The 112545-nt window shown below is 69.3% G+C and carries 95 protein-coding genes and 4 tRNA genes (2 of these 99 running past the window's edge); 59 read left to right on the top strand and 40 right to left on the bottom strand.

Annotated features, from left to right (window positions below; genetic code table 11):
* Both ACQFZP_RS13300 and ACQFZP_RS13295 read left to right on the top strand, forming a co-directional pair.
* On the top strand, positions 1 to 164 hold the end of the coding sequence (locus tag ACQFZP_RS13300) for a class I SAM-dependent methyltransferase (RefSeq protein WP_249312493.1). The gene continues 289 nt to the left of window position 1, outside the view; only the last 164 of its 453 coding nucleotides appear in the window; its start codon lies off the left edge, out of view; the stop codon is at positions 162 to 164.
* A gap of 50 nt (positions 165 to 214) precedes the next feature.
* On the top strand, positions 215 to 820 hold the full coding sequence (locus tag ACQFZP_RS13295) for a phosphoribosylanthranilate isomerase (RefSeq protein WP_211891646.1): 606 nt from the start codon (positions 215 to 217) through the stop codon (positions 818 to 820).
* 137 nt (positions 821 to 957) lie between these two features.
* Here the strand turns inward: ACQFZP_RS13295 and ACQFZP_RS13290 are convergent, their stop codons facing one another.
* Positions 958 to 1884: a LysR family transcriptional regulator gene (locus ACQFZP_RS13290; RefSeq protein WP_211891645.1), complete on the bottom strand. Its 927-nt coding sequence runs from the start codon at positions 1882 to 1884 to the stop codon at positions 958 to 960.
* A gap of 72 nt (positions 1885 to 1956) precedes the next feature.
* Between ACQFZP_RS13290 and ACQFZP_RS13285 the strand changes: the two genes are divergently transcribed.
* The gene (locus ACQFZP_RS13285) at positions 1957 to 2922 is read left to right on the top strand and encodes an EamA family transporter (RefSeq protein WP_307852842.1); all 966 of its coding nucleotides are present in this window, start codon (positions 1957 to 1959) and stop codon (positions 2920 to 2922) included.
* 134 nt (positions 2923 to 3056) lie between these two features.
* Here the strand turns inward: ACQFZP_RS13285 and ACQFZP_RS13280 are convergent.
* Positions 3057 to 3132, bottom strand: a tRNA-His gene (locus ACQFZP_RS13280).
* Positions 3133 to 3181: 49 nt separating this feature from the next.
* A complete protein-coding gene (gene orn, locus ACQFZP_RS13275; RefSeq protein WP_181026934.1) occupies positions 3182 to 3802 on the bottom strand; it encodes an oligoribonuclease in 621 nt (206 codons plus the stop codon).
* Between the two features lie 79 nt (positions 3803 to 3881).
* Here orn and ACQFZP_RS13270 point away from each other — a divergent pair.
* The 3 genes from ACQFZP_RS13270 (at position 3882) to ACQFZP_RS13260 (ending at position 6376) form a co-directional block, all read left to right on the top strand.
* Positions 3882 to 3954, top strand: a tRNA-Arg gene (locus ACQFZP_RS13270).
* A 54-nt stretch (positions 3955 to 4008) separates the two neighbouring features.
* Complete coding sequence (locus ACQFZP_RS13265) at positions 4009 to 5166, top strand: GDSL-type esterase/lipase family protein (protein WP_211891643.1); 1158 nt, start codon at positions 4009 to 4011, stop codon at positions 5164 to 5166.
* A gap of 43 nt (positions 5167 to 5209) precedes the next feature.
* Positions 5210 to 6376, top strand: a complete 1167-nt coding sequence (locus ACQFZP_RS13260) for a hypothetical protein (RefSeq protein ID WP_211891642.1) — start codon at positions 5210 to 5212, stop codon at positions 6374 to 6376.
* Positions 6377 to 6403: 27 nt separating this feature from the next.
* Here the strand turns inward: ACQFZP_RS13260 and ACQFZP_RS13255 are convergent, their stop codons facing one another.
* Positions 6404 to 7126 (bottom strand): CPBP family intramembrane glutamic endopeptidase, encoded by a 723-nt coding sequence (locus ACQFZP_RS13255; RefSeq protein WP_211891641.1) that lies wholly within the window; start codon positions 7124 to 7126, stop codon positions 6404 to 6406.
* 68 nt (positions 7127 to 7194) lie between these two features.
* Here ACQFZP_RS13255 and ACQFZP_RS13250 point away from each other — a divergent pair, with 68 nt between their 5' ends.
* The 7 genes from ACQFZP_RS13250 to nadE all read left to right on the top strand — a co-directional run bounded on the left by ACQFZP_RS13250 (position 7195) and on the right by nadE (position 14603).
* The gene (locus ACQFZP_RS13250; protein WP_211891640.1) at positions 7195 to 7779 is read left to right on the top strand and encodes a TetR/AcrR family transcriptional regulator; all 585 of its coding nucleotides are present in this window, start codon (positions 7195 to 7197) and stop codon (positions 7777 to 7779) included.
* 164 nt (positions 7780 to 7943) lie between these two features.
* Complete coding sequence (locus ACQFZP_RS13245) at positions 7944 to 10604, top strand: aminotransferase class I/II-fold pyridoxal phosphate-dependent enzyme (RefSeq protein ID WP_249312542.1); 2661 nt, start codon at positions 7944 to 7946, stop codon at positions 10602 to 10604.
* A 96-nt stretch (positions 10605 to 10700) separates the two neighbouring features.
* Positions 10701 to 10910, top strand: a complete 210-nt coding sequence (locus tag ACQFZP_RS13240; RefSeq protein WP_211891638.1) for a heavy-metal-associated domain-containing protein — start codon at positions 10701 to 10703, stop codon at positions 10908 to 10910.
* A gap of 1 nt (position 10911) precedes the next feature.
* On the top strand, positions 10912 to 11124 hold the full coding sequence (locus ACQFZP_RS13235) for a hypothetical protein (protein WP_104311401.1): 213 nt from the start codon (positions 10912 to 10914) through the stop codon (positions 11122 to 11124).
* A complete protein-coding gene (locus ACQFZP_RS13230; RefSeq protein ID WP_211891637.1) occupies positions 11121 to 13403 on the top strand; it encodes a heavy metal translocating P-type ATPase in 2283 nt (760 codons plus the stop codon). Before ACQFZP_RS13235 ends, ACQFZP_RS13230 begins: the two co-directional genes overlap by 4 nt.
* Positions 13400 to 13714, top strand: coding sequence for a metal-sensitive transcriptional regulator (locus ACQFZP_RS13225; protein ID WP_211891636.1), 315 nt, complete (start codon positions 13400 to 13402; stop codon positions 13712 to 13714). The genes ACQFZP_RS13230 and ACQFZP_RS13225 overlap by 4 nt, the downstream gene beginning before the upstream one ends.
* Before the next feature lie 67 nt (positions 13715 to 13781).
* Positions 13782 to 14603 (top strand): ammonia-dependent NAD(+) synthetase, encoded by an 822-nt coding sequence (gene nadE / locus ACQFZP_RS13220; protein ID WP_211891635.1) that lies wholly within the window; start codon positions 13782 to 13784, stop codon positions 14601 to 14603.
* Between the two features lie 48 nt (positions 14604 to 14651).
* On the opposite strand, the gene ACQFZP_RS13215 is transcribed toward nadE, so the two are convergent.
* Positions 14652 to 14936, bottom strand: a complete 285-nt coding sequence (locus ACQFZP_RS13215) for a hypothetical protein (protein WP_104311404.1) — start codon at positions 14934 to 14936, stop codon at positions 14652 to 14654.
* Positions 14937 to 15031: 95 nt separating this feature from the next.
* Between ACQFZP_RS13215 and msrA the strand changes: the two genes are divergently transcribed.
* The 5 genes from msrA (at position 15032) to ACQFZP_RS13190 (ending at position 19117) form a co-directional block, all read left to right on the top strand.
* Complete coding sequence (msrA, locus tag ACQFZP_RS13210) at positions 15032 to 15553, top strand: peptide-methionine (S)-S-oxide reductase MsrA (RefSeq protein ID WP_211891634.1); 522 nt, start codon at positions 15032 to 15034, stop codon at positions 15551 to 15553.
* Positions 15554 to 15744: 191 nt separating this feature from the next.
* Complete coding sequence (locus ACQFZP_RS13205; protein ID WP_211891633.1) at positions 15745 to 16278, top strand: single-stranded DNA-binding protein; 534 nt, start codon at positions 15745 to 15747, stop codon at positions 16276 to 16278.
* 50 nt (positions 16279 to 16328) lie between these two features.
* A complete protein-coding gene (locus ACQFZP_RS13200; RefSeq protein WP_211891632.1) occupies positions 16329 to 16784 on the top strand; it encodes a DUF6993 domain-containing protein in 456 nt (151 codons plus the stop codon).
* Between the two features lie 46 nt (positions 16785 to 16830).
* Positions 16831 to 18513, top strand: a complete 1683-nt coding sequence (gene ettA, locus ACQFZP_RS13195; RefSeq protein ID WP_104253131.1) for an energy-dependent translational throttle protein EttA — start codon at positions 16831 to 16833, stop codon at positions 18511 to 18513.
* A 106-nt stretch (positions 18514 to 18619) separates the two neighbouring features.
* On the top strand, positions 18620 to 19117 hold the full coding sequence (locus ACQFZP_RS13190) for an acyl-CoA thioesterase (RefSeq protein ID WP_104311408.1): 498 nt from the start codon (positions 18620 to 18622) through the stop codon (positions 19115 to 19117).
* 72 nt (positions 19118 to 19189) lie between these two features.
* Here ACQFZP_RS13190 and ACQFZP_RS13185 read toward each other — a convergent pair whose 3' ends face one another.
* Entirely contained in the window at positions 19190 to 20164 is a 975-nt protein-coding gene (locus tag ACQFZP_RS13185; protein WP_104311409.1) for an acyl-CoA thioesterase, read from the bottom strand.
* Positions 20165 to 20228: 64 nt separating this feature from the next.
* Here ACQFZP_RS13185 and ACQFZP_RS13180 point away from each other — a divergent pair, with 64 nt between their 5' ends.
* Entirely contained in the window at positions 20229 to 20936 is a 708-nt protein-coding gene (locus tag ACQFZP_RS13180) for a hypothetical protein (RefSeq protein WP_249312491.1), read from the top strand.
* 76 nt (positions 20937 to 21012) lie between these two features.
* Positions 21013 to 22359, top strand: a complete 1347-nt coding sequence (gdhA, locus tag ACQFZP_RS13175) for an NADP-specific glutamate dehydrogenase (protein ID WP_211891630.1) — start codon at positions 21013 to 21015, stop codon at positions 22357 to 22359.
* A gap of 31 nt (positions 22360 to 22390) precedes the next feature.
* Here the strand turns inward: gdhA and ACQFZP_RS13170 are convergent, their stop codons facing one another.
* The gene (locus tag ACQFZP_RS13170; protein ID WP_249312489.1) at positions 22391 to 22843 is read right to left on the bottom strand and encodes a globin; all 453 of its coding nucleotides are present in this window, start codon (positions 22841 to 22843) and stop codon (positions 22391 to 22393) included.
* Positions 22843 to 23769, bottom strand: coding sequence for a mechanosensitive ion channel family protein (locus ACQFZP_RS13165; protein ID WP_104311413.1), 927 nt, complete (start codon positions 23767 to 23769; stop codon positions 22843 to 22845). Before ACQFZP_RS13165 ends, ACQFZP_RS13170 begins: the two co-directional genes overlap by 1 nt.
* Before the next feature lie 89 nt (positions 23770 to 23858).
* Here ACQFZP_RS13165 and ACQFZP_RS13160 point away from each other — a divergent pair, with 89 nt between their 5' ends.
* On the top strand, positions 23859 to 24344 hold the full coding sequence (locus ACQFZP_RS13160) for a glutathione peroxidase (RefSeq protein ID WP_104311414.1): 486 nt from the start codon (positions 23859 to 23861) through the stop codon (positions 24342 to 24344).
* Positions 24345 to 24412: 68 nt separating this feature from the next.
* Here the strand turns inward: ACQFZP_RS13160 and pepN are convergent, their stop codons facing one another.
* Positions 24413 to 26968: an aminopeptidase N gene (gene pepN / locus ACQFZP_RS13155; RefSeq protein ID WP_211891629.1), complete on the bottom strand. Its 2556-nt coding sequence runs from the start codon at positions 26966 to 26968 to the stop codon at positions 24413 to 24415.
* An 81-nt stretch (positions 26969 to 27049) separates the two neighbouring features.
* Between pepN and ACQFZP_RS13150 the strand changes: the two genes are divergently transcribed.
* From ACQFZP_RS13150 to ACQFZP_RS13140, 3 genes are read left to right on the top strand one after another with little or no spacing between them, the layout of a single operon-like run.
* Positions 27050 to 27658 carry a DsbA family protein gene (locus tag ACQFZP_RS13150; RefSeq protein WP_167516612.1) on the top strand — a complete coding sequence of 203 codons (609 nt, stop codon included), beginning with the start codon at positions 27050 to 27052 and terminating at the stop codon, positions 27656 to 27658.
* Entirely contained in the window at positions 27658 to 28203 is a 546-nt protein-coding gene (locus ACQFZP_RS13145; protein ID WP_104311417.1) for a ribose-5-phosphate isomerase, read from the top strand. The genes ACQFZP_RS13150 and ACQFZP_RS13145 overlap by 1 nt, the downstream gene beginning before the upstream one ends.
* Complete coding sequence (locus ACQFZP_RS13140; protein ID WP_179557478.1) at positions 28196 to 29158, top strand: Fpg/Nei family DNA glycosylase; 963 nt, start codon at positions 28196 to 28198, stop codon at positions 29156 to 29158. The genes ACQFZP_RS13145 and ACQFZP_RS13140 overlap by 8 nt, the downstream gene beginning before the upstream one ends.
* A gap of 35 nt (positions 29159 to 29193) precedes the next feature.
* Here ACQFZP_RS13140 and ACQFZP_RS13135 read toward each other — a convergent pair whose 3' ends face one another.
* Positions 29194 to 34626 carry an SCO7613 C-terminal domain-containing membrane protein gene (locus ACQFZP_RS13135; protein ID WP_211891628.1) on the bottom strand — a complete coding sequence of 1811 codons (5433 nt, stop codon included), beginning with the start codon at positions 34624 to 34626 and terminating at the stop codon, positions 29194 to 29196.
* 138 nt (positions 34627 to 34764) lie between these two features.
* Complete coding sequence (locus ACQFZP_RS13130; RefSeq protein ID WP_211891627.1) at positions 34765 to 35427, bottom strand: DUF6891 domain-containing protein; 663 nt, start codon at positions 35425 to 35427, stop codon at positions 34765 to 34767.
* 110 nt (positions 35428 to 35537) lie between these two features.
* Here ACQFZP_RS13130 and ACQFZP_RS13125 point away from each other — a divergent pair, with 110 nt between their 5' ends.
* Together ACQFZP_RS13125 and ACQFZP_RS13120 are read left to right on the top strand one after the other, a co-directional pair.
* On the top strand, positions 35538 to 35987 hold the full coding sequence (locus tag ACQFZP_RS13125) for a GNAT family N-acetyltransferase (RefSeq protein WP_104311421.1): 450 nt from the start codon (positions 35538 to 35540) through the stop codon (positions 35985 to 35987).
* A gap of 103 nt (positions 35988 to 36090) precedes the next feature.
* Complete coding sequence (locus ACQFZP_RS13120; RefSeq protein ID WP_211891626.1) at positions 36091 to 37515, top strand: DUF2252 domain-containing protein; 1425 nt, start codon at positions 36091 to 36093, stop codon at positions 37513 to 37515.
* Positions 37516 to 37626: 111 nt separating this feature from the next.
* Here the strand turns inward: ACQFZP_RS13120 and ACQFZP_RS13115 are convergent, their stop codons facing one another.
* On the bottom strand, positions 37627 to 39258 hold the full coding sequence (locus ACQFZP_RS13115; RefSeq protein ID WP_211891625.1) for a Mur ligase family protein: 1632 nt from the start codon (positions 39256 to 39258) through the stop codon (positions 37627 to 37629).
* Positions 39259 to 39475: 217 nt separating this feature from the next.
* Positions 39476 to 39552, bottom strand: a tRNA-Pro gene (locus ACQFZP_RS13110).
* Between the two features lie 142 nt (positions 39553 to 39694).
* On the opposite strand from ACQFZP_RS13110, the gene ACQFZP_RS13105 reads away from it, so the two are divergent.
* A tRNA-Gly gene (locus ACQFZP_RS13105) sits at positions 39695 to 39768 on the top strand.
* Positions 39769 to 39838: 70 nt separating this feature from the next.
* Here ACQFZP_RS13105 and ACQFZP_RS13100 read toward each other — a convergent pair.
* A complete protein-coding gene (locus ACQFZP_RS13100; protein WP_211891624.1) occupies positions 39839 to 42913 on the bottom strand; it encodes a DEAD/DEAH box helicase in 3075 nt (1024 codons plus the stop codon).
* Positions 42914 to 42971: 58 nt separating this feature from the next.
* Positions 42972 to 44081, bottom strand: a complete 1110-nt coding sequence (locus ACQFZP_RS13095) for a winged helix DNA-binding domain-containing protein (RefSeq protein WP_211891623.1) — start codon at positions 44079 to 44081, stop codon at positions 42972 to 42974.
* 93 nt (positions 44082 to 44174) lie between these two features.
* Here ACQFZP_RS13095 and ACQFZP_RS13090 point away from each other — a divergent pair, with 93 nt between their 5' ends.
* A complete protein-coding gene (locus tag ACQFZP_RS13090) occupies positions 44175 to 44552 on the top strand; it encodes an ArsR/SmtB family transcription factor (RefSeq protein ID WP_104311426.1) in 378 nt (125 codons plus the stop codon).
* A gap of 16 nt (positions 44553 to 44568) precedes the next feature.
* Positions 44569 to 45054 (top strand): SRPBCC family protein, encoded by a 486-nt coding sequence (locus ACQFZP_RS13085; RefSeq protein WP_104311427.1) that lies wholly within the window; start codon positions 44569 to 44571, stop codon positions 45052 to 45054.
* Between the two features lie 78 nt (positions 45055 to 45132).
* Here the strand turns inward: ACQFZP_RS13085 and ACQFZP_RS13080 are convergent, their stop codons facing one another.
* From ACQFZP_RS13080 to ACQFZP_RS13070, 3 genes are all read right to left on the bottom strand, one after another.
* The gene (locus ACQFZP_RS13080; protein WP_104311428.1) at positions 45133 to 46572 is read right to left on the bottom strand and encodes an MFS transporter; all 1440 of its coding nucleotides are present in this window, start codon (positions 46570 to 46572) and stop codon (positions 45133 to 45135) included.
* A gap of 62 nt (positions 46573 to 46634) precedes the next feature.
* Positions 46635 to 47879, bottom strand: a complete 1245-nt coding sequence (locus tag ACQFZP_RS13075; protein ID WP_211891622.1) for a M20 family metallopeptidase — start codon at positions 47877 to 47879, stop codon at positions 46635 to 46637.
* Positions 47876 to 49066, bottom strand: coding sequence for a M24 family metallopeptidase (locus ACQFZP_RS13070; protein WP_211891621.1), 1191 nt, complete (start codon positions 49064 to 49066; stop codon positions 47876 to 47878). The genes ACQFZP_RS13075 and ACQFZP_RS13070 overlap by 4 nt, the downstream gene beginning before the upstream one ends.
* Positions 49067 to 49184: 118 nt before the next feature.
* On the opposite strand from ACQFZP_RS13070, the gene ACQFZP_RS13065 reads away from it, so the two are divergent.
* Positions 49185 to 50642 (top strand): hypothetical protein, encoded by a 1458-nt coding sequence (locus tag ACQFZP_RS13065; protein ID WP_179557489.1) that lies wholly within the window; start codon positions 49185 to 49187, stop codon positions 50640 to 50642.
* Here the strand turns inward: ACQFZP_RS13065 and ACQFZP_RS13060 are convergent, their stop codons facing one another.
* Together ACQFZP_RS13060 and ACQFZP_RS13055 are read right to left on the bottom strand one after the other, a co-directional pair.
* Positions 50643 to 51392, bottom strand: a complete 750-nt coding sequence (locus ACQFZP_RS13060) for a response regulator (RefSeq protein WP_179557490.1) — start codon at positions 51390 to 51392, stop codon at positions 50643 to 50645.
* A complete protein-coding gene (locus ACQFZP_RS13055; RefSeq protein WP_179557491.1) occupies positions 51389 to 52741 on the bottom strand; it encodes a sensor histidine kinase in 1353 nt (450 codons plus the stop codon). The genes ACQFZP_RS13060 and ACQFZP_RS13055 overlap by 4 nt, the downstream gene beginning before the upstream one ends.
* A 178-nt stretch (positions 52742 to 52919) precedes the next feature.
* On the opposite strand from ACQFZP_RS13055, the gene ACQFZP_RS13050 reads away from it, so the two are divergent.
* The 8 genes from ACQFZP_RS13050 to ACQFZP_RS13015 all read left to right on the top strand — a co-directional run bounded on the left by ACQFZP_RS13050 (position 52920) and on the right by ACQFZP_RS13015 (position 61808).
* Positions 52920 to 53915 (top strand): Bug family tripartite tricarboxylate transporter substrate binding protein, encoded by a 996-nt coding sequence (locus tag ACQFZP_RS13050; protein ID WP_179557492.1) that lies wholly within the window; start codon positions 52920 to 52922, stop codon positions 53913 to 53915.
* Entirely contained in the window at positions 53912 to 54592 is a 681-nt protein-coding gene (locus ACQFZP_RS13045; protein ID WP_179557493.1) for a tripartite tricarboxylate transporter TctB family protein, read from the top strand. The genes ACQFZP_RS13050 and ACQFZP_RS13045 overlap by 4 nt, the downstream gene beginning before the upstream one ends.
* On the top strand, positions 54580 to 56148 hold the full coding sequence (locus tag ACQFZP_RS13040; protein WP_104253103.1) for a tripartite tricarboxylate transporter permease: 1569 nt from the start codon (positions 54580 to 54582) through the stop codon (positions 56146 to 56148). Before ACQFZP_RS13045 ends, ACQFZP_RS13040 begins: the two co-directional genes overlap by 13 nt.
* Before the next feature lie 257 nt (positions 56149 to 56405).
* Positions 56406 to 57797 carry a trigger factor gene (gene tig, locus ACQFZP_RS13035; protein WP_218855259.1) on the top strand — a complete coding sequence of 464 codons (1392 nt, stop codon included), beginning with the start codon at positions 56406 to 56408 and terminating at the stop codon, positions 57795 to 57797.
* A gap of 160 nt (positions 57798 to 57957) precedes the next feature.
* Positions 57958 to 58572, top strand: coding sequence for an ATP-dependent Clp protease proteolytic subunit (locus ACQFZP_RS13030; RefSeq protein ID WP_104240770.1), 615 nt, complete (start codon positions 57958 to 57960; stop codon positions 58570 to 58572).
* 14 nt (positions 58573 to 58586) lie between these two features.
* Entirely contained in the window at positions 58587 to 59258 is a 672-nt protein-coding gene (locus tag ACQFZP_RS13025; protein WP_104253101.1) for an ATP-dependent Clp protease proteolytic subunit, read from the top strand.
* Positions 59259 to 59383: 125 nt separating this feature from the next.
* Positions 59384 to 60661, top strand: a complete 1278-nt coding sequence (gene clpX, locus ACQFZP_RS13020; protein WP_104253100.1) for an ATP-dependent Clp protease ATP-binding subunit ClpX — start codon at positions 59384 to 59386, stop codon at positions 60659 to 60661.
* Positions 60662 to 60740: 79 nt separating this feature from the next.
* Positions 60741 to 61808 (top strand): 4'-phosphopantetheinyl transferase family protein, encoded by a 1068-nt coding sequence (locus ACQFZP_RS13015; RefSeq protein ID WP_211891620.1) that lies wholly within the window; start codon positions 60741 to 60743, stop codon positions 61806 to 61808.
* On the opposite strand, the gene ACQFZP_RS13010 is transcribed toward ACQFZP_RS13015, so the two are convergent.
* From ACQFZP_RS13010 to ACQFZP_RS13000, 3 genes are read right to left on the bottom strand one after another with little or no spacing between them, the layout of a single operon-like run.
* Positions 61777 to 62415 (bottom strand): M1 family aminopeptidase, encoded by a 639-nt coding sequence (locus ACQFZP_RS13010; protein ID WP_249312535.1) that lies wholly within the window; start codon positions 62413 to 62415, stop codon positions 61777 to 61779. The genes ACQFZP_RS13015 and ACQFZP_RS13010 overlap by 32 nt on opposite strands.
* Entirely contained in the window at positions 62415 to 63134 is a 720-nt protein-coding gene (locus tag ACQFZP_RS13005) for a hypothetical protein (protein ID WP_249312488.1), read from the bottom strand. The genes ACQFZP_RS13010 and ACQFZP_RS13005 overlap by 1 nt, the downstream gene beginning before the upstream one ends.
* Entirely contained in the window at positions 63131 to 67069 is a 3939-nt protein-coding gene (locus ACQFZP_RS13000; RefSeq protein WP_211891619.1) for a Pls/PosA family non-ribosomal peptide synthetase, read from the bottom strand. The genes ACQFZP_RS13005 and ACQFZP_RS13000 overlap by 4 nt, the downstream gene beginning before the upstream one ends.
* A gap of 241 nt (positions 67070 to 67310) precedes the next feature.
* Here ACQFZP_RS13000 and ACQFZP_RS12995 point away from each other — a divergent pair, with 241 nt between their 5' ends.
* From ACQFZP_RS12995 to ACQFZP_RS12965, 7 genes are all read left to right on the top strand, one after another.
* Positions 67311 to 68705 (top strand): HtaA domain-containing protein, encoded by a 1395-nt coding sequence (locus ACQFZP_RS12995; RefSeq protein WP_211891618.1) that lies wholly within the window; start codon positions 67311 to 67313, stop codon positions 68703 to 68705.
* A 140-nt stretch (positions 68706 to 68845) separates the two neighbouring features.
* The gene (locus ACQFZP_RS12990; RefSeq protein ID WP_211891617.1) at positions 68846 to 70276 is read left to right on the top strand and encodes a hypothetical protein; all 1431 of its coding nucleotides are present in this window, start codon (positions 68846 to 68848) and stop codon (positions 70274 to 70276) included.
* Positions 70277 to 70323: 47 nt separating this feature from the next.
* Positions 70324 to 71568, top strand: coding sequence for a heme/hemin ABC transporter substrate-binding protein (locus ACQFZP_RS12985; RefSeq protein ID WP_211891616.1), 1245 nt, complete (start codon positions 70324 to 70326; stop codon positions 71566 to 71568).
* Positions 71569 to 71582: 14 nt separating this feature from the next.
* Positions 71583 to 72758: a FecCD family ABC transporter permease gene (locus tag ACQFZP_RS12980; RefSeq protein ID WP_307852841.1), complete on the top strand. Its 1176-nt coding sequence runs from the start codon at positions 71583 to 71585 to the stop codon at positions 72756 to 72758.
* Positions 72755 to 73624 (top strand): heme ABC transporter ATP-binding protein, encoded by an 870-nt coding sequence (locus tag ACQFZP_RS12975; protein ID WP_211891615.1) that lies wholly within the window; start codon positions 72755 to 72757, stop codon positions 73622 to 73624. The genes ACQFZP_RS12980 and ACQFZP_RS12975 overlap by 4 nt, the downstream gene beginning before the upstream one ends.
* Positions 73621 to 74880, top strand: a complete 1260-nt coding sequence (locus ACQFZP_RS12970; RefSeq protein ID WP_211891614.1) for a hypothetical protein — start codon at positions 73621 to 73623, stop codon at positions 74878 to 74880. The genes ACQFZP_RS12975 and ACQFZP_RS12970 overlap by 4 nt, the downstream gene beginning before the upstream one ends.
* Positions 74877 to 77636 carry a fibronectin type III domain-containing protein gene (locus tag ACQFZP_RS12965; RefSeq protein WP_211891613.1) on the top strand — a complete coding sequence of 920 codons (2760 nt, stop codon included), beginning with the start codon at positions 74877 to 74879 and terminating at the stop codon, positions 77634 to 77636. Before ACQFZP_RS12970 ends, ACQFZP_RS12965 begins: the two co-directional genes overlap by 4 nt.
* 175 nt (positions 77637 to 77811) lie before the next feature.
* Here the strand turns inward: ACQFZP_RS12965 and ACQFZP_RS12960 are convergent, their stop codons facing one another.
* Both ACQFZP_RS12960 and ACQFZP_RS12955 read right to left on the bottom strand, forming a co-directional pair.
* Complete coding sequence (locus tag ACQFZP_RS12960) at positions 77812 to 78459, bottom strand: heme oxygenase (biliverdin-producing) (protein ID WP_211891612.1); 648 nt, start codon at positions 78457 to 78459, stop codon at positions 77812 to 77814.
* A 115-nt stretch (positions 78460 to 78574) separates the two neighbouring features.
* Positions 78575 to 79513 carry a patatin-like phospholipase family protein gene (locus ACQFZP_RS12955; protein WP_211891611.1) on the bottom strand — a complete coding sequence of 313 codons (939 nt, stop codon included), beginning with the start codon at positions 79511 to 79513 and terminating at the stop codon, positions 78575 to 78577.
* Positions 79514 to 79776: 263 nt separating this feature from the next.
* On the opposite strand from ACQFZP_RS12955, the gene ACQFZP_RS12950 reads away from it, so the two are divergent.
* On the top strand, positions 79777 to 80283 hold the full coding sequence (locus ACQFZP_RS12950) for a hypothetical protein (RefSeq protein WP_146080754.1): 507 nt from the start codon (positions 79777 to 79779) through the stop codon (positions 80281 to 80283).
* A 33-nt stretch (positions 80284 to 80316) separates the two neighbouring features.
* Here ACQFZP_RS12950 and ACQFZP_RS12945 read toward each other — a convergent pair whose 3' ends face one another.
* Genes ACQFZP_RS12945 through ACQFZP_RS12935 form a run of 3 tightly spaced genes read right to left on the bottom strand, consistent with a single transcriptional unit; the run spans position 80317 to position 81559 of the window.
* Positions 80317 to 80748: a hypothetical protein gene (locus tag ACQFZP_RS12945; RefSeq protein ID WP_211891610.1), complete on the bottom strand. Its 432-nt coding sequence runs from the start codon at positions 80746 to 80748 to the stop codon at positions 80317 to 80319.
* Positions 80745 to 81152, bottom strand: a complete 408-nt coding sequence (locus tag ACQFZP_RS12940; protein WP_211891609.1) for a hypothetical protein — start codon at positions 81150 to 81152, stop codon at positions 80745 to 80747. The genes ACQFZP_RS12945 and ACQFZP_RS12940 overlap by 4 nt, the downstream gene beginning before the upstream one ends.
* A 50-nt stretch (positions 81153 to 81202) precedes the next feature.
* The gene (locus ACQFZP_RS12935) at positions 81203 to 81559 is read right to left on the bottom strand and encodes a hypothetical protein (RefSeq protein WP_211891608.1); all 357 of its coding nucleotides are present in this window, start codon (positions 81557 to 81559) and stop codon (positions 81203 to 81205) included.
* Between the two features lie 200 nt (positions 81560 to 81759).
* Between ACQFZP_RS12935 and ACQFZP_RS12930 the strand changes: the two genes are divergently transcribed.
* Positions 81760 to 82455: a class I SAM-dependent methyltransferase gene (locus tag ACQFZP_RS12930; RefSeq protein ID WP_211891607.1), complete on the top strand. Its 696-nt coding sequence runs from the start codon at positions 81760 to 81762 to the stop codon at positions 82453 to 82455.
* 23 nt (positions 82456 to 82478) lie between these two features.
* Here the strand turns inward: ACQFZP_RS12930 and ACQFZP_RS12925 are convergent, their stop codons facing one another.
* The 6 genes from ACQFZP_RS12925 to ACQFZP_RS12900 form a co-directional block, all read right to left on the bottom strand.
* Positions 82479 to 83345 (bottom strand): phosphotransferase family protein, encoded by an 867-nt coding sequence (locus tag ACQFZP_RS12925; protein WP_211891606.1) that lies wholly within the window; start codon positions 83343 to 83345, stop codon positions 82479 to 82481.
* A 39-nt stretch (positions 83346 to 83384) separates the two neighbouring features.
* On the bottom strand, positions 83385 to 85475 hold the full coding sequence (locus ACQFZP_RS12920; RefSeq protein WP_211891605.1) for a M3 family metallopeptidase: 2091 nt from the start codon (positions 85473 to 85475) through the stop codon (positions 83385 to 83387).
* 67 nt (positions 85476 to 85542) lie between these two features.
* Positions 85543 to 85893 carry a Fe-S oxidoreductase gene (locus ACQFZP_RS12915; protein ID WP_211891604.1) on the bottom strand — a complete coding sequence of 117 codons (351 nt, stop codon included), beginning with the start codon at positions 85891 to 85893 and terminating at the stop codon, positions 85543 to 85545.
* Positions 85894 to 85895: 2 nt separating this feature from the next.
* The gene (locus ACQFZP_RS12910; protein ID WP_146080224.1) at positions 85896 to 86423 is read right to left on the bottom strand and encodes a hypothetical protein; all 528 of its coding nucleotides are present in this window, start codon (positions 86421 to 86423) and stop codon (positions 85896 to 85898) included.
* A 66-nt stretch (positions 86424 to 86489) separates the two neighbouring features.
* Positions 86490 to 89117 carry a valine--tRNA ligase gene (gene valS / locus ACQFZP_RS12905; RefSeq protein ID WP_211891603.1) on the bottom strand — a complete coding sequence of 876 codons (2628 nt, stop codon included), beginning with the start codon at positions 89115 to 89117 and terminating at the stop codon, positions 86490 to 86492.
* A gap of 264 nt (positions 89118 to 89381) precedes the next feature.
* Entirely contained in the window at positions 89382 to 91262 is a 1881-nt protein-coding gene (locus tag ACQFZP_RS12900; protein ID WP_249312487.1) for a phosphoenolpyruvate carboxykinase (GTP), read from the bottom strand.
* Positions 91263 to 91493: 231 nt separating this feature from the next.
* On the opposite strand from ACQFZP_RS12900, the gene ACQFZP_RS12895 reads away from it, so the two are divergent.
* Positions 91494 to 92945, top strand: a complete 1452-nt coding sequence (locus ACQFZP_RS12895; RefSeq protein ID WP_258068062.1) for a helix-turn-helix transcriptional regulator — start codon at positions 91494 to 91496, stop codon at positions 92943 to 92945.
* Here ACQFZP_RS12895 and ACQFZP_RS12890 read toward each other — a convergent pair.
* Positions 92942 to 93463, bottom strand: coding sequence for a metallophosphoesterase family protein (locus ACQFZP_RS12890; RefSeq protein ID WP_211891601.1), 522 nt, complete (start codon positions 93461 to 93463; stop codon positions 92942 to 92944). The genes ACQFZP_RS12895 and ACQFZP_RS12890 overlap by 4 nt on opposite strands.
* A 112-nt stretch (positions 93464 to 93575) precedes the next feature.
* Between ACQFZP_RS12890 and ACQFZP_RS12885 the strand changes: the two genes are divergently transcribed.
* Genes ACQFZP_RS12885 through ACQFZP_RS12875 form a run of 3 tightly spaced genes read left to right on the top strand, consistent with a single transcriptional unit; the run spans position 93576 to position 96351 of the window.
* The gene (locus ACQFZP_RS12885) at positions 93576 to 94805 is read left to right on the top strand and encodes a sensor histidine kinase (RefSeq protein WP_211891600.1); all 1230 of its coding nucleotides are present in this window, start codon (positions 93576 to 93578) and stop codon (positions 94803 to 94805) included.
* The gene (locus ACQFZP_RS12880; protein ID WP_211891599.1) at positions 94793 to 95521 is read left to right on the top strand and encodes a LuxR C-terminal-related transcriptional regulator; all 729 of its coding nucleotides are present in this window, start codon (positions 94793 to 94795) and stop codon (positions 95519 to 95521) included. The genes ACQFZP_RS12885 and ACQFZP_RS12880 overlap by 13 nt, the downstream gene beginning before the upstream one ends.
* Positions 95518 to 96351: a DUF4097 family beta strand repeat-containing protein gene (locus ACQFZP_RS12875; RefSeq protein WP_211891598.1), complete on the top strand. Its 834-nt coding sequence runs from the start codon at positions 95518 to 95520 to the stop codon at positions 96349 to 96351. Before ACQFZP_RS12880 ends, ACQFZP_RS12875 begins: the two co-directional genes overlap by 4 nt.
* A gap of 41 nt (positions 96352 to 96392) precedes the next feature.
* On the opposite strand, the gene nikE is transcribed toward ACQFZP_RS12875, so the two are convergent.
* Genes nikE through ACQFZP_RS12855 form a run of 4 tightly spaced genes read right to left on the bottom strand, consistent with a single transcriptional unit; the run spans position 96393 to position 101611 of the window.
* Positions 96393 to 98042, bottom strand: a complete 1650-nt coding sequence (gene nikE, locus ACQFZP_RS12870; RefSeq protein WP_307852840.1) for an ABC transporter ATP-binding protein — start codon at positions 98040 to 98042, stop codon at positions 96393 to 96395.
* Positions 98039 to 98923 carry an ABC transporter permease gene (locus tag ACQFZP_RS12865; protein ID WP_211891597.1) on the bottom strand — a complete coding sequence of 295 codons (885 nt, stop codon included), beginning with the start codon at positions 98921 to 98923 and terminating at the stop codon, positions 98039 to 98041. Before ACQFZP_RS12865 ends, nikE begins: the two co-directional genes overlap by 4 nt.
* On the bottom strand, positions 98920 to 99921 hold the full coding sequence (locus tag ACQFZP_RS12860; protein WP_307852839.1) for an ABC transporter permease: 1002 nt from the start codon (positions 99919 to 99921) through the stop codon (positions 98920 to 98922). The genes ACQFZP_RS12865 and ACQFZP_RS12860 overlap by 4 nt, the downstream gene beginning before the upstream one ends.
* A 40-nt stretch (positions 99922 to 99961) precedes the next feature.
* Positions 99962 to 101611 (bottom strand): ABC transporter substrate-binding protein, encoded by a 1650-nt coding sequence (locus tag ACQFZP_RS12855; RefSeq protein ID WP_307852838.1) that lies wholly within the window; start codon positions 101609 to 101611, stop codon positions 99962 to 99964.
* 49 nt (positions 101612 to 101660) lie between these two features.
* Here ACQFZP_RS12855 and ACQFZP_RS12850 point away from each other — a divergent pair, with 49 nt between their 5' ends.
* Together ACQFZP_RS12850 and ACQFZP_RS12845 are read left to right on the top strand one after the other, a co-directional pair.
* Positions 101661 to 102293, top strand: coding sequence for a helix-turn-helix domain-containing protein (locus tag ACQFZP_RS12850; RefSeq protein WP_211891595.1), 633 nt, complete (start codon positions 101661 to 101663; stop codon positions 102291 to 102293).
* 139 nt (positions 102294 to 102432) lie between these two features.
* Entirely contained in the window at positions 102433 to 104061 is a 1629-nt protein-coding gene (locus ACQFZP_RS12845; protein WP_211891594.1) for an HNH endonuclease signature motif containing protein, read from the top strand.
* A 27-nt stretch (positions 104062 to 104088) separates the two neighbouring features.
* Here the strand turns inward: ACQFZP_RS12845 and ACQFZP_RS12840 are convergent, their stop codons facing one another.
* Complete coding sequence (locus ACQFZP_RS12840) at positions 104089 to 104574, bottom strand: hypothetical protein (RefSeq protein ID WP_146080757.1); 486 nt, start codon at positions 104572 to 104574, stop codon at positions 104089 to 104091.
* A gap of 405 nt (positions 104575 to 104979) precedes the next feature.
* Here ACQFZP_RS12840 and ileS point away from each other — a divergent pair, with 405 nt between their 5' ends.
* From ileS to ACQFZP_RS12810, 6 genes are all read left to right on the top strand, one after another.
* The gene (gene ileS / locus ACQFZP_RS12835) at positions 104980 to 108285 is read left to right on the top strand and encodes an isoleucine--tRNA ligase (RefSeq protein WP_211891593.1); all 3306 of its coding nucleotides are present in this window, start codon (positions 104980 to 104982) and stop codon (positions 108283 to 108285) included.
* Positions 108286 to 108515: 230 nt separating this feature from the next.
* A complete protein-coding gene (locus ACQFZP_RS12830; protein ID WP_249312529.1) occupies positions 108516 to 109844 on the top strand; it encodes a bifunctional folylpolyglutamate synthase/dihydrofolate synthase in 1329 nt (442 codons plus the stop codon).
* Positions 109841 to 110290, top strand: coding sequence for a DUF4233 domain-containing protein (locus ACQFZP_RS12825; protein WP_179557528.1), 450 nt, complete (start codon positions 109841 to 109843; stop codon positions 110288 to 110290). Before ACQFZP_RS12830 ends, ACQFZP_RS12825 begins: the two co-directional genes overlap by 4 nt.
* 62 nt (positions 110291 to 110352) lie before the next feature.
* Positions 110353 to 110775 (top strand): nucleoside-diphosphate kinase, encoded by a 423-nt coding sequence (gene ndk / locus ACQFZP_RS12820; protein WP_104311468.1) that lies wholly within the window; start codon positions 110353 to 110355, stop codon positions 110773 to 110775.
* A gap of 90 nt (positions 110776 to 110865) precedes the next feature.
* On the top strand, positions 110866 to 112131 hold the full coding sequence (locus ACQFZP_RS12815; RefSeq protein ID WP_104311469.1) for a M20 metallopeptidase family protein: 1266 nt from the start codon (positions 110866 to 110868) through the stop codon (positions 112129 to 112131).
* Between the two features lie 287 nt (positions 112132 to 112418).
* On the top strand, positions 112419 to 112545 hold the 5' portion of the coding sequence (locus tag ACQFZP_RS12810; RefSeq protein ID WP_249312486.1) for an Rne/Rng family ribonuclease. 2534 nt of this gene lie beyond the right edge of the window; 127 of the gene's 2661 nt are visible here — the first part of the coding sequence; it begins with the start codon at positions 112419 to 112421; the stop codon falls past the right edge of the window.

Below are 112545 nucleotides of genomic sequence, written 5' to 3'. Positions count from 1 at the left end.
CGTTCGCGGATGCGCTGTCGCTCGTCGAGTACCTCGCTCTGGTCCCCTGGGATGTCCCGGGGTTCAGCGTCGACAGCAACGTCGAGCAGCTCCGACGGCTCGACGCGGCGCAGCCGATCACTGTGACGCAGCGTCGCTTTCGGCTCACCGCAGTTCGCGACTGACAGTCGGGTGCGTGGCCCGGCCCGCTGACCCGAACGCCTAGGATTCTCGCGTGTACGTCAAAGTGTGTGGCCTGGATTCTGTCGAGTCGGCGGCGGTCGCCGTCGAGAGCGGTGCCGACGCGATCGGCATCGTGATGAGCCGTACGAGCCCCAGGCGGCGCACCCCCGAGGAGGCGTCCGAGATTTTCGAGTCCGTGCCCGCGAGTGTCGACCGCGTGCTCGTGGTCCACGACATGCCGTCCACGGACGCCGCCGAGATCGCGGCTGCCGTCGGCGCGAACGTGCTCCAGCTCCACGGCTCTTACACGGGCGAGGAAGTACGCGCGGCCGGCGCGATCTTCCCGCGCATCTGGAGGGCCACCTCCCTCGCCGACGACCCTGAGCTGCGCGTCGGTGCATTCGGCGAGGAGCTCCTGCTGCTGGATGCGCCGAAACCGGGATCCGGCGAGCGATGGGACCTCTCGGAACTCATCCGCCGTCGCCCAGACGGGCGCTGGCTGCTCGCGGGAGGCCTGCACCCGGGCAACGTCGCTGAGGCCATCCGCGAAGCGAGCCCATGGGGCGTCGACGTCTCGAGCGGCGTCGAATCATCGCCGGGCGTCAAGGATCACGAGCGCATCCGAGCCTTCGTCGCCGCCGCGAAGCGCGCTGACTGAGGAATCGCAACCGCTCCACGTCCAAGGTGCTGGGCCGAGGACGCGTCCCGGTCCAGCTCGCCTGACCAACTTGCGTGATGAAGGCGCCGCTGGGTGGCGCATCCGGCCCGCAGCCCCCGTCTGAGCACTGAAGTTGGTCAGGACCGCGGTGACTCAGCCTCCGCGAACGTGGCCTCGAGGTCTTCCCCGGCCGAGGTCAGGTGGTCGAGCACGGTGCGTACAGCGAATCGGGCGTGGCGGTCCGGGCGTGCCAACGCGACGATGCTGCGCACCGAGCGAACGCCATCGAGCGGTCGCAGCACGACGCCGGGCCGCGGTCGAGTCGTGAACCGGGGGAGGAGCGCGAGCCCCGAGCCCGCGGCGACGAGCGCCTCGACGAGGCGGTTGTCGCGCAGCCGCTGCACGCGTTCGAGGTTCGTGCTCGTCGCATTCTCGACGGCGATCAGGATGCTGTCGAACGGGTAGCCGACGGGCACGCCCACCCAGGTCGTGCCGACGAGATCGTCGGGCGCGAGTCGCTGCCGGGAGGCGAGCGGATGCGTCGAGGGCAGCGCCACGTCGATGGGCTCGCGGGCCAGCACGCGCGTGTGCAGATGCTCTGCTCCTCGCGGTACGTCACCGGTGAGGCTGTGTCCGATGACGATGTCGGCGTCGAGGGTCCTGGCGGCGTACTCGGACTCGGCGAGGTCGAAGTCGTCGAGTTCGAGGTCGATGGCCGACCCTGCCGTTCGGCGCAGGAGGCCGGGGAAGAGGGCCTCGCTGGCACTGGGCAGTGCGCCGATCGACACAGTGCCGCTCGGCTCGCCGAGACTCGCCTCGAGCCGTGCCTGCACTTCGGCGAGCGCTCTGCCGACCTCGTCCGCGCCGTCGGCCAGGATCTGCCCGGCAGTCGTGAGCCGCAGGCCGCGGGAGAACGGTTCGACGAGGCGCGCGCCGAACTCCCGCTCGGCGGTCTTCAGCTGCTGCGAGAGGGCGGAAGGCGTGCGGTGCGTGGCCTCCGCGACTGCGGCGAGGGTGCCGCGCATCGACAGCTCCCTGAGCAGCTCGAGGTGCCTGAACTCCATGAAGGGAGCCTACAGGGACACGTCACGCATCAGCACTGGTGCTTCATGGTGGATGCGCCCGACACTGATCTCGTGCCTCCCCGTCATGTCGCCCTCGCCTGCCTCGTCGCGGTTCTCTGGGGCGTGAACTTCCTCGCCATCCACGCATCGCTCGAGCAGTTCCCGCCGTTCTTCCTCATCGCTCTGCGCTTCGGGCTGCTCGCGATCCCGACGATCCTGTTCATCCCGCGCCCGAACGTGAAGCTGCGCTGGCTCATCGGCTACGGGCTCGGCTTCGGCACCCTGCAGTTCGTCGGCCTGTACCTGGGCATGGCCGCCGGCTTCCCGACCGGGCTCGCGTCGCTCGTGCTGCAGATGTCGGCGCCATTCACGGTGCTGCTCGGCGCGATCTTCCTTCGGGAGAAGCTCACAACCCGGCGCGTGGTCGGCATCGCGATCGCGGTGGCAGGCCTCCTCCTGGTGGGCGTGGCACGCGGCGGCTCAGGCAGCTGGTGGCCGTTCCTGCTCGTCGTCATCGGGGCGTTCGGCTGGGCGATCGGCAACATCTCTAGCCGCCTGGCCGAGCCGCCGAAGCCGCTGCACCTGACGATGTGGATGGCCGTGGTGCCGCCCATCCCGATGCTTGCCGTCTCACTGCTCGTCGAGGGGCCCGAGCAGATCTGGGCGTCGCTCGCGACGGCCTGGACCGTCGCCGCCGTCCCCGCCTGGGTCGGCCTCGTCTACACGATCGTGCTCGGCACGGTGCTCGGATCCGGCATCTGGGTGTGGCTCATGAAACGCCACCCGGCCGGCGTCGTCGCGCCGTTCTCGATGCTCGTGCCGGTCGTCGGCATCTCCACGGCGTGGCTGGTGCTGGGGGAGCGCCCCGGCCCGCTGGAGCTCGTCGGCGGCGCGGTTGTGCTGTTCGGAGTGCTGTGGGCGAGCAGGATGCCCGCCGCGGCGCTCGTGCCTGCCCCGGTACCGAGCGCGCCTGACGCGCCGCTCGCTGAGCCGCCCATCCCGGACTCACCCAGACTCGAGGCCCCCGCGCCTCGCTAGAAGCACACGGGGAATGCAAGTTCCAGGCACTGGGAACCGGCATCTCCCGTGTGAATGCGGCCGGACGCTCTCTGGAGGGGACGTGCGGCCCAACGACGAAGGCCCCGAGTCCTCAGGACTCGGGGCCTTCAACATGGGGTGAGTAACGGGGCTTGAACCCGCGGCCTCCTAGACCACAACCAGGCGCTCTACCAGCTGAGCTATACCCACCATGTCTGCCGCCTGCGTGCTCTCGCTCGCCTGCGACTACGAGAGTCTATTACAGATTTTGGGCGAAGTCGTTCACCACTTCGGCTGCGACCTCTCGGAGCTCCTCGCTGGTGGGTCCGGGCTCGGGCACGAGCACTGCCTTGCGGTAGTACTTGAGCTCGCGGATCGACTCGAGGATGTCGGCCTTCGCGCGGTGGCCGCCGTCCTTGTCGGGGGAGTGGAAGTAGACGCGGGGGAACCAGCGGCGTGACAGCTCCTTGAGCGTGGACACGTCGACGTTGCGGTAGTGCAGGTGCTGGTCGACCTCTGGCATGTACTTCGCGAGGAACATGCGGTCGGTGCCGATCGTGTTGCCAGCGAGCGGTGCCGTGCGGGGCACGGGCACGTGCTTCTTCAGGTACGTGAGGAGCTCAGCGGTGGCCGCCTCGAGTGTGGCGCCGTTCGGGATCTCCTCGATGAGGCCGGACGTCGTGTGCATCTGCGTCACGAACTCGCCCATGTTGGCCATCGCGGCCTCGCTCGCCGAGATGACGATCTCGAAGCCCTCGTCGAGGATGTTCAGGTCGCTGTCGGTCACGAAAGCGGCGACCTCGACCAGCTCGTCGATCGACGGGTCGAGGCCAGTCATCTCACAGTCGATCCAGACGAGACGCTCCTGAGCAATAGCCATGAGGGACATCGTAGTGATTCCCGGGGTCTCGTGGCGGCCAGTGGAGCGTTTCGTGGCCCGCTATGCTGGCTGGGATCGCGCCCCAGTAGCTCAGTGGATAGAGCAACGGCCTTCTAATCCGTCGGTCGCAGGTTCGAATCCTGCCTGGGGCACTCTTCCTCGCAGCGCCTCGGCCACCGCCGCCCCCCGATTCCGGAGGCTTCCACGTGATCGTCACCCACCCCACGCCCCAGTTCGTCCGCGGAGCCGCAGAGTTCGAGCAGACCAACAAGGGAGTGCGGCCGCACCGGCTCCCCGCACACGTTCGTGCGCAGTTCCCGGACCCGCAGCTGCTGCTGGTCGAGAGCCAGCCTTCCGGCGTCCGCGTGGTGTCCGATACAACCGCCGAGCGGGCTGAGCTGGAGCTGCTGCCGACCAGGTCCGTCTACACGGGCATCAACCGGCCGCGGGGGCGCGTCGATGTCTTCGTCGACGGCGAGAAGTTCGCGAGCGACGAGCTGACCGGCGGTGATGCCGTCGAGGTCGATCTGCAGACGGGCGCGATGTCGCTCCGCGAGGGGCCATCGCACACGACGACCATCGAGGGTCTTGCACCTGGCGAGACCAAGCGCGTGGAGTTCTGGCTGCCTCACAACGAGTCGGTCGAGCTGATCGAGCTCCGGTCGGACGCGCCTCTCGAGCCCGTGACCGTGTCCGATCGTGTGTGGCTGCACCATGGCAGCTCGATCAGTCACGGCTCGAACGCAACTTCGCCCAGCGATATCTGGCCTGCAGTCGCCGCGCGTCGTGGCGGGGTTGAACTCGTGAACCTCGGGCTCGGCGGCAGCGCGATGGTCGACCCCTTTCTCGCCCGTGTCATGCGCGATACTCGAGCGGACCTGATCAGCGTGAAGCTCGGCATCAACGTCGTGAACGCCGACGCGATGCGCGTGCGGGCGTTCGTGCCGGCCGTCAACGGCTTCCTCGACACGATTCGCGACGGGCACCCCGAGACGCCGATCGTTCTCATCTCGCCCATCTTCTGCGGCATCCACGAGCACACGGCCGGGCCCGGCGCGTTCGATCCCGCATCATTCGCGACCGGCAAGGTCAAGTTCATCGCGACGGGGGCGCCGGGAGACGAGTCGCAGGGGCGGCTCACGCTCAGCGTCATTCGGCGCGAGCTCGCGGCCCTGGCGGAGCGTCGCGCATCCGACCCGAATCTCTTCTTCCTCGATGGCACCGAGCTCTACGGCGAGGCGGATGCGCGGCGACTGCCGCTGCCGGACGACCTGCACCCGGGCCCCGAAGCGCACCAGCTCATGGGCGACCGCTTCGCCGACTACGCGTTCGGCCCCAACGGTCCGTTCAGCGCTCGTTCCTGAACCGCCCCGGCCAGGCGTCGAGCCTGGCCTGCGACGATAGAGCATGGCATCTCGACTCCCGATGATCCTCGACGCGCTCGCCCTCGCAGAGCGTGATGCGCCCGTCCGGCGGCTGATCGACGCCCTCGGTGGCGAGAAGTTCACGGCCACCGAGCGATCCTTCGGCGAGCCGGCCGTGCTGTCCCGCCGCGTGCGCTTCGCGTCGGGTGCCGAGCTCATCCTGCACGACGACGCGTTGGTCGCTGTCGTCCTGCACACGGTGCCGACGTCGTCGGAGACCAGCGCTGTCAATCTCTCCGAGTGGATCCCCGGTGCCGACCACGCGGCGACCCTCGACGACCTCAAGAAGGTGATGAACGGGCGCCGCCGCTTCGCGGGCTTCGGCACGCCGTACTTCGAACTCGAAGGCGGATACGCGCGGGCCGAATTCAAGGACCATCGCGGCTGGAACGACCCGGGCAACCTCGAGAGCCTCGTGTTCACGGTCGAGCAGCCGGGGCTCACCTGCCGCCCCGAGGACGACAACTGCCCGGCCTGCAGTCAGCTCCTGGTGCGCGACGAAACCGAGAAGCTCGACGTCGAGGCGACGGTGCATGCGATCACGGATGCGGCGGCGTCGGGAGTCCTCAAGGAAGACGTCAGCTGGGTCAGCATCCGTGACCTCTTGCCCCTCCACGCGTCGGGTCTCATGGAGCGCGTCGAGAGCCAGCTCACGTGCCAGACGTGCCGGCGCATCCTCTGCATCGCACTCGAGTACGGTGTCGGACCGACCGTCTCCCACCTCGCGCTCAACGAGGCCAGGCAGCACCGGCTCGGCCCGATTCCGCCGGTCGAGGAATGGGGCGACGACGCCCGCGTCGCCGAAGAGCGCGACGCCATGCACTACGTCGACCACGAGCCGGGGCGCTGGTTCCTCGTCGAACAGGCCGGCCAGCTTTTCCTCGACGCCAGGTACGTGGTCACGAACATGGTCGACGACTCCGCGCTGCTGCAGCTCGACGCGGCGGAGGCCGAACAGTATCGGACGGTCGGCCGCGCGTTTCTCGCGGACCTGGCGGAGCGCATCCACGACGGGTCTCCCCATCGCGAAGAGTCGCCGTTCTTCTCCCGCGACCTCAAACGGGGACCGGATGGCGCTGCATACCGCGAGGCCGTGAGCAAGGCGATTGTGAACCACACGTGGCTGGCCCGGCAACGATCAGTTTCCTGACGAGCCGGAGGGCCCCCGCCGCAGCGATCACAGCTTCGCCAGCACCGTCGGGATGAGGATGGGCGCGTTGATGAGCAGGTGCAGCAGCATCGTCGCGACGAGGTTGCGACGGATGAGCGTGAACGCCACGAGTGCCAGCGACCCGACGAGCTGGTGGAAGAGCCAGCTCGGCCCGAAGAAGACGACGTGGGGCGCGATGAAGATCGCCAGGCTGACGGCTGCCCCGATCCACCTCGACCGCATGAGCGAGCCAAATCGCTCCTGCAGGTAGCCGCGGTAGACGACCTCCTCGGTGATGGCCGCCGTGATGATGAGCAGGACAACGCCGGCGACGCTCATGCTCGAGATGGTGCCCACACCGTCGTTGTCCTCCTGAGGGGCGATGAGGCTGGCGATCCACGACCAGGTCATGACGCCGCCGAAGACGTAGAACGCCCACTCGATGTCCTTGCCCGTCGGCTTCGTGATGAGCAGTGAGGTGAGGCCGCGCCGCTCTCCCCAGATGACGAGGGCGATCACGAGCAGGGCGCCCGCCCACTTCCAGGGGTTGCCCGAGGCGGGGCCTTCGAGACCGAAGCGCAGGTCGAAGCCGCCGATCTCACCGGCGGGAGGGCCGTTGAAGAGGAACCAGAAGATCAGGAGGCCGACGACGAAGAGCCAGCCGTCTCGTGCTCGTGGCGGGAACGCGGGCGTGCCGATGCTGACGCGTCTCACGGGCTCCACGACTTGCTGGGATGCTGTTTCGGCCATGCTCTAGAGTAAACACTCTAGAGTGATTGCTCTAGAGCCGATTCGAGATGCAGGCAGCGAGGTCCGACGTGGCGGCACGAACAGGCGAGGGGCGAGCGACGATCGTCGGAGCCGGCTACCAGCTCATCTCCGAGCTCGGCTACGCGGGTGCCACGACGGCACGCATCTGTGCCCGCGCCGGCGTCTCCTCCGGCACTTTCTTCCACTACTTCCCGACGAAGATCGACCTGCTCGTCGGCATCCTGCAGGCGGATTCGGCCGACGCGGCCCTCCGCGCGGACGCCCTCGCGGACGCGGCGGCCGATAGCGCACCGACCGCATTGCGCGACTGGCTTGACGCGCTCCTGGAAGAGTCTGCCGACCCCCACCTCGCCGGCTTCGTGGCGGCGCTCGGTGCCGCGCCGACTGACGCCCGCGTGGAAGGGCTGCTGGCCGACGCCGCCTCGCTCCAGCACCGGGCTCTCACGGCGATCGTCTCCGCGGGGCAGGAACAGGGAGACTGGCGCGTCGACCTCACCGCCGAACGCCTCGCGCTGTGGGTCGCCGTGGTCGCCGATGGGGTTCTGTCGCGCAGCGTCGAGGACCCGAGCTTCGACGCCGCAGCAGCCGCGAGCGAACTCGGCGACCTGCTCGCGAGGTACCTCGCACCCTGAACGCGACCCCGACGCAATTCGACGCGTGGCGGAGAGAGTCCCGCAGCTCTGGAAGAATGGCCGTCGTGACGAGCTTCGACGCCGCAGGTCTCCACGAATCCGCCCCCACCGCGAACGACGCCGATCGGCGCGCCTCAGGCCACAGCTTGGAGCGCGATCCGGGCATGCCGACGAGCACCTGGCGCCTGCGCAGCGACGCGTGGGAGTACCTGCGCTTCGCGATCAAGCGCCTCGAATCCGGGCACGAGACCGAGAGCATCCTGGATGCGGATGGCGAGATCTCCCGCAACCTGAGGGCTCTTGAGACGCTCGAGCTGTACTGGGCGGGGTTCGGGCAGCGCTACGTCGCCGAGATCCGCGAGGCCCTCGATAACGGGGAGTACTCGAGTGCGCTGGAGCGCATCGGTCGAGTCGTGAGCCGCCTGCGCGGCACGAGCATCCCCGCCGACCATCGCGACGACCGGCTCGACGAGGCCGAGCGAGCCGAGCTGCAGGATGACTCGGACCCGCGCCCCCGCTTCGAGGTGCTGCTCGTGGATGAGACCACCCCGGCCGACCGTGACGCGCTTCGGGCCGACATCCTCAAGCTCCGCAGCGCGGCGGATGCGTTCGTCTACGACTACGTGATCGTGCCGTCCGCCGACGACGCCGTCGCGGCCGTGCTCACGAACCCGAACATCCTCGCCGTCGTCATCCGGCCCGGCTTCAGCGACCGCAGCCAGCAGCGCCTGAGCCGGGACATGCGCGAGACGATCGACCTCGCGCACGTCGACTCGGCAGGCACGACCGCGACGTCGCGGTCGAGCCTCGCATCCGTGCAGCGAGTCCTGGGCCTCGCCGACACCCTCAACACGCTGCGCCCCGAGCTCGACCTGTACCTCGTCGCCGGTGCGCACATCGAGGACCTCGCCGGCGTGCTCACGCGCCGCTTCCGTCGCGTGTTCCTGCGCGAGGATCAGCTCGAGCTGCACCTGTCGCTGCTGCGCCGCGTCTCGCACCTGTACGACACGCCCTTCTTCACCGCCATCCAGGAGCACGCCCGGCGTCCGGCCGGCGTCTTCCACGCCCTGCCCATCTCGCGCGGCGGTTCGGTCGTGACGTCGAAGTGGATCACCGACCTCGTCGACTTCTACGGGCTGAACCTGCTGCTCGCCGAGACGAGCGCAACGTCCGGCGGCCTCGACTCGCTGCTCGCTCCCGTCGGTGCGATCAAGAAGTCGCAGGAGCTCGCGGCCCGCGCGTTCGGCGCGAAGCACACGTTCTTCGTCACGAACGGCACCTCCACGGCGAACAAGATCGTGCACCAGGCGCTCGTCTCCCCAGGCGACATCGTGCTCGTCGACCGCAACTGCCACAAGTCGCACCACCACGCCCTCATGCTCACGGGTGCCCGCACGGCGTACCTCGAGGCGTACCCGCTCAACGAGTTCGCGTTCTACGGGGCGGTGCCGCTCGAGCGCATCAAGCAGCTGCTCCTCGACTACCGCGCCGCCGGCCGCCTCGACGAGGTGCGCCTCGTGACCCTCACGAACTGCACCTTCGACGGCATCGTCTACGACCCGGAGCGGGTCATGGCCGAATGCCTCGCGATCAAACCTGACCTGGTGTTCCTGTGGGACGAGGCGTGGTTCGCGTTCGCCGCGTTCCACCCCATCACTCGCCGACGCACCGCCATGGCGGCGGCCAAGCACCTCGAGGAGCGGCTCGCGTCGAGCGCCCACGCGACGGCGTACCAGGAGCAGCGGGCCCGACTCTTCGACCCTGAGACGGGGGAGCCCGCATCGGACGACGTGTGGCTCGCCGAGCGGCTCCTGCCTTCCCCGGACGCGCGCATCCGCGTCTACGCGACCCAGTCGACCCACAAGACCCTCACCGCGCTGCGGCAGGGGTCGATGATCCACGTCTACGACAAGGACTGGTACCGGGAGGCGGAGGAGCCGTTCCACGAGGCGTACATGACGCACACCTCGACGTCGCCGAACTACCAGATCCTCGCCTCGCTCGACCTCGGCAGGCGTCAGGTCGAACTCGAGGGCTTCGAGCTCGTCCAGCGCCAGCTCGACCTGGCGACGAGCATCGCGCAGGCCATCGCCCGGCACCCGCTGCTGCGCCGCACCTTCCGGGTGCTCTCCGGCCACGACCTCATCCCGGCCGAGAACCGCGCGAGCTCGCGTCCCATGCCGCACCGCGACGGATTCTCGACGATGTGGCAGGCGTGGGAGGAAGACGAGTTCGTCGTCGACCCGAGCCGCATCACGGTCGAGATCTCACGCACGGGAGTCGACGGGGACACGTTCAAGCACGAGCACCTCATGGACCGCTACGGCATCCAGGTCAACAAGACGAGCCGCAACACGGTGCTCTTCATGACCAACATCGGCACCTCCCGCAGCTCCGTCGGCTACCTCATCGAGGTGCTTGTGAAGCTCGCCGAGCGCTTCGAGGAGGAGGCGCAGGCGCGAGAGATCGACGGCGAGCGCCCGGTGCCCGCCCCCATGCCGCCGCTGCCCGACTTCAGCGCGTTCGCGCCCGACTATGCGTCCGCGGATGGGCTGCCGGACGGCGACCTTCGCACCGCGTTCTTCCGCGGTCAGCGGCGCGCGAACATCGAGCACCTCAGCCACGCCCAGCTCACCGAACGCGTGGCGGGCGGCGCCAGGCCCGTCTCCGCCGGATTCGTGACCCCGTACCCGCCCGGGTTCCCCGTGCTCGTGCCCGGGCAGCTCGTCACCGACGAGGTGCTCGACTTCATGGCCGTGCTCGACACTCGCGAGATCCACGGCTACGACCCGCTACGCGGCTATCGCATCCTGCGCGAAGACTGATCTCCGGCCGCTGACGCGGGAATACCTGCTGGGGGTATACGGTTGCATCTGCCGTACATACCCCCAGGGGGCACTGCCCTCGGCAAGGAGATCACCATGACCAGCACCACCTATCTCGTCACCGGCATGACCTGCGGCCACTGCGAGAGCGCCGTCGCCCAGGAGGTCAGCGAGTTGGCAGGCGTCGAAAGCGTCGCCGTCTCTGCTGACACCGGCACGCTCGTCGTCGAGAGCACCGCACCCCTCGACGACGCGTTGGTCATCGCCGCGGTCGACGAGGCCGGTTACACCGCAGCCAAGGCCTGACATGAACGTGCCAGTCAAGCTCAGCCTCTACGGAGCGCTGCTTGCAGCGGTCTTCGGCGCGGCGTTCTTCACCGCCCAGGTCGTCACGGAAGCCGACCGGGCCGACGGCTGGCGCCCACAGATTCACCAGACCTCCCAACCCGGCTCGACCGAGGCCCCGGTCCTCCCTGCCGAGCATTCAGAGGCCCCGCAGCATACGGAGAGTGAGCAATGAGCACAGCTACCGACATCGAGCTCCAGATCGGGGGCATGACCTGCGCGTCGTGCGCGATGCGCATCGAGAAGAAGCTCAACAAGCTCGAAGGCGTGAGCGCGAGCGTCAACTACGCCACTGAGAAAGCCCGCGTGCACGCGCCGGCGGGACTCGACCCGCAATCGCTCATCGACGAGGTCGAGAAGACCGGCTACACGGCCGCACTCCCAGAGCCAGAGCATCCTGACGTCGAGGATTCGGCCACCGAGGCCGCAGACCCCGAACTCGTGAGCCTGCGTCAGCGTCTCATCGGCAGCATCGTGCTCGCCGTTCCCGTCATCGCCTTGGCCATGGTGCCTGCGCTGCAGTTCATGAACTGGCAGTGGGCGTCGCTGGCTCTGGCGGCACCGGTGATCGTCTGGGGCGCGTGGCCATTCCACCGGGCCGCGTGGCTGAACCTGCGCCACGGGAGCGCCACGATGGACACGCTCATCTCCGTCGGCACGATCGCCGCGTTCGCATGGTCGCTCTACGCCCTGTTCCTCGGCACGGCCGGCGAAGCGGGAATGAAGCATCCCTTCGAGTTCACGATCGCCCCCTCCGACGGAGCATCCAACATCTACCTTGAGGTGGCTGCCGGCGTCACGATGTTCGTGCTGGCCGGTCGCTACTTCGAGAAGCGCTCCAAACGGCAAGCCAGCGCCGCCTTGCGGGCGCTCCTCGAACTCGGCGCGAAAGACGTCGCCGTCCTTCGCCGGGGCATCGAGACACGCATCCCCATCGGGGAGCTCATCGTCGGCGACGAATTCGTCGTCCGGCCGGGGGAGAAGGTCGCGACCGACGGCGTCGTCACGAGTGGACGCTCGGCGGTGGATGCCTCGATGCTCACGGGTGAGTCCGTCCCCGTCGAGGTCGTCGAAGGAGACAGGGTCGTCGGGGCCACGCTGAACGCGAGCGGACGACTCGTGGTGCGCGCCACGAGAGTCGGCGGCGACACGCAGCTCGCGCACATGGCCAAGCTCGTCGAGGACGCCCAGACCGGAAAGGCCGAGGTGCAGCGTCTCGCCGACCGAATCTCCGGCGTCTTCGTGCCCATCGTCATCGCGATCTCGGTGGCGACGCTCGGCGCGTGGCTCGGTGCCGGGTTCCCGGCCTCGGCCGCCTTCACCGCGGCGGTCGCCGTGCTCATCATCGCCTGCCCCTGCGCGCTCGGTCTCGCGACTCCAACCGCGCTCCTCGTGGGGACTGGCCGTGGGGCGCAGCTGGGCATCCTCATCAAGGGCCCAGAGGTCCTCGAATCGACCCGCCGAGTCGACACGATCGTCGTCGACAAGACCGGCACGGTGACGAGCGGAAAGATGGCGCTCGCCGGCGTCTGGGTGGCGGATGGGGTCGAGCGGCAGCAGCTCCTGCGTCTCGCGGGTGCGCTCGAAGCGGCCTCGGAGCATCCCATCGCTCGGGCGCTCGCGGCCGGCGCCGCGGCCGAGGTCGGTGCGCTGCCAGCGGTGGAGGACTTCCGGAACCACGAGGGCACGGGCGTGCAGGGCATCGTCGACGGTCACCTGGTGGTCGTCGGGCGCGAGCAGCTGCTCGCCGACTGGGGGATCTCGCTCGGCCAGGAGCTCGCGGAGCGCAAGAGCGATGCGGACTCCCTCGGACAGACCGCCGTCATCGTGGCCTGGGACGGGGAAGCTCGCGGAGTGCTCGCCGTCGCAGACACGATCAAGCCGACGAGCGCGCAGGCGATCGCCGAGCTGCGCCGACTCGGTCTCGAGCCGACGCTGCTCACCGGCGACAACTCGATCGTCGCCGGTCAGGTTGCGGCCGCCGTCGGCATCACCGACGTCATCGCGGGAGTCCTGCCCCAGGAGAAGGTCGGCGTGATCCGCCGCCTCCAGGAGGAAGGGCGCGTCGTCGCGATGGTCGGCGACGGCGTCAATGATGCGGCCGCGCTCGCGCAGGCCGACCTCGGCCTGGCCATGGGAACGGGCTCGGACATCGCCATCGAGGCAGCGGATATCACGCTGGTCCGCGACGACCTCCTGGCGGCCGCGGATGCCATCCGCCTCTCCCGACGTACGCTCGGCACCATCAAGGGCAATCTCTTCTGGGCCTTCGCGTACAACGTCGCGGCGATCCCGCTCGCGGCCCTCGGCATGCTCAACCCCATGCTGGCGGGAGCCGCCATGGCGTTTTCCAGCGTGTTCGTCGTCGGCAACAGTCTGCGACTGCGTGCCTTCCGAGGCTTGCAAAGCACCGGGACGTCTCCCGATTCACACCCAGGAAAGGCAGCATCATGAGCGAGACCACAAAGACGGGCGGCCACGCCCACCACGGCTACATCGAGGACAAGAGCAAGTACCTCACGCGCCTCAAGCGCATCGAAGGGCAGGCGCGCGGCATCCATCGCATGGTCGACGAGGAGCAGTACTGCATCGACATCCTCACGCAGATCTCGGCGATCACCTCCGCCCTCGAGAATGTGGCGCTCGGGCTGATGGACGACCACCTGAAGCACTGCGTCGCGGACGCCGTCAAGCTGGGCGGGGCCGAGGGGGAGCTGAAGCTCAAGGAAGCCTCTGACGCCATCGCGCGTCTCGTGCGCAGCTGAGTGCTCACTCCGATATCGGGACGGCGACTTCTTCCCGAAACAGGTGCTCGGTAGAGTTGGCACCACCATGAACGCTCAACAGGAAATCATCGCGACCCTCGGCGTGAAGCCGGTCATCGACCCTGCCACGGAGGTGCGAGAGCGCGTCTCCTTCATGCGCGAGTACCTGCTTGCGACGGGCTCGCGTGGGCTTGTGCTCGGCATCAGCGGTGGCCAGGATTCCTCGCTGCTCGGCAAGCTCGCGCAGCTCGCGGTCGAGGACGTGCGCGCAGCGGGTGGCGACGCGACGTTCGTCGCCGTGCGCCTCCCGCATGGCGTGCAGGCGGACGAGGACGATGCGCAGCTGGCCCTGGAGTTCATCCAGCCGGACGAACGGATCACGTTCGACATCAAGCCGGCGACCGACGGCATGCAGCACGCGTTCCTGGACGCGACCGGGCGTGCCATCACGGACTTCAACAAGGGCAACGCGAAGGCGCGCCAACGGATGATCGCGCAGTACGCGATCGCTGGGGAGCGTGGTTTCCTCGTGCTCGGCACTGACCACGCTGCCGAAGCTGTCACCGGCTTCTTCACGAAGTACGGAGACGGCGGAACTGACCTGAACCCGCTCGCGGGCCTGACGAAGAGCCAGGGGCGTCAGCTGCTGGAGGAACTCGGGGCACCTGAACGCCTGTACGCGAAAGCGCCGACCGCTGACCTCCTGGACGAGACACCTGGGCAGACCGACGAGGCGAACCTCGGACTGAGCTACACGCAGATCGACACCTACCTGACCGGCGGCGACGTGGATGCGGAGACCGCCGATCGCATCGAGTCGCTGTACCGCAAGACCGAGCACAAGCGGCAGCTGCCCGTGCTCCCCACCGACACCTGGTGGCGCGGCTGAGTCACGGTACGATGCCGTGAGTGAGCGCCGGCGAGCGTACGCGCGCCTTCACAGGTAGCGGAACGCGGTGACCGCCTCGGCGAAGTCCGAGAACTCGTCGAGCGTCAGGAAGGCCGTGGAGGTGCGGCTCATGCGGGTGGCCGCGTAGGCGACCCCCGAGCCGCGCTGGTGCTCTTCGACGTACCCGCGCACGGCACCGTTGGAACCCGTGACCCGCCACCGCGCTGCGTGCACCTGAGTCGCGGTGAGCCCAGCGAATCGCTGGGTGAACGGGCCAGTTCGGGGTGTGAGGGTCGGGGCGGAACCGGACTTGGTGAGGTGCGTCGTGGTCATGAGGGAAGGCTAGACGCGACCACCGACATTCTCGGTGCTGGCTGAGTTCGCGCAGGGCTGAGCCGCGGAGCCAGCCACCGGCGTAGCCTTGTCGCATGACCGAATTCGTGCTTGCAGGTGGCTGCTTCTGGTGTCTTGACGCCGTGTACAGGAACGTCAAGGGTGTCAGCGACGTGATCTCTGGCTACACGGGTGGCGAGCACCCGAAGCCGGACTACGAACTCGTGTGCACCGGCACGACCGGGCATGCAGAGGCCGTGCGCGTCGTCTTCGACGAGAACGTGGTGCCCGCCGACGTGATCCTCGACATCTTCTTCACGCTGCACGACCCGCGACAGCTCAACCGGCAGGGCAACGACGTCGGAACGCAGTACCGTTCCGCGATGTACTACACCGACGAGGCGCAGCGCGAGCTCTTCGAAGCCGCCCGCCACCGCGCAGACGAGCTCTGGGGCGGCGGAATCGTCACCGAGATCTCCCCACTTGGCCAGTACTTCGACGCGGAGGACTACCACCAGGACTTCTTCGCGAAGAACCCGGGCCAGGGGTACTGCAACTTCGTGGCCGTGCCCAAGGTGAACAAGGTGCGCGCCAAGTTCACTCCCTACATGCTCTGACCTGCAGCGCCAGCCCGGACGGGCTCGGCACTGTGATGACACGGCGCCTGTGGACGGAACCCCGTCCACAGGCGCCGTTTTCGTCGGGAAGAACCGCCGCCCGCAGTCGCACACTGGTGCCGCGGTCCGGTGCGGAGCTCTCGGCACGGGCGCCGCGTCGGACCGCACCGCATCCAGACCAGGGGGAGAACATGCAAGACCACATCACGCTCATCGGGAATCTCGGCAGCAAGCCGGAGGTGAGGACAACCCCGAGTGGGCAGCACGTCGTGAACTTCAGCATCGCGACGAATTCGCGGCGCCTGAACCGCACGACCAACGTCTGGGAAGACGTGGATCCGAACTGGTACGACGTCGCGGCGTGGGGCGACCTCGCGACGCACGCCGCGAAGTCCCTCGACAAGGGGCAGCGCGTCATCGTCGTCGGCAAGCTCCGCATGCGGAAGTTCGAGACCCAGAACGGGTCTCGCACGAAGCATGAGGTGGTTGCGGATGCGCTGGGCCACGACCTCACGGCAGGTTCGTCGATCTTCGCCAAGCGCGAGCGAACTCCGCAGGAAAAGGGAGTGAGCGACCAGCAGCAGGGGTTCGGAGGGGCACGGAGCTTCGTCAGTCCGCAGAGCGAGGCTCCGCCGGACGACGAAGACGCCCAGGGCCCACCGAGTGAGGCGGAATGGCACAAGCCCTCCGTCGCCGATGAGGGGGCATACCCGACGCCCTTCTAGGAGCCGCGGCCACCTACACTGGTGACCGCCCCATCCGAGAAAGGTCCCGAATGCGCAGCTCCCGTCTCTTCGCCCCAGTGGCTCTGGTGGCGGCGCTGGCGCTCGCGGGCTGCTCCTCGGAAGAGGCGCGACCCCCTGCGGAGACGACCGCCGCGGCCGAGCCCACGCAGGCGGCGCCAGCGGCGTTCGTGCCAGGCGGGACGGCGAGTGACAACAAGCCGATCTTCGATGAGACCAACCTGCAGACGATCGCGACGAACGGCTCAGCGAGTTCCGTGGAGTTCGTCGACGCGCTGTCTGGAATCGGCTTCGACAAGGGGGCCATGGAGGTCACCTTCGACCGTACGAACGTCGACCTCGAGGCCGACTACATCATCGTCTCGGTGAAGATCGGCGAGGAGTGCCTTGTGGGCCAGCGCGGCCCGCGGGGCTACACCTCGGACATCGTCGCGCCCGTCAGCACGGGAAAATGCCTCATCGGGCTCACCCAGCCCATCACCTGGTAGCGAAGCTCCGCGCGCTGCCAGCCAACCAACTCCTAGACTGGAACCCATGGCCGAGTACATTTACCAGATGATCCGCGCCCGCAAGGCGGTCGGAGACAAGCTCATTCTCGACGACGTGACGATGTCGTTCCTCCCAGGCGCCAAGATCGGCATGGTCGGCCCCAATGGGGCTGGTAAGTCGACGATCCTCAAGATCATGGCTGGCCTCGACACCCCATCGAACGGTGACGCGACCCTCACGCCTGGCTTCACGGTCGGCATCCTCATGCAGGAGCCGGAGCTCGACGAGACGAAGACGGTTCGCGAGAACGTCGAGCTCGGTGTCGCCGAGACGAAGGCGAAGCTCGACCGGTTCAACGAGATCTCCGCCCTGATGGCCGAACCAGACGCCGACTTCGACGCGCTCATGGAAGAGATGGGGACGCTCCAGGAGTACATCGACCACGTCGACGCCTGGGACCTCGACTCGCAGCTCGAGCAGGCGATGGACGCCCTCCGCCTCCCGCCGGGAGACGCCGACGTCAGCGTCCTCTCCGGAGGCGAGAAGCGCCGCGTCGCGCTCTGCAAGCTCCTCCTCGAGAAGCCCGACCTCCTGCTCCTCGACGAGCCCACGAACCACCTCGACGCCGAGAGCGTGCTCTGGCTCGAGCAGCACCTCCAGAAGTACCCGGGCGCAGTCATCGCCATCACGCACGACCGGTACTTCCTCGACCACGTCGCCCAGTGGATCGCAGAGATCGACCGCGGCCGCCTCCACGGCTACGAGGGCAACTACTCGAGCTACCTCGAGAAGAAGCAGGAGCGCCTCCAGGTCCAGGGCAAGAAGGACCAGAAGCTCGCGAAGCGCCTCGAAGAGGAACTCGCGTGGGTGCGCACCAACGCGAAGGGTCGTCAGGCCAAGTCGAAGGCCCGCCTCGCCCGATACGAGGAGATGGCTTCCGAGGCCGAGCGCACCAGGAAGCTCGACTTCGAAGAGATCCAGATCCCTGCAGGCCCGCGCCTCGGCAGCATCGTCCTCGAGGCGAACAAGCTCAAGAAGGGCTTCGGCGAGCGCGTGCTCATCGACGACCTCAGCTTCTCGCTGCCCCGGAACGGCATCGTCGGCATCATCGGCCCGAACGGTGTCGGAAAGACGACGCTCTTCAAGTCGATCGTCGGCTTCGAGGAGCTCGACGGTGGCGACCTGAAGATCGGCGAGACGGTCAAGCTCTCCTACGTCGACCAGTCGCGCGGCGGCATCGACCCCGAGAAGAACGTGTGGGAGGTCGTCTCCGACGGCTTCGACTACATGCAGGTCGGCAACGTCGAGATCCCGTCCCGCGCCTACGTCTCCACCTTCGGGTTCAAGGGCCCGGACCAGCAGAAGAAGGCGGGGGTGCTCTCCGGTGGTGAGCGCAACCGCCTCAACCTGGCGCTCACCCTCAAGCAGGGCGGCAACCTGCTGCTCCTCGACGAGCCCACGAATGACCTCGACGTCGAAACCTTGTCGAGCCTCGAGAACGCGCTGCTCGAGTACCCCGGCTGCGCCGTGGTCATCACGCACGACCGGTGGTTCCTCGACCGCATCGCCACGCACATCCTCGCCTACGAGGGCACCGAGGAAGACCCGAGCCGCTGGCACTGGTTCGAGGGCAACTTCGAAGGCTACGAGGAGAACAAGATCGAGCGCCTCGGCCCGGACGCCGCCAAGCCATCGCGCATGACCTACCGCAAGCTCACGAGGGACTAGTCCCAACAGGAACCCCGGGGCCGCACCATGCGGCCCCGGGGTTTCCTCGTCCCGTGCGCCGTCGAGCGCAGCCACCCACCCGCACACGACAAGGACCACCCCGCCGATGCGCTTCCACGTCCCCACGCTCCTCCGCTGGAGCGACCTCGACGCCTACAACCACGTCAACAACTCGCGCGTGCTGACACTGCTCGAGGAAGCCCGAGTGCGTGCGTTCTGGAACATCGGCGCCTCCAACGACGACGAGCGGCCACTCGCCATCATCGACGCAGCCGCCGAGGGAGGCGACACGCTCACGCTCATCGCGCGCAACGAGATCGAGTACCTCGCGCCCATCCCGTACTCCACGAAGCCATTGGACGTGCAGCTGTGGATCTCCAAGATGGGAGCGGCCAGCGCCGAGGTCGACTACGAGATCTGGAGCCCGGAGGAAAGCCAGCCAGAGGGCGCAGAACGGGTGCGGTACGTCATCGCATCCTCGACCCTCGTGTTCATCGACGCCGCCACGCAGCGCCCGCGCCGCATCAACGAGCGCGAGCGCGAGGCCTGGACCCCCTACCTCGACGAGCCGCTCACGTTCCGCGGCGGCCGCAGCAGCGACTGAACCCCCGGGCGCTCGCATGGAGGCTCATCCGCGCCGCGCCTCGCCGCGCCGCGCCGCGCCGCGCCTCGCACGCTAGCTGCGCTTTCGGCGCACCATGCCCTCCTGGGCGACCGTCGCCACAAGCGCGCCGTCCCGAGAGAACAGCTGCCCTCGCGAGAGCCCGCGGCCCCCGCGCGCGACGGGGGAGTCCTGGACGTACAGCAGCCACTCGTCAGCTCGCGCGTCCCGATGCCACCAGACGCCATGATCGAGGCTCGCCGCGCGAAGCCCCGGCGTCGACCAGGTCAGGCCGTGGCCGCGCATGATGGGCTCGAGGATCGAGTAGTCGCTCGCGTAGGCGATGGCGGCCCGATGCAGCATCGGATCGTCCGGCATGCGCTCCACCGCCTTGATCCACACCGCCTGCGCCGGCGTCGGGTCGCTGGCGGGCTCGAGATAGACGGGCCCGTCGACGTGCCGCATCGTGAACGGCCGCTTCAGCAGCCAGTACGCGGCCAGTGACTCCGGGGCGTCGTCGCCGAGTGTCGCCTTCACCGTCTCCAGCAGATCAGCCTCGCTCGGCAGGTCCTCCGGAGCCGGGATGCCGTCCGGCATGGTCACCTCGTGCTCGAAGCCCTCGTCGACATCCTGGAATGACGCGATCATCGACCAGATCGGCTGACCGCTCTGGAAGGCGCTCACAGCCCGGGTCGTGAACGAGTTGCCGTCGTGGATGCGGTCGACAGCAAAGGTGATGGGCAGCTTCACGTCACCCGGGCGCAGGAAGTAGCCGTGCATGGAATGCACCGGACGATCCGCCGCCACCGTCCGCGCGGCGGCGACCAGCGACTGCGCGGCCACCTGCCCGCCGAACACACGCCCGTGGGGCATCCATTGGCTCGGACCCGTGAAGATGTCGTCCCGAGTACGGGCACCGGTGTCGGTGAGGTCCAACGTGTGCAGGAACGCCTCGATGGGAGACAGCGCCTCGAGCGCATCGAACGACAACGGCGCAGGCTGGTGCTGAGCGGGCGAAAGCGAGGACGACTCGTGGAGCTGATCTGCCATCCCAGCAGTCTAGAGACCCGCCGCCGCAGGAGCGCTCGGGAAGAACTGGGTAGGTTAGATGGCAATGTCTCCCGTCCTCCGCATCCCCGATCTCCGTGCCGCCCGCGACCTCGAATCGTTCCTGGGTCGAGCCGGACGCATCGAAGACGGCGCGGTGAGGATCGTCGCCACTGGTTCGGTTGCGGCGTTCTGGGTTCCGGTGCTGCGGCCGCAGGGCATCCTGGACACCTCACCGCTGGTGCTCGGCGTGCGCGCGCTCCGCGCCGAGCTCCTCGGTGAAGCGGGCGACGACGCGCACGCGGGAGCGTTCGACGTGACCGTGCCGTTGCGAGCGCTCCTCGACCGTCTCGCCAGGCTGCGCGCACCGGGGGACGACGCGTCCGCAGACGAGACGGTCGGCTTCGACCTCTCGGTCCCGCCAGAGCGACTCCGCGAGTCGTGGGCAGGTATCGCAGCCCCCACCGGTGGCTGGAGCCTGACGGGTGTCCTGCCAGCGGCGACACTCATCGCAGCCGCAGACCAGGGCATCGCTGAGGTCGCCGAAGCAGTGCCCGGCAACCTCGGGACGGCGCTCGTCGAACGTGTCCGCACGGACGTGTGGACCCGCGTCATCGACGAGCCGAGCGGCCTCACGAGCGGCGCGGCCTTCGCCGCCCTCAGCCTCGGGTTCCTGCGCTCCGGTGATGACGCGCGCATCCTCACCGCCGGAGCGTGGCTGCGCCTCGAGACAACGCAGGGCAACGTGCTGCTGCGATCGAACCAGGCACGCTGAGCGCTGCCACCGCCCCGGAGCGAGTCTCTCGCTCCGCATCCGCGCACCCACGTGCGCCTCACCCCCGGAGGACCCCATGGACCGCAGCATCGACAGCCTCAAGACCGCGATCTTCGCGAGGAACGCGGGCGAACCGGAGTTCCATCAGGCGGTCACCGAAGTGCTCGACACGCTCGGCCCGGTGCTCGACCGCCACCCGGAGTACTTCGAGCTCGCGGTCATCCATCGACTGAGCGAACCGGAGCGGCAGATCATCTTCCGAGTGCCGTGGGTCGACGACAACGGTCACGTGCAGATCAACCGCGGCTACCGCGTCGAGTTCAACTCTGCGCTCGGCCCGTACAAGGGCGGGCTCCGGTTCCACCCTTCGGTGAACCTCGGCATCATCAAGTTCCTCGGCTTCGAGCAGATCTTCAAGAACGCGCTCACGGGCATGCCGATCGGCGGTGGCAAGGGAGGCGCGGACTTCGACCCGCGGGGCCGGAGCGACCGCGAGATCATGGCGTTCTGCCAGTCCTTCATGTCGGAGCTGTACCGACACATCGGTGAGCACACCGATGTGCCAGCCGGAGACATCGGCGTCGGCGGCCGTGAGATCGGCTACCTCTTCGGCCAGTACAAGCGGCTCACCAACCGCTTCGAGGCAGGTGTGCTGACGGGGAAGGGCATGACCTGGGGTGGATCGCTGGTGCGCCCGGAGGCCACGGGCTATGGGACGGTGCTGTTCGCGCAGGAGATGCTCAAGGCGACCGGCGATGACCTCGACGGCAAGCGGGTTGCTGTCTCCGGCTCCGGGAACGTCGCCATCTTCGCGATGGAGAAGGCGATCGCGCTTGGCGCGACGGTCGTCTCCGCGAGCGACTCCTCCGGAGCGGTGTACGACCCGAATGGCATCGACGTCGAGACCCTCAAGCAGCTGAAGCTCGTCGAGCGGAAGCGCGTGGGCGAGTACGTCGACCGTGTTGGCGGAACGGCGGAGGCTCTCGCGAGCCCGGCCGCGATGTGGCGCGTGCCAGTCGACATCGCCCTGCCGTGCGCGACGCAGAACGAACTCGACGGCGACGCGGCGTCAGCCCTGATCGCGAACGGTGTCCGCGTTGTCGCCGAGGGGGCGAACATGCCGTGCACGAAGGACGCCGCCGACCGGTTCCGCGCCGAGCCAGGGGTGCTGTTCGGCCCGGGCAAGGCGGCCAACGCTGGCGGCGTCGCGACGAGCGCGCTCGAGATGCAGCAGAACGCGCAGCGGGACTCCTGGTCGTTCGAGCACACGGAGGCGCGTCTCGCGGAGATCATGCGCGACATCCACACGCGCTGCAGCGAGACCGCGGAGGAGTACGGCAAGCCGGGCGACTACGTCCTCGGTGCGAACATCGCCGGCTTCTCGCGTGTCGTGGATGCGATGCTCGCGCAAGGCGTCGTCTGACCGACGCCCAGGGCAGACGTCGCAGCCGAGCTCAGGAGTCGGTCTCGGCTCCTGGGCTCGCCTCGAACGTGTTGACCATGGCGGTCGCGGCCCGGTCGAAGTAGTCGGTCATCTGCGCGCGGTGGATGGGGGAGAGCTCGAGCTGGTCCATGGCGGCGTGCATGTGCCGCAGCCAGTGCTCCCGAGCCTCCGGGTTGATGTGGAAGCCGTTGTGGCGCATCCGGAGCCGCGGGTGCCCGCGCTGAGCGCTGTACTCGCTCGGCCCGCCGAAGTACTGGGCGAGGAAGTGGCCGAGGCGCCACGTGGCACCCTCGAGGTCGTCCTGCGGGTACATGCGCCACATCAGCGGGTCCTCGCGGACGCCCTCGTAGAAGGCTGCGGCGAGCCTGTCGAACGCGGGCATGCCGCCGATCTCGTCGTAGAGGGTCGGCACGGCCGACGCGCCGCCGTCGGATCCGCGGAGGTGGATGGGGATGTTCGACATCAGGCGGTGCCTCCCGGGGTCGGCTGTCCGTCGGCCCCGTCGAGGACGATGGCCTTCAGCGACGGCAGGTTGATGTCGGCCGACTTGAGCGCGTCCTGCGTGCGGGCGCGGAGCTCGCGCTCCACTTCCCACCTGGTGCCGGGGCGGACGCGGATGGTGAGGCGAAGGACGACGGCGTCGGAGGAGATGGATTCCATGCCCCACATCTCGGGGGTGCCGATGAAGTAGTCCATCCAGTCCGGGTCTTCCGTGAGCTCCTTCGCGGCGTGCAGCATGACACGTTCGACGTGCGCGCGCGACGTCTCGTAGGGCACAGCGAGGTCGAAGACGATGCGGTTCCAGCCCTGCGAGAAGCTGCCGACGCGTTGGATCTCGCCATTGCGCACGAACCAGAGCGTGCCCTCGACGTCGCGGATCTGGGTGATGCGCACGCCCACCTTCTCGACGACGCCAGTGGCTTCCCCCATGTCGATGACGTCGCCGACCCCGAGCTGGTCTTCCATGACCATGAACAGGCCGTTGAGGACGTCGCCAACGATGCGCTGCGCACCGAAACCGAGACCTGCGCCGACCGCCGCGCTCAGGATCGACAGCGAGGCGAGGATGCCAGGGTCGATCTTCGCGATGATCATGACGATGAGGATGACGACCACGACGACGTTGACGATGTTCGTCAGCACGGAGCCGATGGTGCGAGTGCGCTGCACGGTGCGGACGGCAGCCAGAGGGGATCGGACCGAGAGCGCCTGCGTGTCAGTCACGCCGCGCTTCTTCTTGACGCCGCTCACGATCTGCTTCACGGAGCGGTCGATGAGCTTCAGCAGGATCCATCGGAAGACGAAGGCCCCGAGGATGTAGAAGACGATCGTGATGGGAACGTCGAAGGGGGCGAGCGCGGTCGTGAGGGAAGTCCAGAATTCTGCCATAGCGCATCGAGTGTAGGCGGATGCGCCTCTCCGTCTCGTGTGAGCGGCGTGCGAGGAATAGGCGAGTCGCGCATCCTGTTGCCCTCCGTATGAGCCTCAACGTGAACGACATCGAAGTCACCACCATCGACGGCGAGGCCAGGAAGCTCGCGGCGTATGAACCCGTGAAGCTCGTGGTGAACGTCGCCTCGAAGTGCGGCCTCTCCGGGCAGTACGAGAAGCTGGAGGAGCTGCAGCGTCAGTACGGCCCGCAGGGGTTCACGGTGCTCGGCTTCCCGAGCAACCAGTTCCTGCAGGAGTACTCGGACACCTCGAAGATCAAGGAGTACTGCTCGCTCACGTGGGGCGTCAGCTTCCCCATGTTCGAGAAGGTCAAGGTCAACGGCCGGTCCCAGCACCCGCTCTATGCGGAGTTGACGAAGACACCGGATGCGAACGGCAAGGCCGGCCGCGTCAGCTGGAACTTCGAGAAGTTCCTGATCGCCCGCGACGGCACGGTGACGCGGTTCCGCCCGACGACGGAGCCCGATGCGCCTGAGGTCGTGGCGGCGATCGAGGCTGCGCTCGCCGAGTAGGCAGCCGACACCGAACCCAGAAGAGGTCGCTTCCCAGCTGGGAAGCGACCTCTTCTTCGTGCACGGGACTACTCGGGCTGCGCGTCGCGCTCCTGGGCGGCGAGGGCCCGGACGACGCCGGCTCGCCCTTCGATGATCATGCGGCGGAACGCGGGGGCCGCGGCCTCGTTGTTGGCCAGCCACTCGTCGGCGGCGTCACGGATGCGCGCCGTCGCGAGACCCGCGGGGAAGAAGCCCTCGATGAGCGTCTCGGCGATCTGGAAGCTGCGGTCGGCCCAGATCGTCGAGATGTGACCGAAGTACCGGTCGACGAAGGGCTCGAGGAGCGCCTCGTCGTTGACCCGGTCGAAGCCCGCGACGGTGGCCCGCACGATGGCGTTGGTCGCGTCCGAGCGGTCCATGACGGATGCCCAGGCTGCTTCCTTGCCCTCGGGGGTCGGGAGTGCCGCGCGTGCGTGTGCAGCGCTGCGCTCCCCGTCGGCTGTGCGGTCGGTCTCGAGACGAGCCGCGATCTCGGCCTCGCCGGCGCGACCGCCGGCGACGAGCGCGTAGAGGAGCTCCCAGCCGAGATCGGTGTCGATCTCGAGTCCCTCGAGCGCGAACGTGCCGTCGAAGAGTGCGGCGACGGCGTCGAGCTGCGGCCCGGTCGCGGCGAGCGAGGCGAACGCCTTCACGAAGCTGAACTGCGCATCCGAGCCCGCCTCCGCCTGCTTCGCGAGCTCGAAGAGCTCGTCGGTGACGACCTCCACGATTTCAGCGCGGTCTTCCGGAGCCGTGTAGAACTTCGCGGCCGAGATGAGCTGGCCGAGCACCGTGCGACGCGTCGTCGACTCGGTCTCGGTGCCGATGACGCCGAGGACGGCGCGGATGAAGTCGCGTGCCCGCAGCTCCGCATCCCTCGTCGCGTCCCACAGCGAGCTGACGACCAGCGAACGTGAGAGCGGCGCGCGCAGCTTGGGCAGGTGCTGCTGCACGGTCGTGACCGAGTGCGCGTCGAGACGGATCTTGGCGTACGCGAGGTCGTCGTCGTTCACGATGATCAGGTCGGGGAGGGCTCCGCCGACGAAGCTCGGGACCTCGGTGCGCTCGCCGTCCACGTCCAGCTCGAAGCGGTGGATGCGGACGAGCTCGTCACCCTGCACGTTGTAGAGCCCGATGGCGAGGCGGTGCGGGCGGATCGTGGGGTGCTCGGCGGTCGCGGTCTGCTCGATCGCGAACGACGTGAAGTTGCCGTTCTCATCCAGCTCGTAGACGGGGCGCAGCGTGTTGACGCCCGCCGTCTCGAGCCACTTGGCGCTCCATTCGGTGAGGTCGCGGCCGCTCGTGACCTCGAGTTCGGCGAGGAGGTCGCGCAGCTCGGTGTTGCCCCACGCGTGCTTCGAGAAGTACGCGTTGATGCCGGCGAAGAAGGCGTCCCGGCCGACCCAGGCGAAGAGCTGCTTGAGGACCGAGCCGCCCTTGGCGTAGGTGATGCCGTCGAAGTTGACCTGCACGTCGTCGAGGTCGCGGATCTCGGCGACGATCGGGTGCGTGGAGGGCAGCTGGTCCTGGCGGTACGCCCACGACTTCTCGCTGGCGTTGAAGGTGACCCAGTTCTCGGTCCACTCCGTCGCCTCAGCGGTCGCGAGGGTCGAGATGAACTCCGCGAACGACTCGTTGAGCCACAGGTCGTTCCACCACTTCATGGTGACGAGGTCGCCGAACCACATGTGGGCCAGCTCGTGGAGGATCGTGACGACGCGGCGCTCGCGCACCGCATCCGCCACCTTCGAGCGGAACACGTAGGTCTCGGTGAACGTGACGCAGCCCGCGTTCTCCATGGCGCCAGCGTTGAACTCGGGCACGAAGAGCTGGTCGTACTTCGTGAACGGGTACGGGACCCCGAAGGCCTTCTCGTAGTACTCGAAGCCCTGCTTCGTGGTGCGGAAGATGTTGTCGGCGTCGAGGTTCGGCGCAAGCGACGTGCGGCAGTAGACGGCGAGGGGGATCGTGCGGCCGTCGATGGACGTGAGTTCGTCGCGCACCACCGTGTACGGGCCCGCGACGAGCGCGGTGATGTAGCTGGAGATGCGGGGCGTGGTGCCGAAGTGCCAGACGGCGCGGCCATCATCGATGGGCTGGGGCGCCTGCGATGGCTCGTTGGAGATGACCTGCCACGCGGCGGGCGCGGTCACGTGGAAGGTGAAGTTCGCCTTGAGGTCGGGCTGCTCGAACACCGCGAACATGCGGCGGGAGTCTGGTACCTCGAACTGCGAGTACAGGTACACCTCGCCGTCGGCAGGGTCGACGAAGCGGTGCAGCCCCTCGCCCGTGTGCATGTAGATCGCGTCGGCGTCGATGGTCAGCGTGTTGCGCTCGGCCAGATTCGGGAGCTGGATGCGCACCCCGTCGTTCACGGCCGCCACGTCGAGCGCCTCGCCGTTGAGCACGACGCTGTGCACCTGGCGGGTGATGGCATCGATGAACGTGGACGCGCCGGGAACCGCGGAGAATGTCACCGTCGTGATCGAACGGAACGTCTCAGGACCCGTCGTGAGGTCGAGTGCGACGTCGTAGTGCTCGACACCGAGCACAACTCCTCGACGCTCGACCGACTCAGCGCGAGTCAGGTTCTCTCCGGGCATTCCAGCTCCTTCGGGGTCAGGGGGCCCGGGTATTCCGGGCTTGCGGCGGCCAGCCTAGTCCTGCCGAGTAGGCTTATGCGTATGCCCGCACCGATCAAAGTAGATTTCTGGTTCGACCCGATCTGCCCATTCGCCTGGATGACCTCGCGATGGATCGACGAGGTCGCCCGCCACCGTGACCTCACCATCACCTGGCACATCATGAGCCTCGAGCTCCTCAACGAGGAGAAGGACATCCCGCAGTCGTACCGCGACATGCTGCAGGGCACGTCGCGCCTCGGCCGGGTCGTCGCCGGCGTCGAGCAGGACCTCGGCAACGAGAAGGTGAAGGCGCTCTACGACGCCCTCGGCACGCGCATCCACCCAGGCGGTCGCAAGGACCGCGACGCGGTGCTGGCCGAGGCCATCGCCGAGCTCGAGATCCCCGAGTCGATCGTCGAGCGCGCAGACGCCGGTGAGTTCGACGAGCGCTACCGCGCGAGCCACCTCTCCGGCATGGAGCGCGTCGGCGACGAGGTCGGCACGCCGATCATCGCCATCGACGGCGTCGCCTTCTTCGGCCCGGTCATCTCGCCCGCGCCGAAGGGCGAGGAGGCGCTGCGCCTCTTCGACGGCGTCGTCATGGCCGCGTCGGTCGACGGCTTCTTCGAGCTGAAGCGCAGCCGCACCCGCGGACCGGTGTTCGACTGATGCGGATCCACGTCGCCACGGACCACGCGGGACTCGAGTTCTCGCAGCAGCTGCAGGAGCACCTGCGCGAGCAGGGGCACGAGGTCGTCGACCACGGACCTGCCGAGTACGACGCGCTCGACGACTACCCGTCGTTCTGCATCAACGCGGCACAGGCCGTCGCCAACGACTGGGCGAACGGCTCGAAGTCGCTCGGCGTGGTCTTCGGGGGCTCGGGCAACGGTGAGCAGATCGCCGCCAACAAGGTGACCGGCGTGCGCGCCGCGCTGGCGTGGAGCGACGCCACGGCGCAGCTCGCTCGAGAGCACAACAACGCCAACGTCATCTCGATCGGCGCGCGGCAGCACGAGATCGCCGACGTGCTCAGGTTCATCGACATCTTCATCGCGGAGCCCTTCCCAGGGGAAGAGCGTCACCTGCGTCGCATCTCGCAGCTCGCCGAGTACGAGCAGACCGGCAAGATCGCCGGCAAGTCCGTGCTCGGTTCCGTTGGCACGGTCGTGCCGCCGATGGTGGAGTCGGAGACGCCGGCGGGGAATGCCTGAGGGCCACTCCGTCCATCGCATCGCCCGGCAGTTCACCGCGAACTACGCCGGTCGCGTGGTGGCGGCGTCGTCCCCGCAGGGCCGCTTCGCCGAGGGTGCTGCGGAGATCGATGGCCGCGAGATGGTCGAGACGTTCGCCGTCGGCAAGCACATGTTCTCGCGCTTCGACGGCGGGATCTGGCTCCGAGTGCACCTCGGCATCTACGGCGCCTGGGACTTCTCAGGCCAGGTGTCGACGACACTGGGCCAGACGGGCGAGTACTCGCGCAAGCGGCCAGGCGTGACGATTGAGGACTCGCGTGGCGAGACATCGCTGTCGAGCATCGGAGCCCCTCGGCGGACACGCCTCAAGATGGCGGAGGCCGAGCGTGAGCAGGAGCTCTCCCAGTGGCCGCCAGAGCCGGTTGGCGCGGTGCGGCTTCGTCTCCTCACGTCCGAGACCTGCGCGGACCTGCGCGGTCCGACCGCCTGCGAGCTCCTGACGGGCGATGAGGTGGCGGCCCGCATCGAGAAGCTCGGCCCCGATCCGCTCGTCGACCGTGGGGCGAAAGCGGAGGCACGGTTTCTCGAACGAGCGAGGGGCAAGCGGACGCCGATCGGCATCGTGCTCATGGATCAGCAGATCGTGAGCGGCATCGGCAACGTCTACCGGGCCGAGATGCTCTACCGGGCGGGCATCAACCCGCACACGCCGACGTCGCAGCTGACCGACGAGCAGCTCAGGGAGCTGTGGCGCGACTGGACGAAGCTCCTCAAGATCGGCGTGGAAGTCGGTCAGATGATGACCATCGACGGGCTCCGAGGCAAGGCGAAGGCCGCGGCTCTCGAGAACCGTGAGGATCGGCACTGGGTGTACGGACGCGCGGGGGAGCCGTGCCGGGTGTGCGGAACACCCATCGCGCTCGGCGAGATGCAGGCCCGCAAGCTCTACTGGTGCCCCGGCTGCCAGCTCTGAGGCCACGCTGAGCCCTCAGGCGACGGCGACTGCCGTCACCTGAGGGCGCTGATCGACGCCGCCGCGCGCTTGGCGTCGCGCAGTCGTGCCTCGTACGTCGTGGCGATGACGACGAGCACCGTTCCTGCCAGCGCGAGCCACACCCACCAGGGGATGACGTCGGCGACGACGGCGAGCTGCTGTCGGAACGCGGTGACTGCGTGCAGCACGGTGATGATGGCGCCGAAGACGAGTGGCGCCTGCAGGCGCCTGGTGGCGCCCCAGACAGTGATGCCGACCGCGAGGAGCCCGAGCGCGATGAGGCGCCACGGCGCGGGGTCTGCGAACTGGGCCAGGTAACTCGGCACAAGCAGCAACACCAGGCCGGGCGTGAGGGCTGGCCAGCTGCGCAGGGTGGGGCGCTTCACGAGGAAGAACAGACCGCCCGCCAGCAACGTGGCACCGAGCGGGGCGGTTGCGAGCTCCAGCCAGGGGATCGGGAACTGCGTGCCGAGCGCGCCTGCGGTCGCGACGAGGGTGGCAGCTGAGAATGCGAGGACAGGCAGGCGCAGCGGCGGCTGGGCGCCAGGAACGGCGTGCGCGGGCGCAAGCGAGGGCAGGAGCTCCGGGCGGAGCAGCGCGACCAGCGTGAGGCCGCACAGCGCGACGACCCACGTCAGCGCGAGCTGCTGGTTGTTCTCGACGACACCGCGCAGGATGCTCGGGAACGCGGAGAGCACGAGCGACGCGATGGCGACGGGCACGAGCACCGTCGCGGCGAGCGCGGCGAGGCGCGGATTCTCGAGCTGCTGCTGCCGCCGCCAGAGTGCGCTCGCGAAGATCAGCACCAGCCCGGCGGGAAGGACTCCCCAGATCGGCAGCGTGATCGGGGTCAGCGGGCCCTCGGCGGCGAGCACGAGGGCGGGGCCGAGCACGGTGGCCGAGATGGCCGAGCCCACGCCGAGGGCGTTCGCCGAGGCGCGCATCCAACCGGCGACTGGAACGATCGCGCACACGACGACGAGTGTCAGCGTCAGCACCGAGAGGGCCAGCTCGGGGACAGTCAGGGAGAGGATGCGCGAGGTGTCGCCGTCGCGCGGCTGCGAGACGGCGGCGAGCGCGCCCGCGCTGAGCCAGACCCCGGGAGCCGCGGCGAGCCAGAGGAGGCTCTCGACGCTCGAAGCTCGCGCCTCGTCGGCGCGCCTGCCGACCTTCGCTGTTGCGATGCCTGCGGCGAGGAGCACGAGGAAGGCGCCACCGAAGGCCACGAAGATGGATGCGCCGTCCCAGTTCGCCAGCACCTCCCAGACCCACGCGAGCGCGAGCACCGGCACGCCGAGGTAGCGGAGCAGCGCATAGGGCGACCTGGCACCGAGCTGCGTGCTCGCGACGACCGCCGTCACCGCGACGAGCGCTGCCGCGAGTGGCAGCGGTGTCCAGCCGTCGAAGCCATCGGTGCGGCTCGCGGCGGCTGCGCTGGGGGCGAGCACGGTGCCGAGCAGCGCGGTCACGAGGCCGAACGCGCGCAGCGCGATGCCGTCACCTCGACGCGTCTGCTGCGGCGCCAGCAGCACGCCCAGCAGCGCGGTGAGCGCCCCGAGGACGCCAGCGGTGGCAGCGAGCTGCACCGGTGTGGCGCTCTCGAAGCCGACCAGCTGGACGTGGTGGATGAGCATCCAGGACCCGAGCACGCCCGTCGCGTAGCTGGCGAGTCTCGTGAGGAGGCGCGTCTCCGAGAACGTCCGGACGACGACGACCGCTGCTGTTGCGATGACGCCGACGAGCAGCGACGTGATTCCGGCTTGCTGCTGGACCCAGAGACTGGCCGCCTCGGTTGGCTCCCAGATCGCGATGGCGAACCCCTGCGAGGCAAGCGCGAGGAAGCTGACGAGCGCGATGCTCGCGCGGCCGACGCCGGTGAGGATCCGGGTCGGGAGGCCGGCGGCGAGGAGCCCCGCGAGCAGCCCGAGCCCGAGCAGGAGGAGTCGGCCGTCGAACCGCGTGGTGAGCAGGAGCGCGACGGTGAGGGCCCCGCTGAGCGATGCGACCATGGCGAGGAGCAGCTTGCGCCTGGACCGTGTCGTGTCGGCAGACCAGACGGGGCGAAGCAGCAGCCAGGTCACGCCGCTGACGAGCAGGACGCAGGCCGTGAGCCAGATCAGCGCCTCGGCACCGGGGAGCAGGCCCGTGAGCAGGCCGTCCCGGTTCGCCTCACCTCGAAGCTTGGCCCCGAGGTGCGACAGAGCCGACAGCACGGCGACGCCGACGGAGACGGCGCTCAGCGAGATGAGCAGCGGGCGCGCGTGGGCCGGGATGCCGAGCGTGCTGGCGGACGCGGCGACCGCCAGGGCGACGGCGGCTCCGGCGAGGAAGTAGGCGAGTGCGTTCGCGGTCGTGTCACCCGAGGCCACGGCAGGGGCGACGGTCGAAACCGCGAGACCGCCGGCCAGGATGTACGCGGCGGCACGCGCGGGTTCGCGTGCACTGCGGGCGCGGCCGAACCACCAGAGCAGCAGGGCGGCGGCGGCGAGCGGGATTCCGGCTGGCAGGTGGAAGCGGTCGGCGGTATCGATGCTTGGGGTGCCGATGGCGAACACGTACCACGCAGCGGTGAGGAGTCCGACGCCGATCCAGGCCAGGAACGCGCGTCCCCTGGCTTGGAACAGCCCCGACGGGGCGATCGCCAGCAGGACGGGAACGGTCGCCGCGATCGCGATCGTCCCGGCAACGTACTGAGCGCCTGCTGGCTGTCCGAGCGCGCCCGTGAAGGCTGGCGTACTCGCGAGCGCTACGACGGCGACCGCAGCGACGGCGAGCTCGGCGGGAAGGACACGGGACGAGAGTGCGCCGCGGAGCCTCGCGACGAGGGTGCCTCCGGCGACCAGGAGGCTGGCGACGACGCCGAGCGACGCGGCGACGGCCGGAAGGGGCGAGGCCACCACGAATGCGGAGGCGAGCGCTCCCAACGTCGCCCAGAGGGCTGGCACCATGGCTGGGAGGAGCGGCGCCACCGCTGGCACGTCGTCGTCCTGCCTTCGGCGCAGCGCTACGACGCTGATCGTGGCGACGAGCAGGGCGCCGAGTGCGGCTCCCACGTACCAGAGCGAGCCGAGAGGCGAGGCGGAAGTGGTCAGCAGGGCGTCGCCGTCAGCGCGATTCGCCGCCGCCCGGACGATCGCGAGCAGGACGAACGATGCCGCGAGGGTCGGGATCGCCGCCGAGTAGGCGAGCAACGTGCGCTCGGCCGAGGCGAGCCACGGCCTGGGGAGGAGGATCGCGGCGGTGAGCAGGAGCGCGATGCCGAGATACGCGCACGTGACGGCGAGGTTCGTGCCGAGCACGTCGGACGAGCTCCAGGCATCGTGTGCGAAGGCCACGAGCAGCGGAACGGCGAGCAGCTGCAGGGCCGTGAGCGCGGTGAGTACCGGCCGGAGTGCCGAGAGGCTCGTCGGCACGGAGAAGCGCAGGCAGAACGTGAGCGCGGCGGCAGCGACGAGGGCGGCGGTCTCGAACGGGGCTGCCGCGAGCCCCGGCAGGATCGAGGCGAGGATGCCAGCTCCGGCGACGTACCGCAGGGTGACCAGCAGCCCGACCCGGTGCGGGTCGTCCTGCGGAGCGGCTGACAGGTTCCGCGCAAGCAGCGCGGCACCGATGACTGCCGCGGCGGCGATCGCCAGGTTCGCGATGGTGACGCCGAAGGGTCCAGGGGTGCTGGCGGCGGCGCACAGTGCGAGGAAGGACCCGGCTGCAGTGAGCGCGGGCGTGAGGCGCTGGAGTCGCCCGGGGGCGAGCAGCAGCAGGCCCGCCGCGAGAGCGAGCCCGACCGCGCCGCTCGCTATGGCCCACCAGGTTCCGCCTTGCGCGCCCGCGAATGCCTCTGCCATGCCTGCCTGGTCGGCGCTGACGAATGCCAGGAGGGCGCGGAGGGGGAGCACGTCGAGTGCGAGTGAGAGGACTGGGACGACGGCTGCGCCGACGGTGGTCCAGCTCCAGGCGGTGACCGCTATCTGCACGGACGAAGCCGTCGACTCGGCGGAGTTGGCGAGCCGAGCTCTGAGGACCTGCCCGGCGGCGAGCGCCACCGGGATGAGTGCCAGCGAGAGCGCCAGCCTCACGGGGCCGGTGAAGCTCAGCGGCACCGCGCCGAGGGCGAGCGCGGAGAGGACGCCGAACGCGACGAGGAGGGTGCGGCCGCCGAGCGCACCGCGCTCGCGGCTGACGAGCCAGGCGAGGAGGGCGGCGGAAGCGGCCGCGATGACGAACAGGACTGCGTAGCCGAGCCATGGGTCCTTGCCCGTTGCCGCGGCCGCGCCGGAGAGCACGCCCGCGGCCAGTGCGACGACGCCCATGACGGACAGGATCCAGCGTTCGAGCGAGCGCGGTGTGGCTGCGCTGAACGCGTCGGCGGTGGGCGGATGCGGCCCGGCGGTGGTCGGAGGCGACTGCTTGACCCGCAGGAGCACGTGGAGGGCGGAGGCGGCGCCCGCGAGGACGAGCGCGAGCACGAGTCGCTGGACGGGGGAGAGCGCCGCGGAGGTGGCGCCGGCCACGGTGAGCGCGATCGCCGGCAGCACGGTGAGGCTCGCCGCGATACCGGGGGCTCGCAGGTGTGCGAGGCGATGCCACGTCTCGAACGCGGCTGTCGCGACGAGGAGCCCGACGCCCCAGTACAGCGTCCCGGGCACACGGCCGGCGCCGAAGAGCCCCGTCGCCTGCACAGCCCAGACGTCGAGGACCACGAGGACGATGCCGAGCGCGGCGATTCCCTCGGCGGTCGCCGAGAGCTTGCGCCGCTTGAGGATGCTCGCCGTGGCGACGACCGCCAAGGTCACTCCTGCCGTGATGGCGGCCTTGACCTCGACGCCGAAGACGACCCAGGCGAAGGTGAGGAAGACGACTGCGGCGATGCTGAGGAGTCCGATGCCGAGCACCAGCAGCAGGAGCTGCACGCTGGAACGTCGGGGCCGCTGCGGTTGGTCTGGATGCGTTGGGGGCATGCGCTGCGCGGGCGGTGCCTGGCCGGCTGCAGGAACGTGGGCTTCGGCCCAGCGATCGGCCGGAGCCTGCTGCGGTCCGGCGGTCGCCTCCGCCCCGAGGTGCCCTGCGGCGCCTCCGAGGAGCCGCGCGTGGTCGGCCGCGAGGACCGCTTCGCTGGCCTGAGCTCGCCCCTGCCGCTCGCTCTCGAGACGGCTCTGCTCCGCTCGTGCCTGCTCAACGCGGAGCGCCGCGGCCGCCTTGGCCCGGGCTTGCTCGCCGGCCGCGACGATGAACTCGCCGCGGGCGAGCAGCGGTTCGCGCGCCTGCGCGCCGAGGTCGAGCAGGTGGCCGATGACGGCAGGATCGCGGGTGAATCCGCAGCTCGGGCAGGAGGCGCCTGGAGCCCCGTAGGTCTCGAAACACGACGGGCACTTGCTCGGGTCGGTCAGATCGCCGAGCGTCTTCGGGAACCGTGGCCTCTGGGCTGGTCTGCCCGCTCCTGCGTCAGTCACTCTGCGTATCCCCCTGGGTCGTCTGGCCGTCAGCCTAGCGAGCGCACCGCCGGAATGCCGGTTTTCAGACAGGGGTTGGGGAGGAGGTTCCCGCAGGAATGCAGCCCGTGGTTGCCGGGGCCGAAGGTGGTGCGCCGGTCAGGCGCTGACGAGCGGGAGGCGCTTTCGCCAGTTGCTGATCGACACCGAGATGCGGCTCGAGGGCTCTTCATCCCAGTCCACAGCAAGGCTGTTGCTGCGCATCGTCGCGACGATCAGGCGCCCGAGCTGGCGCTCAGCGTCAGCACGCTCGTCGGCCGTCCCTGCGTCGTGCGACGCGAAGAGCCCGAATGCGAGGAGGAGCTGCGCGTCGTCGCCGGCGAGGCGTTCAGCGTCCTGCTGGTGGAAGAAGACGTACCCGCTCTGGGCTTCCGTGAGCTTCTCGCCCTCGATCTCGGCGTGTCCGCAGTTCTGGCAGCAGGCGAAGTTCATGCGGGCGACGACACCGGCTCGCTCCAGGTCGGCGAATGCGGCACGGAGCTTCTCGTAGTCGCCCTCGCTGGACCAGTCGCGCTGGCAGTCGGCGAGGTCATCCCAGGTCGCGGTGACGATTCGCTCGATCTCGTCGGCGCGGACGGGCAGCGCTTCATCCTCAGCGAATGAGCCTGCCGTCTCGAGGGCCTCGTCGAGAGACACGAAGCCGGGACGGATGAGCTCGACGGTCTTGGCGCGGAGGGTTTCCCGCGGGTTGTGAACGCCGTGCGGCTGGTGCTCGGCCTGGGGTGTGGTCGAGGCTGGGCGGAGGTACTTGAACAGATCCACGGCGGAGACTCTACGTCTCCGGGGCGGGTACGTCCAACCGTGAGCTGTTCAGGGTCCCCTTCACGCCTCTTCGACTTTCGCATGCGGCCGTGGAGGCGGAGACTTGCGGCATGACTGACTGGAATGTGCGCCCTGTGACGTCCGCTGACGAGCCCCAGTGGCGCGAGCTCTATCGGGGCTACCGTGAGTTCTACGGGGTGCCGGCCGACGAGTCGAAGTTGGATGTGGTCTGGTCCTGGCTCGGTGACGAGGCGCACGAGACGCACGGTTTCGTCGCGGTCGACGAGCAGGGACGCCTGGGCGGGCTTGCACACGTGCGCCGCTTCGCTCGCCCGTTGTCTGCGACGACGGGGCTGTACCTTGATGACCTCTTCACCTCGACGGCGGTTCGCGGAGGCGGCGCCGGGAGGGCGCTGCTGCTGCACCTCGGCGACTATGCGCGGGAATCCGGCTTGAGCGTCGTGCGCTGGATCACCGCGGAGGACAACACGACGGCGCGCCGCCTGTACGACGCGGTTGCTGCAGAGACGTCGTGGGTCACCTACGACATCGTGTCGTGATGGCTCTCGGGGTGGAGCCTGCGTCTTTCGGCGTTCACTGAATCGCGAGACACTGTGCCAGACCGGGCTCCAGCTCGACGCTTCGACGAGGAAGGCCACCCCGATGCCGACACATCTCAGCCGCCTGCAGCGTGACCGCGCGCCGCGCCCGAGCCGTGACGAGCTCTACGCGGCGGGCAAGGCGCTCCGCAAGACGCAACCGCACGTCGAGCATGCCATCTTCGTCGCAGGAGAGCGCGACCCGAAGGCAATCCTCGCCGAGCAGAACGCGGCGAGACTGCCCGATCTCGTGCCGCTGCGCATGGGTCGGATGCTCGAGCGCCCCTTCACGTTCTACCGGGGTACTGCCGCGATCATGGCGCACGACCTCGCGCAGGGCGTGAGCACGGGCATCCAGGTCGTGGCGTGCGGCGATGCCCACCTCAGCAACTTCGGACTCTTCGCCTCGCCCCAGCGCACGCTCGTGTTCGACCTCAACGACTTCGACGAAGCGGCGTCAGCACCGTGGGAGTGGGATCTCAAGCGGCTCGTCGCGAGCATCGTCGTGGGTGCCCGCGACCTTGGGCTGACCGAGGAGAAGACGAGGAAGGCGGCGAGGAAGACGGCGGCCGCTTACCGGGAGGGGATGCGTGAGATGGTCGGCCACTCGGCGCTCGACCGGTACTACCTTCGGCTCGACACGGACGTGGCGCACCCGTCGTTCCGCACGGAGGCGCAGGATGTTCTCGCGAAGGCGACGAAGAGCGCGAGGAAGCGCACGTCCCAGAAGTTTGTGGACAAGCTCACCGAGCGGGCGGCCGACGGGACGCGGCTCATCGTGGAGAACCCGCCCGTGATGACGCACGTCCCCCCGGAGTCGGAGGCGCGCGTCGAGGAGCTCTTCGAGCAGTACCGCGCCACGGTGGGCACCGACGTGGCGTTCCTGCTCGGCAACTTCACGCTCACGGACGTCGCGCGTAGGGCCGTCGGCGTCGGCAGCGTCGGCACGCGGTGCTTCATCCTGATCCTGACGGGGCCCGCGGGTGAGGCGCTGGTACTGCAGGTGAAGGAGGCGCCGGCGTCGGTGCTCGAGACCTACGGGGACGTCGACCCGCGGCGGCTCCTGCAGGCGCGGACGCGCGCCGAGTACGACGAGCTCGGCGAGGGGTACCGGGTCGTGAGCTGCCAGCGCATCCTGCAGGCCGTCTCCGACCCCTTCCTCGGCTACCTTCGCTTCGCGGGCGAAGATGGGATCGAGCGCGACTTCTACGTCCGGCAGTTCAGGGACATGAAGGGTTCGGTCGAGCTCGAGCAGCTCACCCCGTCGGAGTTCTCCAAGTACGGCGAGGCATGCGGGACGATCTTGGCCCGTGCGCACGCGCAGAGCCCGATCGCCCCCATGATCGCCGGCTACCTCGGCAAGAGCGGGTCGTTCGACGGGGCGATGGCGGAGTGGGCCGTCGGCTACGCCGAGCAGTCCGCCCTCGACTACGCGGAGCTCCTCGCGGCCCGAGACCGGGGCGACTTCGAGGCTGTCTCCGACCGCTAGGGTGCCCCGGGTGCCCGGGCGGGCTGGCCTCGCGGGGGTGCAGACCTGGGCTTCCCGCATCCACGAGCTGCGATTCGGATGCAGGAGGCCCAGGTCTGCGACGGAACGAGGCTAGGAAACGCGCTGCGTGCGTGAGGCGCTGTCCGCATCCACAGCCGTGAAGGCGGCGGGTGCGCCCTGCTGCTGCAGCCAGCCGTGCTCGCGCAGTGCGCTCGCCGCCGCCTCCCTGGCGGAGTAGGGGACGATGCGGCCGTCGACCTCGACATCAGCCCGATGGCCGTGGCCGCCGATGAAGATCAGGTCGCCGACCTCCGCCATCGCGATGGCGTGGTTGATGCCGGTTGCCGAGTCGGCGATCTCGTACAGTTCCCGCTCGGGGAACTCCGCGCGGATCGTCTCGACGAGCGTGCGGCGGATGTCGTCCGGGTCTTCCGTGCGCGGGTTGTAGTCGGTGACGATGACGACATCCGACTCCTCGCTTGCGGCGCGGGCCATCTCGGGCCGCTTGCCCTTGTCGCGGTCCCCGTCTGCGCCGAAGATCATGAAGAGTCGGCCTGGCGTGAAGGGGCGGAGCGCGTGCAGCACGGCGCGGAACGAGGCCGCCGTGTGGCCGTAGTCGACGTAGACGCGCAGCTCGGAGTCGCCCGACACGAGGTCGAGGCGGCCGGGGACAACCGGGTGGAGGCCGTCGGTGGCGGCAAGCGCTTCGCGGATCTCGTCGAGGGAGGCGAGTCCGGCGCCGATGGCGGCCACGATCGCCAGCGACAGATCGAGGGCCGTGAAGGCCCCCGGCAGGCCGATGCTGGAGGTGAGCTCCTCACCGTTCGGTCCGCGAAGGGTGAAGTCGGTGCGCTCGAGGCCCTCGGCGTCGATGTGGAGCAGCCAGTCAGCGATGTCCGCGCCCTCCGCCGTGTCCCGAGCGACCGTGACGACGGGGATCTGCGCCTCGCGGGCCGCGCGACGACCCCACTCGTCCTCGACCGCGATGACGCCGCGCTTGGCGTGCCTGGGGGTGAAGAGCGTGAGCTTCGAGGCGAAGTAGTTCTCGAGCGTGCCATAGACGTCGAGGTGGTCCTGCGAGAGGTTCGTGAAGATCGCGCTCTCGAAGGGCAGACCGTCGACGCGGGCGCCGTCGAGCCCGTGCGAGGAGACCTCGATTGCCGCCGCCTGCACGTCGTCCTCGGTCATGCGGGCGACGAGACCGTGCAGGTAGTCCGACTCTGGGGTCGTGAGGCGGCCGGAGAGGCGGGTCTCGAGTCGCGCGTCGCCGACGATGCGCTCGACGGTTCCGGAGAGGCCCGCCTTGAGGCCGAGCGAGAGGAAGAGCGCGTGCAGCAGGTAGCTGGTCGTCGTCTTGCCGTTGGTGCCGGTCACGGCGAAGAGCGGGGGAGCTGTGGTATCGGTTCCGAAGACCGTCGCGGCGGCGATGCTCATCACCGCGCGCGGGTTCTCGACGACGATGGCAGGAAGCCCGTGCTCGGCCGCCAGGGCGGCCCCTGCCGAGTCGGACAGGACGGCGACGGCTCCGGCGCGCACGACGGCGGGCAGGAACTCGGCGCCGTGCCGCTGTGCGCCGGGAATGGCGACGTAGAGATCCCCGGGTCGGATGCGACGGGAGTCGCTGGACACACCGGTGACCTCGACGTGCGCGCTCGCCGCGGAGACCGACCCACCGGTCGCGTCAGCGACCGCCGTGAGCGGAACGGAGTGCGGGCTGTTGGGGCGGGCCAGGTCTGACTGCAATGGTGTTCCTCTCGGAGTGCGCTGGGGCGCCGCGGATGGCCTTCACTGCAACGCCTCGGCCGCCGACGGTGCGACGAAGCCTCATCACGCCGACGTGCAGATAACAGGAAGATAACGACGATCCATATGTGGACCACCCGGCATGCATGTGAGGCGTCTATGAACGGCACATGAGGGGAACGCGAAAGGCCCCCTCGAGAGGGGGCCTTGGCGGGTCTGGTCGGGGTGACAGGATTCGAACCTGCGACTTCCCGCTCCCAAAGCGGGCGCTCTACCAAGCTGAGCTACACCCCGGTGCCGATCGCTCGGCGAACCGCAGGTAATGCTACCGGACGCGCGGGGTGTCGCAGACCACACGGCCCGCTGCGACGCGCGGGGCGGGGTGCGAGTTCACGGACAACTCCAACATGCGGTAGCATTCTCTTCGTCCCGATTCGGGGCTGTAGCTTAGTGGTAAAGCCTCTGTCTTCCAAACAGATGATGCGAGTTCGATTCTCGTCAGCCCCTCCAGCGAAATCCCGGTCAGCCCACGCAGGGCTGCCGGGATTTTCTCGTCGGTGCTCGCTTCTTCCCGGACGGCCTACACCAGCAGGTCTCGGATGTCATCGGCGGAGAGCTCGGTGCTGAAGAGCTCGTCGTCGTCGATCACCGCATCGAAGAGCCTCGCCTTGCGCTCCTTGAGCGCCATGACCTTCTCCTCGATCGTGCCCTCGGCGATCATCCGGTAGACCATGACGCGTCGCTGCTGCCCGATGCGGTGCGTGCGGTCGATGGCCTGCTCCTCGCTCGCGGGGTTCCACCAGGGGTCGAGCAGGAAGACGTAGTCGGCCTCCGTCAGGTTCAGACCGAAGCCGCCCGCCTTCAGGCTGATGAGGAACACGGGGGCCGTGCCCTCCTTGAACGAGGCGATCACGTCGGCCCGCTTCGTCGTCGTGCCGTCGAGGTAGACGTACGGGATGCCCTGGGCCTCGAGGCGTGCGGCGACGAGCTTCAGGTAGGAGGTGAACTGGCTGAACACCAGCGCACGGTGCCCCTCGGCGGCGACATCGGCGAGGTGCTCGAGGAGGGCATCGAGCTTGCTCGACGGGACGTCTCCCGGTGCCATGCCGTCGAGCCCGGCGTGTATGAGCGCGGGGTCGAGGGCGAGCAGTCTGAGGAGCGTGAGCGAGCGGAACACCGTGAAGCGGTTCTTGTCGAGGTCCTCGAGCAGGCCGAAGAGCTTCTGACGCTCCCGCTGCAGGTAGAGGTCGTAGAGCTCGCGGTGCTCCTCGCTCAGCTCGATGAACAGCGTCTGCTCCTGCTTCTCCGGCAGCTCGGGCGCGACGCGCTCCTTGGTGCGGCGGAGCAGGAAGGGGCGGATGCGCGCGCGGAGTCGTGCGAGCCGCTTGGCCCGCACCTCGGCGCTCGCCGGCTCGCTGAGGCCCGCGCCGACGCCCTCGCTCACCCCCTGCCGCTTGCCCTCGATCGTGCGCACGTACTCCTCGCCGAATCGTCGCGCTGAGGGGAACAGGCCGGGGGCGGTGATGGCGAGCAGCGCGTGAAGCTCGGTGAGGGAGTTCTCGAGCGGGGTGCCCGTGATCGCGAGCTTGAACGGCACCTCCAGCTCGCGCGCGCACTCGCTGACGAGGGAGTTCGCGTTCTTGACGAACTGTGCTTCGTCGAGCACCAGGCCTGACCATCCCGTCTCCTCGGCGACGGCGCGGTAGGCCTCGAAGTCGAGGCGGAAGAGCGCGTAGCTCGTGACGACGATGCTCGCCCCGGCTGCGACATCGGCGATCCGTCGGCCCGAGGAGGCCTGCGTCGCATCGACGATGCGCGTCACCAGCTCTGGGGTGAACCTCGCCGCCTCCGAGGCCCAGTTCGCGACGACGGACGTGGGTGCGACGACCAGGAGCGGCGCGGGCTCGTGGCCCTCCGGCGCCTCTTCGCGTGCGTGCTGTGCAAGCGCGAGCGTCTGCAGCGTCTTGCCGAGCCCCATGTCGTCGGCGAGGATGCCGCCGAGCCTGTTCCGCCAGAGGAACGCGAGCCAGTCGAGGCCCTCCTGCTGGTAGGGGCGCAGCTCTGCCCGGAGTCCGCGGGGAGGGACGATGCGTGACGGGGCGTCCTCCTGCAGCTCGCGGAGCAGCGCCCGCCACTCCACCGCCGGCTTGGCCTCGTCGGCAAGGTCTTCGAAGTCCGACCAGAGGCTCGCGTGCCGCCGGCTGATCTGCAGTCGGTTCGGCTCCCACTCGTTGAGCCCCTGCGCCTCGCTGATGAGCTCGCGCAAGGGTTCGAACGCCGGATGCTTGAGGGAGAGGTAGCTGCCGTCGATGAGCAGCAGCCTGGGCCTGCCGAGGGCGAGCGCCTTGAAGAGCTTCGTGAACGGGATCACCTTGCCGTCGACCGTGACGGTCACGCCGAGGTCGAACCAGTCGTGCCGTTCGGTGGGCACGGTCGTGACGGTCAGGTTGGGTGCACCGTGGAGCTCGCGGTACTGGGGCGGAGTGCCGACGGTCTCGACGCGGATGCCGGGCAGAGCCTCCAGGCGAGGCAGTGTTTCGGCGGCGAAGCGAGCCGCGTCGATCTGCGTGAGCGTCACCCGCGCGGGCAGGGAGCCCGGCTCGTCGACGTCTTCCGGCATCCAGTCGCGCGGCAGCAGGCCCTCGTCGATCACGGAAGAGAGTGCTGGCGGCGTTGCTCGCGATCGGGGGTTCGTCCACTTCCAGCGCAGCTCCAGGCTGTGCCTCGGGCCGAACGTGGTCGTGAGGACGAGCTCGGGTGGCGCCGGTTCGGGGATGCGGACCGACGCGTCGGTGCTCCCCAGTCGCAGGTGCGCCGCGAGCTCAGGCAGGTGGGCCGCTTCGAACTCTGCGGCATCGGTGCTCGGCACCGTGAACCGCGCTCGGTGCGCCCTGCCCGGCTCCAGCAGAGCGAGTTGCGCTTGCGTGAGACGCGTGTCGCTCGGCGCGAGGCGGATGCGGTCGGGGTTGTCAGCATCGAAGGCGTAGACGCCGTGGTCGCCGACCGGTCGTGCCGTGTCGAAGTCGGCGGGCGCATCCCCGATGAGGAGGAGCGGGGCGACGTCGAGGCCGTCCTCGGTCCTGCGGGCGTCCAGCGTGAGGTTGGATGAGCGCTCGAGGGTGATGCTGCCGCGCTTGCCGGTGCCCACGAAGGCGACGTCGAGGCCGACGGCTTCCCCCAGCATGGTCCACATGACGGGACTCGTCGCCTCGTCCAGGAACACCCACTCGCTGTCCTGGCCTGGCTCCGCGGGTCGCGCCGCGCGGTGCAGGGCGAAGAACTGCGCGAACCAGGCCTGGTGCCGCGGGTCGAGGTCGCGGCGACCGCGGAGGTGCTGCAGCTTCGCCCACGTGAGGTCGCCCTTGACCCATTTGCCGCGAACGCCCTGCATGACGGGCCGCACGCCGAGGCGCAGCTCGTCGAGCCCGACGCCGGCGCCACGTTCGCCCGTGAATGCTCGGCGCGACGTCGGCCCGTTCCAGCGGTACATGGTGCGGGGGATGAGCTCCCGCACCTCGAACTGCAGCGCGAGGGGCACCACCCGCTCGTGCGGCGCCGCCTGTGCGGCCGCGTCCGCGGCACCCGGCTGCTCGAGGAGCCGCCCGAGCGCGGTCCGCCACGAGGCTGGCGCTTTGGGCTCACTCGGATGGGTCACCGGTGCAGTCTACGAACCACCACCCCCATCGGTGTCGTCGGGGGACGTCCTGGGGCTCTTACGGGGTCGCCTCGAAGGTGCCCTCCACGCCGAGGAAGGCTGCGTAGCGGTCCACCTGCGCTGTGATCTCACGCACCGCGGTCGCCGAGAAGCCGTCCGCGAGCGGCGTCGCGACCACGTTCGTCTTCGTTGCCGTGGTCTTCCTGGACCACAGACCGACGCACGTGCCGGAGCGCACGACTGTCGATCGGAACATCCCGTTGCCGCCCGGCACGATGAGGTCGGCGTGATCGGGATGCACGCTCGCCGAGCGGTCCTGGTAGCCGAGGATCCACTCGTCGAAGCCCGGAAGCAGCAGTGTCGGGGCGCTCTTCGGTCGCTCCCGCGCATCCAGCACCGCCGCGTCGGCGAGGTGGTGCGTTCCGTCGAACTGCACCCCGGCCAGCGAGTCACCCAGCTCATCGATCGCCGACCTGAGCGTGGTGAGCGGCAGCTTGCACCAGTACTGCAGGTCGGCGAGCGTCGCTGGGCCTTGACCGCGCAGGTAGCGCTGGACGAGTTCGCGCACCGCGGCGTCGTGGTCCAGGGTCACTGGGTTCGCGATCCATTCGGCGCCGAGGACCAGCTGCTGCTCGGTGCCCGTGAACGGACCGTAGACGAGGGTCGTGTCGAGCGACAGCATCCACAGGAGGTGCGCGCCGCGCTGGCCGCCGGTCGAGATGCCGTCACGTTCCCAGGCGGCGAAGAGCTCGGCGCGCGTGAGGCGTCGGGTCTCGCCGCGTGCATCCATCTCGGTGTGCAGCGAGTTCCGGGCGGCGTTCTCGGATGCCGCGTCGATTCCCAGGTCCTGGTGGCGCTTGCGCATGGATGCGCGTGCGCGGTCGGCCGTCAGCGGCTGCAACCAGGGCAGGTCGCGTGCGGGCACGACGTGCAGCGTCCCCCGCAACGGCCAGCAGCGCACGACCTCTCCGCGGTCGAAGCTCGCCCGGACCTCGCCGATCGTCGATCCGGAGCGGAGTCCGAGCGACCAGAGCGCGCCTGGCAGGTCCTGTCCCTGCATGGCGAGCAAGCGCTCCGCAGTACCCGCGACCGTGAGGCGATCGCCCGTGAGTGCCTGCGCGCGCTGGCGCAGGCCGAGCAGCTGCGCGCGCGTGAGTTCCTTGGTCATGACGTCAGTCTGGCGGATGCGCCCGGCGGACGAGGGAGCTGCACAGCCGGTTTGCCTTGCAAGAGTTGCGAGTCAGGCGTAACGTGCAACCAAATGGTTACACGACAGCTCAGCGAGGACGACGTCAGCCGCATCTTCCAGGCCCTGGCCGATGCGACGAGGCGCGACATCCTCACGCGCGTGCTCCGCGAAGAGCAGTCGGTGACGAGCCTCGCGGAGGCCTACGCCATGAGCTTCGCGGCCGTGCAGAAGCACGTCGCCGTGCTCACGAGGGCGGGCCTCACACAGAAGCGCAAGCAGGGGAGGGAGCAGCTCGTGCAGGCCGACAGCGCCACGATCGCCAGGGCGACGCGGCTCCTCGAGTCCTACGAGCAGCTCTGGCGCGACCGCAGCTCCCGCATCGACGACCTGCTCGCCGACGACGACCAGACCGGAACACCCACCGCGCGCGCCGATGCCGGCGAGCAGTGATCGAGAGGAAGAGACCATGCCCGTCATCTCCACGCAGAAGGACGCGGATCAGCTCACGCTGACCGTGGTCACCGAGCACGCCGCGACGCCGGAGCGGGTCTGGCAGCTCTGGGAGGACCCGCGCCAGCTCGAGCGCTGGTGGGGCCCACCGACCTGGCCTTCGACGGTGGACGAGTTCGAGTTCGAGCCGGGCGGCCGGGTGTCCTCGCATATGACCGGCCCCGACGGCAGCACTGCTGGCGAATGGTGGGAGTTCGTCAGCATCCAGCCTCACCGCACGCTGTCGTTCGACAACGGGTTCGCGCACGATGACGGCTCCCGGAACCTCGAGCTGCCGGTCATGCGCTGCACCGTCACGATCGAAGGTCACGGGAACGTCACCCGCATGACCACCGTCTCCGTGTTCTCATCGCCCGCTGACTTCGACAGCATCCTCGAGATGGGGATGGCCGAGGGCATGACGGAGGCGATGGGCCAGATCGACGGGGTCCTCGCGAGCTGACGCATCCGCCGTGCGACAAAGCGGCGCGCGTAGGGGCATCGAGCCTCCACGCGCGCCGCTCGGACGTGCTGCTCTCGCCTACTTGTTGATCTTGCCGACGAGGTGCTCGCCCGCGGCGACGCGTTCGGAGTCGTCGCTGCCGGGGATGACGTTGCCGCGCAGCGAGCGCCCGGCGGTCTCCTTGAAGGTCAGCACCGAGATGAGGCCGATGAGGCCCGCGCCGGCGAGGTAGAAGCCGGGGATGAGCACGTTGCCGGTCTGGTCGATGAGCCACGTGTTGGCCGAGGCCGCCGTGCCGCCGAAGATCGCCGTCGAGATGTTGTATCCGATCGCGAACCCCGAGTACCGCACCGCGGTCGGGAACAGCGCTGGCAGCGTGGAGGAGATCGTCGAGATGATCATCACCAGGAACAGGCCCAGGATGCCGAGTCCCGCGATCTGCGCGATGAGCGATCCGGTCTGGATGAGCATCACCGCTGGCACCGAGAACACCGTGAAGCCGATGCTCGCGGCGATGAGCTGCGGTTTCCGTCCGATGCGGTCGGAGAGCGCGCCGAACGGCACGATGACGGCCATCATGAGCAGCTGGATGACCACCAGAGAGAAGGTCGACTCGGCGGTGCTCTGGTCGAGCGTCGTCGACAGGTACGTCGGCATGTAGGTCAGCACGAGGTAGAAGGCGACGTTGATGAGGATCACGAAGCCGAACAGCTTGAGCACCTGCATCGGGTAGTTCTTGAGGAGCGACACGAGCGCGCCGATCGCGGACTGCTTCTCGCCCGGCTGCTGCGCGTCGTCGACGAACGTCTCGGACTCGCTCAGGTGGCGGCGCATCCACAGGGCGACGAGGCCGAGGGGGAGCGTCAGCAGGAACGGCAGTCGCCACCAGCCTTCGAGCATCCCGTCGTCGCCGACGATGAAGGCGAGCGTCGTGCACAGGATGGCGGCGGCGCTGGCGCCCGCGAGCGTGCCGAACTCGAGGAACGAGCCGAAGAAGCCGCGCTTGTCGTCAGGAGCGTGCTCCGACATGAAGATGGCCGCTCCCGCGTACTCGCCGCCGGCGGAGAAGCCCTGCAGCATGCGGAGCAGGATGAGGAGGATCGGCGCTGCGAAGCCGATCGAGTCGAAGGACGGCAGGAGCCCGATCGCGGCCGTCGAGAGGCTGATCATGATGATCGTGAAGACGAGCACCTTCTGGCGCCCGATGCGGTCGCCGAGCGGCCCGAGGACGATACCGCCGAGCGGGCGCACGAGGAACGACACGGCGAAGGTCGCGAACGTCAGGATGAGGGCGAGCGCGCCGCCCTGATCGTCGCTGAACGTGAAGAACAGCTGCGAGACGTAGATGGCGAGGTAGCCGTAGATGCCGTAGTCGAACCACTCGATGGCGTTGCCGATCGCGGAACCGGCGACTGACTTTCGTGCGGTCTTGCGCTGGATGGGGGTGAGGTCGATCTCGCGCGTCAGGGGCGCAAGGGTGGCGCTGTGGCCCCCTTGGTTGGACTGATCAGAGGACATGGGGGCTCCTTGCTGAAAGTTCCACACGGGTAATGCCCAAGTCCAGCGCGCCCACCTGGGTGTTACCGGGACGACTCGCCGAGACGGAGCGCTATAAGCGCGTAGGCGCGCGCGGCGATGAGGAGGTCGCTGACCTGCACGCGCTCCTCCGGCTGGTGCGCCTGCGTCTTGACGTCGCCGGGTCCGAGGATGACGACGGGGATCTCGTGATGCCGGGCGATGAACCCACCCTCGCAGGCCGCGCTCCATCCGCCGATGCTCGAGGTGCCGCCTGCATCGGCGACGGCCCGCACCGCCGTGCCGGGGACGGGTGAGTCGGGCGGGGTGAGGAACCCGGGCATCGCCATGTCGAGCTGGCCGGTGACCGTGATGCGTTCGGCGTTCAGCATCCCGCTCGTCTCGATCGCCGACCGGATGCGCGCGAGCACGTCCTCGAGGATCTCCTCCGGCTCCTCGTGCGGGAGCACCCGTCGGTCGACGTAGAGCGTGCACTCTTCCGCGACGATCGAGGTGCCGTGACCGCCGGCGATCATGCCGACGTTCCAGCTCCCGGTGCTGATCAGGCCGGGTACTGCTGGGGCCTGCTGCGCGATGTGTCTCGCGTCGTCCTCGATGGTCTGCACGGCGATGGCCGCTGCTGCGATGGCGCTCGCTCCGTCAGCCGGATTGCCGGCGTGGGCTGCGGCCCCGCGCAGCGTGATGATGAAGTTCGTGGCGCCTCGGCACGCGACCACGGTGTCGAGGCCGGTCGGCTCGGCGACGACGCACGCCGTGTACGGCAGCGGCTCGCCCGCACTCCGCACCTCACGCGCTGTGGGCGCGTCCGCGATGTAGCGGAGCGCACCCGTCGCGGTGTCCTCCTCGTCGACGGTGCAGAGCAGTGAGAGGCGAACATCCGGGTGCTCCGAGTGCACGGCAGACATCGCCGCGATCACGGCGGCGAGTCCGCCCTTCATGTCGACGGCGCCTCGGCCGATGAGCTGGCCGTCGATGAGGCGCGGCTCGAACGGGTCGCCGAGCCAGCCGGCCCCCGCGGGCACGACATCGCTGTGTCCGAGGAAGAGCAGGGCGGGGCCATTGCCGTCGCCGATCTCGGCGAGCAGGTTGTGCCGACCGGGCGCGACCTCGGTGAGCGTGACCTGGGCCCCAGCCCGCTCGCAGAGCGATGCGAGGACCTCGACGGTCGCGGCTTCCGTCTCACCGGGGTTCTCGCCCCTCGCGCGGATGAGCTCGGCAGCGTCAGCGACGATGCTCTCGAGGTCGAGCCGTGCGAGCACCGCGTTCTCGGCTGCGCTCGGCCCGGTCACGCGTCACCCTTCACGATGAGCTCGCGCGGCGCGCTGGTCAGCACCTCGACGCCCGTCTCGGTGATGCGGATCGACTCGGACACCTCGAAGCCGAAGCCCGTCATCCACATACCCGCGATGAGGTGGAAGGTCATGTTGGGGGCCAGCACCGTCTCTTCGCCCGAGCGGATGCTCACGGTGTGCTCGCCCCAGTCGGGCGGGTAGCCGATGCCGATCGAGTAGCCGAGGCGCGACGCCTTCGTGAGCCCCTGCTTCGCGAGCACCGCATCCCAGGCCGCGACTGCAGCCTCGGGGGTCTGGCCTGGACGCAGCAGCTCGAGCGCGGCCTCGAAGCCGTCGAGGGTCGTCGCGGCGACCCGCTGCAGGTCAGCGCTCGGCTGCCCGAGGCTCACGGTGCGAGCGAGCGGGGCGTGGTAGCGGCGGTGGGGGCCCCCGAGCTCGAGGGAGACGGCCTCCCCGGCCACGATTTCGGCGCTCGACCACGTCAGGTGAGGCGTGTCTGCGCCCTCGCCCGCCAGCATCATGGGAACGATCGACGGGTAGTCGCCCTCGGCGTCGCCGATCCCCGCGGCCTGCGCGGCCTGGATCTCCGCGACGATGTCGCTCTGCCTCCTGCCGCCGCGCAGCGCCTCGATGCCGACCGCCATCGCGTTCGAGCTCACGGCGGCTGCGCTCCGCATGAGCGCGAGCTCCGCATTCGACTTCACGAGGCGCACCCAGTTGACGAGCTCCCGACTGTCGACGAGCTCCCACTCGGGGAGCCTGCGCTGCAGGGTCAGGAAGGATCGAACCGAGAAGAAGTGCGCCTCCGACTCGTAGCCGACGCGCATCCTCCTGGCCGCGTGCCCGCGCTCGCGGAGCTCGGTGGCCGCCCAGTCCATGGGGTGCACCTCGGCGCGATGCACGAGGCTCTCCGGGTAGCCGGCGACCTGCTCGCGCGGCAGCCACGTGGTGTGATGCGCGCCGTGCGCATCCATGGCCCGCATGACGAGCAGCAGATCACCGTCGGCCGGCACGAAGAGGAACTGCGGCATGTAGAACGACCAGGCGTTGTACCCCGTCAGGTAGTGGAGGTTGGCCGGGTCGGTCACGAGCAGGGCGTCGAGGCCGGCGTCCTGCATCCGGACTCGCGTGTTCGCGAGCCTGACCTCGAACTCCTCACGGCTGAAGTCTGCGAGCTGCGACATTCGGGCCCTCCTTCTCTGACGGCGGTCTCGAGAATCTACTCGCTCGCAGGCCCGGCTGAGTGCATGTAGTTCAATGGATGCGCGATCACTGCCCCGTTCATCGCCCCGAGGAGCTCACGTGCCAGACAACTCGACGCCAGACGACTCCGAGAAGGACGACGGCGCCGTCGACTATTCGCAACGCGACTACCAGGCGCCGACGGGGTACCGTGCCCCGGACTTCGTGTCGAAATGGGCGGCGCAGGACAGCAGGGGCGACGCGCAGCGGCTCGAGGACGAGCAGCGGGAAGCGGCGCGCGAGGCCGAGGACGCTGCGGAGGATCCGTATGGTGCGCCCGAGGGTGCTGGCGACTGGACCACGCCGCCCGGGTTGCCCGACCCGCCGCGCACGCTGGAGGAGCTCGACGCGATCATCCGCCGCGAGACGGCAGAGCAGTCGCAGTCGCAGGGGGTTGTCCTGCCGGGCGCAGGTCCCGGTGAGGAGCTCACGCAGTCGCTCGACCCTGACGCAGACCGCCACGAGCTGCTCACGCGCGTCGCCACCGACAGCAGCGCCCTGCTCGGGAAGCGGGTCCAGGATGTGCAGCGGGCGGTGGCGGGCAGCCGTCCGGGCAGCGCGGCAGAACGGCTGGGCGGCCTGATGGCGGCGCCAGCGAGCCAGGTCCCCGGTGCTTCGAACGCGACCTCGGCGACGTCCTCGACCCCGAGGATGGACGCCACGGGGCCCAAGGTCGACGAGAAGGCGCCGGGGAAGGGCAGGGGAGCCTGGTTCGGCGTCATCGCCGCCATCCTCGCCCTCACCTTCGCGATCTCGGGGATCTCGTTCATCGGCTGGGTGCTCGTCGTCGTCTCGCTCATCGCGAGCATCGGCCTGCTGCGTGCCGGTGGCGGGCGCCGCGTCGTCGGCGTCATCACGCTCGTCCTGACGGTCGTGGCGCTCGTGATCCAGCTGATCGGCTCGACGGGTGGCTCGATCCGGGGAGCGGTCACGGAGCTCTCCGGCGGCACCGGCACGCTCGATCTCAACGGGACGACCACTGTCTCGGGAACCGGCAACGCGCGGTTCGACGTCACCCTGCCGGGCGGATCTGCGGACATCGGCCTGCTGCAGGTCGAGTTCGAGGGCGAACGGCTGCGCATCTACGACGTCGACGCCGACGGCGAGCAGATGGGCGGCTCCTCTCTCTCCGCCTACGACGAGTACTCGGGCCTCGCCGTCATCAACGAGTGGACGGACGACGAGTTCCGCGCCATCGACATCGAGGCCGAGGGGGACTGGACGGTGACGCTCGTCTCCACGGACACGCTGCCCTCCTTCGACGACCAGTACTCGGGGTCCGGGCCGGAGGTTGTGCTCTACACGGGCGCCGGTGGGGACGCGACCTTCACCTTCGAACCGGAGCAGAGCGTCTCGATCGACACGTTCGGCGCTGACAGCTGGTACGAGAGCATCAGCGAGGTCACGTCGCTCACCAGGCCCTTCCCGGCCGGTCCCACGATCATCCGCGTCGAGCCGTACGAGGACACGGCCTGGAGCATCAGCTTCGAGGGCGCGGCACCCACCCCGACGAGCTAGTCAGGACGCGCGGCGGTAGCGGAGCTCGGGGCGGCCGCGCTTGCCGTAGACCGGTTCGAGGACCGCCAGGCCGCGCGCGCAGAGGTGGTCGAGGTACCGACGCGCGGTGACGCGTGAGAGGCCGCACCCCTCCGCGACGTCGAGCGCGGACTGCCACTCCGATCCGAGGTGGGCGAGGACGAGCTTGATCGTCGGCTCCGAGAGTCCCTTCGGCAGGGGCCTGCCCCGCGTCGTCGGCGACGGGAGTCCCTGGACGCCTGCCCGGTCGGTCGAAGGGGCAGGACCGCCGCCGCGCCGCGCGAGCAGCCCGTCGATGTCCTGCTGTCGGAGTGGGGCCGTCTGCGGCGCGGCGGCCTCCGGCTTCGGCGCGGCCACGCGAGTGTCCCGGTAGTTGACGAGCCTGGCCTCGAAGTTGGCCTTCGAGAACGGCTTCACGAGGTAGTCCGCGATGCTTGCCGTCGCGAGCTGCGCGACGGACAGGCGGTCGTTGGCCGACGAGATGATGACGGCATCGAAGGAGTCGCCGAGCAGCTGACGCAGGCGGCGCAGCACCTCGACGCCGCTGAAGTCCGGGAGGTGCACGTCGAGCAGCACGAGGTCGATCTCCGTGCTGGCGGCCAACTCCAGGGCCTCATGGCCGCTGCCTGCGGTGGCAACGACCTCGAAGCCGTCGACGCCCGCGAGCATTCGCTCGTGCAGGCGTCTGACGGCGGTCTCGTCATCGACGATGAGCGTGCGGATGGCGGTCACGGTGCGATCCTCCCAGCAGTCGGAGCTTCAGAGGACCCGCCCGCGCCGCTGGCACCAGCGGAGGACAGGGTCGCCACGAAGCGGGCGCCGCCCAGCTCACTTTCCGAGATGACGAGGTCTCCGCCGTGTTCCCGTGCGAGGCGGCGCACGAGGCCGAGGCCGACGCCGCGCGGAATCGCAAGACCGCCCATCGTCTGCGTCTCCTTGGTCGAGAAGCCGACCTCGGTGATCTGGCTCCTGAGCTCCTCCGGAACCCCCGGACCGCTGTCGTCGACCTGCATCCGCAAGCCGGAGGGTGCCGCCTCGACGGCGACGCGCACGATTCCGCGGGCACCCTGGGCTTCGACGGCCTCGGTCGCATTGCCGACGAGGTTGCTGAGCACGGTGGCCGCATCGTCGTCGAAGATGAGCTCGAGGACAGCCCGGTCGTCGCTCTCGACATCGGCGTGGAGCTGCCCGCCGTGCTCGCAGAGGCGCGCGCTCGCAGCTGCCAGGATCGCTCGGATGCGGACGGGCGCATCCGAGAGGGCCTGTTCGAGCTCTGGATCTGCGGCGAGCGAATCCACCGGCGTCAGCGTGCGGATGTACTCGAGGGCCTCACCCCGCTCGTCGACCTCGATGAGCCCGAAGAGGACGTGCAGGCGGTTCGAGAACTCGTGGGTCTGCTCGCGCAGTGCCGCCGATAAGCGGCGCTGCGTCTCGAGCTCCTGGGCTGCAACCGCGAGATGGTCGAAGCGTCGGCCGAGGACCAGGGAGACCCCGGCGGCGCACGCGAGCCCGAAGAGCCCCGCGCCGATGACCCACGGGACCACCTGCCAGATGCGATCCTCCAGCTGCGCGGAGATCGAGGACTCGAGGATGCCGACCGATGCGGTGCCGACCACGACCCCGTCACGCCAGACCGGCACCTTCGCGCGGAGCGTCGGACCCACCGTGCCGACCTCGGAGCCGACGAACGTCTCGCCTCCGAGCGCGACGCTCGGGTCGGTCGAGACCATCTCGCCTCGCCGCTCGGGCACCGGGTGGGTGATGCGGATGCCCTCGTCGTCGGTGATGACGACGTAGTCGACGCCCGCGGACTCCGCGACGAGATCGGCGATCGGCTGCAGCGTGTCACCGGCATCCGGTTCGCCGACGGCGTCGACCACAGCAGGCAGCTCGGCGAGGCTCATAGCCACGGCGAGCGTGCGCTCGCCGGTCTCCTCGCGGATGGAGGTGTGCTGCACCTGGAGTGCCACGAGCAGCGTCGCGAGCATGCAGATCACGACGATCGAGAACTGCACGGCGACGAGCGTGAGCACGCGTGGGCCGCGCAGGGCGCGGAGCTGCGCGCGCGGTTCATTGGCCATGCCGTTCCAACACCTCCCCGTGCACCGATCGTCGAGGAGCACCGGCTGCTCCGGCGGACCTCCGTGTCCACAAAGACCATAAAGGCCAGAAGGCATCGACGCTCAATCCCGGTGCAATCGTAGAGAGCGCGCAGACCAGCGCGGCGACAGAGTCGTTGCCAACGGAAGGAATACTCCATTGAGTAGAACAAGACTCCCGAACAAGCTGCTCACCTCGCTCTTCGCCATCGTCACGGTCGCTGTCCTCGGCTTCGCGGTCGTGGACGCGAGCAGTGCGGGTGCCGGAGCATCGGCGAGGAGCAAGCTCACGATCATGGCGCCGGCGGCGCCCGGCGGTGGATGGGATGCCTTCGCCCGCGAAGCGCAGCAGGCGCTGCGAGCCAACGGCATCGTCAACAACGCCCAGGTCGTGAACGTGCCCGGCGCGGGTGGGACGATCGGGCTCAGCCAGCTGCTGCAGATGCAGGGGCGCGACGACATGCTCATGGTCACCGGTGGTGTCATGGTCGGGGCGACCGTGCTCTCCAACACGGGCGAGTCGCTCGCCGACACGGTGCCCATCGCCCGCCTCGCCGACGACTACAACGCGCTTGTCGTGCCGGCCTCGTCGCCGTACAACACCCTCGACGAGTTCGTCGAGGGCATGAAGAAGGACCCGGGCGGCCACTCGATCGCGGGCGGCTCGCTCGGCGGCATCGACCACCTCCTCAGCGGCATGCTCGGAAAGGCCGTCGGCGTCGACCCGAAGGACGTGAACTACGTCGCCTACTCGGGCGGCGGTGAGGTGCTCTCGTCGCTGCTCTCGAGCACCACCGCGGCAGGGCTCTCCGGCTACAACGAGTTCAGGGACCAGATCGAGGCCGGCACCCTCAAGGCGCTCGCGATCTCCGCCCCCGACCCTGTCGATGGCATCGACATCCCGACCTTCAAGCAGGAGGGCGTCGACGTCGCGATGGTCAACTGGCGGGGCGTGGTCGCCCCACCCGGCATCGACGATGCGACGCGCGACGAGCTCGTCGCCATCGTCACCGAGCTCGAGAACAGCCCCGAATGGGCTGACGCGCTCGACCGGAACAACTGGACGGACAGCTTCCAGCCCGGTACCGATTTCGAAGATTTCCTCGTCGGCGAGACCGACCAGGTCACCGCACTCGTGAAGGAGCTCGGACTATGAGTCAGGTGCAGAACCAGCGTGAGGCGCAGCGCTCTCGAGATTCGAGAGGGTCAGCTACCAGCAGCATCCAGACGGGGCCACGCTCCTGGTGGCACGGAAGGAGCGAACTCGGGGTCGCCGCGTTCGTCTTCCTCCTCGCCGCGGTCTTCGCGATCGGCACAGCCACCATGGACGTCCCGGCAACCGCGGGAGTCCCCGGGCCGCAGTTCTTCCCGACCATCGTCGTCATCCTCCTCTTCATCGTCTCCATCGCTCTCGCGATCACCGTCATCCGCAGGCCAGCACGCGATGACGAAGACGAAGCGGACCAGATGCTCGAGATCTCACCGGAGCTGCTCGAGGACATCGGCCAGATCGACACGACCTCCGAGATCCGCGTCGTCACGGCCGCCGCGGGGGAGGAGCGCAAGAAGCGCGACGGCACCGACTGGAAGACCCTCGGCATCGTCTTCGCCGCGCTCGCGGGCACTGCGCTGCTGCTCGAGCCGCTCGGCTGGATCATCACGGCTGCCGCGCTGTTCTGGGTCGTCGCCTACGCCCTCGGCAGCAAGCGCCACCTCTTCGACATCGGGGTCGCGTTCCTCTTCTCGTCACTCGTGCAGCTGTCGTTCTCGGCGGGCCTCGGCCTGACGCTGCCGTCCGGAATCCTGAGCGGAGTCCTCCCATGGATCAGCTGACCCACCTCCTCGAGGGCTTCACCGTCGCCCTCACCCCGATCAACCTCCTCTGGCTGCTCATCGGCGCCGTCCTCGGGACCGCGGTGGGCGTGCTGCCCGGCCTCGGCTCCGCCATGGCCGTCGCGCTGCTGCTCCCCGTCACCTTCAGCCTCGACCCGACCGGCGCGTTCATCATGTTCGCGAGCATCTACTTCGGCGGACTCTTCGGCGACTCGACCTCGGGCATCCTGCTCAACACTCCGGGAAACTCCTCGGCGATCGCGACGACGTTCGAAGGTCACCGGATGGCGAAGGACGGCCGAGCCGCGAAGGCGCTCGGAACCTCCGCCATCGGCGCGTTCATCGGCGGCACGATCGCGACGGCGCTCGTCGTGTTCTTCTCGCCGTTCCTCGTGCAGCTGGCGACGCAGTTCGGGCCTGCCGAGTACTTCGCGCTGGCCGCGTTCGCGTTCGTCGCGATCTCCTCGGTGGTCGCCGACTCCGTCATCCGCGGCCTCATCGCGCTCGGCATCGGCCTCGCGATCGCCCTTGTGGGCGTCGACGGCCCCTCCGGCGCCTCGCGCTTCACGATGGACCTGCCGCAGTTCTTCGACGGCATCTCGATCATCGTCGTGACGGTGGGCCTCCTCGCGATCGGCGAGGTCCTGCACGTCGCCAGCCGCATCCACCGCGAGGGCGGGCTCACGAAGATCCCCGCGTCCGGATCGCCGTACCTGAACCTTCGCGAGCTCCGACAGGCCCTCCCGGCGTGGCTTCGCGGCACCGCCTACGGCGTGCCCTTCGGCGCGATCCCCGTCGGCGGCTCCGAGGTGCCCACCTTCCTCGCGTACGGCACGGAGAAGCGCCTCGCGAAGCGCCGCGGCGACCGCGACTTCGGCACGCGCGGCGCCATCCAGGGTGTCGCCGCGCCCGAGGCTGCCGGCAACGCCACCGCAGGAACGGCGATGGGCGCGCTGCTCGCGCTCGGCCTCCCCACGTCGGCGACGGCCGCGATGATGCTCGCGGCGTTCCAGCAGTACGGGATGCAGCCGGGGCCGCTCCTCTTCGAGCGCAGCGCAGACCTCGTCTGGCCGCTCCTCGCGAGCCTCTTCGTCGGGCTCCTCATCCTCCTCATCATCAACCTGCCGTTCGCCGCCGTCTGGGCGAAGCTGCTGCTGATCCCGCGCCACTACCTGTACGCGGGCATCACGGGCTTCGCGATGCTCGGGGTCTACGCCATCGCGTCGTCGCCCGTCGACCTCTGGCTGGCGCTCGCGATCGGCGCGTTCGGCTTCGTGATGCGGCGCTACGCCATCCCGCTCGCTCCCGTGCTCATCGCCGCGATCCTCGGACCACTCGCCGAGACCGAGCTGCGCCGCGCGCTGGCGGTCAGCGAAGGTGACCTGGGCATCCTCGTCGACTCGCCCATCACCATCGCGCTGTACGTGCTCATGGCCGGCGCCATCGTCATCAGCGCCATCCAGCACCTGCGGACCCGCACCCGCGAGAAGCAGATCCAGAAGGCCAAGACGGAGGCCGTCGCCGTCCAGGCCGCCGAGCGAGAGGACGCCAGGTAGCGCCGACCAGCGGATGCCGCGAGGGCAGGTGGATGCGCACAGCGCGCCCGCCTGCCCTCGCGCGTTCCCCGGATCCGCCCTCGCGCCTCCGCGCCCACACGAATCCTGATTGCCGGTAGAGTGCTGTCGTTTGTGGGTGCCGTAGGCTGTTCGCAGCCGCATCAGTGCGGCGATACGCCCATCTGGGTGGTGCGCGGCGTGCAGTCGCACCCCGCTCCACGCGCGAATCCGCGCAGTCACCCCACGTATCTCAGGAGATGCCCCACGTGAAGACCTCGGTCGAACAGATCAACCCGACCCGCGTCAAGCTGACGATCAACGTAGAACCGGCTGAACTCAAGCCATACGTCGACTCGGCCTACCGCACCATCGCAGAGCAGATCCAGGTGCCCGGCTTCCGCCGCGGCAAGGTTCCGACGCCGATCATCGACCAGCGCGTCGGTCGCGCCGCCGTCCTCGACCAGGCGATCTCCGATGGCCTCGACGTGTTCTTCAACCAGGCCGTCGCAGAGTCCGACGTGCAGCCGCTCGGTCGCCCGAAGGCCGACATCGTCGAGACGCCGAACGTCGCCGACTTCGCAGGCGACCTCGTCGTCGAGGTCGAGGTCGACTCGCGTCCCTCGATCGAGCTCCCCTCCTACGACGGCATCAAGGTCGAGGTCGAGGCTGCGGCCGTCGACGCGGCTGACGTCGACGCCGAGCTCGAAGAGCTCCGCAAGCGCTTCGGCACGCTCGTCACCGCAGACCGCCCGATCGAGGACGGCGACTTCGTGACGCTCGACCTCATCGCGACGGTCGACGGCGAGAAGGTCGACGAGGCCGAGGGCATCTCGTACGAGCTCGGCTCCGGCCAGCTCCTCGAGGGCACCGACGAGGCGCTCCTCACGCTCACCGCAGGCGAGGAGACCACCTTCCGCTCCACGCTGCTCGGCGGCGAGCACGAGGGCAAGGAAGCAGAGATCACGGTCACCGTGCAGTCGGTCAAGGACCGCGAGCTGCCCGAGGTCGACGACGAGTTCGCGCAGATCGCGAGCGAGTTCGACACGATCGAGGAGCTCCGCGCCGACCTCGAGACGCAGGCCAAGAGCAAGAAGACGTTCGAGCAGGTCGATGCCGCACGCGAGAAGATCGTCGAGCAGCTCCTCGAGCTCGTCGAGATCCCGCTGCCGGAGACGCTCATCAACGATGAGGTCACGCGCCACCTCGAGCAGGAGGGCCTCCAGCCCGACGACGAGCACGGTGTCGAGGTTCGCGCGAACGCCGAGAAGTCCTTCCGCCAGCAGGTGCTCCTCGACGAGGTCATCAAGGCCGAGGGCGTCGAGGTCGAGCAGGACGAGCTCACGCAGTTCCTCATCCAGTCGGCAGCCCAGTACGGCATGGCTCCGCAGGAGTTCATCGGCGTCCTGCAGGAGAACAACCAGCTCCCCGGCATGATCGGCGAGGTCGCACGCTCCAAGGCCATCCTGTTCGTTCTGGACAAGGCCGAGGTCGTCGACACCAACGGCGACGCCGTCGACATCTCCGAGTTCACGGTCGCTGTCCAGCGCGCCAAGGACAAGGCAGCCGCAGCTGAGGCCGAGGCGTCCGCCGACGCCGTCGAGTCAGAAGAGGTCGCCTCCGACGAGGTCAAGGACGACGAGGCCAAGTAGTCTCCAGTTCCACTTCGCGAAGCGCCGCCGGCATCACGCCGGCGGCGCTTCGTGCATGTCTGGCCCTTTGCCAGGCACCGTGTGCCGTGGGCGAACAGGCCAGCGCTGGCCTCGCGGCTCTACTAGATTCGGTGACGACCGTTAGGGAAATGGAGCGACCGTGGCTGATATTCAACTGCCGAACAGCGTCTTCGACAGGCTCTTGAAAGACCGCATCATCTGGCTCGGGTCCGAGGTGCGCGATGAGAACGCGAACGAGATCTGCGCGAAGATCCTGCTGCTTGCTGCAGAGGACCCTGAGCGAGACATCTACCTCTACATCAACTCGCCGGGTGGATCGATCACCGCAGGTATGGCGATCTTCGACACGATGGAGTTCGTGCCGAACGACATCGTCACCGTGGGCATCGGCATGGCGGCCTCCATGGGCCAGCTCCTGCTGACCGCAGGTGCGCCGGGCAAGCGCTACATCACGCCGAACGCGCGCGTCCTGCTGCACCAGCCGCACGGCGGCTTCGGCGGCACGGCGAGCGACATCCAGACCCAGGCGCAGCTGATCCTCGACATGAAGGCGCGCCTCGCGTCGATCACGGCACAGCGCACGGGCAAGAGCCTCGAGCAGATCAACGAGGATGGCGACCGCGACCGCTGGTTCAACGCCGATGAGGCGCTGGCGTACGGCTTCGTCGACCACATCCGTTCGTCGGCGACCGAGGTCACGGGCGGCGGCGGCACCAAGCGCGACGCCGAGTCCACGTCCGAGTCGGCAGAGTAAGGAAGCCAGAGCATATGAACACCCCATTTCTGACCGGCGGCTCGCCGGCAGGCGTCCAGAGCCCCTCCTCGCGGTACATCCTGCCGTCGTTCGAGGAGCGCACGGCGTACGGCTACAAGCGCCAGGACCCGTACGCGAAGCTCTTCGAGGACCGCATCATCTTCCTCGGAGTGCAGGTCGACGACGCCTCGGCTGACGACATCATGGCCCAGCTCCTCGTGCTCGAGAGCCAGGACCCTGACCGCGACATCACGCTGTACATCAACTCGCCCGGTGGATCGTTCACGGCCATGACGGCGATCTACGACACGATGCAGTACATCCGTCCAGAGGTCTCCACCGTGTGCCTCGGGCAGGCAGCCTCCGCGGCCGCCGTGCTGCTCGCCGCGGGACAGCCCGGCAAGCGCCTCGCTCTCCCGAATGCTCGTGTCCTCATCCACCAGCCCTCGACCGGCGGCGCCGGCCAGGGGCAGGCGTCGGACATCGAGATCCAGGCGCAGGAAGTGCTGCGGATGCGCACCTGGCTCGAGGAGGCGCTCTCGCGTCACTCGGGCAAGCCCGTCGACAAGGTGAACCGCGACATCGAGCGCGACAAGATCCTGTCGGCCGCCGAGGCCCTCGAGTACGGCCTCATCGACCAGGTGCTCACGAGCCGCAAGGGCGCCGAGCCGGTCATCATCGACTAGTTCGAGTAGACCGAACAGCGACATGCAGTGCCCGGATGGCCGTGTCGGGGGAGTCCCCCTGGCGCGGCCATCCGGGCAATGTCGGTGGTTCGGGTTAGTCTTGGCAGACCGCGAAGGAGGTCCTCATGGCACGTATCGGTGAAAGCAGCGAGTTGCTGAAATGCTCGTTCTGCGCCAAGAGCCAGAAGCAGGTGAAGCAGCTCATCGCTGGTCCTGGTGTCTACATCTGCGACGAGTGCGTCGAGCTGTGCAACGAGATCATCGAAGAGCGCATGGCCGACTCCGAGACCAGCGAAGTCAAGGACTTCGAGCTCCCGAAGCCGCGCGAGATCTTCGCCTTCCTCGAGGAGTACGTCATCGGGCAGGAGCCCGCGAAGAAGGCACTCGCCGTCGCGGTCTACAACCACTACAAGCGTGTTCGCGCGCTCGGCCAGATCACCTCTGCAGAAGAGCGGGTCGACGAGGTCGAGATCTCGAAGAGCAACATCATGCTCATCGGGCCAACCGGATGCGGCAAGACCTACCTCGCGCAGTCGCTCGCGAAGCGGCTCAACGTGCCGTTCGCTGTCGCTGACGCGACGGCGCTGACCGAGGCGGGGTACGTCGGCGAAGACGTCGAGAACATCCTGCTGAAGCTGCTGCAGGCCGCTGACTTCGACGTGAAGCGTGCCGAGACGGGCATCATCTACATCGATGAGATCGACAAGATCGCGCGCAAGGCGGAGAACCCGTCCATCACGCGCGACGTCTCCGGCGAGGGTGTCCAGCAGGCGCTGCTGAAGATCCTCGAAGGCACTGTCGCGTCGGTTCCGCCGCAGGGTGGCCGCAAGCACCCGCAGCAGGAGTTCATCCAGATCGACACGACGAACGTGCTCTTCATTGTGGCGGGTGCCTTCGCGGGCCTGGAGGAGATCGTCTCGCAGCGTGCCGGCAAGAAGGGCATCGGCTTCGGCGCCCCCCTGCACTCGAAGAACGATGATCGCGACCTCTACAGCGAGGTGCTCCCGGAAGACCTGCACAAGTTCGGGCTCATCCCGGAGTTCATCGGCCGCCTTCCCGTCATCACGACGGTCTCGCCGCTCGATCGGGGCGCACTCATCGACATCCTCACGCAGCCGCGCAACGCGCTCGTGAAGCAATACCAGAAGATGTTCGAACTCGACGGTGTCGAGCTCGTCTTCGACGAAGGCGCGCTGGAGGAGATCGCCGACCTGGCGGTGCTGCGCCAGACCGGTGCCCGCGGGCTCCGAGCCATCCTCGAGGAGACGCTCGGGCCGGTCATGTTCGATGTGCCCTCCCTCGACGACGCCAGCCGGGTCGAGATCACTCGCGACGTGGTGCTCAAGAATGCCGCACCGACGATCATCCCGCGACCGGAGCTGCGCGCCGAGAAGTCGGCCTAGCTCACCGTCGCGTGAGCGCGTCGACGACGCCCAGAAGCCCCGCCTGCCTCACCGCACGCGGGGCTTCTGCACTGCGTCAGTGGGCGGCCTGTCGCAGCGGGGGAGCGGCCGGTCGCGAGGTGCCGTCGGCGGGTTCGATGCGCTCGACTCGTTCTGGGGCCTCACCGACGCGCTCGACCCGCTCTGGAGCCGCAGCGACGCGAGTCTCTTCCGAAGACGTGAGGCAGACCGCGTGAAGGTGATCGAACTGCTGCTCGGCAGGGTCCTCATCGTCAGCGCCGACGCCCGTGCACTCGGCGGACGAGACCGCCGGCGGTCTCTCGAGGTGCTGTCCGCGGGTGACCGCGAGCGGCTGGGCACCTTGTCCGACGCGCGGGCAGACGGCCGTGCGGACGCGTTCCTCACCGGTCGCCTGCTTGTGCAGCTCGGCCTCGACCGCCTCGCGGGAGACCACCTCGCGGCAGACCGCCTCGCCGCAGACCACCACGCCGCAGACCTCGAGATGGGTTCCACGCTTCCGGATGGCGTGCATGCCATCCGGAAGCGTGGAACCCATCTCGAAGGCGGGGAGCACGGGCTCGCGCCGGTCGCGCCGGTCGCGGCGCTCGAGGCAGTGTGCTCACACTGCGGTTCGACGAGTCACGGGAAGCCGAGCATCCCGGGCCTGCCGGTGCTCGTGAGCATCGCCTACGCGGGATCCGCGGTCTTCGTCGCGCTGGCCAGCGCCGACGATGTCGGCGCACTCGGGATCGACGCCGAGGCGCTGCGGTTCCACGAAGACTCCGCCCCTGCGATGCCCGACCGTGCACTCTCAGAGCCAGACCAGGACCCGTCGCCCCCTGCGCCTTCGAGGGATGTGTTCGACCCGGCTCTCGACCTCGAGCGGTGGACCGCCGTCGAGGCGGTCCTCAAAGCTGACGGCCGCGGGCTGCGCGTCGACCCGAGCTTCGTGCGCCTCGCGTCCGGCGAGGGGCACGCCGACAGGGAGGAGCATGCTCGCATCTCGGGGGACGAGGCGAGCTACCGCATCCACCGCTCCGTCGTCGACCGTCGCTTCCTCGTGGCCGTGGCCGCACGGAAGCCGGACCGGGAAACGAGCCTGGCCAGTGCACCCGCTAACGAAGAAGCCGGGTCACCTTCGCTCTGAGCGCGCTGGGCAGCTCGGGAAGGGCGAGCTGGTAGAGCCAGGCGTCGAAGAGCTCCTGGAGCGGGGCGTCCGGCACGACTTTCGCGGTGTGCTCGATGAACTCCGCGGTCGAGGCCACGGAGAAGCGCTTCACCGAGGTCCAGCTCGTGAGGATCTCGAAGAACGCCGAGTCGCCGACGGTCAGGCGCAGGGCGTGGAGGGTGAGCGCGCCGCGCTTGTAGACGCGGTCGTCGAACATGTCGGCGGCACCCGGGTCGCCGAGCAGCAGGTCCTGCGGCAGCTCGGAGAGCGTGCGCCAGTAGTACCTGGCGAGCTGGTCGGCGCTCTCGGCGCCGCTCGCCTCTGCCCAGATCCACTCGGCGTAGCAGGCGAATCCCTCGTTCAGCCAGATGTGCTGCCAGCCACCCACTCCGATGCTGTTGCCGAACCACTGATGCGCGAGCTCGTGGGCGACGAGGCGCTCCTGGCCTCTGGCGCCGTCGATCTGGTTCGCGCCGAAGATCGCCATGCCCTGGGCCTCGAGGGGGATCTCGAGGTCGTCGGCCGTCACGATGACGGCGTAGGAGTCGAAGGGGTACGGGCCGAAGGTCAGCTCGAAGGTCTCCATCATGCGGGAGAGGTCGGCGAGGTCTGTGCCCACGCGACGGGCGAGGGCGGGCGGGTAGTGCAGGCGTCCGGCGACTCCCGCGAGCTGCACGTCTTCGCGCCGGTAGCGGCCGATCTGCAGGGTGACGAGGTAGCTGGCGGTCGGTGCGCCTCCTCGTACACCCACGTCGTCAGGCCTCCGGATGAGCGCCTCGAGTGCAGCGCTCCGGTCGCGACCACGTCGTAGTTGCTGTCGACGGAGACCTGGATGCGGTAGCTGGCCTTGTCGGCGGGGTGGTCGTTGCAGGGGAACCAGGTCGGGGCGCCGGTGGGCTGCGAGGCGACGATGATGCCGTCCTCGAGCTCTTCCCAGCCGATGGTTCCCCATCGGGAGCGCCGGGGGCGAGGGGCGCCCTCGTAGACGACCTCGAGCGTGATGGCGGCTCCGGCCTCGACTGGCTTCGACAGCGTGACCTTCAGCTTGCGGTCGCTCTGCTTGAAGCGCGCCTGCTTGTCACCGCGAGCGGCGACCTTGCTGACGCGAAGGCCGACGAGGTCGAGGGAGAACGCGGTGAGGGGAACGGTGGCGCGGATGCTCAGCGTCGCCGTGCCGGAGAGTCGGTTGTTCTGCATCCGGTACTTGAGGGTGAGGTCGTAGTGCTCGACACGGATGCTCACGTCGCCGCTCTGTGGCGTGTAGGGGTTGCCGGGCAGTGGCTCAAGCGCGGCGGCGCGGTTCATGACACCTTCGACTGGTAGGCGCGGAGCTTGAGCGCGCGCCAGGGGCCGATGGGGTTGCCGCTCCAGCGGCTGCCGACGGGCACCGACTCGCCTCGCATGACAAGGGAGGCTGGTCCCACGGTGGCGTGGGCGCCGATCGTGGCGGCGGGCAGGATCACGCTGTGCGGTCCGAGTGTTGCGCCTGCTTCGAGGGTGACGGTGTCCATGCTCATTATTCGATCATGGAACAGGTGAGTCTGGACGACGCATCCCCGGTTGACGGTGGCTCCGTCGCCGAGAGTGACCAGATCTGCCTCCGGGAGCCAGTAGGAGTCGCACCAGACGCCCTTGCCGATCTTCGCGCCCAGCGAGCGCAGCCAGAGCGCGAGGGCGGGCGTTCCGGCGGCCCCGCGCGCGAACCAGGGGGCTGCGACCATCTCGACGAAGGTGTCTGCGACCTCGGTGCGCCACACGAAGCTCGACCAGAGGGGCTGCTCGGAGACGCGGATGCGCCCGACGATGACCCACTTGGCGACCGTCGAGATGAGGGCGGATGCGGCTGCCGCGGCGAGCAGGACGAAGCCGGAGAGCACGATGGTCCAGGCGACGCCGACCGCGGTCTCGATGGCGGCGAGGGCGAGGAGCACGCCGAGGCCGAGTCCGCAGGTGACGATGACGGGGACGATGCGGCACAGCTCCCAGAGCGCGCGGGCGATGCGGAGCGCCCGGGGCGGGTTGTAAGTGCGGGACTCGTCGCCGTCGACGGTGACGCGGCGGAGGCGGACGGGCGGGGAGCCGAGCCAGGATGAGCCGGGCTTCGCCTTCGCGGGCGCGGCGGAGAGCACGGCGACGAGGCCGTCGCGGGGCACGGAGTGCCCTGCCGCTGCCATGCCGGAGTTGCCGAGGAAGGCTCGTGCGCCGATGCGGGCTCGCTCGATGCGCATCCACCCGTTGTGCAGCTCGTAGGAGGCGACCATGGTGTCGTCGGCGAGGAACGCGCCGTCATCGATCTGCGTCATCGAGGGGAGGAGCAGCACGGTCGAGGCCTCGACGTCGCGGCCGACCTTGGCGCCGAGCATCCGCAGCCAGAGCGGGGTGAAGAGGCTCGCGTAGAACGGGAAGAGCATGGTGCGGGCGGCGTCGAGGAGGCGCTCGATGCACCAGGCCTGCCAGGCGACGCGTGAGCGCACGGGGTGCGTGCCCTGTGTGAGGCCGATCGAGAGGAGACGCACGAGGGTCACGACGAGCCCCGCGAAGGTGACCCCCGCAGCGATGACTGCGGGTGCGAGCCACGCGAACGCGGCGAGGGTGGCGTCGCCCAGTGACGCTGCACCGCGCATCCCGACCGCGACGACGACCCCGCCGACCGCGAACGAGAACAGCGGCAGCAGCGCGAGTGCCGCTGACGCGACGGCGTAGACGAAGGCCCACCCGAACGGCTGCGGTGGGCGTTCGGCGGGCCAGTCGTTCGCGCGCACCTTGCCGACCCGGACGGCGGGGGATCCGGCCCAGCTCTTGCCGGAGCGAACCCGGCCGAAGACCGCGGAACCGGGCGCGACCTCGGCCCCCTGGCCGATCTTGGTGCCGGGGGCGAGGGTGCTTCGTGCGCCGACCGTCGCGCCGGCGCCGATGCGGATGCCGCCGATGCGCACGAGCTCGCCGTCGATCCAGTAGCCGGTCAGGTCGACCTCCGGCTCGATGGCCGCGCCGTCGCCCAGTTGCAGCATGCCCGTGACCGGCGGCAGCGAGTGCAGGTCGACGTTGTTGCCGACCTTCGCGCCGAGTGCCCGTGCGTAGTAGACGACCCAGGGCGCACCGGCGAGCCCGACGGCGTCGATCTGCGTGGCGACCTGCTCGGCGAGCCAGAGGCGCATGTGGGTCGCCCCGCCGCGTCGGTAGTCGCCCGGCTTCAGGCGGAACAGCAGGATGCGCGCGGCTGCAACCGAGATCGCCATCTTCCCGAACGGGGTCACGAACACCACGAGCATGACGAGGATGAGCCAGAGCGGCGCATCCGGCAGCACCTCGAACCCGGGCAGGAGCTGCAGCAGGGCGCTCGCGGTGAGCAGGTAGGTGATCCAGCGGGCCCCGGCGAGGATGTGCAGGGGGAGACCTGCGACGATCTGCAGGATGCGCGCCGACAGCGGAGTCGGCCCTGGTGTGCTGAAGGTCGTGGGCAGCTCGTCCTCATCGTCGAGCGCTTCGCGGATCGACTCGGTCATGGCGGCGAGGCGGGGATGGTCGTACACATCGGCGACCGTGAACTCGGGGACGCGGGCGCGCACGCGCGTCACGAGCTGGGCGGCAGAGAGCGAGCCGCCGCCGAGGTCGAAGAAATCGGCGTCCTCATTGCCGACGGGCAGTCCGAGCACGGCCTGCCACTGCTCGGCGAGCCAGGCGGTGTGGGCGTCGAGGTCGCCGGAGACCTCGTCTGCACCGGGGAGCGGCCAGGGCAGTGCGTTCTTGTCGACCTTGCCGGACGTGCGGGTCGGCAGGGAGTCGACCTCGGCGATCAACGGCACGAGGGCCTTCGGCAGCTGCTCGCCGAGTTCGGCGCGCGCGAGCTGCCGCTCGTAGCCCGGTCCCGTCACGACGTAGCCGACGAGGATGGAGGCGCCTGCCGAGGTCTTTCGGACGGCGACGGCCGACCCGGTGACGCCGGTGACGGCCTGCAGCGCCGCCTCGACTTCGCCGAGCTCGATCCGACGGCCGCCGATCTTCACCTGGTCGTCGGCCCGTCCGAGGAACACGAGGCCCTCGGCTTCGTACTTGACGAGGTCGCCTGAGCGGTAGGCGCGCTCCCAGCCGAGGCTCTCCATGGGCGCGTACTTCTCGGCGTCCTTGGCCGGGTCGAGGTACCGGGCGAGGCCGACGCCGCCGATGATGAGCTCGCCGGATTCGCCTTCTGCGACGCGCTTGCCCTCGGCGTCGACGACGGCGAGCTCCCACCCGTCGAGCGGGAGGCCGATGCGGATGGGCGCGTTGCCGTCGAGGAGCGCTGCGCACGCGACGACGGTGGCCTCGGTCGGGCCGTACGTGTTCCAGACCTCGCGGCCGTCGCCGACGAGGCGCTGCGTGAGCTCGAGCGGGCAGGCCTCGCCGCCGAAGATGAGGAGCCTGACCTGCTCGATGGTCTCGCTCGGCCAGAGTGCGGCCAGTGTCGGGACGGTCGAGACGACTGAGATCTGGTGCCGCAGGAGCCATGGCCCGAGGTCTTCGCCGGAGCGAACCAGCGACCGAGGGGCTGGCACGAGGCACGCGCCGTAGCGCCAGGCGAGCCACATCTCCTCGCAGGATGCGTCGAAGGCGACCGACAGGCCGGCGAGGACGCGGTCGCCTGGGCCGATGGGATCGGCCTGCAGGAAGAGCTTCGCCTCGGCGTCGACGAAGGCGGCCGCGGAGCGGTGGGAGACGGCGACGCCCTTCGGCACCCCCGTCGAGCCGGAGGTGAAGATGACCCAGGTGTCGTCGTCCAGATGCGGGCCGTCGAGCTCGTCGAGGCTGCTGCTCTCGGGATGCGGTGCTCCGGCTTCGAAGAGATCGACCGGTTCCCCTGCTGGCTGCTCGCCGTCGGCCGCGAGCACGAACTCGCCGTCGCCCTCGATGGTGCCTCGCACCTTGGCCTCGCCGAACACGAGCAGCGCTCGCTCGTCCGGGTCGTCGACGTCGACGGGCACGTAGGCGGCCCCGGCGGCGATGATGGAGAGGATCGCCACGTACAGCTCACGGGTGCCGGACACGAGTCGCACGCCGACCTTGTCGCCGCGACGGACTCCCGCATCCTGCAGCACCTTGGCCGTCTGGGCGACGTAGGCCGACAGATCCGAGTAGCTCAGGGGAGCGGCGCCGTCATCGATCGCGATGGCGTCGGGATGCGCGGTCGCTGTCGCCGAGAGCACGTCGATGAGGGTGCGGGGCGCGGGGGCGGCCGAGGATCGGTCCAGAGGGGAGTGCACGGAGCCACGCTACCGGTGAAAGGTAACGCAGCGGTTGCCGAGCATCGCGGCTGCCGCGCGCATCGGATCCGGCCGCGCCGTTGTCGAACCTGAAAATCTCCCGTAAGGTAACCCTTGCCTTACTTAGCGTCACCTAACCTGCTCCACCGGGTGGCGTCCCCACCGTGAGGCTTTCGGACACGGCACTCGCCGCGCATCTGCGCGCGTGTCGGGGAGCCGTGGCTTCTACTCAGGAGAACTCATGACAGCAGTGCAAGATCGGACGGCTCGTCGGTCGTCTGTGCTGGCCCGCAGCGGCGCAACACTCGCCGCCGCCGGCCTCATCGCGGCGGGCCTCGGCCTCGGCGCGGCACCGGCCTCGGCAGCCGAATCAACCGTCGAGAACGTCTCGTTCTCATGGCAGGTCAACACGGAGTCCGGCGCAGGCGCGTACTTCGGAGGCTGCAACTACCTCGTCGCGGGGCAGGTCGGCAACGCCGGTTCCTCTCACGTCTGGGCGGAGTCGGAAGGGTTCTACAAGACCGCCGACGGCAACGTCACCGTCACCAAGCCCAACGCAGCTGGCGAGCAGACTCAGCCGACCTGGGCCACGAAGTGCCAGACCCCGGCAGGCGGCAACGTGTCGGCTCCGGCGGGCACGTCCTCCGCGAACCAGGTCAACTTCGCCGGCGGAACGGGCACGGTCGACCCGGACACGGAGACCGGCACCATCGGCTGGGACGGGTCGTTCACGTTCGTCTTCTACGGCGGCATGACGTACTGGTCCGTCTCCGACATCCAGCTCGAGGTCGTCAACGGCGAGGGCACGCTGACCGGCACAGCTTCCGGCTACGGCGCGTCCATGGATGACGCCACGATCTGGGAGCCGCTGCCCTCGCGCACCATCGACCTCGCGACGTTCAGCGGCGTCGACCTGACGGCCACCGGTGCCGTCGTCGACGTCGACTACGCCGGCGTCGAGGTCGACACGACCGGGACGCCCCAGTCGCGTACCGGAGCCAACTGGGGTTCGTTCCCGCAGTCGTTCGTCGAGTACAACGAGCTGACCGGCCAGTCCTCCTACTGGTACTCGTCCGGCGGCGCGGCTGACGCGCGCAAGACGGCGAAGCCCTTCTCGGTGGCCTACACGCTGCCCGAGGTCGAGGTTCCCGGCACGCCAGAGGGCAACGTCGACGTCGTCATCCCCGAAGCGGAGATCGTGCCCCCTGTCGACCCAGAGACCGGGTCCTTCTCGTGGGCGTGGGCCGACGCCAACGGCGCCGACCTCGGCACCGCCGTGCAGACGGGTGACAACTTCGTCGCCACGGGTTCGATCAGCAACGTCGCCGTCACCGACACCCGCGCGGGCGGCACCGCCGCGTACGGCTGGACGGTCTCCGGACAGTCCACCGACTTCAGCAACGGCACGGACTCGTTCGGCGCCGAGGCCCTCGGCTGGTCGCCGAAGGTCCTCACGGGCAACCCGGACAACGTCACCGCCGGCACGGCCGCGACGGGTCTCGGCTCGGCGCAGAAGCTCGCCCAGTCGAACGCTGCCGCAAGCGCGACGCTGGGTGCTGACCTCACCCTGTCGGTTCCCACCACCACGAAGCAGGGCGCGTACTCCGCGACCCTCACCATCTCGGCGATCTCCTAGGCGCTGAGGAGTGCGCGGGAGCCCACCGGGCTTCCGCGCACTCGCACCTCGCTGCCCGCGCATCCGCTCGGGCAGCACCTCGCCCCTCCACCTCTCGCTCCGACGCGGCCCCACCGCGAGGGCCCCACGTTAGGGACCACATGGCTCTCCCCATCCGTCTCCGCATCCGCGCCACAGCCTCCGTCGTGCTCGCGGCCTCGCTGCTGGCGCTGCTGTCGTCGCTCGCCCCGACGGCCGCGCACGCCGACACGACGCAGCCGCCCGCCTGGAGCATCGACACGGTCGACGGCGATCGCGGATCGGGCCGCGCGAACTTCTCCTACGAGGTCGACCCCGGCGACGTCATCACCGACTCCATCAGCGTCACCAACACCGGTCCGGGTGCGCTGAACCTGACGATCTACGCCGCGGACGCGTTCACGACGGCGACCGGTGCGGTGGACATCCTCGAGAGCGGCGAAGCCTCGGTGGATGCGGGACTCTGGGTCGCGCCGGGCGCCGGCTCGATCTCGCTCGAGCCGGGCGCGAGCACTGATGTCCCCTTCACGCTCACCGTGCCGGCCGACGCGACTCCCGGTGATCACTCCGCGGCGATCGTCGCGTCGGTGCTCCCCGCCGACTCGGACGACCAGGTGAAGGTCGAGCGTCGACTCGGACTCCGCATCGACATGCGGGTCAGCGGTGCGCTCGCGCCCACCGCCGAGATTCGGAGCCTCGACACGGACTGGTCGGCGGCGGGCATCAACCCCTTCGGCGGAGGCACCACCACCGTCAGCTATGAGCTCGTGAACACCGGCAACGTGCGGCTCGCTTCGATGGAAGACCTGCGCCTCAGCGGCATCGGCGGCTCATCAACGGTTGTGCTCACCGGTGCGGACGTGCCAGAACTGCTGCCGGGATCGTCGGTCACCGTCACGCGCGCACTGAGCACCGGGGCCGTGGGCCCGCTCAGTGGAACGCTCACGCTCTACCTGCAGCCGATGGATGCGTTCACCGACGTGCCGGTGGCCGTCACCGCCGAGCTGTCGGCCTTCGCGCTGCCCTGGTCGCTCGTCGTGCTCGTCGTCATCCTGCTCCTCGCCGCCGCGGCCGTCATCTTCTGGATCTGGCGGCGCCGACGCCTCGACCTCCTGATGGTGGGCTACGGCGACGACGCAGGACTCGGGGCCGAGAAGCTCACGCCCCCGCGCGTGGGAGGTGCGGCAGGCGCTGCACTCGCGCTGCTCGCCGGCGTCGTGCTCGCGCTCGGCGTCGGCCTTTCGGGTCCGACGCCCGCGGTTGCCGAGCCCGCTCCGACCTCGCCATCCGGAGTCGTCGAGGTGACCATTCCAGCGCCGACTGCCGTGGCGACGTCCACGGCTGCCCCGGGCACGTCGCAGACCGCGGCCCCGGCTCCGAGCACCGGATCCGGCGGCGGCTCCAACGCGGGCAACGGCTCCGGTACCGCTGGCGGCGGATCCGGGCTCATCTCCACCGGCAACGAGCCGCTCGCCCTCGCGCTCGGGGTCGGCGCGCTGGCACTCATCGGCGGCATCGTGCTGCTGCTTCGCCGCCGGGGACGCACCGGCTGATCCGACCCCGCGCATCCGCGACCAGACCAGACACAACCGAGGAACCCATGCCCCTGCCACGCACGCTCCGCCGCTTCCGTCGCTCGACGATCCGTCGTGCCGGCTGTGCGGCGCTCGCGGTGGTGGTCGTGTCGGTGCTGTGGGCCAACGGGTTCCACAACATCGGCACGGCCAACGGCGCGGGCAACGAGCAGTGCGTCTCGCAGCCCGTGCAGGCCGACCCGGTCGCCCCGGTTCTGCCGTCCGTCACCTCAGTTGAGCTGCCCGACCCGCGCAGCATCACGGGGCCGACCACCGCCTACACGCAGACGGCGGCGATCAACCCCATCACCGACGCGGCGACCGCCGTGCAGCAGCTCCCGACGACGTTCACGAGCTCCGACGGCGCGGAGACGACCGTGACCGACACGACGCGCATCCTTGCCATCAACCAGAACGGCGGGCTCGCCGCCGCCGTCATCGGGCTGGGCTTCGGGTGCAACCTCATCGGGCGCGACACCGCGACCGATATCACGAAGGTCATGCCGGGCAACGAGCAGCTGCCGCTCGTCACGCAGAACGGGCACGAGCTCAACGCCGAGTCGATCCTCCAGCTCGCGCCGACGGTCGTCGTGACCGACGCCTCCATCGGCCCCTACGACGTGCAGCTGCAGCTGCGCCAGGCCGGCATCCCCGTGGTCATGGTCCCCATCGCGTACGAGGACGGCGTCGAGGGCGTCTCCCCGCAGATCCAGTTCGTGGCGGATGCGCTCGGCGTCCCCACCCTGGGGGAGAGCCTCTCGCAGCGAACACAGGCCGAGATCGGCACGACCATCCAGCAGCTCGGCACGATGGCACCCACCGACCCGGAGAAGAAGCCGCGCGTCGTGTTCCTGTACCTGCGCGGCAGCGTCTACTACTGGTTCGGCGCCGGCTCAGGCGCCGACTCCATCATCCAGAGCATCGGCGCTCGCGACGTCGCCACCGAGGTCGGGTTCGCGGGCATGTCGCCGACCAACGCAGAGGCCCTCGTCCGCGCCGCGCCCGACGTGATCATCGTCATGACGATGGGCCTCGCCTCGGTCGGCGGCATCGACGAAGCCGTGCAGCTGCCCGGCATCGGGCAGACCCCGGCGGGCGCGAACAAGCGCATCGTCGACATGAGCGACTACGAGGTGATGAGCTTCGGCCCCCGGTCGGCGTCGGTGCTCGCGGCCCTCGGCACCGCGATCTACGCGCCGGAGCTGGCCTACGTGCCGGCGGCCGACCCCGCGGCGGACCCCGCCGATGGCGCCGAACAGAGCGGCGAATGATGAGAGATGCGAACGTGACCACGACTCCGCCAAGCACCCACCCGCGGCCAGAAACAGGGCAGCCGAAGCGACGGAGCCTCGTAGACCACGTCGAGGAGCGCACCAGCCGCCGCCCAGAGCCGGTCGCCCAGCCGACGGATGCGCCACCCCGCTCCAAGAAGGCGCGCGCGTCGCTGCTCGCGGCGGTCCTCACGATCCTGCTCATCGCGGGCTGCCTCGTCTCCGCGATGATCGGCCAGCTGTACATCCCGCCGCTTGAGGTGCTCGGCTTCCTGCTGAACCAGGTGGGCATCAACTGGCTTCCCGGCCCCAGCCACGAGTTCGGGGCTGCCGCGCTCGCGGAGGTCCGCTTCCCGCGACTGGTGCTCACGGTCCTCGTCGGCGCGGCGCTGGCCGTCGCGGGTGCGCTCATGCAGGGCATCTTCGGCAACCCGCTCGCCGAGCCAGGCTCCGTCGGCGTCTCCGCAGGCGCGGCCGTCGGCGCGAGCTTCTCGATCCTCTTCAGCCTCACGTTCCTCGGCCCGTTCACGACCCCCGCGTTCGCATTCGTCGCCGGCCTCATCACGACGTTCGTCGTCTACTCGCTGTCCCGTTCCGGCCGGCGCACCGACGTCATCACGCTCATCCTGACCGGTGTCGCCGTCAACGCCGTCTGCGGTGCGCTCATCGCCTTCATCACCTTCAGCGCACCGACGCAGGCGCGCGAGCAGATCGTGTTCTGGCAGATGGGCAGCATGAACGGATCCCGCTGGGAGCAGGTCTGGCTGGTCGCCCCGCTCATCATCGTGGGGTGCATCCTCGCCATCGGGATCGGAAGGCAGCTCGACCTGCTGTCGCTCGGCGAGAAGGCGGCCCGCCACGTCGGTGTGAACGTCGAGCGCGTGCGGCTGATCGTCATGATCTACGTGGCCCTCCTCGTCTCCGCGGCGGTCGCCTTCGCCGGCATCATCGCGTTCGTCGGACTCGTCGTGCCGCACATCATCCGCATGATCATCGGCCCAACGCACCGCCCGCTCCTGCTCTGCTCAGTGCTCGGTGGGGCCCTGCTGCTCACGATCGCCGACCTCGGCGCCCGCACCCTCGTCGAGTACGCCGACCTGCCCATCGGCATGCTGACCTCCCTCATCGGCGGGCCGTTCTTCTTCTACCTGATCCGGCGCAGCCGGGCGAAGGGCGGCGCGTGGTCATGATCGGCTCCATCCTCAGGAACCCCATCCGCAAACCGCGCGCGACCACGCCGGGCGAGGTGGTCCTGTCCGTGCGCGACGTGAGCGTCGACTTCGGCGAGCGGACCGTGCTCGAGGGCCTCGACCTCGACATCCGGGCCGGCGAGGTGCTCGCCCTGGTCGGTCCCAACGGCGCGGGCAAGTCCACACTCATCAACGTCATCACCGCCGACGTGGATGCGCGCAGCGGCACCGTCGAGATCGACGGCCTCCCGAGCTACGCCTGGACGAACACCGAGCTCGCGATGCGCCGAGCCGTGCTCCTGCAGCAGGTCGATATCGCGTTCCCGTTCTCGGTCGAGGAGGTCGTCGACATGGGCCGCGCGCCCTGGCAGCAGGTGAGCGAGCGCGAGCGCGACGACCTCATCACCGCGGGCGCGATGCGGCGCACCGACATCGACCGCTTCGCCGACCGCCACTACCCGTCGCTGTCCGGAGGCGAGCGCGCTCGGGCCGCGCTCGCCCGCGTGCTCGCGCAGACCGCCTCGGTCATGCTCCTCGATGAGCCGACCGCGGCCATGGACATCAAGCACCAGGAGATGGTGCTCGACCTCGTGCGCAGCTACGCGAGCACCGGATGCGCCGTCGTCATCATCGTGCACAACCTCGACCTCGCGGCCGCCTACGCCGACCGCATCGCGCTCCTGAGCCGGGGCCGCATCGTCGCCGACGGGCCGCCAGCACAGGTGCTCACGGCCGAGCTCATCACGCAGGTCTACGAGCATCCCGTGCACATTCTCGAGGACCCGTTCACGGGAGCCCCGATCGTCGTGCCCAAGCGCGCATCCACCGGTTCCTCGACCCCCGCCGAAGAAGGGCACCACGCATGACCGCCACCACGCCTCCGCTCACCGCAGTCCGCTGGGTCGCCGCCATCCTGACGGCGCTCGGGCTCGCCCTCGGTGTCACCGCGATCGGCGTCTCCGCTGCACCCGCGCACGCGGCCGGACAGGTGACCATCTCCGGACAGCCGACGGCGGACGGGCAGAGCGAGATCCAGGTGTCCGGCTCCGGATTCCAGTCGGTGCAGGGCGGATTCGGGGGCATCTACGTGCTGTTCGGCTGGGTCGACGACCCGAGCGGCGGCTCGTGGAAGCCGAGCGCGGGAGGCGTGACGGGGGAGGACTACCGCTACGTGTACGACGACGAGACGAACCCCGTCGGCTACCAGCTGTTCGCGGCCTTCCCGGGCGGATCCACCTCCTACGCCGCGAACGGCGGCGAGGTCGCGGCCGACGGCACCTGGTCGGGCACGCTGCGCATCCCCGGCGCGGTGTTCCAGACCTACGACCGCGACCAGAACGCGACCTCCGTCGACTGCAACGCCGTGCAGTGCGGCATCATCACCATCGGCGCGCACGGCGTGAAGAACACGAACAACGAATCGTTCACGCCGCTCACCTTCGCGGGAGTGGCTGCGGCCGCTGCGGCCGGTGCCGTCGCCCCGCAGGCGGGCGCGAGCCCTGCGCAGCCCGAGGCGGCCGCCCCGGTGGCGACCGACGAGCAAACGGCAGGTGGCGAGGCCGCCCCGGTCGCGACCTCGGCTCCTGTCGGGACCACGACCCAGAGCACGGCGTCCTCACAGGGCCTCGGCTCGGTCAGCGACGCGCTCGCCTGGCTCGTCGTGCTCGCGCCGGTCCTGCTGCTCGTCGGACTCACCGTCGTCGGCCTCGCCGTGGGCATCGGCGCCTACCTTGCCGCCAAGAGCCTCCTGCTCGGCGTCAACCCGGCGGCCCTCGAGAAGGTGCGCGGGCAACGCGAACGCAAGGCGCTGCAGGAGCGCGAGAAGCAGCGCAGGAAGACGGCGGCGGTCAGGCTCGCGCAGGAGCAGCGCGAAGCTCGTGCCCGGCGCAGGCTCGGCGCGGCCGCCGCGCAGCAGAGCCTCGTGAACCTCCCCGCGTCTCCCGCGCCCCTCGAGAACGACAGACTCGTCGACTTCTTCGCCATGGATGCTCCGACCCCTCGCCACCCGAGCCCGCTCCGGGATACGAGCCCGCTCCGCGATACGGATACGGCGCCGGGTGATCGAGACGCGCCGACGCTCATCCTCTCGAGCGCGACCGGTCGCCGGGAGGACGCACGGTGACCCTCGACGCGCACGAGACGGGCGCGCGGTCACGGCGCCTGCCAGCCCCGGGCATCGGCACGCGCATCCTCGCCGCAATCGGCATCGCCGGCCTGCTTGCGGGCTTCGGCCTCTTGGCCGCCGACCCGGCGGAGGCCGCCTCGACGCCCATCTCGGGCGTCGACCTGTCCTGGGCACTGAACGACGAGGTCGGCGGGGGCGCCTACTTCGGCGGCTGCAACTTCCTCTCGGCTGGCGCATCCGGTGACAACGGCAGGTCGGCGGTCTGGACCGACGACAGCCTGTACTCGGCGAGCGAGGGCAACGTCTCCATCACGAAGCCCGACGCTGCCGGCAACCAGGTACCCGCCACGTGGGATTCCAGGTGCCTCGACGCGGGCGGGAGCCAGGTCGGGACCGGTGTCGGGTCGACAAGCGCCAACCGGGTGAACCTGGCAGACGGCAGCGGCTCCGTCGACCTCGAGACCGGCACAGCCAGCATCTCCTGGGAAGGCGCCTTCACCGTCGTCTTCTACGGCGGCATGACGTACTGGTCGGTTGATGACCTCACGCTCGAGCTCAGCAACGGCAGGGGAACGCTCACGGGCACGGCCGGCGGATTCGGCGCCGACATGGACGACCCCTCGAAGTGGCAGCCCCTGAGCGAACGCACCGTCACGCTCGCGACGATCGACGCGACTCCGGCCGAGCTCACCGCATCCGGCGCGACCCTCACTCCCGAGTACCGGGGCGTGGATGCAGGTGCCGTCGGCACCCCGCAGACGCGCGAAGGCGACGGGTGGGGCTCGTGGCCCCAGGACTTCGTGGCATTCCACGAGGCGACCGGCCAGTCGAGCTACTGGTACTCATCCGGTGGCCTGGCTGACCCCAAGAAGGTCGCGGCACCGCTCACCCTAAGGTTCGACACGTCCGCGAGCGCGACCCCGGTCTACGAGCGGTTGCCGCGCGACTACCCGGAGGGGGCCGAGGTGCGGTTCGTCAACCTCGGGGCCGAGGTCTCCGGGGAGCCCATGCTGCGGGCAGCCGATGGGCGTGAGCTGCCGGTACTGGCCGGGACTCGCGCTCAGATCACGGCAGGCGGCGGCGTGGGCACCTGGGACGTCAGCGGCCTCACCGTTGGAGCGCACGAGTTCACGCTCGCCGTCCGCAACGGCACCGCCGAGACACCCATCAACCTCTCACCCGACGACGCGATTCGCCTCACCATCGTCGAGCCGCTCGGCGCGACCGCCTCACCCGGGATCACGGTGAGCGACGTCGAGGCCAGCTCCTTCACGACCACCCTGACGTGGCCCGCCACGGGTGGCGGCCCGCCGACCGGCTACCAGGTGCAGCTCACTCAAGGGGGCGTCGCCGTCGGTGCCGCCCTCCAGGTGCCGGCGGATGCGACGGGGCAGGGCTCGACCATCGTGTCCGGACTCGCCGCCAGCACCGAGTACGCCATCACCGTCACCCCGTACCTCGCAACCCAAGCGGGCACGCCAGCGACGCAGCAGGTCAGCCCCGGTGCCCCGCCGCAGCCGACCACGACGCCGGACCCAGAACCGCCAGCGCCGACGACGCCCCCGACCACCGAGCCGACCACGCCCACCGACGGGGGTGCATCCGCCGCAGGAGCAACCTTCTACTGGGGACTGAACACGGAAGCGACCAGCGGTGCCTTCTTCGGGGGATGCAACTTCCTCGCGGCCGGCAAAGCGGGGGACACCGGCTCGTCACGGGTCTGGAAGGCCGACGAATATCGTTCTGCCGACGGCAACGTCACGATCATCAAGCCCAACGGCAGCGACTTCCAGCAGGCGAGCTGGGGCACGAAGTGCGTCGACCGCACGGGCGCCAACGTCTCGACGAGCCGCCTCGGCTCCCATACGGAGTCGCAGGTGCGCATCACCGGTGGTGAGGCGACGCACTCCGGTTCGGAGCTCACCGTGCAGTGGCGAGGCAGCTTCACGGTCGCCTTCTACGGCGGGCTCACGTACTGGACGGCGACCGACCCGATCCTCAAGGTGGGCGGGGACGGCAGGGGCACCATCACCGCGACGGCCTCCGGCTACGGCGCATCCATGACCGACGCGTCCAAATGGGTGGAGCTCAGCGATCGCACCATCACGCTCGCGAACCTCACGGGTGTCGATACCGGCGCCGACGTCATCACGACGACCCCCGATTACCTGGGGGTCTCCTACAGCGGCAGCGGCCAGTCGCAGGGAGTGGTCGGCGGCGACGAGGGCACGGCGAGCGGGCAGGCGCCTCAGACCGCGCTGAACTCGAGCTACTGGGGCTCGTTCCCGTCGGACTTCGTGGACTTCCAGAAGGAGACCGGCCAGTTCTCGTACTGGTTCACGTCCAACGGCGCCCGTGACACCTACAAGCCGACGATCCCGCTCACCGTGAGCCTGGCGGGTGACTACACGCCGACGGCGGGCGCGTACAACGCTCCGGCCGCGCCGACGCTCACGCAGAGCAACCCGGCGGGCGGCACGCGTGCCCCGAACGCGGTGGCGCCCGCGCCCGCGCCAGCGCCAGCCACCACGGCACCGGCCGCGGGCAGCACGACGAGCAGCGGGGGAGCGGCGCCGTCGGGGGCCGGGCCCGTCGCCGTCTCGAACGAAGCCTCTGGGCTGCAGATCGGCGAGATCAGCGCGCCGATGGTGCTCGGCGGAGGAGCGGGCATACTCGCGATCGCGGGCCTCAACTGGTCGATCTCCCTGCTCGTACGCCGAAGGCTTGGTCTCGACCCCCACCTCTTCGGCTAGTCGCGAGACGCGCCCGGAGCGGTCTGCGCGCCCGGAGCGGTGTTGTGGTCGACAAGACGCTGTTGAAGCGACCACAACACCGCTCTCGGCTCAGGCGGCGGGGTGGGTGCAGAACGCGAACGGCCCGCATCCGAGTGGATGCGGGCCGTTCGCGTCGCGCGGTGCGGGGCGGATCCTAGAAGCGTGCGTCCAGCTCTTCGAAGATGCGCTCATTGCAGGTGAAGCTCGCGTTCGCCTCATCGAGGAGACGCGCGATGGCGTCCTCGTCGAAGGCGAGCTCGTCGAGCTGGGTACGGTAGGCCCGCTTGAACGGCACGATCGCCGGGATCTCGGTGAAGTCGAAGAACGTCGCCTCCTCCGCGGGGAGGGTGTACGTGCGGTCGAGCATCACGCGCATGGCCTGGCCACCCGAGAGGTCACCGAGGTAGCGCGTGTAGTGGTGCGCGAGGTAGCGCGCTGGGTCGGCGGCGGATGCGGTGATGCGGTCCGCGTACTCGCGCGTCGCCGGGAGCTCGCCGGGGAGCGGCTGCGTGAGGCGGGGCGCGAGCGCCGCGAGGTCCGCCACGATCGACGACGCACGGTCGAGCTCGGCCGCAGGGATCGCGCCGAGCTGGCCCTGCTCGCGCACGGGCACTGCCGCGCTCTCGAGCGCCTCGTACATGAAGCCGTACTGCTGCAGCAGCGCAGCCCAGGCGTCGATGCCGAGCTCACCGCCGAGGAGCCGCTCGAGGAAGCGCGAACGCTCCGCGCTCTGGTGGGCCTGCGACGTGCGCTCGCGGAGGCGGGCGCTGATGGTCGTCGCGGTGTCGGTGACGATGGTCATGGGGATCCCTTCGGGCGGGATCGGTGCGAGGGGGCACACCGAAGACTGGATGACTTCAGCTTAGGTCACCCTTACTTCCGTTGGGAATCCCCGCTGTGCAGAGTTCACTCCTTCGTTACATCCAGAACCGGCTGTGCTCGGCGGCGAAGCGCCGTCCACGCGCGAACCCCTCGCGGGCTGCTGGCGGTCGCAGCGTGAAGTCCATGGCGTTCGCGCCGAAGAGATGGTCGAGCTCAGGGCCGGGGAAGATCGTCTCGACCGTGCTTTCTCCCGCGCGCAGCTCCGCAAGCTGCGCATCCAGGTTCAAGCCCCATTCCGCAGGCGCGAGGCTCGTCCCTGAGAACGGGGCGAGGACTAGCACACTGTCGAAGCCTGCCGCGAGGTCGGCGTTCTCGTTGCGGCGGAAACCGCCGTCGAGAAGCCAGCGGTCGCCGACGCGGTAGGGGAGGCCACTCGACGTGCTGGCCGCGACTGCATCGGCGAGGTCCATCTCGCTGTGCCGGTCGAGGACGACGGGATCGCCCGTCGACGCATCGATGGCCGTCAGCAGCAGCTCGTGGGTGGGCCAGTCCAGGACGGGGAGGCGTGATGCGACGGTCGCGCGCCAGCGGTCCTGCCAGGACCCGTCGGCTGCTTCCAGTCGCTCGAGGGCGGATGCGCCGAGGCGGCGGCGGTAGTCGGCCGCGCTCGTGGATTCGGCGATGAGGCGGTGCATTCGCTCGAGCTGATCGCCCACCGCACCTCGCGCTGGTCCGGACGACCGTTCGCCTCGCTGTGCGGGTGACGGTGGAGGCGTTTGGGGTGTGGTGCTCAGGATCGCGTCGAGCAGGGTGGCGGGCGCGGCACCAGCGAGTTGAGCCCCGGCGGTTGCTCCAGCAGAGGTGCCGATGACACGGTCGGCGGTCGTGACATCCACGCCCGCATCGGCCAGGCCTGCGAGCACGCCGATCAGCCAGGCGTTGCCGGTGGAGCCGCCCCCGCCGAGCACGAGGGCCCGTCGGGCTGGGTTCGTCTCGGACGAAGAGGGAAGTGAGGTGGAAGCAGTTAAGTTCATGGGCGTTGCCTTTCGCGAAATGCGTGGCGGACGCTCCGAACGCGACGCTGCTAGTCGCGGGCTCGTGAGGAGCTCGGAGCACCCACTGTGGATCCTGCGTTCATGGGTGTCACCTCCTGGCTTCGAATCACGATGTGAGCCACCATACGCCTGCCGGCGTTTGTTCACTCGGAGAGCTGCGACAGCAGCCTGCGCTGCGTCGGCCGGCGCGGGTCTGCGGACGTGCCGCCGGGGAGCGACGTACTCTCGGTCAGATGGACGCCATGCGTGAACCTCTTGAAGCTGCCCTCGACGAGCTCGCCCCCAGTGACGGCGATGCGCTCGCGCGCGTCACGGCGACGCGCGACGCAGCCAGATGGCTGGAGGAGGTTGGACTTGTGGAGGCGGTCGAGCGGGCACGCGCCGGTGGTTCGACGTGGGTGCAGATCGGTGCGGCGCTGGGGGTCACGGGAACGACGGCGACCACCCGGTTCGGGGGCACGCCCGAGGAACGCGAGGCCCGTGCGCAGCAGTCCCGGGACCGAGCCGCGCAGCGCAACCGCGCGGCTTCGGAGGCTATCGGTGCGACGCCGCGCGATGACCTGCCTGGCATCTCGGTTGCCGAGGCCGCCGAGAAGCTCGACGTTCAGCTGGGCACGTTCCGCCGGCGCATCCAGGTCGCCCGTGAGCGGAACAGCGACGCGTTCCGTGTCGCGATCAAGCTGGTCCAGCTCTCACCCAAGCGCGAGGTCATGCGCGTCGTCGACCTCGAAGCGGCGGCGCGGATCTAGACGCATCGGCGCCCTGGGTGATGGTCGACAGGGTCACCCCATGTAGGCGCCGGCCTCGAACCGAGTGTGTTGGATGACGATGATGGCGCCGATCTCGAGCGCGACGATGACCGTGATGATGGCGAGCGACCACCACACGGACCTGTGTGTGCAGGCCGCTGTGATTGCGGCGGCAGCAAGGCTCACGATCCAGACCAGGAAGTGCGCGACGGCCGCGATGCCGGTCGTGGTGACGGCCTCCTCGTAGTGCCCCTTGGGGACGGTCCAGGTGTCGCTCGAGTTGGCGTAGCCGTAGTGGAGCATCTCGCCGACGCTCAGCCCGAGGAAGACGCCGATCACGAGCGTCACGGCCGCGGTGACGAAGGCTATTCCGGTTGCAATGCTCCAGCCGAGGACGGGGCGCCAGACTGTGCCGCGAGGTGGGCCGGAGGTGGCCCGTTGCGGGGCGGATGCAAGAGAGCTCATCGCCACGAATGCTCAAGGAAGGGCCAGGCGACCGGAACGGCGATGGCGACCACGGAGAGAAGGAAGAGCATCCCGAACGTGCGGCCGAACGGACGTGGGTCGCTGCTGGCGACGCTGACAGCCGTTCCGATGTACGCGAGCCAGGTGGTGCCGAGAAAGAGGATCGTGAGGTCGGCGACAGACTTCGCCTCGCCGTAGTGGAGCGCGGTGGTCGAATGCGGATCACTGTCGGCTTCCATGCCGGCCCCATACCTCAGCATCTCGTCGATACAGAGACCGAGCCCGAGCGCCAGGAACCCGAGGACGAACACTCCCAGAACCGCGAGCAGGCCGACTTTGCCCTCACCGCCTGCCGCCTGCGCACTCGCGTCTGCGCGCTGAAGGCCCTCGTTCACCACTGACATGGCACGAGCATAGGTGCAGTACGGAGGTCAGGTCTGGATGCGCGAAACCGTTACTCGACGCCATTCGATGGCGGGATCTGTCTGCCCAGGGCGGGCGACGTCGCGACATCTTTGACACGTCGGTTGTGGGCGATGAGCACGCAGAGCGCAGGTACGACGATGGCCACTACTGGGACCACCCCAGTGATCCACGGACTGATATCGGTGCCCCGCCACAGCAGATGAATGCCCGCCATGACGGTGAAAATCATGACGAGGCGAGGGAGGATCCACCACTTCGGCAAGCGGGGCGGGTTACCGAGCCACGGGATCTTCTCCTCGGGGTTGGCTCTCGAGTGGCGGACGACGTCAACGAGAGATGCCGCTCCGGCGATCGCCAGCAGAACGAGTGCCCAGAAGAGTTCCATGGGCCCCACACGAACATGTAGCTCTGGGCGCCGCCTCAGAGACTCCACTTCCTGTCTGCCGAGTCCTATCGCCGCGCGTCGCGGACAGGGCACGCCTTGATCTGCCTCGCGTCCTTGCGCTTCGTAGCCGCTGAATCCTGTGAGCGGTCCCTGCGGACGGGCCGGGAGCTCGTGTCCCGTGCTCGTGCAGGATGGGACATATGGAACCCGGCCACTACGACACGTTCGCTTCCGACTATGCGACCGACAACGAGCGCAACCTCGTGAACAGCTACGACGAGCGGCCGGCGATGCTCACACTCCTCGGCGACGTACGCGGCGCACGCGTGCTCGATGCCGGATGCGGAGCGGGCCCGCTTGCGGCCGAACTAGCGGCCCGCGGCGCGACCCTCGCGGGCTTCGACGCGAGCTCGGAGATGATCACGATCGCTCAGCGGCGGCTCGGCGACACCGTCGACCTGCAGGTGGCTGACCTTGGGAGGCCGCTTCCGTATTCGGACGGGTGCTTCGACCTCGTCGCCGCGTCCCTGGTGCTCCATTACCTCGAAGACTGGGGTCCGGCTCTGACCGAGCTCCACCGCGTCCTGGAGCCCGGCGGTCGGTTGACCATCTCCGTGCATCATCCGTTCGTCTACCGCCTGATGTTTCCGGAGCGGGACTACTTCCGGACCGAAGCCTGGACGGCGACCTCGACCTTCAACGGCACCGAGGTAGAGCTGACGTACTGGCACCGGCCCCTCCACGCGATGACCGATGCCTTCGTCGAGGCCGGCTTCAGCATCGTGACGGTCGCCGAGCCGCCGTTCGCTGCGGATACGCCGGCGGAGCTCATCCCGCCACATCTGGTTGACCGGACAGCGTTCCTGAGCTTCATCTTCTTCGCTTTGGAGCGGTAGGCCAACCGCGATTCAGCGTTCGGTCAGCGTGTGATCGCTCGTGTACTCAACCGAGCATTCGCGCGTTGGACCCCTCGGCTGACTTCCTCCGCCGGGCGTCCTTCGATGAGCGAGAATGCGATGGGTTGCAGGATGTGAGTCACGGCGATGACTCGGGCGCGACGCAGATCGTCGGCGTTTGCGGACGCGGCGACGCTCTCCCAGCCGTGCCAGCTCGCGAGCGAGGCGATGTCGTCCGCCGTGTCGTGGGCGGTGGCGAGGTCCCAGTCGAGGACGCCGGCAACGCGGCCGTCATGCCAGAGCACGTTGGCCCCAGCGAGATCACCGTGGGTCAGTGCGGGCGGTACAACTTCGAGTTGCGCGAGCGCGTCGACGCGACGGCGAGCCTCGTCTCGGACGCTGCGGAGCAGGAGCGGGATGACGTCTCGGTGCATTCGCTCGTGCCACGACTCGCCACCCATGAACGCTCGGGGAGCGGCGAGATACGGTGCGATGCCTGCTATCGGCACGGTCCTGATCGCCTCGAGAAGCCCTGCGACTGCAGCCGGGTCGCCGCTCCCCGGTTCGTGCGGGGAGCCATGGATGCGTGCCTGCACGATCGCCGTCACACCGTTCACCTCAACCGCAGGGCTCAGGGATCGAGGGACAGCGAAAGGGAGGTCGGGCAGTGCGTCGATGAGGCGCTGAGCGCGTCGACTCTCGGTTGCCGCCCGACTGGAACGTGCGACGCGAACGGCCGCGTCACCCGTGAGGACGACGACGTTCGAGGAGCCGTGTTCGACCAGGGTCCAGGATGACGGATCGGACCCTCGACCCGCTGCATCGAGAGCTGCACGCGCGGCAGCCCGGATGGCATCCGGCGTCTGAGCGGAGTAGGCGGTGTCGAACATGCCCTCATGCCCTCACTCTGCTGTTCTGAGCACCGCCAGCTACTGCAGCCCGCGCCGCTTGAGCAGCGGCTCGATGGGGGCGGGGCCGCCGAGCAGATCGTCGACCAGCGACATCGCATCCCGGGAGCCGCCCGGCTCGAGGATGCTGCGGCGGAACCGCTCGCCGGCAGCGCGGAGGCCGCCGTCGACCTCCGCCTGCTCCGCGAACCAGTCGACCGTCGCCGCATCGAGCACCTCGCTCCAGATGTAGCCGTAGTAGCCGGCGCTGTACCCGCCCGCAAAGATGTGCTGGAAGTAGGGGAGCGTGTAGCGCGGCGGCACTGCGGGCAGGTCGAGGCCGTAGCGCTGAAGCACCTGCTGCTCGAACGCCTCAACGTCGCTGATCTCGGCGGCCTCCTCCGGCGATAGCGAGTGCCACTCGAGGTCGATGACCGATGCTGCGAGGTACTCGCTCGTGCCGAAGCCCTCGTTGAACGACGCCGAGTCGAGCAGACGCTCGACGAGCTCCTCCGACAACGGCTCACCCGTCACGTGGTGCTTCGCGTAGTTGCGCAGCACCTCCGGCCACAGCATCCACATCTCGTTGACCTGGCTGGGGTACTCGACGAAGTCGCGCGGCACGTTCGTGCCGCCGAGGCTCGGGTAGCCGACCAGCGCGAACAGGCCGTGCAGCGCGTGCCCGAACTCGTGGAACAGCGTCTCGACCTCGTCGAACGTGAGCAGCGTCGGCGAACCCTCGGCGGGCTTCGGCACGTTGAGCGTGTTGAGCACAACCGTCGGCTCGCCGAGCAGACGGTTCTGCTGGATCACCGAGTTCATCCACGCGCCGCCGCGCTTGGAGTCGCGCGTGTACAGGTCGAGCGAGAACAGCCCGACCTCGGTTCCGTCCTCGTTGCTCACCTCATACACCACGGCGTCGGCGTGGTGGCCGCGAAGCTCGGGCCGCTGCGTGAAGGTGATACCGAAGAGGCGATTGGCGGCGAAGAAGACGCCGTTCTCGAGCACTGCCGTGGCCTCGAAGAAGGGCCGCATCTGCGAGGTGTCGACCGCGTAGTCGCGGGCGCGCACCTTCTCGGTGTAGAACGCCCAGTCCCACGGCTCGAGCGCGAAGCTCGGCTCGCCGATTGCCGCCTGCTCGGCGTCGATCGTGGCCTGGAGCACCTCCTGCTCGCGGCGCGCGTTCGCGGCGGCCGGAGTGGAGAGCTGTTCGAGGCGCGCGCGAATCGCGGATGCGCTGCCCGCGGTCGACTTCGCGGCCGCGGCCTCAGCATGGTTCTCGAAGCCGAGGAGTCGGGCTCGTTCGGCGCGCACGCGCACCATCTCGAGCGCCGTCGCCCGGGTGTCGTGGTCGCCTCCGCGGCTGCCCCGCGCGGACGAAGCCTCGAAGAGCTTGCGACGGGTCTCGCGGTTCGTGAGCGTCGAAAGCAGCGGGTGCCCTGTGAAGAGCACGAGCGAGATCAGGTACTTGCCGGACAGTCCGCGGGCCTCGGCCGCGGCGGATGCGGCTGAGATGGCGCTCTCGTCGAGTCCGGCGAGCTCCTCGGCGGAGTCGACGACCAGGGCCAGTGCGTTGCTGTCGGCCTGCAGCTTCTGGTCGAACTGCACCTCGAGCTCCGCCAGGCGACCGTTGAGCTCACGCAGGCGAGCCGAGGACGGGTCGTCGAGGCCGGCACCCGCGAGACTCGCGTTGCGGTGCAGCTTCTCGACGAGGAATCGCTGCTCATCGGTGAGCCCGGCTTCCTCACGGCTGTCGTGCACCGACTGGATGCGCGCGAACAGCGCGCGGTTGAGCGTGATCGAGTCCTCGTGGGCCGTCAGGCGTGGCCCGATCTCCGCCTCGATCGCGTCGATGCCGGGGGTCGCGTCGCCAGAGCTGAGCGTGAAGAAGACGGCGGCGGTGCGCTCGAGGAGCTGGCCGGAGCGCTCGAGCGCTTCGACCGTGTTCACGAAGGTCGGCGGCTCGGTGTTCGCCGTGATCGCCTGGACTTCCGCGAGCTGCTCAGCCATGCCAGCTTCGAACGCGGGCAGGAAGTGCTCCTCGCGCACGTCTCCGAACGGCGGCAACTGGAAGGGGAGCGCGCTGGGGGTGGCGAACGGGTTCTCGGCGTCGAGCTGCACGGTCTGGGTCATGCTTCCAACCCTAGGCGCGACCACCGACGCGGCACGCGCATCGGCTGTCCGCGCTCAGCGGACGCCGCTAGGCGCGGGGCGCCGGCTCCGGGAAGAGATCGTCGTCGTCTTCGTCTTCGTCGAAGACGTCGTGCTCGTGCGAGTCTCCATCGGCGATGCCCACGCCAGCGCCGGCCGGCTCGTCGGCGCCGCTCACGTGCACCGAGCCGTCCGCGCGGAGCGCGACCCGCGGACCGTGCTCGAGCTCGGCGACAGGCCGGCCCTCGAGCCAGGTCAGGGTCCACCAGAGCTTCGACACGTCGTCGACGCTCGACGCGAGCACCTGCTCCTGAGCTGAGCATGCCTCCAGGAACTCCGGGTACTTCTCCAGCGAGCGCGGCGGGACGGAGCCCGCCCGCCACCGCTCACCGATGAGCATGCCTAGCCCTCGTTCTGCTGACGCGAGTCGACGGAAATCTCGAAGCGGACTTCATCGCTGCGGCTGCCCATGCGGGCCGACTGCTGCAGGCCGACCTCGTCTTCAGCATCGACGAGCCACGAGATCGCGTCGAAGCCACGCTTCGCGGCCGCCGCGAACACCGCACCGAGCAGCTCCTCGTTGACCGCCGCGCGGTTCGAGTCGGCACCCGAGTACTTGGCCTCGATGTTCAGCACCGTGCGAGCGCCGCGGATGTCGAGTCGTTCGCGGAACAGGACGTACCCGCGCGGCTCGCCCTCGACGAACGCGATCATGCCCTCGAGGTTGCCCGTCTTGCTCGCGACGTGACGCCAGACGCCGAGCGCGCGGCCGTCGTTCGAGCTCTCGCCGAGCGCATCCACGTGCTGTGCGAACAGCGGCTGCCAGACGAAGTAGTCGGTTGGGCCCATGGCCCGCACCTCGATGCTGGGGCGCGCCGCGGCACGGTCCCGCGTGCGCTTGCGGGGCTTGGCCTTTTCAGGAACTGTCATGCCGGCCCTGACTCCTCTTCTGTCACTGATGTCGCTGCTGCACTCAGACTTGGGGGAACCCCCAGCCTACGACGACGCCTCGGTCTGCGGGGCGACGAGCAGTTCGATATCCCGCACCTCGAGTGCCTCGGCAACCGCGAAATCGAGCTGCTCGATGCGGCCGACGTGGCGGAGATCCGCGGAAGCGAGGCGAAGCAGGGCCACCGACTCCTCGGGAGCCGCGATGACCCCGCTGGCGACCGGCGTCTTCTGAGAGGCCTTCGCAGCGGTCTTCGCGCCGCGGATGCTCGTGAGGGCGGTGCTCGTCAGTGCGAGCAGCGAACCGTCCTGGTCACCGGCCGCCGTGAGGTCGGCGGCGGTGGGCCAGGCTGCGGTGTGCAGCTCGGAGTCGTGCCACCACGACCACGACTCGGCGGTCGCGAACGGGATGAACGGGGCGAAGAGTCGCAGCAGTACGTCGATCGCGGAGCGCATGGCGGTGACGGCGGAGGCCTGGGCCGCCGCGTCGTCGCCTGCACCGTACGCGCGCTCCTTGACGAGCTCGAGGTAGTCGTCGCAGAACGTCCAGAAGAACGTCTCCGTGACCTCGAGCGCGCGGGCGTGGTTGTACTCGGAGAACGCCTTGGTCGCCTCGGTGACGACACGGTTCAGCTCGGCGAGCATCGAGCGGTCGAGCGGCTCGGTGACCTCGCCCACGTGATCGCCGTAGCCGAGCACGAGCTTTGACGCGTTGAGCACCTTGATCGCAAGCCGGCGGCCGATCTTGATCTGCGTCGGGTTCTTCGGGTCGAAGGCCGCGTCGGTGCCGAGGCGGCTGGAGGCCGCCCAGTAGCGGACCGCGTCGGAGCCGTGGGCCTCGAGCATGTCGGCGGGCGTGACGACGTTGCCCTTCGACTTCGACATCTTCTTGCGGTCGGGGTCGACGATGAAGCCGGAGATCGTGGCGTTCGACCAGGGCGCGACGCCGTGCTCGAGCTGCGCGCGGAGCACCGTCGAGAAGAGCCAGGTGCGGATGATGTCCTGCCCCTGCGGGCGCAGGTCGTAGGGGAAGACGAGCCCGAAGAGCTCCTCGTCCGACTCCCAGCCGCCAGCGAGCTGCGGTGTGAGGGAGGAGGTCATCCAGGTGTCCATGACGTCGACCTCGCCGAGGAACCCGCCGGCCACGCCGCGCTGCTCCTCGGTGTAGCCGTTCGGCACGTCGGACGACGGGTCGACGGGCAGCTGGGCCGCATCCGGAGTGATGGGCGACTCGAACTGCACTTCGCCGTCCGCGTCGATGGGGTACCAGACGGGGATCGGCACGCCGAAGAAGCGCTGGCGCGAGATGAGCCAGTCGCCAGAGAGGCCCTCGACCCAGTTCTCGTAGCGCACGCGCATGAAGTCTGGCCAGAACGCGATCTCTCGGCCGAGCTCGATGAGGCGGGCCTTGAGGGCTGGGTCGGTCGCGCCGTTCTTCACGTACCACTGGCGCGTGGAGACGATCTCGAGGGGTCGGTCGCCCTTCTCGAAGAACTTGACGGGGTGCTGGATGGGCTTCGGGTCGCCGACCAGGTCGCCGGAGGCCTGCAGCAGCTCGACGACCGCCTTCTTGGCGCTGAACACGGTCTTGCCGGCCAGCTCGGCGTAGGCGGCCTTGCCAGCTTCGCTCGTGATGGCCTCGGGGGCGTCGGCGATGAGGCGGCCGTCCTTGCCGAGCACGGTGCGGTTGGGGAGCTTCAGCTCGCGCCACCAGATCACGTCGGTGACGTCGCCGAAGGTGCAGATCATCGCGATGCCGCTTCCCTTGTCCTTCTGGGCGAGGGGATGCGCGAGCACGGGCACCTCGACGCCGAAGAGGGGCGTCGTGACGGTCGTGCCGAAAAGTGGCTGGTAACGCTCGTCATCGGGATGCGCGACGAGGGCCACGCAGGCGGGGAGGAGCTCCGGGCGGGTGGTCTCGATGAAGATGGGCTCGCCGCCCTCGCGCGCGAAGCCGATGCGGTGGTAGGCGCCCGGCTGGTCACGGTCCTCGAGCTCGGCCTGTGCGACGGCGGTGCGGAACGTGATGTCCCACAGCGTGGGTGCCTGGTCCTGGTAGGCCTCGCCGCGTTCGAGGTTGCGGAGGAAGCCGAGCTGGCTCTTGCGGCGCGAGGAGTCGTCGATCGTGCGGTAGCTCTGGGTCCAGTCGACGGAGAGGCCGAGCTGGCGCCACAGCTCTTCGAAGGCCTTCTCGTCTTCGATGGTGAGCTGCTCGCAGAGCTGGATGAAGTTGCGGCGCGAGATCGGCTGCTGGTCGGCGGCCTTGATGCTCTTGCCGTCGCCACCCTCGTGCGGGGGCGTGAAGTCGGCGACGTACGGCAGCGACGGGTCGCAGCGAACGCCGTAGTAGTTCTGCACGCGGCGCTCGGTGGGGAGGCCGTTGTCGTCCCAGCCCATCGGGTAGAAGACGCGCTTGCCGTTCATGCGCTGGAAGCGCGCGACGACGTCGGTGTGCGTGTAGGAGAAGACGTGGCCGACGTGGAGCGAGCCCGATGCGGTCGGGGGAGGCGTGTCGATCGAGTAGATGTCGTCGCGCGTCGCGCCGTCGCGGTCGAAGCGGTAGGTGCCGGAGTTCTCCCAGCGCTCACCCCACTTGACTTCGAGGCCCTCGAGGACGGGCTTGTCTGGAATGCCCTGAGTCGAGGAAGAAGGAGGAACTGAGGGCGAGCTGGACATGCACACTCCGTGTCGATGTGGGCGGCACCGAGTCTGGGGTGCCTGTTGTGAACCCATCTAGGGTAGCGGCTTCCGGGGTGTCGCGGGTTGCCGGGCGGGTCGCCTGCGAGGGCAAGGAAAAGCCCCTCAAAGGCGCATCCTTGAGGGGCTCAGCTGCGAACACTGGGGTTCGAGCTGCCAGGAGTTGTGCGCCCCTCCGCGCCACGCGCGCGCGGAGGGGCACATCTTGCGGCGAGTGGTCGGAGTCCCGCTCGCCGCCGTCGGTCAGGCCCCGATGGGGGCCTTGGTCTGGGTGGTGGTGGAGGCGGCGGCCGCGTCCAGTGCGGAGTGCACGGCGTCGAGCTCCGTGTACAGCTCGGCGGGAACCTTCTCGCCGATGCTGTCGAAGTACTCGCGCGTCACGCCGACCTCGACGAGCCACGACGCAGGATCGACCGTGAAGATCTCCTCGAGGGCGGCCGGGTCGAAGCCCTCGAGGCCCGAGATGTCGATGTCGCTCGTCACCGGTAGCTGGCCGATGGGGCTCTCGATCGAGTCGGCACGGTTCTCGAGCCGGTCGATGATCCACTTGACGGCGCGCACGTTCTCGCCGAATCCTGGCCACAGGAACTTGCCGTCCTGGTCCTTGCGGAACCAGTTGACCTGGAAGATGCGCGGGGCCTTGTCGCCGAGGTCAGCCCCGGTGCCGAGCCAGTGGCCCCAGTAATCGGCCATGTGGTAGCCCGCGAAGGGCTGCATGGCGAACGGGTCGCGGCGCAGGATGCCGACAGGCCCTTCCGCGGCAGCGGTCTGCTCGCTCGCGAGCGTCGCGCCGAGGAAGCAGCCGTGCTTCCAGTCCTTCGACTCGAAGACGAGCGGCACGTTGCTCGCGCGGCGGCCGCCGAAGAGGATCGCGTCGACGGGCACGCCGTCCGGGGCCTCCCAGGCGGGGGAGAGGGTCGGGCACTGCGAGGCGCGCACCGTGAAGCGGGCGTTCGGATGCGCGGCCTTGGTCCCGGACTCCGGGGTCCAGTCGTTGCCCTGCCAGTCGATGAGGTGCGCGGGAGCCTCCTCGGTCATGCCCTCCCACCACACGTCGCCGTCGTCGGTGAGCGCGACGTTCGTGAAGATGGTGTTCGTCGTGATGGTCTCCATCGCGACGGGGTTGGTGTCGTAGCCGGTGCCGGGTGCGACGCCGAAGAAGCCGAACTCCGGGTTGATGGCGTTGAGGCGACCGTCGGCCGCCTTGCGCATCCACACGATGTCGTCACCGAGCGTCTCGACCTTCCAGCCGTCGAGCTTGGGCTTCATCATCGCGAAGTTCGTCTTGCCGGTCGCCGACGGGAAGGCGCCCGTGAGCGTGTACGTCTTTCCCTCGGGGCTCGTGACCTGGATGAGGAGCATGTGCTCGGCCATCCAGCCTTCGTCGTGGCCCATGGCCGAGGCGATGCGCAGCGCGAAGCACTTCTTGCCGAGCAGTGCGTTGCCGCCGTATCCGGAGCCGTACGAGATGATCTCGCGCGTCTCGGGGAAGTGGGTGATGTACTTCGACTCGTTGTGCGGCCAGGCCACGTCCGGGCGGCTCGTGCCGTCCTCGAACTCCAGCGGGAAGCCCACGGTGTGCAGGGCCTTGACCCAGTCGCGGCCGGGGGTGAGGTGCTCGAGGGCGCCGTCTCCGGAGCGCGTCATGAGCGCCATGGACAGCACGACGTAGGGCGAGTCGGTGATCTCGACGCCGTACTGCGTGATGGCGCCGCCGAGCGGCCCCATCGCGAACGGCACGACGTACATGGGGCGGCCGCGCATGGAGCCGTCGAAGAGACCGCTGAGCTCGGCCTTCATCTCCGCAGGCGCGCGCCAGTTGTTCGTGGGTCCGGCGTCTTCTTCCTTCTCCGAGCAGATGTAGGTGCGGCTCTCGACGCGGGCGACATCGCCGGCGTCCGAGCGGGCGAGGTACGAACCCGGGCGGAGCTCTTCGTTGAGCTTGATGAGGGTGCCTGCTTCGACCATCTCAGCGGTGAGGGCGTCGATCTCGGCCTGCGATCCGTCGCACCAGACGATGCGGCTCGGCTTGGTCAGCGTCGCGATCTCGCGCACCCAGTCGTTGACTTCCGGGTTCGCGGCCCGCTGCGGGACGTCGAGGTGGTCGTGTGCGTGTTCAGTCATTTCGAAGCTGCTTTCACTGTTCTGCATGCCGGCGTTCTCCGGCCAGCATGCGTACATGGCGTCGTACCCCCAGTGTTGACCTGCTGGGTACGCCCGGGGATGGAGATTGGCCGAGAAAAATGGCAAAATTTCACACATCAGCAATTCAGATGCCCGGAGGCACCCATGAGCGGACTCGGTCCTTTCCCCGCTGCGCAAAAATCGTCAGCAACCAAAGGGAAAGGTGGCGCGGTGGACTCCCTCCTGCTCGGGCGGCGCATCCGCTACTACCGCAAGGAGCGCTCGCTGACGCTCGAGGCCCTCGGTGAGAAGACCGGCCTGCTCGCGAGCCAGCTGTCGCTCATCGAGAACGGCAAGCGCGAGCCGAAGCTCTCCGTGCTGCAGCAGCTCGCCGACGCCTTCGACGTCGAGCTCAGCGAGATGCTCGCCAACACGCCACCCGACGATCGCTCGCGCCTCGAGATCGAGGTCGAGCGGGCTCAGAGCTCGTCCGTCTACCGGGAGCTCGGGCTGCCGCGCATCCCCTCCACGAAGGCGCTCTCCGACGAGGTGCTCCGTGCGCTCGCGGGCATGCACAGCGAGATCGTTCGCCGTCAGACCGAGGCGAGCGCGACCCCGGAGGAGGCTCGCCGGGCCAACACCGAGCTGCGGCTCGCGATGCGGGCGCACGACAACTACATGCCGGACCTCGACAAGCTCGCCGACGAGCTGCTGAGCCGCGTCGACCACACCCGCGGGGCCCTCATGCACCATTCGGTCGGCAAGATGGCCGATCATCTCGGCTTCCAGCTCATCTACGTCAACGACCTGCCCCGGTCGACGCGTTCCATCACCGACCTCGAGAACGGGCGCATCTACCTGCCGCCCGCCTCCATCCCCGGTGGCCACGGGCTGCGCGCGATGGCGCTGCAGGCCATGGCGCACCGCGTGCTCGGGCACCGGCGTCCCGAGGACTACGCCGACTTCCTGCGCCAGCGCCTGGAGATCAACTACTTCGCGGCGGCGTGCCTCATGCCGGAGGCGCGCTCAGTCGCGTTCCTCCGCGACGCGAAGGAGCGCCGCGACATGGCCGTCGAGGACTTCCGGGATGCGTTCGGCGTGACCCACGAGGCCGCAGCGCTGCGCATGACGAACCTGCTCACCTCGCACCTCGACGTGAAGCTGCACTTCCTGCGCGTCGACGACAAGGGGTCCATCTCGAAGGCGTACGAGAACGACGGGCTGCCGCTGCCGCAGGACGTGACGGGCTCCGTCGAGGGCCAGTTCGTGTGCCGCAAGTTCTCGGCGGTCAGCTCGCTCGCGCGGACGAACCGCACCACGGAGACCTACCAGTACACGGACACCCCGGCTGGCACGTTCTGGTGCTCGACGCAGACCGGGCACGCCGACGCTGGTGAGTTCTCGATCACGATCGGGGTGCCCTTCGATGAGGCGCGGTGGTTCCGCGGACGCGACACCAAGCAGCGCGCATCCTCAACCTGCCCGGACGGCGCGTGCTGCCGTACGCCGAGCAGCGACCTGAGCGAGCGGTGGGCGGCGAAGGCCTGGCCGAGCGCGCGCGTGCACGCGCACGTCTTCTCGCCGCTCCCGACGGGTGACTTCCCGGGTGTCGACCAGCGCGAGGTGTTCGAGTTCCTCGAGCGCCACGACATCGACGCGGACCGCGCGACCGCCGACGCCTAGGCGGGAACAGCCTCGCCGGTGCGCGCATCCCGCAGCATCACCGGCGTGAGCCTGCCCCTCTCCACCCTCGCGGTCAGGTAGGTCACCCGCGGCTGGCGTCGCCGGTCCGTGGGGGAGCCGGGGTTGAGCAGGCGAAGGCCGTTCGGGGTGACCGTGTCCCACGGGATGTGGCTGTGCCCGAAGACCAGCACGTCGGCGTCGGGGAATGCGGCGTCCATGCGGCGCTCCCGGCCCGTCTTCTGCCCGGTCTCGTGGGTCATCGCGAAACGGACGCCATCGAGCTCGACCCGCGCGACGTCAGGGAGGCGCTCCCGCAGCTCCGGCCCGTCGTTGTTGCCCCAGACGCCGATGACGCGGCGTGCCCGGGCCTCGAGCTCGTCGAGCGTCGCGAGGTCGACCCAGTCGCCCGCGTGGAACACGACATCCGCCCCCTCGATCGCCGTCCACAGCGCGTCGGGGAGGGCCTTGGCGCGCTTCGGCAGGTGAGTGTCGGCGATGAGCACGAGGTCGAGGGGCATGCACTCATGCTCCCAGGTGAAGCAAGACGCGCGCGTTCTGGGGGAAAACCCCCGCTGAGGTGTGAGGGATGCTCCGTGTTGCCGCGTGACGCGCGACCATAGCGTTGTGGACATGAAGAACAACGTCAAGCAGCTGAGTCTCACCTCGCTGCACCTCGCCGCCGGCGGCGTCATCGCGCCGCTCCTGCTGTCACTCCTGTTCGGCCTCCTCGGCCTCGGCGTCGGACTCCTCTTCGTGCTGGGCGTCGGCGTCATCGTTCTCGCGGGCCTCGCCTTCGCGTTCCGTGGCGTCTCGGCCTTCGAGCGTCGCCGCGTCGCCGCCCTCTACGACCGTCCGCTCGACGACTCCGGGATGCGCCGCTCGCGTCGCCGCGACGGCTGGCGGTTCGTGCTCACCCCGCTCGTCCAGTTCGCGGACGGGGCCAACTGGAAGGCCATGCTGCACCTCGTGATCGTCGCCGTCCTCGGCACGCTGACCCTCGGTTCGCTGCAGCTCGGCGTCTCGGGCGTCTTCGCGATCTTCTCTCCGCTGCAGAATCGAGAGACGCTGAGCGTGTGGGGTATGGACTTCGCCGTCACCCCGTTCGTCGGGGTCCTCATCGGCATCGGGATGCTGCTCGTCGCCGTCGCGCTCATCGTCGCGTTCGCCTACGTGCAGCGCGCCGCATCCATCAGCCTCCTCTCCCGCGACCGGGAGCAGCAGCTGGAGGAGGAGGTGCGCGACGCGGGTCGTCGCCGCACCGTGGCCGTTCGCGGTGCCGCCACGGAGCGCGACCGCATCGAGCGCGACCTGCACGACAGCGTGCAGCCTCGCCTCGTCTCGATCGGTATGACCCTCGGCATGGCCAAGACGAAGCTCGACTCCGACCCGTCCCGTGCGGCGGAGCTCATCGACGAGGCGCACGCCTCCACGAAGGAGGCCGTGACGGAGCTGCGCCAGCTGGCCCGCGGCTTCCAGCCGGCTGTGCTCACCGACCGTGGCCTCGATGCCGCGCTCTCAGGCCTCGCGGCGCGCTCCCACATCCCGGTTGTGCTGGACGCGCAGCTGCCTGGGCGTTGCTCGAAGGATGCGGAGGCCGCCGTGTACTTCGCGGTCGCCGAATCGCTCGGCAACGCGGCGAAGCACTCGGGTGCTTCGGAGATCTCGGTGCAGGTTCGCATGCGCGGCTCGATGCTGTGGGCTCGCATCCAGGACGACGGACGGGGCGGCGCGCGGCTCATCCCCGGTGGCGGGCTCGACGGCGTGACCGACCGCATCGAGGCGGCAGGCGGCGGGATCACGATCTCCAGCCCACCGGAAGGACCGACGACGATCGAGGTGAGCGTGCCATGCGGATCCTGATCTGCGAAGACTCCGCGCTCCTGCGGGAGGGCATCGCCCGCCTGCTCGAGGACGCCGGTCACACGATGGTCGGCATCCTGGCCGACGACGGACGCCTCGATCGGCTCGTCGCCGACACCAACCCCGATCTTGTGATCCTCGATGTCCGCCTCCCGCCCGGCTTCACCGACGAGGGCATCCGCGCGGCGCTTCGGCTTCGCGCCACCGACCCGGGCCTGGCCGTCCTGGTGCTCTCGCAGTACGTCGAGGAGCGCTACGCCTCCGAGCTCATCTCGAGCTCGCGCGGCGGCCTCGGCTACCTCCTGAAGGACCGGGTCGCCGACGTCGAGCAGTTCCTCGCCGGCGTCGACAACGTCGCGGCTGGCGGCACGGTGCTCGACTCGGAGGTCGTCGCGCAGCTGCTCGCCAGGAAGACGAGGGATGCGCGCTTCGAGCGGCTCACGCCGCGCGAGTCCGAAGTGCTCGGGCTCATGGCAGAGGGCCGTTCCAATCACGCGATCGCCGAGGCGCTCCACGTGAGCGCCGGGAGCGTCGAGAAGCACATCTCGGCGGTCTTCCAGAAGCTCGAGCTCGACCAGGGCGACGGCGGCAACCGGCGCGTGCTGGCCGTCCTCGCGCACCTTGACGGGCAGGGGCACTCGCCCCGCTCGACCCCACAGACACCCCTCGATGGACAGGGCCACGCGGCCCGATTCCCGAACGGAGAACTCCGATGACCACGCCAATGCTCGAACCGGACACGCGCCCTGAGGCCCAGGGTGACAGCACGAAGCGCTTCGGCTGGATCACGATCACCGTCGCCATCGTGGGCGGGATGGTGGTCGCCGGCACGCTGACGAGCGCCGTCTTCAACAGCCTCCGCGACGTCATGCGCGACGAGACGACCATCACGGAGTCGGTTGCGGGCGTGTCCTCGCTGCGCGTCGACGTCGACTCTGTAGGCATCGAGATCGAGTTCGGCGACGTCTCCGAAGCGCAGCTCGCGGTGGAGACGAAGGGCTTCAAGCAGGCCGGTGACTGGCAGCTCACGACCGAGGGCGGCGAGCTCACCGTCGAGCGGGCGGGTGGCCGCAGCGGCGGCCCCTTCGGCGACGAAGAGCTCTCCTTGACGCTGCCGAGGACGTTGTCGGGGGAGGACCTGGATGCTCACATCACCGTCAGCTCCGGGGCCGCGAGCCTCGAGGGTGACTTCGGCGACCTCGTCATCGAGACGAACTCGGGCGCGAGCAACTTCGAGGGCTCCGCCGCGAACCTCACGGTGAGCACCGGGTCCGGCGCCACGAACATCGAGGCGGAGGTGTCGGGGGATGTGGTGCTGGCGGCCAACTCGGGTGCTGTCAATGCCGTCTTCACCGGATCCGCGCCCAAGGGCACTGACATCTCGCTCGAATCGGGCTTCGGCAGCGTCGCGCTCCCTGACGGCGCGTACAAGGTCGAGTCGAACCTCAGCGAGTCCGGGATGGCGAACGTCAACGTCCGGCAGTCAGACGACGCAGAGAGCACGCTCTCCGTCTCGGTCGGTTCCGGCTTCCTCACGGTCGAGTAGGTCGCCGCAGCACCTCACCACTCCCCGGGCACCCGGCGAGCTCAGCGCACCTCGAGGCTCTTGTGGGCCTCGAGGAGGGCGCGGCTGGCCGGGTGCTTCGGCGCGGCGAAGAGCTCGGCGACGGGCGCGGTCTCGACGAGCTCGCCCTCGCTCATGACCGCGACGCGATCGGAGAGCTGGGCCACGACCGCGAGGTCGTGCGAGATGAAGAGGCAGGCGAGGCCGAGGTCGTTGACGAGCCGCTGGATGAGCGCGAGCACCTGCGCCTGCACCGTCACATCGAGTGACGACACCGGTTCGTCGCACAGCAGCACGTCCGGCTCGGGGGCGAGGGCCCGCGCGATGGCCACTCGCTGCCGCTGCCCGCCGCTGAGGTGGAGCGGGCGGAGCCCCGCGACCGAGGCGTCGAGCCCGACCTGCTCGAGCGCCGCCTCGATGGCCGCCCGGTTCGTGCGCACCGAGCTCGACCTGCCAGCGGTGATCGCATCCGCGAGGATCTCGCCCACGGTGCGCCGCGGGTCGAAGCTCGACAGTGCATCCTGGGGCACGTAGCCGAGTCTCGGCCGACGCGACCTGCGGCTGCGCTCGGGTGCCGGGTTCCAGGCCTCGCCGAGGAAGGTGACCGACCCCGCGTCCGGCTGCTCGAGGCCGAGCGCGATGCGGGCGAGCGTCGACTTGCCTGAGCCAGAGCTGCCGACGATGCCGAGCGTCTCCCCGTGGCCGAGGAAGAACGAGGCGCCGCGCACGGCATGCACCGGCGCGGCCCCGAGGGTGCGGAAGGTCCGAGACACGGCGCGCACGTCGAGCAGCCGAGGAGCGGTCGCGGCGGCGGAGGCCGCGGACGCGCTGCCGGACGAGTCGCCGGTTGGCTTCGGCTGCGCTGCCAGGAGCGTTCTGGTGATGTCGTGCTGGGGTGCGCGGAAGAGCTGCTCGGTCGGTGCCGTCTCGACGACGAGGCCTTCGCTCATGACCGCGACGCGGTCGGCGAGGCGCTGCACGACGCCGAGGTCGTGCGTGATGAAGAGCATCGTCATGCCGTCTGCCTTGAGCGCGTTGAAGAGCCCGATGAGCTGCGCCTGCACCGCCTGGTCGACCGAGCTCGTCGGCTCATCGGCGATGAGCAGCGCCGGGTCTCCGGCGAGGGCGGCGGCGATGAGCACGCGCTGACGCTGGCCCCCGGAGAGCTGCCCGCTGCGGCGTCTCGCGATCGACGCGGGCTCCTCGATGCCGACGCGGTCGAGAAGCTCGAGCACGCGCTGGCGCCGCGCCGCGCGCCCGAGGTCGGTGTGCAGCCGGAGCGCGTCGTCGACCTCGCGCCAGACCGGGCGGAGCGGGTCGAGCGCGACCAGCGCATCCTGGTGGACAAGCCCGATGCGGCCGCCGCGGATGGAGCGCCACGCCCCGTCGGAGCTCTTTTTCGGCAGCTCGTCTCCGTCGAGGCGCAGCACTCCGGCGTCGACTCGCGCTCCGTCACCGCTCAGCCCCAGGAGGGAACGCGCCGTGACCGACTTGCCGGAGCCGGACTCGCCGACAAGCGCGAGGCACTCGCCGCGCCGCACCTCGAACGAGACCCCGCGGACGGCCTCGAAGTCGCCGAACGACACGCGCAGCTTGCTCGCCTCGACGACGGGCCCCGCATCCCGAGCATCCGCGGCGTGCACGCCGCCCTCGGCGGGGCTGCGCCCGCTCACGACGCCTGCCTCGTGCGCTGCTGCATGATGCGGCCGAGCATCGTCGCCGTGACCGCGGCGCCGACGATCGCGGTGCCGGGGAAGATCGTGAGCCACCAGCTGCCGGTCGGCAGGTAGAGGCGGCCGGCCGAGAGCATCGAACCCCATTCCGGGCTGGGCGGCGGCTCGCCGAGGCCCAGGTAGCTGAGGGCCGCCGCCCAGACGATCGCCTGCCCGAGCCCGAGGGTCGCGAGTGAGAAGAGCGGCCACGCGACGTTCGGCAGGAGCGTGCGCGCGAACGTGTGCCAGCGCGACCTGCCGAGCACGAGGTCGGCCTCGACGTAGGCGCTCGCGCGCACCCGCAGCACCTGGGAGCGGATGAGCCGTGCGTACCCGGGCGCCGTCGAGAGGCCGACGGCGATCGTCGTCGTCACCACTCCAGGGCCTGCGAGCACGATGAGCAGGAGGGCGAGGAGGATACCGGGGAAGGCGAAGAACACCTCGACGATACGGGTCGTGCCGAAGTCGAGCCACCGTGGCCCGAGGCCGGCCGCGAGCCCGAACACGGCGCCGAGGGCGAGCCCGATCGCGGTCGCGAGCGCGCCGATCGTGAGCGACGATGCCGCGCCGTGCACCACCCGCGTGTAGACGCCGCGCCCCGACTCGTCGGTGCCGAACGGATGCTCGGGGCTCGGGGGCGAGAACGCGTCGGCCGGGTTCACGGCAAGCGGGTTGCCCGGCGCGAGGAGCTGGGGGAAGACGGAGGCGAGCACGTAGAGGGCGGCGACCCCGAGCCAGACCGCGAGCCACACGCCGCGCCGAGAGCCCGAGCCGGCGCGCCCGGAGCGACGCCCACCTGAACCGGCACGCGCATCCCGGACCGCCGCGGCCTCGAGACTCATGCGCGCACCCCGACCCGCTCGCGCGACCCGGCCCGGTCACGCGCCCGCGGATCGATGAGGGGCTCGACCAGGTCGGTCAGCACCGTGACGAGCATGTAGGCGGCCGCGACGACGATGAGCACGCCGATGACGTACGGCACGTCGCGCGCGCCGACGGCATCCAGCAGTGAGCGGCCGAGCCCTGGCCGCGCGAAGATCGTCTCGACGACCACCGCGCCGGAGACCAGCGAGCCGAGCGCCCAGCCGCTGAGACCGACGGCGGGGATCGCAGCGTGGCGCAGGACGTGCCGCCAGAAGACGCCGCTTCGCCCTTCCCCCCGCGCACGCGCCGCGAGCACGAACGGCGACTCGAGGGCATCGAGCATCTGCTCGCGCATGACCTGCCCGAGATAGCCGGCGAGGGGAAGGGCCAGGGTGATGCTCGGAAGGATGAGGCCGGAGAACCCGGGGCCGGAGACCGCAACCGGAAGGCCGAGCATCCCTGCGAAGATCAGCACGAGCACGGCCGCCAGCCAGAAGTGCGGAACGGCGGCGGCGATGACCTCGAGCGTCGAGGCGATGCCCCACGCGAGGCGACCGCCGCCGGTCGACCACCAGGCGACCGCGAGCGCGATGACCCAGGCGAGGAGCAGCGAGAGGCCGGCCAGGGCGAGGGTGCCGGGCAGCTGCTCGCCGATGAGGTCCGCGACGCTCTCGCGCTGCGCGTAGCTGAAACCGAGGTCGCCCGTCGCGGTGCGCCAGAGCTGCGAGAGGTACTGGAGGAAGAGCGGCTGGTCGAGCCCGTTGTCTGCGCGCGCCTGCGCGACCGCCTCGGCGCTGGCGTTCGAGCCGGGCCCGCCGAGGATCGCGAGCACCGGGTCGCCCGGCACGGCCCGCACGGCGAAGAACGTGACGGTGATGACCGCCCACAGCACGAAGAGGACGCCGCCGAGACGGAGGAGGATGCGCGGAATCAGCGGCACCAGTCGTGCCGCGCGAGACCGCGCATCCGTCGTCACTCGTCGATTGTCTCGTGTGCCGCGCTCGTCTGTCGTCCCGCTACTCGATGGTGACGTTCACGAGTGAGGGCACGTTGACGTTCGGCTGGAGCCGGAAGCCGTGCACGTTGTCGCCGTAGGCGAACTGCACGGTCTGGTCGTAGAGCGGGATGACGGTGCCGCTGTCGATGATGAGCTGCTGGGCCTCGCCGTACAGGCGCTCGCGCTCGGCGTCGTCGGTTGTCTTGACGGCGGCCTCGAGGGCTTCGTCGAGTTCGGGCAGCGAGAGCCCAGTGTTGTTGGCGTGATACCCGCTCGGGGCGGGGCTGATGCTGTCGGTCGAATAGACGATGCGGAGCACGTCGGCCGAGTTCTTCGAGTACGGCGCGACGATGGCGTCGAACTCCCACGTGCCGCTGCGCTCGTACCAGGTCGACAGGTCGAGCAGCTCGAGCTGGACGTCGAAGCCCACCTCGGCGCTTGTCGCCTTGATCTGCTCGAGCACCGAGATCTCGGCGGGGATCGACTGGTTCGTGGAGACGGGGAACGCCACCTCAAGGCGCTTGCCGTCCTTGGTGCGCACGCCGTCGGCGTCGCGTGCCGTCCAGCCTGCCTCGTCGAGGAGGGTGGATGCGCGAGCGGCGTCGAACCCGAACGCGTCGGGATGGGAGGTGGCGAACGGCGTGGCGCTCGAGAGCACCGACGTCGAGCGCTCGAGCGTACCGAAGTAGAGCGACTCGACGGCGGCGTCGATGTCGGCTGAGGCCGCGAACGCCTCACGCACCTTGGGGTCGTCGAAAGGCGCACGGGTCGTGTTCAGCTCGATGCGAGCGGTCACGCCCGGGCGCGCTCCGATGAGCGTCTCCTCGGTGCCGTTCGCCTGGAACTGCGAGAGCGCATCCGGCTGCACGGAGTCGATGATGTCTGCCTGGCCGGACTGCAGGGCGGCGAGGCGCGTGGCCGCATCGGGGATGAACTTCCACTCGATCGTGTCGACGGCCGCTCCTGGCTGGTCTTCGGTCGAGACGCCGTCCTCCGGTGCCGTTGTGTGGTTCTGATTGCGGATCAGCACGACCTGCGACTGCTTCTCCCACGACTCGACCTTGAACGCTCCCGTGCCGATGGGGGCGAGGCAGTTCGCGTCGGTGCCGCGCTCGAGGCCGGCCGGGGACTCGATGGCGAGCCAGGTCTGCGCGAGCGATTCGACGAGGGCGCTGTCCGGTTCGCTGAGGTCGAAGCGCACCGTGTGCTCGTCGACGGCGACCGCCTCGGAGACCTTGCCGAGGGCGAGGATCGCCGTCGACGATGCGGTGTCCGGGTTCTTGATGTGCTCGACGTTGGCGACGACCGCGTCCGCATCGAACGGCGTGCCGTCGGTGAAGGTCACGCCTTCCTTGAGGGATACCGTCCAGCTCAGCTGGTCGTCGGAGGGCTCGGCGCCGGTCGCGAGCCACGGCACGATCTCACCGGCCTCGTCCTTCGAGAAGAGCGACTCGAGGAACTGGTTCGCGAGGATCGCCTGGGGCCAGTTCCCGCCGACGTGCGGGTCGAGGCAGGTCGGTTCGGCGTCGCCCGAGGCGTATCGAAGGATTTTAGACTCGCCTGCGGCGCCGGTGTCGCTCGAACAGGCGGCAAGTGGCACGATGAGGGCTGCGGACAAGGCGAGGAGCGCGGCGGGCTTCGCGGAACGGCGGGTGACTGATTCTGACACTCGCAGAGTGTAACCGTGTTTATGGACACCATGCAGAAATGAGTCGGACATGACGGATCACGAGGAGCGGGCCGCGCGTCGAGGTCGGCCCTCGGCGTCGAGTCGCGAGACCCTGGAAGAGGCCGCCCTCGAGCTGTTCCTGGAGCAGGGGTACGAGCAGACGAGCGCGAGCGACATCGCCCGCCGAGCGGGGGTCGCGCGAAGCTCCTTCTTCAACTACTTCACCGCCAAGGCCGACGTGCTGTGGGTCGGCCTCGACCCGCTGCTGGCCGGCATCCCCTCGCTCCTGGATGCGGCTGCCGCAGACCTTGCCGACGCTGGCGTCAGTGGTTCAGGTGGCGGGCTGGCCGAGTTGCGCCGGGTGCTCCTCGCCATCGCCGCGACGGTCAGTCCTGAGCACATCCCGTGGGCGGCGTCTCTCCGTGAGATGACCGGAACGGGTGAGGACCTCGCGGCCACCGGCTCCAAGCGCGCGCTCGTCCAGCAGGCGGCACTCCGGCGGTACCTGTCGCGCACCGAACCCGCCCTCGACGAGCTGCAGCGGGCCGTCTGCGCGGGCGCGATCGTCGCAGCGGTGGTCGCCGCGGGCGACCGCTGGGTCGAGGCTGGCCCAGCCCGAGGCAGCCTGGCCGAGCTCGTCGACGAGGCGACGGCGCCGATCCTGCGCGGCTACGGTGGCTAAGGGCGTGGGCCGGCTTCGCATGTCGTACACGCCTCGTCTGTAGTCTCTACATTCTAAGAATGTAGAAAATGCCTGATCTCAGCATTGATCTGCTTCGTGCGAAGAGGTAGGCTGGTGGTGATCCCGGGGGGAGGTCATCATGGTCTTTGAAGTCCAGAGTCTCGGTGCAGAGTGCACTTCTGCGTCGCGCCGTGCGAGTGCGGAGCCGTTGACGGAGACGGCCGAGTCGCGATCGCGGGGGATGGCCGAGTCGGCGGTGGTGGATGCGCTGGTCGCGTCACCCGGCCAAGTCGCGGGCTTGCTCGCGGCGGAGATCCCGGTTGTGATCAGCGAGCTCGCAGGGCGTCGGCGCGCTTTGGATGCGGCGCTCGTGGAGGTCGCCGGGGAAGCGCTGCGACGTGACGAGGAGTCGTCGGTGCCGGACGCGCTCGCGCGAGCGGCCGGGTTCTCGTCGCTCGCAGAGCTGCTGCAGCATCTGCTTGGCGTGGAGAGGCGAGACGCGCGAATGCTCGTAGAGCTCGCCGAAGCGACCCGCTCGGGCCGGTCGCTCACTGGAGAGCCGCTGCTGCCCTCACGTCCAGCGGTTGCCGGAGCGCTGGCCGCGGCGCGCGTTTCCGTTGCACAGGCGTTCATGATCGTGAAGGGGTTGAAGGCCGCCGCAGTTCGCGCTGAACCAGCGCACGTCGACGTTGCGGAGACGGAGCTTGTTGCGTCGGCGCAAGGCGTGACTCCGGTCAGCGCCGACTCGGATGGCATCGATGCTGAGGGCGCCGACCTGGAAGCCGCGGTGCCGGCGACGCCGGAGGAACTGCGCGTGCAGGCGTCCGCGTGGGTTGCGTTCCTCGATCCGGACGGGGCGGAACCGCGCGCGGAGGCGATCGCGCGCAATCGCGGTCTGTGGGTTCGGCAGGCCGCGGACGGGACGGTGCGGGGTCGCTTCGTCGCAACTCCCGAGCAGGGCGAGCTGCTCGTGAAGACGCTCGAGACCCTCACTTCGCCCCGCCGCGCGGTTGAATGCGAGCCGACCCGCACCCCAGGGTTCGGAGAGACGACCGCGGGCGATGATCGCGGCGAGCTTGAAGGGCTGAGCGCGGGTGGTCTGGCCGCTGACGATGGGCAAGCTGGCGGCCTGGACGCGGCCGAGGTTGACCTCGCACATCCGGACGAGCGAATCACGGACCGGCGGACTCTGCCGCAGCAGCGCGTCGACGCTCTCGGGGAGGTCTTCGCTCGCTACGCGGAGTCCGCTCACGCGCCTCGCGCGGGCGGGGAAGCACCCACTGTTGTGATCGTCACCACCCGGGCCGGCGCGAGCGGCGAACCGACCCGGCCTGCCGATGTGCCGCACCTTGAGCGCACCGGCACTGCAGTGCCTCCAAGCCTCGTCGCGAAGACCATCTGCGATGGGTTCGTGCAGACAGCGATCGTCGGCAGCAACGGGGAGATCCTGAAACTGGGACGCCGACAGCGGCTGTACAGCCGCGGGCAACGCCGCGCTCTCGCCGTCCGAGACCAGGGGTGCATCACGCCTGGCTGCTGGAAACCCGTCGGCATGTGCGAAGCGCACCACACCAGCAGGTGGGTCGACGGCGGCCTCACCAACACCGACGACGGCGTCCTCCTTTGCAGTCTGCACCACCACATGGCCCACAGCGAAGAACTCGAACTCGTGAGGGACCGCGGCAACCGATGGCGAGTCCTTCGCCCCGGCTGGCAGTACCGACTCCTCACCCGCAAGCGGTACCGAGAAGTCAAGTCGAGGTGTTGAATCTGGCCGAACGGCTGCTCGGAGCGCCTAACTCGTCTGCAGCTCGCAGTACGCGGTCAGCGACGACAGCGCCGACTCGACCTCGCCGAGCTGGGTCAGGATGCTCGCGGCGGCCGCGAAACCGCCCTCGCCGTTCGCCAGCTCCCCGGCCGTCGCCTGCAGCTCCGTCACCTCAGTGACCAGCGTGTCCACATGCGTCTTGAGATCAGGGTCGGTGACACTCTCCTGCAGCGTCGTGAGGCTCGTACCGATCGTCGAGAGCGTCGCGACGGCACCCGGGATGTCGCCCGGCACCTGCGTTGAGATGCTCTCGACGCTCGTCCGGATCGAGTCGATCTCCGCCTGCACGTCAGCGCACGTGCCCCCACCCTCGGCCGTTGTGCTCTCCGCGGACGCGGCCGCCGTCGGGGACGGAGTCGCGGCCCCTCCGCTGCCGGCCGCCGAGCATCCGGTGAACGCGATCGCGGCGAAGGCGCAGATCGCTGCGAGCTTGGGAAGGCGGGTCGTGAGCATGCGTCGTTCCGTTCGTTTCGAGGTGCCCGCTGCGAGGCGAGCATCGGCGAAGCGAGAGTACACAGCCTGTCCATGAACGGGCTGGCGCACGACCGACCGCCCCGAGAACAACGCCAGCCGTTTCACTCGCGACAGCAGGGCGCGTACGATGTTGCCAGTACGACTTTGATCCGCCCATCAGCGGGGAGTCCCCGGAAGAACAGCGAGCGCACCCCTCGAGGAGCGAACGCCAAGTAGAACCGGGCGGGTGAGCCCGTCACAGCTCGGAACGAGTGGCGAGTTCCAGCGGATGCCTTCCCTGCACGGGAAGCAGCCCGGGGGAGCCCGCAATCGGGGTGGTACCGCGCCGCACGGCGTCCCTGAAGCAGACCAAGCACATCCACTTACTGCCAGGAGTTCCACCGCATGAGCTACCCGAAGGCCTCGTTCGGCCCAGCCGCCGACCCCGCCGGCTCGACCCCCGCCGGCTCGACCCGGGACAGCGTCGCCGCCTCCCCGTCGTTCCCGCGCCTCGAAGAGCGCGTCCTCGACTTCTGGCGCGAAGACGGCACCTTCCAGGCGTCCATCGACCAGCGCGAGGGCGCTGAAGAATGGGTCTTCTACGACGGCCCACCCTTCGCCAACGGCCTCCCGCACTACGGGCACCTCCTCACCGGCTACGCCAAGGACGTCTTCCCCCGCTACTTCACGATGCGCGGCCGCCAGGTGCACCGCCGCTTCGGCTGGGACACGCACGGACTGCCCGCCGAGCTCGAGGCCATGCGCCAGCTCGGCATCCAGTCGAAGGCCGAGATCGAGGCCATGGGCATCGACACCTTCAACGACGCCGCCCGCGAATCGGTGCTCAAGTACACGCGCGAGTGGCAGGAGTACGTGACCCGCCAGGCCCGCTGGGTCGACTTCGAGAACGACTACAAGACGCTCGACATCTCCTACATGGAGTCGGTGCTGTGGGCGTTCAAGAAGCTCTACGACGACGGCCTCGCCTACGAGGGCTTCCGCGTGCTCCCGTACTGCTGGAACGACGAGACGCCCCTCTCCAACCACGAGCTGCGCATGGACGACGACGTCTACCAGATGCGTCAGGACCAGACGGTCACGGTCACCTTCCCCCTCGAAGGCGAGCAGGCGGATGCGCTTGGCCTCGCCGGCGTCAAGGCACTCGCGTGGACGACGACCCCGTGGACGCTGCCCACCAACCTGGCCCTGGCCGTCGGCCCCGAGATCGACTACGCCGTCGTGCCCGCAGGACCGCTCGGCGCGGCCGACGGCACCGCGTCGGGCGAGGGCTCGTTCCTGCTCGCCACCGCGCGCGTCGCAGCGCACGCCAAGGAGCTCGGCTACGAGGCCGCAGAAGACGCGACAGCCGCGACCGCTCGCACCCTCACGGGCGCCGAGCTCGCCGGCGTCCGCTACCAGCGCCTCTGGGACTTCTACGCCGACACCGAGACGTACGGCACCCAGAACGCCTGGCAGTTCCTGCTCGGCGACTACGTCACGACCAGCGACGGCACCGGCATCGTGCACCAGGCGCCCGCCTACGGTGAAGACGACAAGGTGCTCAGCGACGCCGCGGGCATCCCGACGATCCTCTCCGTCGACGAGGGCGGCAAGTTCCTCGCCGCCGTCGAGCCCGTCGCTGGCCTGCAGGTCTTCGAAGCCAACAAGCCGCTCACGCAGCTCCTCAAAGCGGACGGCCGGCTCTTCAAGCAGGCCAGCTACGAGCACTCGTACCCGCACTGCTGGCGCTGCCGCAAGCCCCTCATCTACAAGGCCGTCTCGAGCTGGTTCGTTCGCGTCACGCAGTTCCGCGACGAGCTCGTCGAGTTGAACCAGCAGATCGACTGGGTGCCGGACAACGTCAAGGACGGCCAGTTCGGCAAGTGGCTCGAGGGAGCCCGCGACTGGTCGATCAGCCGCAACCGCTACTGGGGCAGCCCCATCCCCGTGTGGAAGAGCGACGACCCAAACTATCCGCGAGTGGATGTCTACGGCTCGCTCGACGACATCGAGCGCGACTTCGGCGTGCGCCCCACCGACCTGCACCGCCCATTCATCGACGAGCTCACGAGGCCCAACCCGGACGACCCGACGGGCGCATCCACCATGCGGCGCATCCCCGACGTGCTCGACGTGTGGTTCGACTCGGGCTCCATGCCCTACGCGCAGGTGCACTACCCGTTCGAGAACCGCGACTGGTTCGACTCGCACTCGCCCGCCGACTTCATCGTCGAGTACATCGGGCAGACGCGCGGCTGGTTCTACGTCATGCACGTGCTGTCGACGGCGCTCTTCCACCGCCCCGCCTTCAAGCGCGTCGTGAGCCACGGCATCGTCCTCGGCAACGACGGCCGCAAGATGTCGAAGAGCCTCCGCAACTACCCGGACGTGCAGGAGGTGTTCGACCGCGACGGCTCCGACGCCATGCGATGGTTCCTCATGGCCAGCCCCGTGCTGCGCGGCGGCAACCTCATCGTGACCGAGGAGACCATCCGCGAGGGCGTCCGCCAGTTCCTGCTGCCCCTGTGGTCGACGTACTACTTCTTCACGACCTACGCCAACACTGCGGTCGGCTCGACCTCGGCCTACGACGCGAGGTTCCGCACCGACTCGAGCGACGTGCTCGACCAGTACATCCTCGCGAAGCTCGGCGTGCTCGTCTCCGAGGTGCAGGCCGACCTCGAGGCGCTCGACTCGACGACCGCCGCCTCGCGCCTGCGCGACTTCGGCGACGTGCTCACCAACTGGTACGTGCGCCGCTCCCGCGACCGCTTCTGGCGCGGCGTGACCGACGACGCCACGAGCACCGAGGCGTTCGACACGCTCTACACGGTGCTCGAGACGCTCACCCGCGTCGCCGCCCCGCTGACGCCGCTCATCTCCGAGACGGTCTGGCGCGGGCTCACGGGCGGCCGCAGCGTGCACCTCACCGACTGGCCGGACGCCTCCGTCTTCCCCAGCGACCAGACGCTCGTCGACTCGATGGACGCGGTACGCCGCGTCACCAGCTCCGCCCTGTCGCTGCGCAAGCAGGCCGGGCGACGCGTGCGCCTGCCGCTCGCGAGCCTCACCGTCGTCGCAGCGAACACGGACGCTCTCGAGCCGTTCGCGGGCATCCTGCGCGACGAGCTCAACGTGAAGTCCGTCGAGTTCGAGCAGCTCGTCGACGAGTCGGAGGCCAAGTACGGCATCGACCGCGTCCTGCAGGTCAACGCGCGGGCCGCTGGTCCGCGCCTCGGCAAGCAGGTGCAGCTCGCGATCAAGGCGTCGAAGTCCGGCGACTGGAGCGAGGTCGACGGCGTCGTCACGGCAGGCGGCCTGCAGCTCGAGGCCGGTGAGTACGAGGTCAAGCTCGTCACCGCCGGTGAGAGCGAAGACCGCGCCATCACCCTGCTGCCAAGCGGTGGGATCCTCGTGCTCGACACGAACGTGAGCCCCGAGCTCGCCGCCGAGGGCCTCGCCCGCGACGTCGTGCGTGCCGTTCAGGACGCGCGCAAGGAGGCCGGACTCGAGGTCTCCGACCGCATCCGCCTCACCCTGCGTGCCGACGACGCGTCGGTCGCAGCCATCGAAGCGCACCGGGAGCTCATCGCCGGCGAGACGCTCGCCGTCGAGTTCCAGGTGACCGGCGGACTCGCTGTCCCCGCAGACGCCGAGGCGAGCGCCGACACGTATGGTGCACTGGAGATCGACGTGGAGGTAGTGGCGTGAGCGAACGCGACCAGCAGGATTCCGGCGACTGGGACGACCACGCTGAGGGGAACGAGGAAGCCGTGAACTCCGGCGACCTGGAGCTCCGGCCCGAGGACATCGCCGAGACGTTCATGCCAGCGGTCTCCGACGACGAGGACGAGGTCCTGACCGAGCGCGAGGAAGACGAGCGCCTCCTTCTCGAAGGAACCGACTGGGCCAGCGAGGGCGAGCGGGTCTTCGACGAACTCATGGAGCGCGTGGGGGAGGCGGCTCCGGAGCCGCGCCTCCACGCCACGCGGCGCGCGGTCGAGCTGCTCGGCGACGTGCACACGGCCTACCCCGTCATCCACCTCACGGGCACCAACGGCAAGAGCTCGACGGCCCGCATCATCGAGACGGTGCTGCGCGCCCACGGCCTGCGCACCGGCCTCCTGACGAGCCCACACCTCGAGCGCCTCAACGAGCGCATCGCCGTCGACGGGAGCCCCATCAGCGACGAGCGACTCGTCGCGAACTGGGAGGACATCACGCCGTTCCTCTCGATCGTGGATGCGGAGCTCGAGGCCGCCGGCCAGCCGCGCCTCACGTTCTTCGAGGCACTCACCGTGCTGGCCTACGCATGCTTCGCGGACGCGCCCGTCGACGTGGCGGTCGTCGAGGTCGGGATGGGTGGCGAGTGGGACTCCACGAACGTCGCCGACGGCGAGGTGGCCGTGTTCACGCCCATCGCGCTGGACCACACGCAGCGGCTCGGCCGAACCCTCGACGAGATCGCGCGCACGAAGGCCGGCATCATCAAGCCCGCCGCTCGCGTCGTCACGGCCGAGCAGCAGCCCGAGGTGCTCGCCGAGATCGAGCGGGCCGCGGGCATCTCCGAGGCCCAGGTCTTCGCCGAGCCCACCGACTTCGCGGTCACGGACAACCAGCTCGCGGTCGGCGGTCGGCTCATCACCGTGCGCGGCATCGCGGGCAAGTACGAAGACCTCCTCCTGCCGCTCGATGGGGAGTACCAGGCCCACAACGCGGCGGTCGCTCTCGCAGCCGTCGAAGCCTTCTTCGGCGCGAACCGGAGCCTGAACGACGAGCTCGTGGAAGCTGCGTTCGGCGAGGTGACGTCCCCAGGCCGACTCGAGCGCATCGGTGTCACGCCCCCCATGCTCATCGACGCCGCCCACAATCCCCACGGCGCGGAGGCGCTTGCGCGCGCCGTGACGGAGTCGTTCGACTTCTCGCGGGTCGTCGTGGTCCTCGGCGTGCTCGAGGACAAGGACGCCGCCGGCATCATCCGAGCACTGCAGCCCATCGCCGAGCGCTTCGTGGTCACGCAGTCCGACTCGGTGCGTGCCATCGACGCCGAAGCGCTCGGCGACATTGTGCGCGACGTCACGGGCAGCGAACCCGAGGTTCTCGAGCGTGCCGAGGATGCCATCGAGCGCGCCCGCGAGGTCGCTCTCGACCTCCTCGCAGATGGCGCGGACGAGGGCAAGAACGCGGCGGTCCTGATCACAGGCTCCGTCACGCTCATCGGCACGGCGCTGACCCTGTCGCGCGACGAAGGCTGGGCGCAGGAGTCGTGAGTCCGCGGAACCGAACCCGCCTCCCTCGCCAGCGCAGCATCCGCGAGGTCATCGGCTCCATCTTCCTGGGCTTCGAGCTCTTCGTCGTCTTCCTGGGCACACTCCTCATCTTCGGGATGCGGGTGCTCGACCCCGTCCCCGCGTTTGTGCTCGGGGCTGCCTTCGGCGCGCTCATCCTCGTGACCATCAGGTTCCTCCGCCACGAGTGGGGGATCTGGCTCGGATGGGCGGTGCAGGTGCTGCTCGTCGCCGCCGGCTTCCTCCACCCCGGTATGTTCGTCGTCGGGGCGCTGTTCCTCGCCTCCTGGACGTACTTCATGTGGAAGGGCGGCCAGATCGACCGGCAGCGTGCCCCGATCATCGCCGAGTACAACCGTCGCCTCGCGGCGGGAGAGATCGGCATCGACGGGCAGCCCATCGACCAGACCGACACACCGAGCAGCTGACGCAGGCTCACATCCACCGACCTGGCCCTCACGGGCAGACCACCACGACCAATGGAGGAATCATGGCAACCATCGAAGAGACGCTTGTGCTCGTCAAGCCGGACGGCGTCCAGCGCGGCCTCACGGGCGAAGTGCTCCGCCGCATCGAGACGAAGGGCTACTCGCTCGTCGACATCCGCCTCGTGCACGCCGACCGCGCAATCCTGGCCGCGCACTACGCCGAGCACGAGGGCAAGCCGTTCTACGAGGGGCTCCTCGAGTTCATGCAGTCGGGACCGACGGTCGCGATCCGCGTCGCGGGCCACCGTGTCATCGAGGGCTTCCGCTCGCTGGCGGGCACCACCGACCCCACGACGGCCGCACCCGGCACGATTCGCGGCGACCTCGGACGCGACTGGGATGCCGGCGTGCTGCTGAACATCGTCCACGGGTCCGACTCCGTCGAGTCGGCAGGGCGCGAGCTCGGCATCTGGTTCGCAGCCTGACCGACTCGGGCTGCAGGGCGACGGAGTCGTAGGCTTCGCAGTACGCGGACCGGCAGGTCCGAGACGAGTGATTTCGGGGGCGAGACACGGATGAAGGCTGGGCGAGGGCCGTCAGCGACGGCGCACAGTGAGCGGCTCGACGAGCTGGCCGCGGCATGGCGCGTCGCGCTGCGCGACGAGCTGCCGGCCGCCGTGCGCCTCCGCCAGGAGCTGCACGCGAACCCCAGGCTCTCGGGCGACGAGAACGAGACCGCCGCCCGTCTCGAGAGCGAGCTCGGCGACCGGGTCGCGATGCATCGCATCGCCGACTCGGGGCGCATCGGGCGGCTCGGCCCGAGCGCGGGGGGTGCGGTGGGAGTCCGCGCGGAACTGGATGCGCTGCCCCTGACCGAGCTCACCGGCGTTCCCTTCGCCTCGGCCAACGGGGCGATGCACGCGTGCGGCCACGACGTCCATCAGGCGGCGTTGGTCGCGTTCATCCGTGCCGCCGACCACCTGGAGCTGCCCGTCGGTCTTGTGCCGATCCTCCAGCCGCGGGAGGAGACCTATCCGTCTGGGGCGCATCAGATCGTCGAGGAGGGTGGGCTCGAGCGGTTCCAGGTCGAGCACGTCATCGGCGCACACGTGCACCCGGGCGTCCCGCGAGGTGCCATCGCGATCGGCGGCGGCTACATCAACGCGGCCGCTGACGAGATCGAGATCTCACTCCAGGGGCGCGGCGGCCACGGTGCGTACCCGCACCAGGCAGCTGATCCCGTCGCGGCGATCGCCCAGATCGCCCTCGGCCTCCCGGAGGTCGTCCGTCGCACCATCTCCCCGATGAACCCGGCCGTGATTAGCGTCGGCACGCTGAGCGCGGGGGAGGGCGCCGCGAACGTGCTGCCCTCGAGCGCGCGGCTGCTCGCGTCCATGCGCACCACCGCCCCGAAAGACCGTGAGCTGCTCTTCGCAGCGGTGCAGCATCTCGCGGTGCGCACGGCGGAGGCCTACGGGACCGAGGCTGTCGTCCACATGCACCAGAACATGCCGGTGCTCATCAACGACTCCCACCTGGCCTCCGACGCCGACGACTGGCTCGCGCGGCTCGGCGTCGACGGTGCCGAGCCCATGCGCTCGCTCGGCGGCGATGACTTCTCGTACTACTGCGACGAGGTGCCGTCGATCATGTGCTTCGCCGGCGTCGAGACGGCTGGGCTTCCCGGTCCAGACGGTGCGTACGCCCCGACGCTGCACCACCCGCGTTTCCTCCCGACGGAAGACGCGGTGGGGCTCGTGGCCAGCGCATTCCTCGCCGGATACTGCGCGGCCGCCGAGCGCATCCTCGGCATCGCCCACCACAGGCGTGCGCTTCCCTGACGATCGGCCCACAGCCGAATCAGGGCCCGGAAGCGTCGGCCGTGCGATACTGGGATCGTCGACCGGGCAGAGTCCCACGGCACCCGAAGTTTTTCAGGCACGCGCCACGAGCAGAGCAACGCTCCGTCGCACGCGCCGGAGGCAGTATCGCCGCAACCGCGGCACAGCACGAACAACATTTCCGCCGAACGGGCGGAGACCATTTTCGGTGAGGATGCGTGGCATCCTCATCGCCCGGAGGGGTGGGCGCACGCTTTGCGCCACGCCGGAGTAGGAGCACACCAGAAATGGTGACCACAAACGAATCAGACCAGAACAGCAACACGGAGTCGGCGAGCGGCCAGGAGCAGCTCGACGCAGACCTCCGCCAGGAGTCCGCCCAGGCGGTGGAAGAGCAGACCGAGGAACAGGGGT

Origin of the sequence: Pseudoclavibacter sp. Marseille-Q434, assembly GCF_050315415.1 — a bacterium.
In the GTDB taxonomy this organism is placed as follows: Bacteria; Actinomycetota; Actinomycetes; order Actinomycetales; family Microbacteriaceae; genus Pseudoclavibacter.
Note: the sequence above shows the minus strand (reverse complement) of the source record. Positions and strands in the feature narration are given on the sequence as shown.

What these genes read in the sequence shown, in the direction of transcription:
- ACQFZP_RS13290 (WP_211891645.1), bottom strand. Translation starts at nt 1,884, where the DNA reads ATGGAGTTCAGGCACCTCGAGCTGCTCAGGGAGCTGTCGATGCGCGGC.
- orn (WP_181026934.1), bottom strand. Translation starts at nt 3,802, where the DNA reads ATGGCTATTGCTCAGGAGCGTCTCGTCTGGATCGACTGTGAGATGACT.
- ACQFZP_RS13260 (WP_211891642.1), top strand. Translation starts at nt 5,210, where the DNA reads ATGGCATCTCGACTCCCGATGATCCTCGACGCGCTCGCCCTCGCAGAG.
- ACQFZP_RS13255 (WP_211891641.1), bottom strand. Translation starts at nt 7,126, where the DNA reads ATGGCCGAAACAGCATCCCAGCAAGTCGTGGAGCCCGTGAGACGCGTC.
- ACQFZP_RS13245 (WP_249312542.1), top strand. Translation starts at nt 7,944, where the DNA reads ATGCCGACGAGCACCTGGCGCCTGCGCAGCGACGCGTGGGAGTACCTG.
- ACQFZP_RS13240 (WP_211891638.1), top strand. Translation starts at nt 10,701, where the DNA reads ATGACCAGCACCACCTATCTCGTCACCGGCATGACCTGCGGCCACTGC.
- ACQFZP_RS13235 (WP_104311401.1), top strand. Translation starts at nt 10,912, where the DNA reads ATGAACGTGCCAGTCAAGCTCAGCCTCTACGGAGCGCTGCTTGCAGCG.
- ACQFZP_RS13230 (WP_211891637.1), top strand. Translation starts at nt 11,121, where the DNA reads ATGAGCACAGCTACCGACATCGAGCTCCAGATCGGGGGCATGACCTGC.
- ACQFZP_RS13225 (WP_211891636.1), top strand. Translation starts at nt 13,400, where the DNA reads ATGAGCGAGACCACAAAGACGGGCGGCCACGCCCACCACGGCTACATC.
- nadE (WP_211891635.1), top strand. Translation starts at nt 13,782, where the DNA reads ATGAACGCTCAACAGGAAATCATCGCGACCCTCGGCGTGAAGCCGGTC.
- ACQFZP_RS13215 (WP_104311404.1), bottom strand. Translation starts at nt 14,936, where the DNA reads ATGACCACGACGCACCTCACCAAGTCCGGTTCCGCCCCGACCCTCACA.
- msrA (WP_211891634.1), top strand. Translation starts at nt 15,032, where the DNA reads ATGACCGAATTCGTGCTTGCAGGTGGCTGCTTCTGGTGTCTTGACGCC.
- ACQFZP_RS13205 (WP_211891633.1), top strand. Translation starts at nt 15,745, where the DNA reads ATGCAAGACCACATCACGCTCATCGGGAATCTCGGCAGCAAGCCGGAG.
- ACQFZP_RS13200 (WP_211891632.1), top strand. Translation starts at nt 16,329, where the DNA reads ATGCGCAGCTCCCGTCTCTTCGCCCCAGTGGCTCTGGTGGCGGCGCTG.
- ettA (WP_104253131.1), top strand. Translation starts at nt 16,831, where the DNA reads ATGGCCGAGTACATTTACCAGATGATCCGCGCCCGCAAGGCGGTCGGA.
- ACQFZP_RS13190 (WP_104311408.1), top strand. Translation starts at nt 18,620, where the DNA reads ATGCGCTTCCACGTCCCCACGCTCCTCCGCTGGAGCGACCTCGACGCC.
- ACQFZP_RS13185 (WP_104311409.1), bottom strand. Translation starts at nt 20,164, where the DNA reads ATGGCAGATCAGCTCCACGAGTCGTCCTCGCTTTCGCCCGCTCAGCAC.
- ACQFZP_RS13180 (WP_249312491.1), top strand. Translation starts at nt 20,229, where the DNA reads ATGTCTCCCGTCCTCCGCATCCCCGATCTCCGTGCCGCCCGCGACCTC.
- gdhA (WP_211891630.1), top strand. Translation starts at nt 21,013, where the DNA reads ATGGACCGCAGCATCGACAGCCTCAAGACCGCGATCTTCGCGAGGAAC.
- ACQFZP_RS13170 (WP_249312489.1), bottom strand. Translation starts at nt 22,843, where the DNA reads ATGTCGAACATCCCCATCCACCTCCGCGGATCCGACGGCGGCGCGTCG.
- ACQFZP_RS13165 (WP_104311413.1), bottom strand. Translation starts at nt 23,769, where the DNA reads ATGGCAGAATTCTGGACTTCCCTCACGACCGCGCTCGCCCCCTTCGAC.
- ACQFZP_RS13160 (WP_104311414.1), top strand. Translation starts at nt 23,859, where the DNA reads ATGAGCCTCAACGTGAACGACATCGAAGTCACCACCATCGACGGCGAG.
- pepN (WP_211891629.1), bottom strand. Translation starts at nt 26,968, where the DNA reads ATGCCCGGAGAGAACCTGACTCGCGCTGAGTCGGTCGAGCGTCGAGGA.
- ACQFZP_RS13150 (WP_167516612.1), top strand. Translation starts at nt 27,050, where the DNA reads ATGCCCGCACCGATCAAAGTAGATTTCTGGTTCGACCCGATCTGCCCA.
- ACQFZP_RS13145 (WP_104311417.1), top strand. Translation starts at nt 27,658, where the DNA reads ATGCGGATCCACGTCGCCACGGACCACGCGGGACTCGAGTTCTCGCAG.
- ACQFZP_RS13140 (WP_179557478.1), top strand. Translation starts at nt 28,196, where the DNA reads ATGCCTGAGGGCCACTCCGTCCATCGCATCGCCCGGCAGTTCACCGCG.
- ACQFZP_RS13125 (WP_104311421.1), top strand. Translation starts at nt 35,538, where the DNA reads ATGACTGACTGGAATGTGCGCCCTGTGACGTCCGCTGACGAGCCCCAG.
- ACQFZP_RS13120 (WP_211891626.1), top strand. Translation starts at nt 36,091, where the DNA reads ATGCCGACACATCTCAGCCGCCTGCAGCGTGACCGCGCGCCGCGCCCG.
- ACQFZP_RS13095 (WP_211891623.1), bottom strand. Translation starts at nt 44,081, where the DNA reads ATGACCAAGGAACTCACGCGCGCGCAGCTGCTCGGCCTGCGCCAGCGC.
- ACQFZP_RS13090 (WP_104311426.1), top strand. Translation starts at nt 44,175, where the DNA reads ATGGTTACACGACAGCTCAGCGAGGACGACGTCAGCCGCATCTTCCAG.
- ACQFZP_RS13085 (WP_104311427.1), top strand. Translation starts at nt 44,569, where the DNA reads ATGCCCGTCATCTCCACGCAGAAGGACGCGGATCAGCTCACGCTGACC.
- ACQFZP_RS13080 (WP_104311428.1), bottom strand. Translation starts at nt 46,572, where the DNA reads ATGTCCTCTGATCAGTCCAACCAAGGGGGCCACAGCGCCACCCTTGCG.
- ACQFZP_RS13070 (WP_211891621.1), bottom strand. Translation starts at nt 49,066, where the DNA reads ATGTCGCAGCTCGCAGACTTCAGCCGTGAGGAGTTCGAGGTCAGGCTC.
- ACQFZP_RS13055 (WP_179557491.1), bottom strand. Translation starts at nt 52,741, where the DNA reads ATGGCCAATGAACCGCGCGCGCAGCTCCGCGCCCTGCGCGGCCCACGC.
- ACQFZP_RS13045 (WP_179557493.1), top strand. Translation starts at nt 53,912, where the DNA reads ATGAGTCAGGTGCAGAACCAGCGTGAGGCGCAGCGCTCTCGAGATTCG.
- ACQFZP_RS13040 (WP_104253103.1), top strand. Translation starts at nt 54,580, where the DNA reads ATGGATCAGCTGACCCACCTCCTCGAGGGCTTCACCGTCGCCCTCACC.
- tig (WP_218855259.1), top strand. Translation starts at nt 56,406, where the DNA reads ATGCCCCACGTGAAGACCTCGGTCGAACAGATCAACCCGACCCGCGTC.
- ACQFZP_RS13025 (WP_104253101.1), top strand. Translation starts at nt 58,587, where the DNA reads ATGAACACCCCATTTCTGACCGGCGGCTCGCCGGCAGGCGTCCAGAGC.
- clpX (WP_104253100.1), top strand. Translation starts at nt 59,384, where the DNA reads ATGGCACGTATCGGTGAAAGCAGCGAGTTGCTGAAATGCTCGTTCTGC.
- ACQFZP_RS13010 (WP_249312535.1), bottom strand. Translation starts at nt 62,415, where the DNA reads ATGGAGACCTTCGAGCTGACCTTCGGCCCGTACCCCTTCGACTCCTAC.
- ACQFZP_RS13005 (WP_249312488.1), bottom strand. Translation starts at nt 63,134, where the DNA reads ATGAACCGCGCCGCCGCGCTTGAGCCACTGCCCGGCAACCCCTACACG.
- ACQFZP_RS12995 (WP_211891618.1), top strand. Translation starts at nt 67,311, where the DNA reads ATGACAGCAGTGCAAGATCGGACGGCTCGTCGGTCGTCTGTGCTGGCC.
- ACQFZP_RS12990 (WP_211891617.1), top strand. Translation starts at nt 68,846, where the DNA reads ATGGCTCTCCCCATCCGTCTCCGCATCCGCGCCACAGCCTCCGTCGTG.
- ACQFZP_RS12985 (WP_211891616.1), top strand. Translation starts at nt 70,324, where the DNA reads ATGCCCCTGCCACGCACGCTCCGCCGCTTCCGTCGCTCGACGATCCGT.
- ACQFZP_RS12975 (WP_211891615.1), top strand. Translation starts at nt 72,755, where the DNA reads ATGATCGGCTCCATCCTCAGGAACCCCATCCGCAAACCGCGCGCGACC.
- ACQFZP_RS12970 (WP_211891614.1), top strand. Translation starts at nt 73,621, where the DNA reads ATGACCGCCACCACGCCTCCGCTCACCGCAGTCCGCTGGGTCGCCGCC.
- ACQFZP_RS12960 (WP_211891612.1), bottom strand. Translation starts at nt 78,459, where the DNA reads ATGACCATCGTCACCGACACCGCGACGACCATCAGCGCCCGCCTCCGC.
- ACQFZP_RS12955 (WP_211891611.1), bottom strand. Translation starts at nt 79,513, where the DNA reads ATGAACTTAACTGCTTCCACCTCACTTCCCTCTTCGTCCGAGACGAAC.
- ACQFZP_RS12950 (WP_146080754.1), top strand. Translation starts at nt 79,777, where the DNA reads ATGCGTGAACCTCTTGAAGCTGCCCTCGACGAGCTCGCCCCCAGTGAC.
- ACQFZP_RS12945 (WP_211891610.1), bottom strand. Translation starts at nt 80,748, where the DNA reads ATGAGCTCTCTTGCATCCGCCCCGCAACGGGCCACCTCCGGCCCACCT.
- ACQFZP_RS12940 (WP_211891609.1), bottom strand. Translation starts at nt 81,152, where the DNA reads ATGTCAGTGGTGAACGAGGGCCTTCAGCGCGCAGACGCGAGTGCGCAG.
- ACQFZP_RS12935 (WP_211891608.1), bottom strand. Translation starts at nt 81,559, where the DNA reads ATGGAACTCTTCTGGGCACTCGTTCTGCTGGCGATCGCCGGAGCGGCA.
- ACQFZP_RS12930 (WP_211891607.1), top strand. Translation starts at nt 81,760, where the DNA reads ATGGAACCCGGCCACTACGACACGTTCGCTTCCGACTATGCGACCGAC.
- ACQFZP_RS12925 (WP_211891606.1), bottom strand. Translation starts at nt 83,345, where the DNA reads ATGTTCGACACCGCCTACTCCGCTCAGACGCCGGATGCCATCCGGGCT.
- ACQFZP_RS12920 (WP_211891605.1), bottom strand. Translation starts at nt 85,475, where the DNA reads ATGACCCAGACCGTGCAGCTCGACGCCGAGAACCCGTTCGCCACCCCC.
- ACQFZP_RS12915 (WP_211891604.1), bottom strand. Translation starts at nt 85,893, where the DNA reads ATGCTCATCGGTGAGCGGTGGCGGGCGGGCTCCGTCCCGCCGCGCTCG.
- ACQFZP_RS12910 (WP_146080224.1), bottom strand. Translation starts at nt 86,423, where the DNA reads ATGACAGTTCCTGAAAAGGCCAAGCCCCGCAAGCGCACGCGGGACCGT.
- valS (WP_211891603.1), bottom strand. Translation starts at nt 89,117, where the DNA reads ATGTCCAGCTCGCCCTCAGTTCCTCCTTCTTCCTCGACTCAGGGCATT.
- ACQFZP_RS12900 (WP_249312487.1), bottom strand. Translation starts at nt 91,262, where the DNA reads ATGACTGAACACGCACACGACCACCTCGACGTCCCGCAGCGGGCCGCG.
- ACQFZP_RS12890 (WP_211891601.1), bottom strand. Translation starts at nt 93,463, where the DNA reads ATGCCCCTCGACCTCGTGCTCATCGCCGACACTCACCTGCCGAAGCGC.
- ACQFZP_RS12885 (WP_211891600.1), top strand. Translation starts at nt 93,576, where the DNA reads ATGAAGAACAACGTCAAGCAGCTGAGTCTCACCTCGCTGCACCTCGCC.
- ACQFZP_RS12880 (WP_211891599.1), top strand. Translation starts at nt 94,793, where the DNA reads ATGCGGATCCTGATCTGCGAAGACTCCGCGCTCCTGCGGGAGGGCATC.
- ACQFZP_RS12875 (WP_211891598.1), top strand. Translation starts at nt 95,518, where the DNA reads ATGACCACGCCAATGCTCGAACCGGACACGCGCCCTGAGGCCCAGGGT.
- ACQFZP_RS12865 (WP_211891597.1), bottom strand. Translation starts at nt 98,923, where the DNA reads ATGAGTCTCGAGGCCGCGGCGGTCCGGGATGCGCGTGCCGGTTCAGGT.
- ACQFZP_RS12850 (WP_211891595.1), top strand. Translation starts at nt 101,661, where the DNA reads ATGACGGATCACGAGGAGCGGGCCGCGCGTCGAGGTCGGCCCTCGGCG.
- ACQFZP_RS12845 (WP_211891594.1), top strand. Translation starts at nt 102,433, where the DNA reads ATGGTCTTTGAAGTCCAGAGTCTCGGTGCAGAGTGCACTTCTGCGTCG.
- ACQFZP_RS12840 (WP_146080757.1), bottom strand. Translation starts at nt 104,574, where the DNA reads ATGCTCACGACCCGCCTTCCCAAGCTCGCAGCGATCTGCGCCTTCGCC.
- ileS (WP_211891593.1), top strand. Translation starts at nt 104,980, where the DNA reads ATGAGCTACCCGAAGGCCTCGTTCGGCCCAGCCGCCGACCCCGCCGGC.
- ACQFZP_RS12830 (WP_249312529.1), top strand. Translation starts at nt 108,516, where the DNA reads ATGGAGCGCGTGGGGGAGGCGGCTCCGGAGCCGCGCCTCCACGCCACG.
- ndk (WP_104311468.1), top strand. Translation starts at nt 110,353, where the DNA reads ATGGCAACCATCGAAGAGACGCTTGTGCTCGTCAAGCCGGACGGCGTC.
- ACQFZP_RS12815 (WP_104311469.1), top strand. Translation starts at nt 110,866, where the DNA reads ATGAAGGCTGGGCGAGGGCCGTCAGCGACGGCGCACAGTGAGCGGCTC.